This window comes from Mucilaginibacter flavus, assembly GCF_030409315.1.
Classification (GTDB): Bacteria; Bacteroidota; Bacteroidia; order Sphingobacteriales; family Sphingobacteriaceae; genus Mucilaginibacter; species Mucilaginibacter flavus.
This window is the reverse complement of sequence record NZ_JAUFPS010000014.1, coordinates 57,672-159,647: the sequence shown is the minus strand read 5'-3', so window position 1 is coordinate 159,647 and position 101,976 is coordinate 57,672. Positions and strand designations below refer to the sequence as shown.

Below are 101,976 nucleotides of genomic sequence, written 5' to 3'. Positions count from 1 at the left end.
TTGCATGCCTTTAATTTACTAAAAAGCACTGTTTTAATCAATATTTCAAAGAACTTTATTGTCGAGTTGCGCAACAATCACCGAAGTCGGAGAGAGGGGCAGACGGGCGAAGCCTCGTCGGGGTGAGTCGTCCCTTGGTTAGTTTACGTCATGCCCCTCCTCATAAGCCCCAGTCTCCCCTACATCCCCACTCACCCACAACTTTAATTTGTCTCTACAATTAAACTTAAAATTAAATTTTACTATCTTGTGTTTGCATAAACAATTATGCACGTACCTAAACGCCTTTTACTGCCGACCTGCAAAATCCGGTAAAAGCACTTATTGCCCTAAACTATTTAACCAGCCGCGGTTAAGCAGTTGCCCGTTTTGTATTTTTTTACCCTGACCTATAAGCTTATGAAACAAAAATTCTACTCAATTAAACGCTATTCTTTTTTGCTGTTTCTTGTATCGCTGCTATTAACAGCTGGTACGGCTGTGGCGCAAACAGCTATTACCATCAAGGGAACCGTTACCGATGCCGTTACCGGCCAAACCATGCCCGGTGTAACTGTTGGGATTAAGGGCAACACCTCTGGCTCTTTTACAGATACCAATGGTGGTTTTACACTTAGTGTGGTAACCGGCTCAACCCTTAGTTTTAAATTTATTGGTTATAAAACTGTAGAGGTACCCATAAACGGCAGTCAAACAACCATCGCCATAAAAATGCAACCCAATACGGAGGAATTGAAGGATGTGGTGGTAACCGCCCTGGGTATTAAAAAGGAACGGCGGGCCTTAGGCTACTCCCAAACCACCGTAAAAGGTGCCGAACTGACCGAAGCCCGTGAAACAAATTTTGTGAACGGCCTGGAAGGTAAAGTTGCGGGCGTTAACGTAACCAATGTGGCTACCGGTCCGGGTGGATCGGCCAATGTGGTGATTCGTGGTATATCTGATATTACCGGTACAAACCAGCCTTTATATGTGATTGATGGTATCCCCATGCAAAACAGTACCTACCGCCAAACCGATGTTGGCGGTGGCTACGGTGGTGCCGATGGCGGCGATGGTACCATTAACATTAACCCCGATGATATTGAAGATGTATCCGTACTAAAAGGTGCTGCCGCTACCGCCCTTTATGGTTACCGGGGCAGCAGGGGCGTTATATTGATCGTTACCAAATCTGGCAAAAACGCCAAGGGTATAGGAGTGGAGCTAAACTCCAATTTTGTAGTAACCAACGTAATTGATAATACCGATTGGCAAACCACTTACGGCCAGGGAAGCCAGGGCCAAAAACCAATTGACGGCTCAAGTGCTTTTGAATTGGGCCTATCCAGCTGGGGAGCCAAACTTGATGGTAAACCCGCTTACCAGTTTGATGGCGTACAGCGCCCCTACAGCGCCATGACCGGCAACGTTGGGCGGTTTTATAAAGATGGATCGGCCATTACCAACACCGTGTCATTTAGCAAAGCCATTGCCGATGATGGTAGTGTGCGTTTTTCGGTGAGCGATTTGCATAATAACAGCATTATTCCCAATGCGGGGTATAAACAACAGTCGTTCTCGTTATCAACCAATTATAATTTAGATAAGCACCTGGCATTGCAATTAAAGGCGCAGTACATTAATGCATTTACCCACAACCGCCCAAGTGTATCAGATGCGCCTGGTAGCGTGAACTTTGCAACCTTATTTTTACCGCCTAACGTCAATATCACTTCGCTGGCACCGGGGTATAAGGCCGATGGATCTGAAAACCAGTTTTTGGATGATGCTTATACTACCAACCCCTACTTTGCGGCTTACAAGTTTATCAACAACACCAGCCGTAACCGCTTCATTGGTTCGGCCGATGCCAAGTATACTTTCGATAATGGCTTTTACCTGCAGTTTAGGGTAGGCGAGGATTTTTTTGAAGACAGAAATACCATCATTACCCCCAACGGTACCGCTTACCAAAGCGATGGCGCCATGATGGAAGAAAACATTAAATCAACCGAGTTAAACATGGATGCCATGCTGGGTAAAATGTTTAAGGTGAATAAAGATTTTAGCGTCACCGGCTTGTTAGGTGCCAACTCCCGCAGAGCGGTTACAGATCAAATTGACGCATCGGGTACTACTTTTCAAACGCCTTACCTGTACACCATTGGCAATCTGGCCAGCCCCGTTGAAACCGAAAGTAACCCGGTGGTAGTTAACAAATCCATTTATGGAACTTTAGATTTTAATTTTAAAAGTTACCTGTACCTGAGCGCAACCGGTCGTAACGACTGGTATAGCACCCTGGCCCCGGGTAAAAAGATAGATTACTTTTATCCATCTATCAGCGGCTCGTTTGTATTCTCCGATTTTTTCCACATCGCCCATATGGATCTGGGTAAAATAAGGGTAGGTTACGCTAACGTAGGCGGCGAGGCCGATTCGCCTTACCAAACCCTGCTTGGGTATAACAATATTGGTAATTTGAACGGGCACCCGGTTGGTAATATCTCCAACGGCAGCACGGTACCAAACGCGGCCCTGGAGCCATCATCGGCCAAGGAGTTTGAAATTGGTAGCGAGATCACCCTATGGGGAGGCCGTTTACACCTCGATGCATCTTATTACGATAAAAAAATAAGCAAGGAGGTAATCCCGGCGGTAACGTCCGAAACATCGGGCTATAACGCCGTATTGCTTAACTCTGGTGTTATTCAAAACAAAGGGGTAGAGTTGCTGCTTTCTGGTGTACCATTCAAAACCGCTAATTTTAGCTGGACGGAGACGGTCAACATCACCTATAACTCCAACAAAGTGCTGTCGCTTTCGGCGGGCTCAGCCAATTACCCGGTTGGATACTCAAGGGCAGGTGAGGATGAAGGTTTGGGTGTAGCCTACATGTCTCAAACGGTAGGTAAATCGGCGTTCCAGATTTACGCGCTTGATCCGGCACGTGATGCCAACGGAAAAATTATCATCGATCCGGCAACCGGCGCTCCCGATCCCAGCCTCGCAACTTACAAAGATCTTGGTTCGGGAATTAACCCATGGACAACCGGTTTAACCACCGAGTTTCGCTACAAACACCTGAGTTTGTCGTTTTTGATTGATGGTAAGTTTGGCGGCAAAATTTTCTCGGGCACCAACTGGTATGCCTACAACTACGGTCTATCAAAAGAAACCTTACCAGGCAGGGATAAGCGTTACGGCACCAATCAGCTTTATGCCCAGGATTATTATGTAGCCATGAGCAATAACGCGTCGATGTTTTTGTATGATGACAGCTTCATCAAATTCAGGCAGATTGTTTTGGGTTATACCTTCCCGGCCAAAATGTTCAATAACAAAATACAGGGTATCACCTTGAGTGCCGTGGCCCGCAACGTGTTCACCATCATGAAGCATACACCAAATATTGATCCCGAATCAAATTATTCAAACGGTCCGCAGGGTATTGAGCAGGCCGGGGTACCGTACACCCGCACATTCGGACTTAACCTTAACGCCAAATTTTAAGATGATCATTATAAAATTTAAAACGCTTAACATGAAATTACAATCAGCATATATACTGGCAAGCGCTATGATCATCATGGCCTTTGCATCATCGTGTAAAAAAGACCTGCTTAAAACCAATACCGACCCAAACTCGGTTTCGGTTGATGTTTTTGATCCTAATAATTTACTAACCACCACCCAACTTTTTTATACAGGCAGTACCGATAATGGCATCGAAATAGAGGAAACCGAACTACAGGGCGCGGGCTGTTACATTCAACATTTCGCATCGCTATCCGGTTATTATTTTGGCGATAAATACCTGCTGAGCTACGGCGGCTGGGGATCATACTTTGATCACGCCTACACCAACCAGGTAAAGTACGCCGTTGATATGTACACTACTACAACCGGCAAGGCGCAGTACAAAAACCTGCACCAGATGGCCCGTATTATGAAAGCCCTGGTGTTTGAACGCATTACCGATATTTATGGCGACGTGCCTTACTTTAATGCAGGTAAAGCTTACATCAGCAAAACATATTTTCCCGCATACGATAAGCAACAGGCTATTTACACCGATTTGCTGAAAGAAGTATCGCAGGCGGTTGATAGTTTGGATGACAAGGCAGATAAGCCCACAGGTGATCTTTACTTTTCTGGCCAGGACGATCAGATAGCCAAGTGGAAACGCTTTGGCAACAGTTTGCTGCTGCGCATGGCCATGCGCCTTACCAAGGTTGATCCGGCTACGGCCAAAACCTATGTAACCAAAGTGATTGGCAAAACCATGGCCAGTAATGATGATAATGCTATAGTACCGCACGGTACCGACCAGGTGACCATTAACAAAGCATGGCGTGGTTTGGGACTGGATGGCGACATCGCCTTATCAGGCCAGCTGAGCAAAACTTTTATCGACTTTTTGAAAAACAACGGCGACCCGCGTTTACCGGTATTGGCCGTTGTTGATAGCACCAGCTCATCAAATGCTGTCGACCAGGTAGGTTTGCCAAACGGCTATGACTTGGGTAATACTAAATATGGCATTATCAATTACAAAGGCCCTAATGGCGAAACTTATTTGGGGCACCTGAATTTATACTCAAGGCCAAGCCCTATTATATTTAACGCCACCGCGCCAACCTTTGTGCTCACCTATGCCGAATCGGAATTGTTATTGGCCGACGCCAACAAACGCTGGGGAATAGGCACCAGCGCCGAAGCACATTACAACAACGGTGTATTGGCCGCCATTACCGAACTTACAGCTTATGGCGCTGCGGGTACCATAAGCGACAGCGACGCGCAAAGTTACCTTGATAACAATCCCTACGACGATAGTAAGGGACTGGAAATGATCAATACCCAATATTGGGCCTGCAACCTGTTTAACGAGTTTGAAGCATGGAGCAATTACCGCCGTACCGGCTTCCCGGTTTTAAACCCGGTAACTTACCCGGGCAGCCAATCGCCGGGAGCAATACCAAGGCGTATGGCTTATTCAACGGTTGATAAACAGGTAAATACGGCTAATTATAACGTGGCAGTAGCCAACCTTACCGGCGGCGATAAAATAACCAGCAGGATATGGTGGGATATGAAGTAGAATCAAGAGTTAAGAGTCAGGAATCAAGACAAAAAGGAAAAGCGGTTTAAAGGCTGGGTCAATCCTGAGCCTGTCGAAGGACGCGCGTAGAGGCCTTTGCCCGCGTGTTTCGACAGGCTCAACATGACCCCATTTTTTTATTTGTTAGCTATCTAAACGCGGGCCACAAGGCAGAGCCTTGCGGCAGCGATGGGATAAAACTCCGCACCCCGAACCTGGCTCCCCGCACCGGAAACCCCAGCACCTCAAAAAAAACTACACTTTCGCCAGGTACCAGTTTTCTAACTTGTGTACCAGGTCGTCTACCTTTATGGGTTTGCCAAGGTAGTCGTCCATACCGGCGGCAAGGCACTCCTCGCGGTCGCCTTTGAGGGTGTTGGCGGTAAGGGCTATAATTATGGGTTGTTTAATGTTGCGCGCTCTGATCAATTGGGTGGCCTCAATGCCATCCATCACCGGCATTTGCATATCCATGAGGATGAGATCGTACGAGTTTTGTAAAGTGAGCTTTACGGCCTCGCTGCCATCGCCGGCAATAGCTGCCTGGTAACCCATTTTCATCAGCATGTGCAAAATCACCTTTTGGTTTATCACGTTATCCTCGGCAACCAAAATATTTAAAGGGTATTTGTTACCAAGATCAACAGGTATTTTATGCTGGGCCGCACCCGCGCCGTTTTCCTGCTTTGGCTGCAGGCTATGTAAAATGTATTTGCTTAAGGCGTGCTGCTTAATGGGCTTGGTAAGTATAAAACTAAAAATGTTGTGCTGCTTGTTTTTCTTTTCATCGCCAATGGAGCTAAGTAAAATAATAGGCAAACCGGGGTACATCGCCTTTACCTGCCTTGCCAGTTGCACACCATCCATTTGTGGCATTTGCGCGTCGGTGATCATGAGGTCGAAATCCGGATCATCCTTTAACAGTATCAGCGCTTCTTCGCCCGATGATACCAGTTCGGGTTTCAACTTCCAGTTTTGAAGTTGAATTTCGAGGATGTTGCGGTTGGTTAAATTATCATCTACTACCAAAATGCGCTTACCCTCCTGGGCCGACATATCATACTGACGGTAAGGCTGTAATTTTTTAAAGCCCGCGCTGGTTACCATGGTAAATGAAAAAACAGATCCGCTGCCGCTTACGCTGCTCACATTAATCTGGCCGCCCATCAGCTTAACCAGTTTTTCTGATATCACCAGACCCAGCCCGGTACCGCCATATTTGCGGGTAGTTGATGAGTCGACCTGGCTAAAGGCTTTAAACAGGCGTTCCTTCTTCTCTTCGGGGATACCAATACCGGTATCACGGATCTCGAATTTTAATACCAGGTTATCGGGACTGACGTCATTCAACAGGCTTACAAATATCATCACCTCGCCCTGGAAAGTAAATTTCACCGCGTTGCCTACCAGGTTAATCAATATCTGTTGCAAGCGCACCTTATCGCCAATAATCTGTGCCGGTATGCCCTCTTCAATAAAATAAGCAATCTCGATACCCGTTTGGGCCACTCGGGTACTAAATATATCCAGTACCTCCTCAATAGCCAGCCGCAGGTGAAAGTCCTCATGCTCCAGCTCCATGCCACCGGCTTCTATCTTCGAAAAATCCAGGATGTTGTTAATTACCGTTAGCAAACTTTCACCGCAGTTGGTGATGGTTTCGGTATACATGCGTTGCTGATCAGATAAGGCGGTTTCTGCCAGCAGGGTCGACATGCCGATCACCCCGTTCATCGGCGTACGGATCTCGTGGCTCATGGTTGCCAAAAACACGCTCTTGGCCTGGTTAGCTTCCTCGGCCTCCCGGCGCGACTCATCCAGCTGTTGATTAAATTCAACCAGTTCGTGGTTTAATTTTTCCAGTTTTTCCTGGTTTTCTTTACGCTCCTGGCTTAGCATAGCTTCCTGTGCCAGCTCTTTCATTTCAATAGTGTGTACCACCTGCTGCTCGCTTGCCCGGTTAAGCTGAAAACTCCATAAACCACACACAAAGAAAATAACCGTGGTTAGCAAAATATGGATTATAAAAGTTTGCACATCAAAATAGGCCAGTTGCGTAAAAAAAATGCCATTAACGCCCGAGTTTTGAAGGTAAGCAAACAAGGCATGATGTATGCCTACTACAATTAACATGGGCAATTGCAGTTTCCAGTTTTGGTAGGTAATTAAAATAACACTGCCTATAAACGCGAAGAAGTGCATTTCAAACAAGCCATGCATTTCATATATATACTGAGCCATAAACACGGCCATAACGCAGCTTAAAACATATTGGTACAGATCAGATTCGGGCAGTAAAAATTTGGTAGAGTAATATGCCAGTAAGGATAAGCCGCTTATGCTGATAGCGATAAGCCACGTATCATAAAACCCGGCCAGCAACAACCCTATAACAAAATACGCGGCCATAAAGTAGTCCATCAGCCTGTCCGACCGTTTTTTTACTTCGGCCTTTATGGTGTTGCTGTAAAGTTGATATTCAAGATCTCGGTTTTCCATGAAAAGGTAGGTTATTTGCTACAGCCTGGTAGGCTGCAACCATAGGCCCTAAGAGCCAGGGGATTAAAAGCGATGGGTTGGCTGTTTTGCAGCAAGGCGGTTAAAGCCATGCGGGCATATTCTGTTTTGGCGTTGGTGCAGTAGCGGCTGCTGTTATAATTGCCCCGGTAATACAGGTTACCGCCGGTGTTTAACAATACCGCCTGCGGGGTGGAGTACACGCCGCACTTAACAGCCAGCGCAGGGTCAATAACCACGGGTACATCAATATCAAACTTTTGCTTAACCTGGGCGGCGGTATAATATTTATCGGTCATCAATATAACAGCGAAGTTGGCCTGTTTGCCATACTCCTTTACCAGGGTTTTAAAATGCGCTATGTTGAACCGCGAACACGGGCAATCGGGATTGAAAAAGTGCAGAAACACAGGCTTTTGATTGCCAAACTTCAATTGCTGCGGCATATCAATATGCTTGCCGTTAGCTACCGCGTGGTAATTAGCGGGCACAGGCGTTGGCAGGCTGTAAACATAATCGTTATACCAAAAAATGCCGCCAATGGCTAAACATAAAATACAAAGCCATCCAATAACCAGTGCTTTTTTCATTTAATCAGTAAAGTGCTGCCTTTTAAGCTAAAGTTTTAAACCCCGAAAGTTAAACATTTAGCATTATTAACGAATAATTGTACCTGCGTTTACTTTGTTCAAGTACCAAAAATAACATTCTGTAGCTATAAAATGTGGCTGTTTACGCATAAAAGCCCCCATTGTTTCAGTCTGAGAATTAATTGTTAAAACTACAAGTTGTAGGGGAGGGGATTAGGGATTTTTGGATAAAGGAGGAAGGGACTTTTTGGACTTTTAGATTTTAGGACTTTGGGACAAAGGAGTGAGGACCTGGGATGAGAGGTATGATGTGCAGGAGAAGCTTTGCGAAGAGTTTATAGATGCCAGACTTCCGAAGTTTTCAAAACGTCGGAAGTCTTTCTTAGCGTGTTGGCATTCGGAGTTTAACCGTATTATAATTTCTTTGCTCTTCATCGGTGATGTGGATTTCTACAAATTGTAGTCGGTAGTATGGGATACATCAGGGAAATCGCTTTTAAAGATTTGCGCGGTAAAAGGTAGCTCCTACGGAGCAAAAAAATAAAATATTTGTTCTACAAATAGGTAGCCGCGATGCGGCAATTTTTGTTTTATCAAATATTCAATGCCGCATAGCGCAATGTCATTAAGTTAAGGATTTAATGTTGATTTTAATATCGAACATTGAATGTCCAATATCGAATAATGAAGTAAAACCCTTCGATGTTGGACATTCGAAATTCATTATTATTTCTAATTCTTTTTTCCCTAACTTAATAACATTGCGCATAGCGGCTACCTGTTGTCCGCTAATTGAAGGATTTCTCCTTGTATGAAAATGTTAAAAACGATTTTCCTGCGGGATACACGCGTTGTAGAATATTAATGGTTTAATATTTTTAACTTACCTCAAAATCATCACCATGACATTCACCTTAGGCCAGTTTTTCCCAAAAAAACAAATCAATGAACCTTACCTTCAATTAGACGATCCGAGGTGGGCCGACCTTGAAGGAGGCTATAAAAAAAGCACTTATGATGCCTCGGTAGCTTTGCTTAAACTTGAAAAAGCTACTACGCTTGCCGAAGTAAACGTTATATACCAGGAGCTTTGGGATGAGTTACACCACCAGGGCGATGTGAGCTTTGCATCCTATTATGCTGTACCTCATTTAACACGCATAGCCAAAGAAAAACAGCTGGTAGATTTTAATGTATTAGGTATGGTTATGTTGATTGAGATTTGCAGGCACAAAAATAATCCACCATTACCTAAGGCATTATTGCCTGCCTTTCAAAACGCCATTACTGAGCTTGGAGAATTGGGTGTCCTGGCAATCAGTAAACCATGGGACTTGTCGTTGGCAAGTTGCGCCCTTGCTTCTATAGCCTTGGCTAAAGGGCAAACTCAGCTTGCCGAAGCAATATTTAACTTGGATGACGATGGGGTGATTGAGGAGTTTTTGGAGGGGGGGTGAAGAAGTTGATAAAAGTGACCATATTTAAGTTCAATGGTTTGGGTCTAAGTAACCTTCTTTAGGACAAAATATTCATATTATTATATTAGGGTATACAATTGATAATTAGCTATAAATAATTGTTTATATTAGTATATGCCAACCAAAAACCTTTTTAGGAAACCTTTTGACGAAGGTACCAAAACAAAACTTACCTTATTTGAAAAATACCTGTTAGAATGGTTACCTGTTTTTCTTTCACCCAATAAAATAATTTGGCCTGAGATTAATATTTTTGATTTCTTTGCAGGAGAGGGATTTGATTGCATTGGAACTAAAGGCAGTCCTATTCTTATCTTGGATAATATTAAGAAATATGAATCTTTAATCAGAAGTAAAAATTTAAAAGTTAATGTTTACTTTAACGAGTTTACTAAAACAGCATATGATACACTTGTTGAAAATTTGATTCCGTTTGAAAAGGAAGACTACATAAAAATTCATCATTATAACGAAGATTTTCAATTAGTTTTTAAAAGGCTATATCCACAGATAAAAGCAAGTAATACCGCAAACTTGATATTTTTAGATCAAAATGGTATTAAACAGATAAATGAAGATGTCTTTTTAAAATTAATTACGGCCAATACCACTGATTTTCTATTTTTTATATCCTCTTCATTGTTTACTAGATTTTCTGAACATGAAGCTTTTACAAAGCATGTTTCCATCAATAAGAATGACTTATTAAATAAGAATTACTACAACATTCACAGAACAATATTTAATTATTATAAATCATTAATTCCATTTTCGAAGTCATATTATTTAGCGCCATTTTCTATAAAAAAGAACTCTAATATATATGGTTTGATTTTTGGCACTCATCATACATTAGGGATAGAAAAGTTTCTTAATCAAAGTTGGAAATTGGATAAAATAAGAGGTGAGGCTAATTTTGATATAGACAATGATAACCACACAATAGGGCAAGTGGATTTATTTAGCAATAAAGTTTTGGGTCCAAAGAAAACCGAGGCATTTGAAAGTGATTTAAGGGCTTTAATAATTAATAAAACTTTAAAAAGCAACTATCAGGTTTATGAGTATGGTTTGACTAACGGTTTCTTGCCGAAACATACAAACGTGATATTGAAGAACCTGAAAACGGAAAAAATTATAAAAAATGATTACGTATCTTTAAATGGCGACATCCATAAAATAAAAGATATAGACAAACAGACATTAATAACGATCTAATTTATGGCACAGTCAAATATAGAATGGACAGAACTAACGTGGAATCCTGTAACTGGCTGCACTAAAATCAGCCCTGGTTGTAAATTTTGTTATGCAGAAGTAATGTCTAAACGGTTGAAGGCTATGGGGATTGATAAATATAAAGATGGGTTCAATATTAGGACACATGCGGACTCATTAAATATTCCCTTTACCTGGAAAAAATCAAAAATTGTTTTCGTTAACTCAATGAGTGACCTTTTTCATCCTGATGTACCGGCCGATTTTATTAAAGCAGTTTTTTCTGTAATGAATAGTACCCCTCAGCATATATATCAGGTTTTGACCAAACGCTCAGAAAGATTACTTGAGTTATCAAAAGAATTAAATTGGAGTGATAATATCTGGATGGGGGTATCGGTAGAGAGCGACCAATACACGTTTCGTGTTGATGAACTTGCTAAAACTGAAGCAAAAATTAAGTTTTTATCTATAGAACCTTTGATTGCTCCCGTAAAAACCTTAAACCTAAAAAAAATAGACTGGGTTATAGTTGGTGGTGAATCGGGGCATAAAGCAAGACCAATAGAAAAAGAATGGATTGACTTTGTGAAAAATGAATGCAATAAAAAAGGGGTGGCATTCTTTTTTAAACAATGGGGGAAGCCTAAATTTAATATTAATCCTCAAGACCCAACTATACAATCAGAACATCCACAGCATGCAAAAGGAGGATGTGAACTTGATGGGAAGATATATAGGCAGATGCCCAATAAAGCAGCATAAATGACGTCAAACTTTTCGCTTCCCGTCAGCAGATAAGTTTCGGGCGAAAACGGGCAGAACAATGGTGGGTTGTGCGGCTGTGGGCATAGCAAGTTTTGCGAAGCGTAGACCACAGAGGGCAGGGGCAAATAATTGCAGCCCTGGTTCTGGCCGTTTTGCAGGGCAATGGCCCCGTGCGGCAAAGAAACCTCTCTGCTGACAGCCGTTTTGGTTACTTTTGAGGCTCCAAAAGTAACAAGCCCACCCGCGGCGAATGAGCGGGCCGATTGTAGTCGCTTTTACAAAGTATAGTTGTATTGATAAAAGAGTCACGAGTACTTCGCCCACTTCTAAGCATCCCCGTAATCTATAAAGGTAGTTCGCCCCGTCACTTACCCACCCAACACAAAATCTGACTATTTAAAAACAAAGGTTACCAGTTGGTTACCCAATGGTATGCATTTGGTATTTAGGAGGTGCTTATTTGGTATGCCGGCGGTCGTAGTTAAGTGCTTAATTGGTATGCTTTTAAGCAATTTTGAGGATGTATTTAATGAAAAGTACCCCTCGTTTTTGAGGAAAAATCGCACCTGCTAAAACTCTGGTTCGGACGACCAAACTAACCGTTCAAAAAAACTATCTTTGCCCCCATGAATATCCTGATCCTCGGTTCGGGCGGAAGGGAAAGCGCCTTCGCCTGGAAAATTGCGCAAAGCCCTAAATGCCAAAAGTTATTTATCGCCCCCGGCAACGCCGGTACTCACCAATACGGCACTAACGTTAACATCAAGGTGACCGACTTTGAGGGTATTAAACAATTGGTTATCAGTGAGGCTATTAACCTTGTACTGGTAGGACCCGAAGAGCCCCTGGTAAAAGGTATTCACGATTTTTTCCTGGCCGATGAGCAGCTGAAAAGTATCCCGGTTATTGGTCCGGAAGCCCTTGGCGCTCAGTTAGAGGGTAGTAAGGATTTCAGTAAGCAGTTCATGTTAAAGCATGGCGTGCCTACAGCAGCCTACCGTACTTTTACTAAAGATACACTGCAAGAGGGACTTACCTACCTTGAAACTGCTGGTTTACCTGTAGTACTTAAGGCCGATGGCCTTGCCGCCGGCAAGGGGGTACTCATTTGCACTACTCTGGAAGAAGCCCAGCACGAACTTACCCAAATGCTGGCCGAAGCGAAGTTTGGCGATGCCAGTTCAAGCGTGGTAATTGAACAATTTTTGAAAGGTATCGAACTATCGGTTTTTGTAATGACCGATGGCACCAACTACAAAATTTTACCCGAGGCAAAAGACTATAAGCGTATAGGTGAGGGAGATACAGGTTTAAATACCGGCGGTATGGGCTCTATTTCTCCTGTTCCGTTTGCTGATGCTGCCTACATGAAAAAGGTAGAAGAGCTGGTGATTATCCCAACTATTGAGGGGCTTAAAAAAGATAATATTCCCTATAAGGGCTTCATTTTTATTGGCTTGATGAATGAGGGCGGTCAGCCATGGGTAATAGAGTACAACTGCCGTATGGGCGACCCGGAAACCGAAAGCGTAATGCGCCGCATTGAAACCGACTTTGTAGACCTGCTACAAGGCGTTGCCGAAGGTAACCTTAACGAAAGAGAACTAACCATCTCCCCCAAAACAGCGGCCACCGTAGTAATGGTAGCAGGCGGTTACCCGGGCGAATACCTTAAAAATAAAGTAATAACCGGCACCGAAAACGTGCGCGATTCGATTGTGTTCCACGCCGGTACCAGCACACAGGGCGAGGATGTGATTACCACAGGCGGTCGAGTTTTAGCTATAACTACCCTGCAAAACGATATGTTTACCGCCCTGCAGCAAGCCACAGCTGATGCCAGCCGCATCTATTACGATGGCATGTATTTCAGGAAAGATATTGGGTTTGATCTACTGTAGTTCATTGGTTCACTGGTTCATTCGTTCATTAGTGGAATAGTTTAATAGTCAATTACATCGCACAAAAAAGCCATGTCAAAAGTTAATCGACATGGCTTTTTTATCAAACAGTTCAACCAATAAACTAATGAACCAGTGAACTAATAAACCAATTATATCTTCCCGAAAATCTCGGCTAACTTGGCTTCTAAATCTTCGCCGCGAAGGTTTTTGGCGATGATTTTGCCGTTGGGATCTAAAAGGAAGTTTTGAGGGATGCCACGTACCGCGTACATATCGGCCGCTTTGCTATCCCAAAATTTAAGATCGGATACATGGTTCCAGGTAAGGCCATCTTTGTGGATGGCAGCCAGCCATTTATCTTTGGCGGTTGGTTTATCTAAAGATACCCCTAAAATGGTAAACTTCTGATCTTTATAGTGGTTGTAAGCTTTTACTACGTTAGGATTTTCCCTGCGGCAAGGCCCACACCATGATGCCCAAAAATCAATCAACACATATTTACCACGGAATGATGATAGCGCTATCATTTTGCCGGCGGTATCAGCCTCGGCAAATTCAGGAGCGGTGGCACCCAAAGCAACAGCTTTTATTTTAGGCATCCTATCGGCAAATTTTTTGCCGTCTTCAGTACTTTTAATGGCTGGGGTTAGCGCATCAAATAGTGGTTTAATATCTACGTAATCGGCGCTATAGGCAAAAGATTCTAATGCGTTTAAGCTAATGTAAGAGTCGGGATGCTCGGTGATGAATTTTTTATCGATAGCCGCACTTAGCGCGTCGGCTGCTTTCTCGTCGGCTTTAGCCTGCTGTATAAATTCCGGCGAAGCCTTTTGCTGGTCGGTAGCTGTTTTTTGCTTCTCCTCCATAGCCTTATAAGCGTCGCCAACCGGCTTTTGGGCAATTTGGTAGGCCTCGTTATCCTGGTTGGTTTTAGGGCCATCTACCTTAGCGTTGGCAAGCAAATCGGCGGTGGTAATGTTAATCACTCCCGGTTCAAGATAAATAGAGCGGTAGTCTTCTGCCTTGGATGTGCCTGTGCCATTGGGGTTATACAGTAGGTAGGCGTTAAGGGGGGCTGCCCCGGCTTTACCGCTAAACTCAAATTTGCCACCCACAACGGCAGCCGAATCTGTTTGGGATTTGCCCTTGGCTATCCTGTACTCCAGGTAAACCTTAGCAGGCGCGCCTACGTCGCCAATTTTTCCTTTAATGATATATTTTGCATCCTGTGCAAAAGAAAAGGCCGGCAAAGCGGCCAACGTTAGTAATAATGCTTTTTTCATGTCAGTAACTTAATACCGCAATATAGGGAATTTGGTTGATTAGTTGGGTTAAGTTGATTGAGTTAAGTGGTTGATTGAGTTGATTAGGTTAAGTGGTTAATTATGTTGAGTGGTTGCCAACATAATCAACTTATTCTAACTCAATCCAACCCAATCAACCACTCACCAAACTATATCTTCCCAAACAACTCGGCCAGTTTGGCGTCCAAGTCGGCGCCGCGTAGGTTTTTGGCTACTATTTTACCATCGGGACCTATAAGGTAGTTTTGGGGGATAGAAGTGATAGAATAAAGGGCGGCCACATCGTTGTTCCAAAATTTAAGGTCGGATACCTGTGTCCACTCTAAGCCGTCGTTTTTTATGGCGGCCAGCCATGCAGCTTTACCATCGGCCCTATCTAATGATACGCCTAATACCGTAAAGTTTTTCCCTTTGTATTTGTTGTAGTTACGCACCACATTAGGGTTTTCCTGCCTGCAAGGGCCGCACCATGATGCCCAAAAATCAAGCAAAACATATTTGCCCCTGAAAGAAGAAAGCTTAACAGGTACGCCGTTTACATCGTTTTGAGTAAAATCTGGGGCTACAGAACCAATAGCCGTAAACTTTAAAGCATCAAGCTGTTTTTTTAGCACTTTTCCCGCTTCTGTTGCGCGCACTTCAACCGATAATGAATTGAATAATGGCTCAATCTCCTGCGGATCTGGCGATGGGCCACCTACCGAGCTCAGTGCCAATAAACTCAAATAGCTGTTGGGATTATCGGTAATAAAGCTTTTTAGTGTGAAGCTCTGTAATGTTTGCAGGGCTTTGTATTTAGCCTGGATGCTGTTTTGAAAAGCAGCCGAGTTTTTTTGCTCCGGAGTTGCAGCCTGAACTTCGGCCATTAACCGCTCGCCTTTCATGTTGATGCCTTTTAACTGTGCCTGTAACTTTATATTATCCAGATTAAGTTGTGAACCCTCAATTTTAGCTTTAGATACCGAATCTTTACTGGTGATGGTTATGGTGCCTCTGTCAATAAAAAAATTAAGGTTATCGGCGTTTTTGGCCAGCGCCCTGCCATCTGAGTATTGCTGTGTGAATTTTTCAAGCCCAAGGCCTTTGTAGTCAACAACTAAGCTGGCGTTCACAGGGTTTATCATTTTGCCGGTGAAACTAAAAGCGCCATTAACAACATCGGCCGAGTCGATCATGCTGTTGGCTCCTAACTGGTACGACAGGTAAATTTTAGCAGGCGCCCCCAAATTGCCTAATTTGCCATTAATAGTAAAGTTATCAGTGGTTTGAGCAAACGCCATTGCCGGCAAAAGAACTATGATCAATAAAAGGAATTTCTTCATCAGAATATAAAAACTGTAAGGATTGTTAACGTTAAAGTACGGGTATAATTGTGATTATCAGTTTAATTTTTGATAAGTACGCCACCAAAGATCGGGCAATTCGCCGGATGTGGCGGTTTTATAGTCTGAATAACTACACGGCACCAGGTGAAAACGTTCATTGCGTGAACCTCCCGAAGGATAGGGAACCTGCATCCACCACCTGTCTGATTTTTTGCTTTTTACAAATACTACTTCTTGGTCTTCATGTTTCAGGCTGGTTTTGTAAATAAGGTATTGCGATTTTGGGTTGAGCGGAAAATCCCGCTTGCGGCCATAAAAGCCGTCAATAAAATACCATATCATTTGCGCCGCAAGCATGGCGGTTTGCCCATTGCTGTCATAAGCAGGGTTAAACTCATAAAAACCTATAGAGGTAAGTTTATCATTAAAGCCCGCGTAACGGCAAATCTGGCAGGCTTCCTGCCCGTTAAAGCCATTCGGTGTAGCATTGGCATTGCCCATGGCATCTGATGAACGGATAGCGCCCATATCAAAGCTAATCATGCTGGCATTACGAATGGCGGGTTCGGTAACAGCGATATTACCTGCTAACTCGCCCAGGCGGTGTACATCAAAATAAAGCTTATCCATAACCCGCAGGCTTTCCTGGCTGGCAAAATAGGTTTGGTAACCCAGGTTGCTGTAGTTAAACAGGTAATTAGGCTCGTGCAAAAATATTTTATTGAGATAGGACTGTGAGGTGGTTTCTATACTATCGCCCATTTCATCCTCATCCAAATCAAAGCGCGAATCAACAATCACCAGGTCTACCTTTTGTTCAAGGTCTTCATAGCCCAGGTATTGGGCATAGGTAAGGTCTTGTCCGCCGCCTATAATAATGGGCACGATGTCTTTTTTAACCAGTTCGGATACTACAGTTTTAAGGGCGAAGTAAGTATCCTTAACTGTAGCGCCGGCTTTTATATTTCCTAAATCAACAACTTTTAAAGTGTAGCCGCCTTCGTTAAGCTGGTACAGTTTTTCGCGAATATAATCTGGAGCGAGGGCACAGCCCTGGTTGTCCACGGCGTTACGGTCGTCCATAACCCCTACTATAGCCAGGTCGGTTTTTTCTTCCAGATCAGGAAAATCAACAGAATAATGCACAATTTTATCGCCAAGCTGGCTGGTATAATACCCTTTTTTAGGCGTGATCTTTTTAAGATCAATAGGTGTAAAAAAATCAGCTAAGGACATAGTTTGATGTGCAATTGATTGATGTGCAAATGTGATGATTGATGTGCAGATGTGCAAATTTCAAATGTGCAGATGCACTGAACCCATAATTTATCTGTGGCAAAAAACAAAAAAATCATTTGCATATCTACACATTTGAAAAGGCGCAGCGTTCTTGAACACCGATAAAACAAACAATCGTGAAAAATCTGCACATCTATCTGCATATTTGCACATATGATTCTTGTTACCGGCGCAACGGGTTTTTTAGGGGCTGAACTGGCAAAACTGCTGGTTACGGGCGGCAATAATATTCGTTGTACCAAACGGGTTACATCTGCTATTCCTGCTTTGCTCACACCGTTCAAGGATAAAATTGAATGGGTTGATGCCGATCTGTTGGATGTTTTTGCTTTAGAGGATGCGCTTGATGGCGTAACGCAGGTTTATCATTGCGCTGCCTGGGTATCATTAAAGGCAGCCGATAAAGAGCCAATGATTAATACCAATGTTACCGGTACTGCCAACCTGGTTAATTTATGTGTTGAACGCGGGATACGGATGGTGCACGTAAGCTCGATAGCTGCTATTGGTTTGGCTAAGCCAGGTGAGCTGACTACCGAGAATCATCACCTCGAAGAATCTGCCGAAAATGATGGGTATGCGATATCCAAGTTAGAAAGCGAAATGGAGGTATGGCGTGGTATTGCCGAAGGTTTAGATGCTGTAATTGTAAATCCATCGCTTATCATAGGGGCGAGCGCGGGTAAACAAGGTAGTGGCGTATTTTTTGAAACGATACGCAAAGGCTTAAAATTTTACACCACGGGTAGCATTGGTTTTGTTGATGTTGAAGATGTGGCCAAATGTATGACCGGCTTGATGAACAGCGATATTACAGCCGAGCGCTATGTGATCAGTGCCGAAAATTATAATTATAAAGATATTACTACCGAAGTTGCTAATGGCTTCGGCATCAAGCCACCGGCCATATTAGCCAAGCCCTGGATAATGGAATTGGCGTGGCGTGGCGCGGCCTTTATCGGCGCCATAACAGGTAAAGCGCCTGCCATTGATAAAACATCGGCACAAACAGCTTCATTAAACCGGGATTTTGATAACTCAAAAATCAAAGATGCCATTGGTATTGAGTTTAAACCGATAAGCAAAACAATTTTGGAGATTGTAGAGGTGTTGATGTAGGCACAGAAAAGAAACGCTACTAACTCTATCAACAAAATTTTTCGCACATTTGCACCCAAGATGGAGCAGTACTTTATTATTGATTTCGACAGCACGTTTACACAGGTGGAAGCCCTTGACGAGTTGGCCCGCATTTCCCTCAAAAATCATCCCGACCGTGAGGGTATTTACAAACAGATAGAAGATTTAACCAATGCCTCGATGGAAGGCAGGTTATCTTTTACCCAAAGCCTGGAAGCAAGGGTTAAACTGTTGTGCGCCAATCGCGATCATTTAAAGCAACTGATTAGTCATCTTAAAAAGAAGGTATCTACCTCATTTTCCCGCAACACCATTTTCTTTAAAAATCACCAGGACGAGGTATTGATCGTATCGGGCGGTTTCAAAGAGTTTATTACCCCTGTTGTTACCGAGTATCACATCAAAAAAGAAAACATCTACGCCAATACTTTTGAGTTTGATGAAGAAGGTAATATCATCGGTTATGATCGTACCAATCCACTTTCGCAGGAGGGTGGCAAGGTAAAACTGTTAAAAGAATTGCAATTACCCGGTGATATTTATGGTATAGGCGATGGCTATTCTGATTTTCAATTGAAGGAATCGGGCATGATTAAAAAATTCTATGCCTTTACCGAAAACATCGAACGTAAATCGGTAGCCGAAAAAGCCGACCACGTTACACCAAGTTTCGACGAGTTTTTGTATCTTAATAAACTACCCCGTGCTATATCGTACCCCAAAAACCGCATTAAATGTTTGGTAGTTGGTGCTATTGACGAGGAAGCGCAGGCGCAAATGAAAAAAGAAGGCTACAATATTCGCAACCGCGAAGAGGTTGAAGATAAATATTTAGAGGAAGCCGGTGTTTTATTTTGCGATGAAGAGCATCAACCAAGCCCTGAACAGGTTCAAAATGCAGGCCGGTTAAAAGTGATCGGTATTTTTGGCAAATGCAGCCACAAGCTGGCCGAAGCAGCCACCGAAAGCGGTATCATAATATTTGACGACCCAAGGCATAACCCACATAATAACGATTTTATCCCTAAAAGGGTAATGGCGTTTATGAACGAAGGTAAAACGCACACCAGCTGCAACTTCCCGGATTTGCAACCGCCACGTGTAAACAACGCGCACCGTTTAATCCACATCCATAAAAACGTACCGGGTATCCTGGCCAAAATAAATGATGTGTTTGCCCGCCACAATATCAATATCGTAGGCGAGTTTTTGGTAACCAACCCGCAAATAGGCTACGTTATTACCGACGTTAATACGGGTTATGATACTGAGGTTTTAAACGAGCTGAAGGCAATTGAGCATACTATAAAATTCAGACTGCTTTATTAGGTTCGGGTTATCAGGTTCGGGTTGCGCGTTTTTAGCGGCATTTTTCTTACCCGATCCTCGCAACACAATCCACGACCCACATCACGCAAAAGGTACTACCAATACCGGTATGGGCGAATGACGCACCACATCTTCGGCTACGCTACCCATCAGCAACCTATCAAGTCCTGATCGGTTGTGGGTGCCTAAAACTATCAGATCGGCGTTAAACTGTTTAGCGCAGTTGATTATGCCATTGGCCGTTACATCAAATTCGGTAAAGGAAGTTACTTCAAGGTTGCCCGCGTGTTCCTTTTTTATTCCGTCGATTACTAATGATGACTGCTTAGCTTGTATATCAAGAAGATCGGCTTGTTCAACACCCAGTGTGGTGCCCATTGGCATACCTGTTAAACTATCAGTAGGGTCGGGCTGAAAAACGTTGGGTTCAATAATATGCACCAGTCCAACGGCAGCGTTGTAGCTATGCGCGATATCAAAACCGTAGGCGGCCGCATTGCGGGCGTAGCTACTATCGTCAATACCAATTAATATTTTCGTGATTTTCATGATGCTAAAGGTTTTGTCTGAATCAGAATTTGCAGAATTAAAGAATGAACAGAATTAATTGGCCGTTCAACTTAGCATTCTGAAAATTCTGATCCAGAAAGAAGACACTTGCCAATCAAAAAAGTTTTCTTTTCCGGCTCCTATCTGCCAAATTGTAGCTCATTTCATTTTTATTACCTTTGATAATGCAATTCCCGCCAGAAATTGAAGACCGCTTAGCGCAACTACAGGAGAAATATGAAGCTATGGGCCAGGATATGAATTCATATCTTGATGGGTTACTATATGCCGATTTTTTAACTTACTGGGACTATATCCACCTAGATACTTTGTTAAGTTTGCAAAGCCCTAAAACGCCCTTTCCTGATGAGGAGATATTTATTATCTATCATCAAATAACCGAGCTGTATTTTAAACTGGCCCTCCACGAGTGTGAGCAGATAGCTGTCGCCCAGCCATTAACTGTTGAGTTTTTGACGGCGAGGTTGAAGCGAATTAACCGTTATTTTGGCGCCTTAACCCAATCATTCGAGATTATGGTTGATGGGATGGAGAAGGAACAGTTTCTGAAATTTCGGATGTCGCTACTGCCGGCCAGCGGATTCCAGTCGGGGCAGTACCGTATGATTGAAATTTATGCGACCGATTTTATTAACCTGATAGCTAAGGATAAACGCGAAGAATTGCGTCATGTATCTATAGAAGAGCAGTTTGAGTTTATTTACTGGAAGTTTGGCGCTACGGAACTGTCAACCGGTAAAAAGACATTAACGCTTAAACAGTTCGAAAAGAAATACGCCAAAACCTTTATTGAATTGGGCAAAGCAGCAGCCAATCATAACTTTAACACACTTGCCCTGCAATTTGAAGCAGCCGGACAATTAACGCCGGAGTTGAAAACAGAATTGCGGCAGTTAGACGTGAACGTAAACGTGAATTGGCCACTATCGCACTATAAATCTGCCGTGCGATACCTTAACCGGGAACCGGAAGAAATTAAAGCCACAGGCGGCACCAACTGGCAAAAATACCTGCCTCCGCGCTTTCAAAAACGCATCTTTTATCCATCGCTATGGAGTAAAGAGGAGTTGGAAAACTGGGGCAAAGCCTGGGTTGATAGCGTGTTAGGGTAAAAGCTCCTCCAAACCTCCCCTGAAGGGAAGGCTTATTGGGTGATGATTTCTTCTTCTGACACTTCGGGTGGTTGAATTTGCCCTAACGAAAGCGGTATTAGTTTCTTGGTTTTCAGGTAAGTGATGCCTACAATAAGCATGGTCATGCTACCACCAAATATTACGGATGGTATTGTGCCTAACAGCTGAGCGGCCATGCCCGATTCAAAAGCGCCAATCTCATTCGATGAGCCTATAAACATTTGGTTAACGGCAGATACACGTCCGCGCATATGATCGGGAGTTAGCAGCTGCATAATGGTACCTCGAATAATAACACTTACGCTATCAAATGCCCCATAGGTGAACAGGCAAAATATCGACAGGTAAAAATTTCTGGATAGGGCGAAGCAAATGATAGATACGCCAAAGCCGGTTACCGCGACCAATAAATTACGCCAGGGTTTACCCATGGGCGAAAAGCGGGTCATTACCAACATGGTTAATATAGCGCCCACTGATTCCATTACGCGCATAATGCCTAATCGCTCGGCTCCAACCTTTAATATTTCATCGGCAAATACAGGCAACAGGGCTACTACGCCTCCAAAAAATACAGAGAAAAGATCAAGACTCATAGCACCAATCATCATTTTATTATTGAAAACAAAATGGATACCTTCTGATAAGCTTTTCCAGATATTTTCTTTGGGTACAAATACCGGCGGGTATTTACGTAAGGAGGCTACCAACACAAATGATATCAGCAACATGATAATGATGAGGCCAAAGCTTTGGGTAACGCCATTTACACCGTTTATAAACTTACCAGGATAAGCAATAATTAAACCGGCAACCGCTGGCCCTAAAATGGAGGCTGCCTGCCAGCTTGAACTGCTCCAGGTACTACCGTTGGGATAAACCTCTTTAGGGATACTTTGCGCGTAAATGGTAAAGGTAGCCGGCCCGTAAAAGGCGCGTGCTATACCATTAACAAATATCATTGAATACACAATGGGCACAACAAAGGCCGGGTTTACAATGCCGTGGTTGTTTTTTAAGGTTACCGTAAATATTACCGTAGCGGTTACTATTACGCTGCCGAAAATCAGCATCAGCATTTTTCGCTTTTCAGATTTATCGGCAATATAGCCTCCGTAAAGGGCAATGCATACCGCCGGAATGGCTTCACAAAGCCCAATGCCACCAAGGGCCATTTTACTTTGGGTAATGTGCCAGATGTAATAACCTAACACAAATGTTTGCATAGAATATGCAAAGGTGAAACAAAAGCGCATGCCTACGTAAGATCTGAAATCTTTATATCGCAATGCCGCAAAGGAATCTACTTTCTGGGGTTTACTATCGCCTTCTTCGGTCACTTGTTGTTTTGGATGATGTGCTGCAAATTTACAATACGGTTTTGGAATTTGATAGTAATATGCAGGGTTTTAATTGGATAAATTATGTTTTTAGATGTGCAGATATGCAGATTACAGATGTGCAGATGAAGTGGGGATGTGCAAGTGTGCAGATTACAGATGTGCAGATGAAGTGCAAAAAAGCCGCTAATCAAACTTACGAAGTTTCTGAAACTTCGTAAGTTTTTAAAGGACATCAAAAAATCATCTGTACATCTGTAATCTGCATATCTGCACATCGAGAAACTATAAGCCGTGCTGGTCAATCAGGTAGATCAGGGCTGCTATGCCTGCGCCGCCTAATTCCAGTTCGCGTTTGTTTACGTTTTCGAAAACGTCGTTTGGTGTGTGGTGAATATCAAAATAACGCTGAGAATCCGGGCGGAAACCTATCAGGATAACACCTGGCAGCTTTTCTTTCATCGGCTCAATATCGGTACCTGCGCCACCTATGGTTAGTTGGTCAACCTCATAAGGTTCTAAGGTTGATTTCCAGTTATCATTTACTTTTTTGATAAATTCTTTTGATACATCAGAAAAACTAAAACCACGTGGAGTAAAGCCGCCTTCATCGGTTTCTATAGCTGCAATATGCTCCTCTTTGTTTTGGGCGGCAACTTCGGCGTATTTAAGTCCGCCTTTATGGCCATTTTCCTCATTCATGAAAAATACCGCGCGCACAGAATTTTTAGGACGATAGCCTATCGCTTTAAAAATCCTTAATACCTCGGCCGACTGCATTACACCGGTGCCATCGTCATGAGCCCCTTCGGCCAAATCCCATGAATCCAGGTGACCGCCTACGGTGATAAATTTATTAGGATGCTCGGTGCCGGTTAATTCGCCTATCACGTTGTATGACAGCGCATCGGGCAGTAACTGGCAGCTTTGTTTAAAGTAGAATTTAGCAGTCGGGAACTTGCGCATTTTAAGCATGGCGCTCAGCTTGTTAGCCGCTTTAGTTGATATTGCCGCGGCAGGGATATTCTTGCCATCCTTATCAACCAGGGTAGCGCCGGTGTGCGGGAAATCATCAAGCGTACTACTTAATGAACGTACAATAACCCCAACCGCACCATATTTGGCGGCTACAGCAGGACCCATAAAGCGCTGATCGCCGGCGGCGCCGTAAGCACGGCCGGTTTCGATAAAGCGTTGATCGAAAGCACGGTTAAAGAACACAATTTTACCTTTAATCACCTTCTCTCCTAAAGATTCAACCTCTTTAAGGCTTTGTACTTCAACTACATCAGCAGTGATGCCCGTTTTAGGGGTAGCTATCGTCATGCCCAAAGCAGCGATGGGTACGGGGATACGGTTTTTGCCGTCGATGATAAAGGCGGTTTCTTTTTCGCCGCGCACCCAGTGCGGTACCATAACTTCCTGTAAATAAACTTTATCAAAGCCGTAGCTTTCCATCAGTTTTTTGCTATACTCTACGGCTTTTTGGGCATTGGCCGAACCGCTGATACGCTGGCCAATGTTTTTGCACAGGTAGCGCAGGCTTTCATAGCTTTTGCCGTTCACCAGGGCTTCGTCATAAATTTTGCGGATGGTGAGGGAGTCCTGCTGGGCGTGGACAAGGGGGGCGGCCAACATTGCGGCGCATAATAAAGTAAATGTTTTTTTCATCTATTTTTCTGTATGGTTTTGGCAGATAAATGTACCTAACTATAACCTATGGATACCTTTTGACATCCTGTGATTACCTTTTCAGTCACCTTTGATACCCTTTTGAGATACCTTTAGGGCAATTTTGTTTTTGCAGACCGTTTGGGGCATTTACCGGCCGAAGTCAGTCGGAAACAAATTTAATATTTTGAGTGGAAAATGAAAGCCTCAGGAGATCTTATCCCAACTTAGGCCGGCATTATTGGTTTGGAAGGCATGGTGCAGCACCTGGTTTTCGGGCAGGGCCAGTTGCGGGTCTTTGGCGAAGATTTGCTCCACACTTTTACGGGCCTTGATCAGGAGCTCCTGGTCGGTAGCCAGGTTGGCTACTTTTAAGTCGAGTACACCGCTTTGCTGCGTGCCATCCAGGTTGCCCGGGCCGCGCAGTTGCAGGTCGATCTCCGAAATCTCGAAGCCATTATTGGTTTTCACCATGGTATCCAGGCGGATCTTACCATCATGACTCAGCTTATGGCTGCTCATCAAAATACAATAAGATTGCTCGGCCCCACGACCAACCCTGCCACGCAGCTGGTGCAATTGAGATAGACCAAACCGTTCGGCGTTTTCAATGATCATTACCGAGGCATTGGGCACGTTCACCCCAACCTCAATAACGGTGGTAGCTACCATAATTTGCGTTTCGCCTTTGATGAAGCGCTGCATTTCAAACTCCTTATCGGCGGGTTTTAGCTTGCCGTGTACAATGCTAATCTTATATTCGGGTAATGGGAACTCGCGAGAGATTACCGCTATACCATCTTCCAGGTTTTTAAGATCGAGTTTTTCACTCTCCTGAATTAGCGGGTATACAATATAGATCTGCCGACCCAGGGCTATTTCCTTTTTCATGAAACCAAACACCCGCAGGCGCTGGTTATCAAAAAAGTGCAGCGTTTGGATAGGTTTACGACCGGCCGGCAACTGATCGATCACCGATACATCCAGATCGCCATAAAGTGTCATGGCCAAGGTGCGGGGGATAGGGGTAGCCGTCATTACCAGTACATGCGGCGGGATGACGTTTTTACGCCACAGTTTGGCACGCTGCTCAACGCCAAAGCGGTGCTGCTCATCAATCACCACAAAGCCCAGGTTTTTGAATTGTACCTTATCTTCAATTAAGGCGTGGGTGCCTATCAGGATTTTCAGGTCGCCGCTTTCCAGGCGTTGATGGATCACTTTACGGTCTTTTTGTTTGGTAGAACCGGTAAGCAAAGCAACCTCAATAAATTCGGTACCTACCAGGTTAAATACGGTTTGGAAATGCTGGGTAGCCAAAATTTCGGTAGGGGCCATAATGCAGGCCTGGAAGCCGTTATCAACCGCAATCAGCATACTCATTAAAGCTACTACAGTTTTTCCGCTGCCCACATCGCCCTGTAGCAGGCGGTTCATTTGCACACCGCGCTGGGTATCCTGCCGTATCTCTTTTAAAACCCGCTTTTGAGGGGCGGTGAGTTCAAAGGGTAATTTATGGTGATAAAAATCATTAAAGTAATGCCCTACCTTATCAAATACATTTCCTTTAAACTTTTGGGTATGCAAAAGCTTATTACGAAGTAAACGAAGTTGCAACAGGAAAAGTTCCTCAAACTTTAAACGATGCAAAGCTTCATTCAGCAAATTAGCATCAGCCGGAAAATGGATGTTTTTATAGGCCTCGGCCCGACTAATCAGCTTAAAATGCTGAATGATGTACAGCGGTAAATTTTCAAGCACATCTTTAGCGTGCAGCGCCAGTAACACCGAAGTAAGTTTTTGGATGCCCTTGCTATCTAACTGGAACTGTTTGAGTTTTTCGGTAGAGTTATATACCGGCTGCAAGGTAGCGTTCCCCTGTCGCTGCATATTAGCCGGCGAATACACCTCCATTTCTGGATGCGCCATTTGCGCCTGCATGTTAAAAAAGCCGGGCTTGCCAAATACAATGTAAACCGTACCGGGTATGATGGTTTTCTCTATCCAGTTGATGCCCTTAAACCACACCAGTTCAAGTGTGCCGGTATCATCGCGGGTTTGCACTACCAGGCGCTTGGTATGTTTTTCGCCAACAACCTGTTTACTGATCACCCTGGCCAAAACCTGCACGTACGGCAAATCGGGGTTAATATCCTTAACCTTATAAAACTTGGTACGGTCAATATACCTGAAAGGGAAATGGCGCAGCAGATCCTCAAAATTGGCCAGCCCCAGTTCCTTTTTCAAAACCTCGGCCCGTGCCTGGCCAACTCCTTTTAAGTAAACAAGTGGTGTTTGAAAAGGGTTCATAAAGCCTCACCTAAATCCTCTCCAAAGGAGAGGACTTTGATTTGCGTGGTTGTTTTGGATTTTTTTCTTAACTCCCTCTCCAAAGGAGAGGGCCGGGGTGAGGTTCTTACTTCACCGCAATAACAGAGATCTCTACATTAACCCCTTTAGGTAAAGCAGATACTTGCACAGTTTCGCGGGCAGGGAAGTTGGAGGTAAAGTACTTGCCATACACTTCGTTCACCTGGCCAAAGTTGCCAAGGTCGGTTAAAAATATGCTTGATTTTACCACGTTGGCAAAGCCGATGCCGGCCTCAGTTAAAATGGCTTTAATGTTTTCCATTACTAACACGGCCTCGTCGGTAATGCCGGTGGTTACCAGTTCGCCGGTGGCTGGGTTAAGCGGGATTTGGCCCGAAACAAATACAAAATTACCGGCAACAGTAGCCTGGCTGTACGGCCCGATAGGTGCAGGCGCGTTATTGGTGTTTATTATTTCCATCATTTTTTGAATATGAACATTTGTATCAGCTTGTAGATAATGCCCGCCAAAAACATGATAATAGCCAACGCGTTTATAAAATGCATAATGCGCAGGTTAATGTTATTTGGCCTGTTGGGATCTTTTTTTCTAAAGAAATACATATTACAAACTTAGTAAAAAAGCCTCACCTAAATCCTCTCCAAAGGAGAGGACTTTTGATTTGCGCAGCTGGAAACGCAAACTGAAAAAAACGCTGCCTCGGGCTTTCAGCTCGTGGGTAATATTATGCGCTAAACTCGCGGAAGCATTGTTTATACTTCATTATTCGATATTCGGCATTCAGTGTTCGATATTAATTCCTTTTCGCTAAGCGTCGGGCGTAGCTTTGCCCATATCCTCCCGGTTGCCTAAGGTTGCCCCTGCACTTGCAATTACTACCAATACAACAGCTACATATTCCTGTACAGAAAGATATTCCTTCAAAAATATCAACCCGCAGATGGCTCCAACGGCGGGTTCCATGCTCATGAGGATGCTGAACGTTTTGGTGGGCATATACTTAAGCGCGTACATCTCTAATGAAAACGGAACGGCGCTGCAAAACAAAGCCAACGCCACTGCTGGAATAATCATATGGCTTTTAAAGTTTACCATGCCACCGCCTGTAAAAGCAAAGGGCAACGCCACCACCAGCGCAAACAGCATTCCTATAGTAACAGCCTGCCGGCCATCTAACACGGCGGATACCCGTCGACCTAAAATAATATACCCCGCCCAAAACGCACCTGCCAGCAAGGCCATGCCCGCGCCGAACAGGTCAATATTGGTATTGTTCCACGGTGTCATCAACACAATGCCTCCCGCGGCAAGCAGCACCCATAAAAATTCGATGAGTCGCCTGGAGCTGAATACAACCAACAATAGCGGCCCCATAAATTCAAGCGTGACGGCTATCCCCAACGGGATGCGGGATAAAGCGAGGTAGTAAACCAAATTCATGGCGCCAAGACAAAGCCCATAAGGAATTACCGCCTGCCATTGTACTTTGGTAAGGCTTTTTAGGTTGGGCCTGTTTACCGCAAGCAGTATCAAGGCAGATAACCCTATCCTCAGCATCGCGGTGAACGTCGCGCCAAGTGCCGGGAATAATTCTTTGGCAATAGTGGCCCCTATCTGAACGCTTAATATCGAACCTAAAACCGCCAATAAAGGCCGTATATGTATTTTGCTTTTTTGCATTTTGGTGTAAGGGGTGAGATGCGTAAAGATAATTTAAACGGACGAGGTGGCAGGTTAAGGCAATGTCATTAAGTGGGAGGGCATTGAATCTTTCGTCGACGAGAATCATGATCCCAGCGTTCAGCTAAGATAAATTTAAGGCTCATTATTTAGCCCGGAGTTACGTTGCGTTACAATCGTGAGCATAACGACATCCTGTAGTCTGGAGACTACAGGCATATTGGTGCGAAGTCAGAGGCTTCGCACAGCGGTGGGGTAAAAGTGAAATAGGAGGCACCTACGGAGCCAAATCCTGTTTAACAATATATCTATAAACACGGGACTCCGCTGGAGTCTAAAAATAATTCCCAGACTCCAGCGGAGTCTCGTGTTTATAGTCAAAACTCTCTTGCTTTTGGCTCCGTAGGTGCCTCCTAATGGTTTTGATTTGTGACGCTCATAAATGCTTAACTCCCTGTGAACGTGTATTTCGACTCTATCAACTTTTTTCTGTTTAAAATAAAGTATACAACCGCTAAAATTACAATGTAAATCACTAATCCCTCAAAGTAACCCATCGAAACCTTAAATTCTCTAAGAATTTCCATTGCCCCGAATGGCATCATCGAAAAAATATTGATCAATACCCAAAAGGACAAAATAACTATTGTAGCGATAAATGATTTCCGGAATTTTCCGATCCACAAGATTTGCGGCAGCAAAATACTTCTGACCAGTAAAGCGAGTGTAGCCCACCAATAGGAACCAAATAAACGATTGGTAAACGTATACTGTTCATACTCGCCTCCCGAATAATAAGCTGTAAAAATCTCTGCTAAATATGTTACCAGGTAAATATTAGCCCCTAAAAGCAATACGGTGTTTACAGCTTTGACCAATGCTGGCTTATTGATTTTAAATAATTCGATTTTAAAAAGCTTAACAATAAACAGGCAAATGGTGATGGCAAAAGTGCCGTTAAAAATAGAGTCGGCGATAAAATTGGTAATGGTATAAAATAGCATAATTTAAAAGCCTCACCTAAATCCTCTCCAAAGGAGAGGACTTTTGATTTGCATGTTGGGTACACAAAAGACGTTTTTTTATTCAGATCAGGAGATTAAAGCCTGCTAATCAAAGCCCTCTCCTTTGGAGAGGGTTGGGTGAGGCTCTCTTACCTCACCGGCTTCGGAAACACCGGCAAACTTTCATGCCCATCCGCATCTACAGCTTGTACCGCGAAGAAATAATTATCTTTTGAGTAGGCCAGCGTAGCCGAGGTATCAGTTACGTAAAACTTGCGTTCCCAAAAGGCGCTGGTGGTTTCGCGCATCAGTACATAGTAGCCTGCAGGTTTTTTGCCTGTGGATGGCGCTTCCCAGGTGAGTTTGGTTTTGTTGGTAAGGTCGCTGGTGATGATGCCCACCTTTTGCGGCTGGGCGGGTGCCAGGGCCAGGTTGGCCAACACGGATAAGTTCATGCGGGCTACTTTTTGTACGTAGTTAAAATCAACAAAGTCGGGCAGGTCGCCGTAGTCAACGCCGTTTTCGGTACGGATGTTCTGGTGCTGGCGGTTAAAGTCCTCATTCATTTCGGTAAAACGTACCGCGCTAAAACCCTGCTCCAAAAATGGCAGGTGATCGCCGCCACGCAGGTAACGATCGCGGCGGTAAATCAGCTTAACATCCAACTGATCAACATAACGCTCGCCAATCTCTTTGGCATAGCGTGCCAGTTCGCGCGAGGGACTATCATTTTCGCCACCCAATGATTTCAATGCAGCAATTTGTTTATCTGTAGCGTTGGTGGGGATACCATCACTAAAAACGCGCACGCTACGGTTATCCTTCAAATCGGTTTCCATACCGTGGCTGTTGCCTACAATATCGTTATTCAGCATAGCATCCACGTTCCAGTTTTCGGCTTTGGCGCGTTTCGCTACATGGTCAGATCCGTATAGCCCCTGCTCTTCGGCAGCAACGGTCATGAAAATGATGGTGGCCGGGAAACTGTGTTTAGCCATCACCCTGGCCAGTTCCATAGAAAGGGCCGTGCCCGAAGCATCGTCATTGGCACCCGGCTCAACGCCATTGCCATCCATCACATCATTTATGCGCGAATCATAATGGCCCGATACCAGGTAAACGCGAGTATCGTTCGGGTCGGCGCCTTTTAAGGTAGCCAAAACGTTTTTAATCATCACCGGCTTATCAATCCTGCCGCTTTTGGGTTGGGTAAAAGTATCAAAGGCAACCGTCATCCGCCCGTTCGAGGCAGCGGCATAGCGCTCCATTTCGGCCTTGATCCAGTTACGGGCCGCGCCAATGCCGGTGGTTTTACTGGTGGTATCGCTCAGCACATGCCGGGTTTTAAAACTAACCAGTTTGCGGATGGTAGCTTCAATATTTTTGGAGGATACCTCATCAACCATTTGTTTAATCTGCAAATCGGGTTTTACGATGGTTTGGGCCGATGACGCGGCGGCGATGAGTAGGAAGAGGAGGGTTTTGATGTATTTCATGCGTGATGCTGTTTTTGTTTTTTTGTAGAGATGCATTAGGCATCTCTACAAAAAAACGTTTAACATGGTGTTGGGCGCTTTCTGGAATCCGCGGTTAGATACACACAACAACATTGCTTACTCACGCTGTTGCAAGTTAAATAAAATCCGTAGATGCGCTAACCTCTTTAAACGCTTCAAAATCAGTTTGCATCAGGCTTATTTTGTAATTGGCATACTGCAAAGCGTCCGACCCTAAAAGTAACCTTAGCGGTGGTTCGGTGAGCTGGGTGGTGGCGATGATCACTTCGGCCGCTTTTTCGGGATTACCTAATTGCGTGCCGGGGATTTCGTTGATATGCTTGTGCTTTATCTCGTCAAGGGCAGTATATTCGCTTATTGGGTTTACAGGTAAAACAGTTGAGCCATTGTTAAGGAAACCGGTGCGGAAATACCCTGGTTCAATCAAAGTAACCTTAATCCCAAAGGGTGCAACCTCCTGGCTCAAAGCCTCTGATAAAGCTTCTACCGCGAATTTGGTAGCAGCGTAAACGCCCCAACCCGCAACAGATATGATGCCCAATACCGACGATACATTCAGGATATGACCCGAACCGGCTTTACGCATATGCGGCAATACCGCGCGGATAACACTTAACAAGCCAAATACATTTACATCAAAATTGGCTTGCACCTCTTGCTTTGACGATTCTTCCACACCACCCAACAAACCATACCCGGCATTATTAACCAGGTAATCTATCTGCCCAAATTTGGCAATAGCCTGTTCAACACCTGCCGCGATGCTGTTTTCATCAAGCAAATCAACCTGCAATGGCAGGAACTGACCGACGGGTGCTTGTATTGCTGTATTAAGCGCATCAATGCTACGGGCGGTTGCTACTACGTTATCGCCGCTTGCTATTACTTTTTTTACCAGTTCAAGGCCTATGCCCTGTGAGGTTCCGGTAATGAACCATGTTTTGTTGCTCATATAGTTTGTGTTTTTATATCGATGATGCCAAATATTAAACCAACATGCTAAACAACTAAACATCAATAGCTTAAGATACAGATTAAAATCCAAGCCGCTCTATATCGTTAAAAGGTTCATAATACAACGATATGGAGTAAAGCAGGCAGGTCATTTTGGGCTAAAGCCAATGCTGGCCGCCAAGGTTCCGTCCCATAAATGGGAAGGCAATGAAATTAGTTTAACACTTAGCTTCCTCTCTTAATTCTTGACTCTAATTTCTTGACTCTCTTCACTGTTGGTCAAAGTCCTCCGACTTCGATCTGCGATGCCTGTAGTTTGCAACTACCGGTTTGATCATTGAACAGATTGCGATTTGAAAATGTAGATGATCCTGTAGTCAGAGACTACAGGCATACTCGTTCGAAGTCGGAGACTTCGAACAACGCAGGACGGCAATGAATTTAATTTAATGCAAAGCTTCCTCTCTTGATTCTTGACTCTAATCTCTTGAATCTCTCTTCCCTATATCTGCCTGATATACGTTAGCTTCAAAATACCGCCCTGTTGTTTTTGCGGGATGCCGAAGGGTGTTTTATAATAATTGTTCACGCTGTTTGCCACCAGGTAAATGAACGATAGCGGGCGGTACTCCCACGAAAAGCGGGCATTTAATGATCCGTTACGGGCGTCGGTGTTATATTGGTAAAATGCAGATAACAGCATTTTAGGATTGGCCGCTACCCGCAGCTCTGGCGCCAGCAGGTGGGTGGTGGTTGATACTTTATCTACGCCTACGTTTTTAAAATCGTTACGGGTATAGCTCATCACCAGGGATAGCTGGGGTACGGGTGCTGCCCTTAACGATAAATAATAACTATTCAGCCTACCATTATAATAGCCCCCGGTGCTCAAACGGGTTTCGGCACTAAAGGGCGCGGCCGCGTTGGTGATGCCGTAAAATTCATAGCGGTAAAAATGGTAATTTGCTGTAGCGATATTAACCTTACGTACCGGTTCAAAATTATCCGTAAGGTTTTCCCATGAACTGGTGATATTAAAATTAAGGTGCGATTGATCTGTAAAAAACAATTGAAAAGGCATCAATATCACGTTTGCTTCCTGGAATTTGCCGGTTGAGGCTTCGTGATAAATATCGGCAGTAATTTGCGGACTAAAAAACTGCACGTTTTTAGGAAACCAGTTTTTATGCGTAAAAAAGTAAAAATTGGGTTGTGTATTGATAAAATTATCGCGGGCAACAAACCCCGTTTGGGCCTGGTAACCTTTAGATACCGCAGTTTGAAACCAATCGATAAAGAAATGCGTGGCCGAGTAATTCAACTCGGCAAAGGCCGCAGATCCTTTTTGTTTATTGAGCGAATTACCCGAGTATGATGCCATCCCACGGATAAAAAACGGCTGGCTTACCTGCCAAAAGGCATCCACCACCTCAACCGGGTTAACAGATGTAGAGTGGCCCAGCCCCGCCAGGTTTTCGCGCAGTATCTCCATCCCGCCGACCTGCAGCCTGTTGGTGATATTGCGTTTGTAGCGAAATACGCCAAACAGCGCGCCATTTTCGGTACTATCTCCATTTTGTTTCATTACCAATACCCCGGCCGATTGCTTGCTATCCTGGTGAACAAACCTTAAGCCACCATTAATGGTAAGCGGGTTGCCGTTATCGCTCAGCCCTATCCTCCGGCTAAAAAAAGGTTGAATAATACCACTTTGCCCTACCGAAAACAGGCTGGCGTTCTCTAAAAAGAACTGCCGCTTTTCTGGAAAGAACACACTTGAGCGGCTTAGGTTTACCACCTGCTTATCCACATCCGCCTGGGCAAAATCGGTGTTAACAGTACCCTCCAGTAGGGTATTGGAGTTGATGGCATATTTAACCTCACCGCCAAACTCCGGTTTATAGCTTGTCTTTTTATTGTCGATCTTATTGGCATTCACTAATGCGTAAGGCTCAACCCGCAAGTTAAAATTAGCATCGGGTGGTATTATATTGGTAAGGATACCTGCATAGGCCATCTGCGTTTCGCTATAAGCCTGCGGCCAGGGCGACCAGCCGTTGGTTTCGCCGATGTGCCTGATGTTGCGGGCAAAGTTAATGCTCCATTCACTGGAATTTTTGGGATACCGCAGGGTGCTGAAGGGGATAGCCACTTCGGTTGTCCAGGAGTGTTCCTGTATTTTACTGGCGGCCTGCCAAACGGCATCCCATTTATAATCGTAGCTAAAATCGGCATAGTGCATAATATCCATCTGGGTGCCGTAGGGCGTTACGCAAAAAGTCATTACCGGCAGGCGGGGATCTTTGAATGGATCGATCAGGATTTCAAAAAGTTCGTTATTGCTATAACTAAAATCCCGGCGCAAATCCTGTACCTGGATATCTTTTTTACCCGGTGGAAAATCACATACCGCGCTGATGTAAATATTTTTATCATCGTACAATAACCGCACCTTGGTATCGTACGTTGCTTTATTACCCTGCCGGGGATAGGCCGTGGTGAAATAAGTGGCAACGGGGGCTTTATCCCAGGCCGCTTCATCGGGCAGGCCATCGATGGTTATTTTTTCGGTAGTGCGGGTGGCTTGTAAATGCGGGCGTTGAGCCTCGGGCAACGGTAAAAAAGCCTCCTGGGCGTGTAACCCTTGCAAGGCTGCTTGTAATATAAGGTATAAAATCAACCCAAATTGGCGATAATTGAGGCGCTGAAATATTTTCATGCCTCAAATAAATGGCGCTAAAAACGCAATATTTTTAGTTTTAGACGTAGTGCTTATTTGCAACCATCAACAAGCTGTTAACAACCCCAAACATGTTAACGGTAAAAAACGTACAATTAAGGGCCCGGAATGGGGCGTTGGTCTAATAACCGGATATAGCCCGCTAAGAATATTGATTTTTACAACATGCAAAACCTAAAGCAGATACGATACCAGGCCATTATGCGGCACCTGCTGTTTTGGCTGGCTTATGTACTATACCAATCTGTAAACAACGGATGGGAGGATAAGGATGTATTTTCATTTAAGCTGGACCCACAGCTGTTAACCGGGGTGCCCACCTGCATGCTGGTTACCTATGTAAACCTTTACTTACTGATGCCCTTATTTTATTACCCTCAAAAATATTTCAAATACGCCGTTGGATTATTATTGCTCATACTTTTTGGTGGCCTCATTCAACGTTTTTTCGCATATGCCATTTGGGTTCCGTGGGATAAAATTCACGAGCCCGCCATGTTTAAAATGGAGAAAACCACCTTTTGGATTCCGGTACGCATTTTTAAAAACGCGGCCAACAATACTCCCGTAATGGCCATAGCCATGATTGCCAAATTGATGCGCAACGCGTTTGAACAGGAAAAGCACCTGCGCGAAATGGAGCAGGAAAAGTTTACCGCCGAAATGGGCCTGTTGAAAGCCCAGATTAACCCGCACTTTTTTTTCAATACACTTAACAGTTTATATGCCCTTACCTTAAAAGGAAGTGAACAGGCATCAAAAGTGGTGTTGCGCCTGTCAGACCTGATGCACTACATGCTGTACGAGGCCAGTGAAAACAAAGTACTGCTGCAAGACGAGATTAAACACCTGGAAAGTTACATCGGTATTGAGCAAATGCGCTTTGCCGATAGGCTGGAGCTCTCCTTCCAATACTCGGGCGATATTGCCGGTAAAATGATTGCGCCCTTATTGTTGCTCCCTTTTGTAGAGAACGCTTTTAAACATGGCCTTGCCGAACATAATGGTTACATCACCATTAATTTAAAGGTAACCGGCAGTAGGCTGTTTTTTAAGGTAGAGAATAGTTATGAACCCAATACTACGGCTACCAGCACAGGCCTCGGCCTCAAAAATGTAAAGCGTCGGTTGGAGCTTACCTACCCCGGCAACTACACCTTGCTGATTAATAAATTCAACGAAATTTTTGAGGCCGATTTAAAGCTTGACCTATGAAAAAGATCAACTGCCTGGTAGCCGACGATGAACAACTGGCCCGCGAAGTAATGCAAAGTCACATCAGTAAATTGGATAAGCTTAACCTGATTGGCACCTGCAACAACGCTATAGAAGTTTATAACACGCTTAAAAGCTACGAGGTAGACCTGCTGTTTTTAGATATCCAGATGCCGCAGCTTACTGGCATTGAATTATTACGTACTCTCAAAAACCCACCGCCGGTAATTCTCACTACCGCGCACCGCGAATTTGCTTTGGAAGGTTACGAGCTTAACGTGATTGATTACCTGCTGAAACCGGTATCCTTCGAGCGTTTTTTAAAAGCGGTTGATAAGTACGAAAGCAGCCGCAACCCCGATAAGATTATTGTAACATCGCCGGCGCCTACCTTAGTTAAAGATGATAGACTGGCGTTTATCTACGTAAAATCCGACAAAAAAATGGTGCGCATCCTGCTTATTGATATCCTTTATATTGAGGGGCTGAAGGACTACGTTAAAATATACACCACCACCAATGCCGTAATTACCTACCAAACGCTTACCTACCTGGAAGAAAAATTATCAGCCAATCACTTTATCCGCGCCCATCGCTCGTACATCGTGTCGCTCAACCACGTTACCGCCTACTCATCCAACCAGATAGAAATTGGCAAACGCATCATCCCGATAGGAAACTCCTATGCTAAAGATGTTTTGAAGAAACTGGAGGGGTAATTTTGATGTGCAGGTGTGGATTGGATGTGCAGATGAAAATACGTCATGATGATTCCATAACCTTAATAAACCTTCGCGCCGCTTTTTCACCTATTTATAGACGAATAGGCAAATTGTGCCGATGAAGCATGGGTGATAGCACTTAACCAGAGTTCCGTCCGGGTGATTTGGCTTATCGTCGATTATTTTGTTGTGCCGGTCTATTGCGTTTTAGTAACCGGTGGGGGTGTTCTTTATTTGCAGCATGAAACTAAAATTTTACCTCCTGATATTATTCCTGCTGCCAGTTACAATGGTAAAAGCCGCCAATATACATACCGATGCCAGTTCGGGCATTTCGGGTACTGTTATTGATTCCCTGAGCCAGAAACCGGTAGACTACGCCACCGTAACCGTGCTTGACCAGGCCGGTAAAATAGTGAACGGCACTGTAACCGCTACCGATGGTAAATTTACTATCGATAAACTACCCGCCGGAACTTATAGTCTGCGCATTAATTTTTTAGGCTATGCCAATAAAACCATCAGCAATATTAAAATAGATGGCGGCACTTTAAAGCTGGGGCGCATACTACTTGCCCCTAACGCTAAGCTACTTAACGAAGTGCAGGTTACCGCCAAAAAGGCCGTAATTGAAGAAAAGATAGACCGCACTGTATACAATGCCGAAAATGACCTTACCGCCCGCGGCGGCGATGCCACCGATGTGATGAAACGCGTACCCATGGTATCTGTTGATTTGGATGGCAACGTAAGCGTGCGCGGTAGTTCAAATATCAAAGTATTGATTAACGGCCGCCCGTCATCCATGGCATCGGCAAGTATTTCTGATGCATTGAAACAAATCCCTGCCGATCTGATCAAAAGCGTAGAGGTAATTACTTCACCCTCGGCCAAGTATGATGCCGAGGGCAGCGGAGGTATCATCAACATTATTCTGAAGCAAAACACCTTAAAGGGTATGACACTTAACCTCAATTCAAGTGCCGGCACAAGGGGCGCGGGTTTGGGGCTTAACGGTAATTACAAAACCGGTAAACTCAATTTTTCATTAGGCGGATTTGGTCGCGGTGGATATAACATTCCCGGCGAGTTTAATAACGACCAAACCGTAACCGATTTAAGTACCGGTGATGCATCGCGTACCACGCAATCGGCAAATACCCATAATAAATATTTGTTTGCCAGGTATAATGCAGGTGTGGATTATGATATTAATGAACATAATTCGCTTAGTCTGGGTGTGGTATTTGGTGCCAACGCCCGTCCAACTACACAAGATGATTTTTTAACTACCAACTACCTTAATGATGTTTTCACCAACTCATCATTGCAAAAAAATAAAATCACCGCCAACTCCACATCGGTAGATGCTACCTTAACCTATACCCTTACCGGTAAAAAACCCGAACAGGAGTTTAGCTTTTTAACAGAATACAGCCAGAATAACCGCCATAACGATTTTGAAAATATTTTTCTTGATCAAACTAACGGGGCCACTACCGGTGGTTTAAAAAATAATAACACCAGCATTAATAAGGAATTTACCCTTGAGGCCGATTACCAGACACCCCTGGTTAAAAACACCCTACTTGAGTTTGGAGCCAAAGATATTGTACGTACCGTAAGCAGCGATTATACTTACTTATCGGCAGCCGATGGCACGCTTAATTACCAGCCTTTGGCATCATCAAGTCTGTCAAACTCATTTAACTACAAACAAAATGTTGCGGCGGGGTATGTATCATTTACATTTAACCCGATTAAAAATTACACCATTAAAGCAGGTACCCGCTACGAGTACACCACTATCAATGCCGATTTCCAAACCGGGTCATCCGTAAACATTCCTGATTATGGCGTTTTGGTACCCAGCCTTAACATTAGCAAAAAGTTTGATAATGGCGATATGATTAAATTAGGCTATAACCGCCGTATTCAACGCCCCTCTATTGAGTTTTTGAACCCGAATATCCAGGCATCAAATCCGCTTAACATCAGCAGTGGTAACCCTGCTTTGCAGCCCGAGTTTACCAACAACTTTGAGCTGGCTTACAGTACCAACATTAAAGCCAACCATTTTAATATATCGGCTTTTATGCGTAACACCAATGATGCTATCCAAACTATCCGCACCAGCAGCGGCGATACTATCAAAACAAATTACCAAAACCTGGGCAAGCAAAACGCGTACGGTATGAGTTTATCGGCCAATCTTTCGCCTATCAGCAAGTTAACCTTAAACGCGGGTATTGATATGTATTATTTAGACCTCGATAACCAGGACCCTGATCCGCTTTTCCACGCCACTAACCATGGCTGGGTGGCCAACTACCGTTTGTTTGGCGGTTACGATCTTTCAGATAAATATGCAATCCAGGGGTTCGCTTTCCGTCGTTCGCGCCAGATACAGCTGCAGGGTTACCAGGGTAGTTTTGGTATATATAACTTAAGCCTTAACCGCAAGTTTGCCAACAAAAAAGGCAGTATAGGTATTGGTGCCGAAAACTTTTTTACCAATGGTTTAAAGATCCCAACGGTGGTAAACTCTGCCAACATCAACCAAAACTCCATGAACGTAATGCATAACCGCAGCTTCGAGATCACGTTTAGCTACAAGTTTGGCGGCCTGTCGGTTGAGAAACCAAAAAAGCCTAAAAAGACCATCAATAATGATGACTTGAAGGAAGGCAGCAGTAATAATAACAATAATTAAAAGCCAGGATGGCTATTCTAAAATAGGAAACTCCCTTTGGCCGCTCATATTGCTACCGAAGGGAGTTTTTTTGTTTTACTTATTGAGAGACCGTAAGTAAAAGGTATCTTATTTTCTAAATTTCCTGTCGGGATTTCTGCTTGTGTGAAATATCGCCATTACATTAATTTGCTTTAACTTTTCATCTATTGTATAAACTATCAGGAATGGAAATTTCTCTATTACCGCCTGATGATATTGATTGTAGTCGGCTTTGTAGTGATACGGGTATCTGGTAATCTGATTTAGTTTTCTTTGAATAGCATTTGCAAAAGTCGCACCAAGTCCTTGTTGTTGTTCTTCGTACCATGCAAATGCATTTGAAAACTCCTTCGAAGCCTCCTGGCGAATTTTCAGATCATAACTCATGAAGATAAGCGACTATTTTACCACAGCTTGTTTTGCCATAGCTAAGGTTTCTTCCCAAGTATAGGATTGGCCAACTCCATTTTGATGATCGTGATATCTTCTGTCTAACTCATCTCTTTGTACTTTAGTGAGTTCATAGCCATCAGAAATCTCATCTTGTAGTAAGGTATATATCGCTTTAAGCTTGTTGCCTTCTGCAGTTTCAATATAATCATGCAGTTGTTTTCGTATTTGAGATGTGCGCATATAATTGGCCCTTTTCACAAATTTAATAAAATTCAGGTATTGCGAATACGAAATCTTAAGATTTAAATAATCCACTCCATCAAATACAGTTCGCGGGAGTTTTAATTATCGTATCAGCAGATTTTACCAACGGCAATATTTCAGTGCTTTTCGTAATTTTACTATCTATGCAAAATTCCGCGTTTAATAAATACAACGAAAAATTTCAGGCAGCTTTGGCGGGATTAAACCCCGAGCAACTGGCTGCTGTAAATACAATGGATGGCCCGGTGTTGGTGGTGGCCGGTCCGGGTACGGGTAAAACCCAGATCCTGGCTGCCCGGATAGGTAAAATATTAACCGATACCGATGCCCTGCCCAACGAAATCCTGTGCTTAACTTATACCGATGCCGGCGCGGTGGCCATGCGCAAGCGCCTTTTTGAATTTATTGGTCCGGATGCTTACCGCATTAACATATATACTTTCCATGCCTTTTGTAATGATATCATCCAGGAAAACCTGGAGTATTTTGGCAAGTTGAATTTGGAGGCCTTGTCCGATCTGGAATCGGCTATGCTGTTCCGCGAGCTGGTTGATGAGTTTGATAATGATCATTTGCTCAAGCGCTTTACCGGCGATGTGTATTATGATACCAAACGCCTTAAAGACCTGTTCAGCACCATGAAACGCGAAAACTGGAACATGGAGATGATTGAACAGGCCGTGCAGGCATATCTTGATGATATCCCCAACCGCGAGGAGTTTACCTACAAACGAGCCAACTCTAAAACCGGTATTAAAGTAGGCGACCCAAAACAAAAAGACATTGATGCTGCGCACGACCTGATGAAAAAGCTGCTGGCTGCCGTACACGAATACCAGAACTACGATGTAAAAATGAAAGCCCGTGGCCGCTATGATTATGACGACATGATCATTTGGGTGTTGCGCGCATTTAGGGATAACGAAGAAATTTTACGCAAGTACCAGGAGCGGTACCAGTATATTTTGGTAGATGAGTTTCAGGATACCAGCGGATCGCAAAACGAACTGTTACGCTTTTTGCTAAACTACTGGGAGGTACCCAACGTTTTTGTAGTAGGCGATGATGACCAGTCGATCTTTAAATTTCAGGGTGCCAACATGAAAAACATCCTCGATTTTGCCAATGATTATGTGAGCACGTTGCACACCGTGGTGCTAAAGCACAACTACCGTTCAAACCAGCATATTCTCGATATCTCCAAAGCGCTCATCAATAATAACTTTGAACGTTTAACTACGCAGCTAAAGCTTGATAAAGATTTGCGCGCATCGCACCCGCGCTTCGCTCAAATGCCTGTTGAGCCGGTGATCCGCGAATATGAAAATCCGGAACAGGAGCTGGTTGATGTATCGGCGCAAATTAAAAACCTGGTTGATAATGGTACCGAGCCGGGCGAAATAGCGGTAATTTACCGTAACCACAGCCAGGTTGAAGAAATGATCCAATACCTGGAGGTGCAAAAGATAGCCATAAATACCAAGCGTAAAATTGATATCCTTACACAGCCTTTTGGTGAAAAGATCATCAACATATTGCGTTACCTTGAAATGGAGCTCGATTCGCCTTACAGCGGCGATGAGTTGTTGTTTGAGATATTACATTACGATTTCTTCAACATTGCGCCTATCGAGATAGCGAAGGCCAGCATAGCGGTATCGCAGGAGAACTTTTCGGCTAATAGTCGCGATAAAGGCAAAATCTCCATCCGCAGGTATATTCACGAACTAAAGGTGCCTACCCAACCCGACCTTTTCGCGCAGGATAAGTACACCGAAATGAAATACCTCATTTATAATTTAGATGAGCTGTTAAAATCGGCGGTGAATGTTACGGTGCAATATTTTTTTCAGGATGTTATCGCCAAAACGGGCATCCTCAAATACATTATGCAGCAAACTGATAAAGGTGGCTACATGCAGATGCTCACCAGTTTCTTCGACTTTTTGAAGGACGAAAGTCGCAAAAACCCGGATATCAAATTATCGGACCTAATTGCCACTATTGATCTGATGAAAAAGAACGGCATCCGGCTCGACCTTAATAAAATTATCTACAGCGATAACGGCGTTAACTTTTTAACTGCTCACGGCTCAAAAGGCCTTGAATTTGAACATGTATTTTTCATTGGCTGTGATAAACGTACCTGGGATAGCAAAGGCCGCAACAATGGCTTTAGTTTGCCCGATACCTTAACCCAGGCATCATCTGATGATATTGCCCAAAAAGAAGAAGCCCGCCGCCTGTTTTATGTGGCCGTTACCCGTGCCAAGCAAAACCTCATGATATCTTACGCAGGTAAGGATAAAAAGGGGAAAGACAATGAAGCCACGCAATTCATCGGTGAGATATTGGCCAGCACCGCTACCGAGCTGCAATATCCAAAAATTATGCCCGATGCCATGATTGGCTTTATAGCTACCCAGTTTAGCGAAACCGAAAAGCCAAAGGTAGAGCTGTTAGATACCAACTACATCAGTCAGCTGCTGCAAAACTATACGCTATCGGTAACGCATTTAAATAATTACCTGGATTGCCCGCTGCGTTTTTATTTTCAGTGTTTAATCAGGGTGCCATCGGGCAAAAGTCCTTCGGCCACCTTTGGTCAGGCCGTACACTGGGCTTTGAATAAAACTTATCGTTTGCTCAAAGAAAATGATAACGAATTTTTATCGACCGAGCAATTCATGAACGAGTTTAAATGGTACATGGCCCGCAACCGTGACTCGTTTACTAAGGATGAATACAAACGCCGCTTAGCCTACGGCGAAAAGATATTGCCCCCATACTATGAGCAAAACGTAAACGGCTGGAATAAAGTAGCCGTAACTGAAAAGGCCATTAAAAACATCGAGGTAAACGGCGTACCCATAAAAGGAAACCTTGACAAAATGGAGTTCGACGGCAAGCAGGTTACCGTAGTTGACTACAAAACCGGTAAAGTAAAAAACGCCAAAGACAAACTGCAAAGCCCAACGTTTGATGCTCCGCAAGGCGGCGATTACTGGCGCCAGGGTGTGTTTTACAAAATATTGGTAGACCGTGACCGTACCAACGATTGGGAGGTAATTGATACCGTTTTTGATTTTGTTGAACCGGTAAACGACGGCGAGTATTACAAGCAAAAATATGTGATTAGTCCGGCAGATATTGAACTGGTAACGGAACAGATCACCGAAACTTATGCCAAAATAATGGCCCATGATTTTAATACTGGCTGCGGCAAAAAAGAATGCCAATGGTGCCATTTTGTAAAAAGCAATTTTAAACAAGCTGAAGGTGTATTGGAGGAAGCGAGCGAGGAAGAAGAGGAATAAGATTTTAGTAGAGACGCATAGTTACGTCTCTGTGCAGAACATCTGAGCACTACACAAAAAAAGCGACCGGCCCTAAAACCGATCGCTTTTTATCTTTATTCCTTATTCTAAAAGTCCTTGCTCTTATAAACCGAAGGCTGTTTTTACTTTATCTACGTAGTCTAATTTTTCCCAGGTAAACAGTTCAACTTCGCGTTTTAGTTCGCTGCCATCGTGGGCAATGAATGTTTTGGTTACGGTTTCGCTTGGTTTACCAAAGTGGCCGTAAGCAGCGGTTTCGCTATAAATAGGGTTGCGCAATTTAAAACGGGTTTCAATAGCGTATGGAGTCATGTTAAACACCTCTTCCACTTTGGCTGCAATAGCGCCATCATGCAGGTCAATTTTGGCAGTGCCATAGGTGTTTACGTAAATACCCATAGGTTGTGCAACACCAATTGCGTATGATACCTGTACCAATACTTCGGTACAAACGCCGGCAGCTACCAGGTTTTTAGCGATGTGACGGGTTGCATATGCGGCAGAGCGATCAACTTTTGAAGGATCTTTACCAGAAAACGCGCCACCACCGTGTGCCCCTTTGCCACCATAAGTATCCACAATAATTTTACGACCGGTTAAGCCAGTATCGCCATGCGGACCGCCAATAACAAATTTGCCGGTTGGATTAATGTGATATTTGATTTGATCGTTAAAGAAGTGCGCGTATTTTGGATATTTAGCTTTAACGCGAGGGATAAGTATGCTGATGATATCGGCGCTTATTTTAGCAAGCATTGCAGCTTCTTCATCAAAATCATCGTGTTGGGTTGATATTACAATGGCATCAATACGTTGTGGGGTATTGTCGTCATCATACTCTAAAGTAACTTGTGATTTTGCATCCGGGCGCAGGTATTTGATCTCGGTGTTTTCGCGACGGATAGCGGCAAGCTCTATTAATAAAGCATGGGCGATATCCAGGGCCAATGGCATATAGTTTTCCGTTTCGGCAGTAGCGTAGCCAAACATCATACCCTGGTCGCCGGCGCCTTGTTCTTCTGGTGCTTTACGCTCAACGCCCTGGTTAATATCCGGCGATTGCTCGTGGATGGCCGATAGCACGCCGCATGAACTGCCATCAAACATATACTCGCCTTTGGTGTAACCAATTTTGTTGATTACCTCGCGGGCAATTTTTTGAACATCTAAATAGGCCTTTGATTTTACTTCGCCCGCCAAAATTACCTGCCCGGTAGTTACCAGGGTTTCGCAGGCAACTTTTGAATTAGGGTCGAATGCTAAAAAATGATCAATCAGCGCGTCTGAGATCTGGTCGGCAACTTTATCCGGGTGACCTTCCGATACGGATTCGGAAGTAAATAAATATGGCATATAAATTTTTTATACAATTAACGTAAAACAATAAAGAGGAGATTTAAAGATGGAACTTAGTAAAAAGAAGCATTGGTTTTAGCACTTTTTTACGTGGTTGCAATCCGGTACCGGCGGTTGCCGGGTAGTTAAATCATTCCACTTTCGGGTGGCAAAAATAAAACAAATTTCACAAAGCCGAAAATACATTTACTTTTGATACTTTAAATAATACCAGATAGTTGAAACGTAGAGCACTATTTATAATAAACCCTATATCGGGCGGGAAGAAGAAGGACGGTGTGCCGGATTTGATTGATCAGAACCTTGATAAAAAAGTATTTGATTATGATGTGATATTTACCGACGGGGTTTCGCACGCTAAGCAAATAGCTGCTGAAGCGGCCGGTAAATATGATGAGGTAGTAGCGGTAGGGGGCGATGGTACGGTTAATGAAATAGCATCGGCTATAGTTGGCAGCAGTACAGCATTGGGCGTGGTTCCGTTTGGATCGGGCAATGGTTTAGCCCGGTTTTTAAGTATCCCGATGAATACTGCCGATTCAATTAAGGCATTGAGCGCTTATAAAGTAGAATCTATCGATTCTGGCCAGATGAATGGGCAGCCATTTTTTAATATGGCAGGTATGGGTTTTGACGCGCACATAGCCGAAGTGTTTTCGCACGGCAAAAAGCGGGGGTTTTTAACCTATATCAAATCAACCATGCAGGAAATAGCCAGTTATAAACCGCAGCGTTACCGCATTGAAATTGACGGAAAGATGTATGAGCGCGAAGCTTTTATAGTTAGTATAGCCAATTCATCACAATGGGGTAATGATGTGCATATATCGCCCAACGCATCTGTGCAGGATGGTTTATTAGATGTATGTATCATCCGTAAATTTCCCGTATGGCGTCTGCCCGAGATTGGCACAAGGCTGATGCTTAAAACCATTGAAGGTTCAAAATATATTGAGATCATCAGGGGTAAGCAAATAAAGGTGTTCCGTGAAACAGAAGGGCCAATTCACCTGGATGGCGAACCGCAAATAATGCAGGCCAATTTAAATATCAATATAATACCTGGTTCATTAAAAATAATTGTAGGTCCCGGCTATTAAAACATACTATTATGGCTAAAAAGAATTTTACAGGCGTAGTTTATTCAACCGATCCGGATTTTGCATACCAGGAAAACGGGAACGATGCCGCTGAAACATTACCGCCGCAACAGCAAAACTTAAAAATATACCTGGATAGGAAAGGTGGCAGCAAGCTGGTAACCCGGGTTACCGGCTTTATTGGTACCGATGCCGATTTGGAAACCATAGGCAAAAAGTTAAAAACAAAATGTGGGGTAGGTGGTTCGGTAAAAGACGGCGAAATATTGATCCAGGGCGATTTTAGGGATAAAATATTAACCTTGCTGCAAACCGATGGTTTTAAGGCAAAAAAGGCAGGCGGTTAATTTTATAGGCTAATTGCCGGGCAAACTGCCATTTAAGCCAATACTAAGCGTAAATTATACACCAAAACATATAAACCGGGCCAATTTTGTTTGGCGTTACAGGCATAATAAATATAAAGCTAAAAGTTATTGTAACAGAATAGTCGCATAAATTTTATTAGTATTGCTTGATAATGTTAAAAAAAATGGTTTTCATTGCAAATAATTGTTGTGGTAACACACAATAAATTAACATTGTTGCGTTATCTATATCCAATTGCAAACAAAATGTAATTTGGTATTAAAAAATTGTAAAGAATAATATAAATGATTTTTTTATTTAAAGAAAATTCTATTTTTGTTATTCGCAAAACATGCACATTTAACTAACTTATAATATAAACAAAAACTAAAAACTAAAAATTAAAAGTAATGGCAAACGCTCCAACAAAACCAACTACTCCTGTTAAAAAAGAAAGCTCAAGTGCATCTGGCATGTTTGCTTCTTTAACTATTCCAATTTGTATTATAGTAGCAATCTGCATATTTATTTTCATCCTGGGCGATCCAAGCCACTTTAAAGGCGGCGATACTTCTGCTAACGGTACGCCTGCAGATATCTTCGGTACTGTACACAAAGGTGGTGTTATCGTGCCAATGATCATGTCTTTCCTGTTAATGGTTATCGTGTTCTCTATCGAGCGTTTCGTAGTTATCGGTAAAGCATCAGGTACAGGAAGCGTTGATTCTTTCGTTAGAAAAGTACAGGCTTCTTTAAACGCTGGCAACATCAACGCAGCATCAGCTGAGTGCGATAAACAAAAAGGTTCTGTAGCAGCAGTTATCAAATCGGCGTTGAAAAAATATGCTGAAATGGAAGCTGAACCAAACCTTGACGTTGACCAAAAAACATTAGCTATCCAAAAAGACATCGAAGAAGCTACAGCTTTAGAAATGCCTATGTTAGAGCAAAACTTAACCATCATCGCTACATTAGTATCTATCGGTACATTAACCGGTTTGTTAGGTACGGTAATCGGTATGATTGGTGCATTCTCTACGTTAGCTGCCGCAGGTGCTCCAAACCCTTCTGAGCTTTCGTCACACATCTCTGAAGCTTTGATCAACACAGCTTTAGGTATCAGTACTTCAGCTATCTCAATTATCATGTACAACGTATTTACATCAAAAATTGATAAACTGACTTACGCTATTGACGAAACCGGTTTCAGCATTGTTCAAACATTTGCGTCATCACACAAAAACAAATAAAAATATATTAGTGCTTCTGCCTTAAGCACAATTGTAAAGGCAGAGATTTTAATTCATTACACTATATATTTTTAAAAGATTTTTAATATGGCAAGGATAAAAGTTCCAAGAAAGAGTACAGCAATTGACATGACCGCCATGTGCGATGTGGCATTCCTGTTGTTAACTTTCTTTATATTAACTGCAAAACCAAGAACCGATGATCCGGTTCCAATCGATGTGCCAAGGTCTTCTATTCAAATACCTGTTCCTGATGAAAATTTTGCTACAGTAACTGTAGGCAGCAATAAAGCTTTCTTCGGTATTGAAGGAACGGATCTTCGTAAAGCTACCTTAGAGCAAGTTGGGGCTATTTACAAACAGACATTTACACCAGAAGAGCTGAAAAAGTTTTCAAGTGTAGAATCATTTGGAGTACCGATTGCCAACATGCATCAGTTCCTTGCGCTATCATCAGAGCAAAAGAAAACCTTCGCTCAGCCTGGTATCCCAAGAGACTCTGTAACTAATGAGCTTTTTAACTGGATACGTGAAGCCCGTAAAGCTACCGCTGCATTGCACAACGTACAAATGCGTGTAGCTATAAAAGGCGATAGCAAGGAAGACTACCCTGTTATAAAGGATGTTATTGGGATTTTGCAAAAGCAAAAACTTAATAAGTTTAGTTTAATAACCTCAGTTAGTGGCGGTGGACCTGCCCCTAAATCAAAATAAGGAATCATGGCAGAATTAGACACCTCCGGGGGAGGCAAACATAAAGGCGGTAAGGTACGCAGTAAAAAGCAATCAACCCGTATAGATTTAACCGCGATGGTGGATCTGGCTTTCTTATTAATTACTTTCTTTATCATGACCACCACATTGGCCAAGCCTAAAGCGATGGACCTTGCAATGCCTGATAAGGATGAGAAAACCAAAGATCAGTTGCCTATTGCCGCTTCACGTTCATTAACCCTGTTGTTAGGTAGTGATGATAAATTGGAGTGGTATCTTGGCGAACCAGGCAAATCGGCACCAGAAGTTATCAACTACGGCAAAGATGGCTTGCGCAAATTACTTGTTGAAAAAAGTAAAGAAGTGCAGGACAAAACCGGTAAAACTATTTTTGTTGTAATAAAACCAAGTGACAAGTCAAAATACAAAAACGTGGTTAGCGTATTGGATGAAATGAACATCACCAATATACAGATGTACGGTATTGTTGATATCACAGCACCAGAAATTGAACTGTTGAAGAGAGAAAATCTGTACAACGATACCAAGAAATAATAAATAACGTTAACTAACATTAAAGCCTGACAAAAATGTTTGGATCAAAATTAGACATATTAGATCAGAAATGGATCGACGTTGTTTTTAATAGCAGGAATAAAGCATACGGTGCTTATGAACTGAGAAAGGATAATTCAAAAAACACTAACAGGGCACTTGTAATTGCCATTATAGTGTTTGTGTTTATCATTTCTTTGCCTACTATAATTAACAAACTGAAAGGGTTGGTTCCAAAAGCTGATGAAAAAGTAAAGATAACAGACGTTGTTCTGTTACCGCCGCCACCGGTGGATCAAACCAAAAAACCACCTCCGCCGCCACCAGAACCACCAAAACCAAAAGTGGACCAGGTGCGTTTCCCGCCTCCGGTTGTAAAACCAGATAACGAGGTTAAGGAGAAAGATCCACCAACCGTTAAGGAACTTGCTGTAGCAGATCCGGGACAAAAAGATCAAAAAGGTGATCCTAACCAGGAAATCAGAATTGATGAGCCGGTAGGTAACTCAGATATTAAACAAGTAGTTGAGGAAGATCCTAATAAGATCTTTGCATCAGTTGAAAACTTACCGGAGTTTCCGGGGGGTGTTGAGGCTTTTGGAAGATACTTAGGTAAAACTATCCGTTACCCTGCTGTTGACCGTGAAAACGGTACCCAAGGTCGTGTAATCCTTACCTTCGTTGTGGAACGTGATGGTTCATTAACTGATATTAAGGTTTCAAGAAGCCTTAGCCAGGGTACTGATGCCGAAGCGATCCGCGCTTTGAAATCTTCACCAAAATGGAAGCCAGGTATCCAAAACGGCCGTCCGGTACGCGTACAATATAGCGTACCAGTAAGCTTTACCTTAGCTGGAGACAATTAAGATAATGTCAACAAATTTTAGAAATAAGCAAAAATCGCCCAAAAGGCGGTTTTTGCTTATTATAGGAGCTACCGTATTCATTTGCTTTGTAGCTTTTGGATTAATGATCATGTTTTGGGATAAGCTTCAATTATCCTTACAGCCATATCAACGTATTCTTTTTGGGGCCTTTATTATCGTTTACGCGGGTTTAAGGTTTTCAAGATTGTTCAAAAAAGATCAGTACGACAAGGAAGATGAAGACGATGAATAAGTTAAAATACGCGTTTCTGGCATTGGGTGTAATAGCTACTTTACAAGCTTGTGATCAAAAACCTGTAAAGGATCTTGGCACAGATGATTTTACATCTGGTAAAGTGAAATTTGCTGTTGATGATTCGTTTGCACCAATAGTAGGGCAGGAGATGTATATTTTTAAAAGCAGATATCCTAAAGCCGATCCCGAAGTATCATACCTTACAGAAAACCATGCTGTGAATTTACTGTTGAACGATAGCGTGAGGGTAGCCATACTATCGCGAGATTTGGATACAGCCGAAATTAATGTGATTAAAAGGCGTTCATTAGATGTTAAGGTATTACGCTTTGCTATTGACGCGGTAACACTTATTGTAAATAAGAGTTCAAAGGATACCCTTACCTCTGTTGGGGAGTTAAAAAAGATGCTTAACGGAGTGGGTGATCCTAATAAAACTATAGTTTTTGATAACCCCAATTCAAGTTTGGTAAGATATTTGAAAGAGTTATCGGGTAATAAGGAATTTAAGCAAAAAAATATTTACGCGCTTAAATCTAACAAAGAGGTACTAAAGTATGTGAGCGAACATCCCGGGGCCTTGGGTATTACAGGTTACAGCTGGCTGGTAGATCCGGATAAAGATTATGCCTCCTACGTAGATAATATTAAAATTGTAGGCGTTAAGGATGAAGCTAATAAAAAGTATCCCGACCAGTATTTTAAACCTTCGCAGGAAACACTTGTCTTAAAACAGTACCCTTTAAGCAGGGGATTATATATTGTTGACTGTTCAAGTAAATCGGGCTTAGCAATGGGATTTGCCAATTTTATAGCTGGTGATGTAGGGCAGCGAATCATATTAAGATCGGGTTTATTGCCTGATAATATGCCACCAAGAGAAATTAACGTAAGAAGTAAATTATAACTAAATAAGATGAAAATAATCAGTAAAATAGCTACGGCATCATTAGGACTGGTATTTATAGGTTCATCAGTTTTTGCGCAGAGTCTTGCCGACGCCAAAAAAGCTATTGACGCCGAACAATATCAAAAAGCCAAATCGATGCTCAAAAACCTTACAGTGACTCAGAGCACTAAGGACGAGAATTTCTTTTACCTGGGCTGGGTATACATTAAACAGGATTACGCCGATTCGGCTAAAACTGCTTTTGATAAAGGTATTGCTGTAAATCCAAAATCGGGCTTAAATTATGCAGGTTTAGGAGCGGTTGCCCGTTTAAACAAAGATAAAGCTGGCGCTACAACCAACTTTAACCAGGCGGTTGCCCTTGCAGGCAAAAGCGGCGATCCATACACTTATGTTGGTAAGGCCTACCTGTTACCGGTAACTACCGATGGCAAAGTATCTGTTGATGATGCAAGCGCGGCCATTGCTGTTTTGCAAAAAGGTAAAGTTGTAGCTCCTAAAGATGTTGAGCTTTTGATTACTTTAGGTGACGCCTTTGCTTCACAAATTAAAAGTAACGAAGCTTACCAGGCTTACTCAGATGCTTCAACCATCGATCCTAAAAACCCAGCGGCTAAGGTAGCCACCGGCGTTTTATGGAAATATGCCAATAACTTTGAGGATTCTGAAAAACAATTCCAGGACGCTTTAGCTATCGACCCTAACTACGGTCCGGCTTACCGCGAATGGGCAGAAACCGACAACCGTTGGGCAACTGCCGATCCTAAAATGGCATCTGTAAAAATCAAGCAAGCCGTTGAAGAGTATAAAAAATACCTGAGCTTAACAGATCTTTCGCCAGAGTCGCAAATGCGTTATGCCGACTTCCTGATCAGTGCAGGTCAATACCAGGAACTGCAAACTGTTGCCGCTGATCTTGCAAAAACATCCAATTCAAACTTAAGGGCATATCGCTATTTAGCTTATGCGGCTTATGAGAATAAAGATTACCCTGCTGCATCAACCGCGATGAATACCTGGATAACCAAAGCAGATCCTAAAAGGATATTGCCACGTGATTACTTATACCTGGGTAGAATCCAGATGAAATCAAACCAGGATTCTGTAGGTATCAATACTTTAAGAAAAGCGCTTGCAATGGATTCAACCCAAACTGATGTTTACGGCGAGATCGCTAAATCGCTGTTTGGTCAAAAGAAATATATCCAGGCTGGTGATGCTTACAAATTGGTAACTCAAAAAAGTGGTCGTAACGTTAAATTGTTAGATTACTTTTACGAAGGTGTTAGCTACTACTACGGTTATGACGAGAAAAAACCAGGTGCCGATTCAGTAATTGCACGTGCAGATTCTGCTTTCTCATATGTAACTCAAAAAAGCCCTTCAACTGCCGATGGTTACATTTATCGCGCAAGGGTTAACGAATTGAAAGATAAAGACCGTAACAACATTGTAGGTTACGCTAAACCTTTTTATGAAAAATATATCGAGGTAGCCAATGCTAAAGGCTCACCGGATGATAAAACTAAAAAGAACCTTGCTGAATCTTATGTTTACCTGGGTACCTTCGCCGAGTTTAAAGAGAAGGATTTAGCCAAAGCAACAGATTTTTACACCAAAGCAAAAGACAACGATCCAACCAATAAACAGGTTATCGCTTTCTTTGCCCGCAAAGGCGGTGGTGCTGCTAAAGGCAAATAGTCTTTTTTAGAATCAAGAATCAAGAGTCAAGACTGGAGAAATGCGTTTCTCTGAGTCTTGGCTCTTTTTTTGTTTTAAATATGGCTTCCGGTAGTCCTTTTCGTAAAAGGATATTGAATGCAATCAATATAAAGCTGCTCAACTAAAAGAAGTTTTATCTTGATTCTTGCCTCTTGATTCTTGACTCTAAATTCTTGATTCTTTCTACTATATTTGCATCCATGGAACAGAGTTTACCCATCAATTATTTGCCCATCATTTTTCAAATGCTGGTTGCAATAGGGTTTGTAGTTACTACTATGTTTGTAACACACAAAATAGGCCCTAAACGTAAAACAAAAGATAAACTAACGCCTTTTGAATCGGGCATCGAGGTTGTTGGTAACGCCCGTACTCCCATCTCTATCAAGTACTTCCTGGTTGCTATTTTGTTTGTGCTTTTTGATGTGGAGGTTATATTCATGTACCCGTGGGCTGTAAATTTCAAAGCAATGGGCGAACAAGGAATGGTAGAAATGTTCATCTTTATGGCTACCCTTTTATTAGGTTTTATCTACGTTATTAAAAAAGGCGCGTTAGACTGGGATTAAGTTTAGATTCATTCTAAATATATCCTTGGCTGCGCATAGTGTACCTTTTACATCGTTATTTAACTAAATTTGCGCTCGTTACCTGTCATCAAAGGCATGTTTTCTATTAACATTATTCAATGAGTGATATTCAAATAGTAAATGCCCCTTTAGGGGTTGAAGGTTCCGGCTTTTTTGCTACCTCACTTGATAAAGCGGTTGGACTTGCCCGCGCTAACTCATTATGGCCCTTGCCTTTCGCCACTTCATGCTGCGGCATCGAATTTATGGCAACAATGGCCTCTCACTATGATCTTTCCCGTTTTGGTGCCGAGCGTTTGAGCTTTTCGCCACGCCAGGCCGATTTGCTGATGGTTATGGGTACTATCGCCAAAAAAATGGCACCTGTACTTCGTCAGGTATACCTGCAAATGGCCGAGCCCCGTTGGGTTATGGCTGTAGGCGCATGCGCGTCAAGCGGTGGTATATTTGATACCTATTCTGTTTTGCAAGGCATTGATGAAGTTATCCCGGTGGATGTTTATGTTCCTGGTTGTCCTCCGCGCCCGGAAGCTATCATTGATGGCTTTATGAACATCCAGGAGTTGGTGAAAACCGAAACCCTGCGCAGAAGAAACGAGCCTAAATACCAGGAATTATTAGCTAAATACGGAATCCAATAATGGCCACTATCCCTAACGAAGAGCTTTTAAAAAGAATCGACGAGAAATTTGGCGAGCAGGTTACTCTTGTTGGCGAACCTTACGGTTTGCTTACGGTAGAAACGAGCCGCGAGCAGATCATCGACCTGTTAACTTTTTTGAAAACTGACGGCGCTCTTCGCTTTATATTTTTAACAGATATTACCGGCATACACTACCCTGAGCAGGAAAAGCAAATTGGTATTGTCTACCACTTGCACAGCTTAACAACCAATACCCGCATCCGCATTAAAGTATTTTTGGTTGATGGTGATGTACACATCCCAACAGCTACTGTACTTTGGGAAGGAGCTAACTGGATGGAACGTGAAACTTACGACTTTTTTGGTGTGATCTTCGATGGTCACCCGGATTTGCGCCGTATTTTAAACGTTGATGATATGACAGCTTTCCCGATGCGTAAGGAATTTCCGCTGGAAGACCCTAACCGCGTTGATAAGAAAGATTACTTTTTCGGAAGATAACATATATATAGAATCAAGATATAAGAATCAAGAGTCAAGAAATAAATAAAACGAAATACAACTGTAACTATCTCTTGATTCCCGGTTCTCGACTCTAATAAATAATAATTTATACTGATGCAAAACCATCCTGTATATACAGATAACGATCCGCAAAGCGAGCTTTCGACCTTAAACCTCGGCCCAACCCACCCTGCAACCCATGGTGTGTTTCAAAACGTGCTGCAGCTGGATGGCGAAAGAATTGTAAGCGGCGTATCAACCATAGGGTACATTCACCGCGCGTTTGAAAAAATTGCCGAGCACCGCCCTTTTTACCAGATCACCCCACTTACAGATAGGTTAAACTATTGCTCATCGCCAATCAATAACATGGGCTGGCACATGACGGTAGAAAAGCTTTTGGGCATCACCACGCCAAAACGTGTGGATTACCTGCGTGTAATTGTGATGGAACTTGCCCGTATTGCCGATCATATTGTATGTAACGGTGTATTAGGCGTAGATACTGGCGCTTTTACGGGCTTCCTGTACATGATGGAGTTCCGTGAGGCCATCTACGAAATTTATGAAGAGGTTTGCGGTAGCCGTTTAACAACCAATATTGGCCGTATAGGAGGTTTTGAGCGTAACTTCAATACCATCGCTTTTGCCAAACTGCGTAAGTTTTTGGTTGATTTCCCTAAAACATTAAAAGAGTTTGAATCGCTGTTTAATCGTAACCGCATTTTTGTTGACAGAACAAAAGATGTGGCTGCTGTTACTGCCGAGGATGCTTTAGCTTATAGCTGGACAGGCCCTTTATTGCGCGCCGCCGGTGTTGATTATGATGTAAGGGCTATGAACCCATACTCATCATACGAAGATTTTGAATTTGAGGTGCCGGTTGGGACCAATGGCGATGTTTACAGCCGCTTTTTGGTACGTAACGAAGAAATGTGGCAAAGCCTGCGCCTGATTGAACAGGCCCTGGCAAAATTGGAAAAAGAGCCATCGGATATTTTCCACGCCGATGTGCCTGAGTTTTACCTGCCTCCAAAAGAAGAAGTTTATAATAACATGGAAGCTTTAATCTATCACTTTAAAATTGTGATGGGCGAAATTCCAACCCCTAACACCGAGGTTTATCATTCGGTTGAAGGTGCCAATGGCGAATTGGGTTTTTACCTGGTGAATGATGGCGGGCGCAGCCCTTACCGTTTGCATTTCCGCAGACCAAGCTTTATCAATTACCAGATGTATGCGCCAATGAGCCGCGGTATGTTGTTATCAGACGCGATTATTAATATGAGTAGTTTAAACGTTATAGCCGGAGAGTTAGATGCTTAGAGTTGAAGATGCTCAGGTTTCGGTAGAGTTTAGCCCGGAACTGCTGAATAAAATGGCCGACGCTGTTACCCGCTATCCAGAGGGTAAACAAAAATCGGCGTTGTTGCCTATCCTGCATTATGTACAGGCCGAGTTTGGCTGGGTTAGCCCTAACGCGATGGACCAGGTTGCCGCGTTTTTAAAAATACAACCGATAGAGGTTTATGAAGTAGCTACATTTTATACCATGTACCTGCTTAAACCAAGCGGTAAATATGTTTTAGAGGTTTGCCGTACCGGCCCTTGTGGCGTGGTTGGTGCCGATAAAATAATGGATCATATTGAAAAAACTTTAGGTGTAGCTGAAGGCGAAGTTACCACCGACGGCTTATTTAGCTGGAGAGGTGTTGAATGCCTTGCAGCCTGCGGTTTTGGCCCTGTTTTACAAATTGGCCCCGAGTATACTTTTTACGAAAACTTAACCGAAAGCTCAGTTGAAAAACTGATAGGCGATTTAAGGAAGAAGAAGGACTAAGGACGGAAGGACAAAGGATCAAGGACTGTTTCACCCCGTCATTGTGAGGTACTAAGCAATCCCCGATAATCAAAGGAACTTTGTTCCGGCTTTTTAGAGTTTAGGATTTAGAACTTAGGTTTTAGATAATTTAAAAAATAGAATTTTACCTTTTAGAGTTTAGAAATTAAACACATGGGTCGCAAATTACTTTTAGAACATATAAACGTACCCGGCATCAACACATTTGATGTTTACCGCTCAAAAGGTGGCTATGCTTCTGTTGAGAAAGCATTGAAAATGACACCCGAAGAGATTGTTGAAGAGGTTAAGAAATCGGGTTTACGTGGTCGTGGTGGTGCGGGTTTCCCAACCGGGATGAAGTGGAGCTTTTTGGCTAAGCCAGAAGGTGTGGCGCGCTACCTGGTTTGCAACGCCGATGAATCTGAACCCGGTACTTTTAAAGACCGTTATTTGATGACTTATATCCCTCACTTATTAATTGAGGGGATGATAGTAGCCAGTTTCGCGTTGGGTGCCAAAACATCATACATCTACGTACGTGGCGAAATGATGCCGCAGATCCGCATATTGGAAAGAGCCATCGCGGAAGCAAAAGCAAAAGGATTTTTAGGTAAAAATATATTAGGCACAGGTTACGACCTGGAGTTGTATGTACAACCAGGTGGTGGTGCTTACATCTGCGGTGAAGAAACCGCCTTGTTAGAGTCATTAGAGGGCAAACGTGGTAACCCGCGTATTAAACCGCCATTCCCGGCTATTGCCGGCTTGTATGGTTGCCCAACAGTGGTAAACAATGTTGAGTCAATTGCTGCTGTCGTACCTATCATTAACGAAGGTGGCGAAGAGTACGCGAAAATTGGTATCGGCAGAAGTACAGGTACTAAGCTGATCTCGGCTGGTGGTAACGTAAAGAAACCGGGTGTATATGAAATTGACCTGGGCTTACCGGTTGAAGAATTTTTATACTCAGACGAATATTGCGGTGGTATTGCCAATGGCAAACGCTTAAAAGCGGTTGTAGCCGGCGGTTCATCGGTGCCAATTTTACCTGCTAACCTGTTCATGAAAACCATCAACAACGAACCTCGCCTCATGAGCTATGAGTCATTAAGCGATGGCGGTTTTGTAAGCGGTACCATGATGGGATCTGGCGGTTTTATAGCGTATGATGAAGACCAGTGCATTGTGCGTAATACCTGGAACTTTACCCGTTTTTATCATCACGAAAGCTGCGGACAATGTTCGCCTTGCCGTGAAGGTACCGGATGGATGGAAAAAGTATTACACCGTTTAGAGCATGGACATGGCCGTATGAGCGACATGGACCTGTTGGTTGATGTATCTAAAAAAATTGAAGGAAATACCATTTGCCCGTTAGGTGACGCGGCAGCGTGGCCAGTTGCCAGCGCGATCCGCCACTTCAGAGATGAATTTGAATGGCACGTAACGCACGGAGCGGAAGCCACTGTTAGGAATTTCGGGTTAGCTCATTATGCCGATCCGTTGCCGAAACCAGAAGTTTTAGCATAATACTAAAACCCCGCGTCATTGCGAGGAACGAAGCAATCCCCAAAATAGCAGGGTTGCCCTGTAAAGTTTAGAGATTGCTTCGTTCCTCGCAATGACGGAATGAAATGAAGATCGTTGTATACAACGACAAGCTTCTAAACTTTAGGGTTTAGAAATTAGAATTTAGAATTTAGAGTTTATACAAGGACGTTATATATAAATGTCGATGAAAGTAACCATAGACGGAATACCCGTTGAAGTAGAACCAGGAACAAGCATACTTAATGCCGCGAGGCAGATAGGTGGCGATATTGTTCCGCCTGCTATGTGCTATTACTCCAAGCTGGAAGGCAGCGGTGGTAAATGCCGTACCTGTTTGGTTAAGGTAACCAAAGGATCTGAAAAAGACCCACGCCCTATGCCTAAACTGGTAGCATCTTGCCGTACCGGTGTAATGGATGGCATGGAAGTGCAAAATATTACATCGCCCGAAGTGCTTGAAGCACGTAAAGGTATTGTTGAAATGTTGCTGATCAACCACCCGCTGGATTGCCCGGTATGTGACCAGGCTGGTGAATGTCATTTACAGGATTTAGGCTTTGAGCACGGTGCTGCTAAAACCCGTTACGAATTTGATCGCCGTACATTCGAGAAAATCGACATTGGCGATAAAATTCAGCTGCACATGACGCGTTGCATCCTTTGCTATCGTTGTGTTTTCACTGCCGATCAGATCACCAACACCCGTTTACACGGTATCCTGAACAGGGGCGATCATTCAGAGATCTCAACTTACATTACCAAAGCTGTTGATAACGATTTTTCTGGTAACGTGATTGATGTTTGCCCTGTTGGTGCGTTAACCGATAAAACTTTCCGCTTTAAAAATCGTGTATGGTTTACCAAACCGGTTGACGCGCACCGTGATTGCGATAAATGCTGCGGTAAAACAACCTTATGGTACAAAGGTGAAGATGTGATCAGGGTAACCGGCCGTAAAGATGTTTATGGCGAGGTTGAAGAATTTATCTGCAACACCTGCCGTTTTGAAACAAAGAAAACTGCCGATTGGGTAATTGAAGGCCCACGCAAAATATCGCATAAATCGGTAATCAGCGCAAACCACTATGAGTTTACACCGCTGCCGGTTGTTAAAACAAACCCGGTACTTCTGGAAGCGAATAAAGAACAATTTGAAAGGGATACACGATTATAATGGGAACCGATTTAATATTTAGGATTGTACTGATCGTTATCATATTCCTGATCAGTTTGGTTGTGGCCATGTACTCAACCTATGCCGAGCGTAAAATTGCCGCGTTTTTCCAGGATAGGATAGGTCCTAACCGTGCCGGTCCATGGGGTATTTTACAGCCCCTGGCCGATGGTGGCAAAATGTTTTTAAAAGAAGAGATCATCCCTACCAACGCTACTCCGTTTTTATTCATCGTAGGTCCTTGTTTGGCTATACTAACGGCCTGTATAGGTTCGGCAGTTATTCCATGGGGACAAAAAATGGTAGTTGGCGGTCATACCATTGATTTACAGGTAACCGATATTAACGTAGGTGTATTATACATTTTTGGCGTTGTATCATTAGGTGTTTACGGTGTAATGATTGGCGGCTGGGCTTCAAACAATAAATACTCATTATTAGGTGCTATTCGCGCGGCATCGCAAAATATCAGCTATGAAATTTCGATGGGCTTATCCATCATCGCTTTGCTGATGTTAACCGGTACTTTAAGTTTAAAAGAAATTGCCGAGCAGCAGCATGGTGCTAATTGGAACGTGATCCGCCAGCCACTGGGCTTTATCCTATTCATCGTTTGCGCATTTGCTGAAACCAACCGTACGCCATTTGACTTGCCCGAGTGCGAAACCGAATTGGTGGGTGGTTATCATACCGAGTACTCTTCCATGAAATTAGGGTTTTACCTGTTTGCCGAGTATATCAACATGTTCATTTCATCGGCAGTAATGGCTACCCTGTATTGGGGTGGTTACAACTACCCGGGTATGGATTGGGTTACCGCGCATGTAGGCCCGGCAATCGGTCCGCTGATTGGTACGGTTGTATTATTCGCTAAAATATTCCTGTTCATCTTCTTCTTTATGTGGGTACGCTGGACAATCCCTCGTTTCCGTTACGATCAGTTGATGGACCTGGGCTGGAAAATATTGATCCCGTTGGCAATTGGCAACATTGTGCTTACCGGCGTGGTGAGTACAGCACTTAAACACTTTGGATTTTAATTAAATGGAATCATTAAGCAATAAGAAAAAAGTATTGGAAGTAAAGCCGCTCAATTTAATGGAGCGTGCTTACCTACCTGCCATTATTGGCGGTTTGGCGACTACCATGAAACACTTTTTCAAAAAACCGGTAACCATCAGTTATCCCGAAGAGAAGCGCGAATTTTCTGAAAACTTTCGTGGTATGCACTCGCTTAAACGCGATGAAAATGGTAAAGAGCGTTGCACGGCCTGTGGTTTATGCGCTTTATCATGCCCCGCAGAAGCCATTACCATGACTGCAGCTGAGCGTCAGAAAGGCGAAGAGCATTTATATCGCGAAGAAAAATATGCTGCTGTTTACGAGATAAACATGCTGCGTTGCATTTTTTGCGGATTGTGCGAAGAGGCCTGCCCTAAAGAAGCTATTTACCTTGACGGGGATATAGTACCTGCAGATTACTTACGTAAAGATTTTATTTACGGCAAAGACAAATTAGTAGAGGCTCCATTAAATCAATAAAGAAGTTTTATACCTTTGCCCAACTCTTTTAGCTGGGCAGGGTATTTTGTAAATATAAACATGAGTACATTTTACTTCATCGCATTTTTGTCCATATTCTTTTCGATATTGGTGATAACGGCCAAAAATCCGGTACATAGTATCCTTTATCTTATACTTACCTTTTTTACATTCACCATTCATTACATTTTACTGAATGCTCAGTTTTTGGCTATCGTAAACTTTATTGTTTACATGGGAGCCATTCTGGTGTTGTTCCTATACACGCTGATGCTCATCAACCTGAATAAGGATAGTGAGCCGGTTAAACCATTTATGGTGAAAGTAGCAGGTGTATTTGGCGGTGGTATCCTGGCGGTAGCGCTGGCATCATCATTAAAACTGGTTGCCCAGTCAAATCCGGTAGTGTTGCAAAACCCTGAACTGGGCCTGGTGAAAAACCTTGGTAAAGTATTGTTCAACGAATTTTTACTGCCTTTTGAAGTATCGTCTGTACTGTTGCTATCGGCAATGGTAGGCGCTGTTTTACTGGCTACAAAAGACCCTAAAACTGCTGCCTAATGGAAAGTTTAACAAATACCATACACGCGGTACCGCTTAATCACTACATTTTATTAAGTGCTATTATTTTTTCGATAGGCGTAATAGGCGTATTGATCCGTCGTAACGCTATCGTAATTTTTATGTCGGTCGAGCTGATGCTGAACGCTGTAAACTTGTTACTAACCGCATTCTCTGTTTACAGGGGCGATGCAACCGGGCAGGTTTTCGTATTCTTTATTATGGCCCTTGCCGCGGCCGAAGTAGCCATAGGGCTGGCCATCATTGTAATGATCTACCGTAATACCAATTCGATAGACATTAATGTGCTGAACAGGCTTAAATGGTAAGATGATTTCGGAGTTCGGAATTTCGATTTCGGATTTGAAAGCATAATAAATATATAACAAACCGTCATTGCGAGGAACGAAGCAATCCCCGATATACAGATCAGGAATTGAAAGTTCGCTTTAACGATCAGATAAATAAAAACGTATCACGTAGAACGTAACACGTATAACAAGGACACATGAATCAATTAATCTGGCTTATTCCCATATTACCGTTAGCCGGTTTTATTATTAACGGACTTGGCCGTAATTCATTTTCAAAAAACTTAACAGGCTTTATTGGCAGCTTGCTGGTGCTGGTATCTTTTGGCTTAAGTATCGCCACTTTTTTACAGGTAAAGTCAACAGGCGCGCCTATCAACGTTACATACTTTAACTGGATTAGCGCAGGCCCAATTCATGTGCCATTCGCGTTTTTGGTCGATCAGTTAAGTTCTATCATGCTTTTAATCATTACAGGTGTAGGTTTCCTAATCCATCTGTATTCTATCGGTTATATGCACGATGATAAGGGTTTCGGTAAATTTTTCGCTTACTTAAACCTGTTTGTATTCTTTATGCTTTTACTGGTGATGGGTTCAAACTACATCATTATGTTTATTGGCTGGGAGGGTGTAGGTTTATGTTCATACCTGCTTATCGGTTTCTGGTATACCAATCCGGCTTATGCCGATGCCGCCAAGAAAGCTTTTATTATGAACCGTATAGGAGATTTGGGTTTCCTGTTAGGCGTGTTCCTGATTATCTACGCTTTTGGTAGCGTTGAATTTGCCACTTTATTCCCTAAAGCCGCTACCATGAAAGTGGGCGCCGCTCCGTTCTTTACCATTACCATATTATTGTTTATAGGCGCTACCGGTAAATCGGCACAATTGCCATTGTTTACCTGGTTACCAGATGCGATGGCCGGTCCAACCCCGGTATCGGCATTGATCCACGCTGCAACCATGGTTACAGCAGGGATCTATATGATTGCCCGCTCAAATATTTTCTTTAGCCTTGCGCCGGATACCATGGAGATCATCGCCATTGTAGGTTTGGCAACTGCATTATTCGCGGCATTAATAGCGGTTACGCAAACAGATATCAAAAAGGTACTGGCTTATTCAACCGTATCTCAATTGGGGTATATGTTTTTGGGTTTAGGTGTTGGTGCTTACACCGGCGCTTTCTTCCACGTATTAACGCACGCTTTCTTTAAAGCTTTATTATTCCTGGGCGCAGGCTCTGTTATTCACGCCATGGGTGGCGAGCAGGATATGCGCAAAATGGGCGGCCTTAAAGGAAAAATCAAAGTTACTTTTATTACTATGCTGATTGGTACTATCGCCATAGCAGGTATCCCACCTTTTTCGGGTTTCTTCTCCAAAGACGAGATCCTGTCGCACGCATTCGCGCATAGCACTACATTTTATGTAGTTGGTGTGTTTACGGCGATGCTTACCTCATTCTATATGTTTAGGATGATGTACCTTACTTTCTGGGGTAAATTTCGTGGTACACATGAGCAGGAGCATCACGTACATGAGTCACCTGCAACCATGACTATTCCTTTGATTGTATTGGCAGCCCTTTCTATAGTAGGTGGTTTAATCAACTGGCCCGAAGCATTAGGCGGCCATGCTGCATTAGAGCATTTCCTTGAGCCATTATTTAAAGCATCAAACGCTGTATTGCCATCAGCAGAATTATCAGCCGGAACCGAAAAATTATTAATGGGTATTTCGGTAGGTGTCGCATTCATCGCACTGGTATACGCTTATATAAAATATGTTAAAAATGGCAGCCTGCCGGTAGCTGATACCGAAGAGCGCCCGGCATTAACCGGCCTGTCATACCATAAATTTTATGTTGATGAGCTGTACGACTTTTTGATCCGTAAACCATTGGATTTCCTATCAACATTCTTCTATAACGTTATAGATAAAATGGGGATTGATGGCCTGGTGAACGGCATTGGTAAAGGCACTGTTGAAACCAGTAAGGGTTTGCGTTTACTGCAAACAGGTAACGTGGGTTTCTACATATTTGTAATGGTATTGGGTATTGTAGCTGTATTACTGTATAGCGTATTTGGTTTAACTAAAGTATAAACGATAAGCGTTTAAAAAATAAAAATGACCGTTAGTATATTAATTTTTTTACCGGTAATAGCCGCAGTTATAGTTGCCTTTTTGAAAAATTCGGCAGCCAGATACGCCGCTTTATTTTTCTCTATTGCCGAACTGGCAATAGCAGGTCTGTTTTTAAGCAAGTTTGTACCCGACGCAACTACACAGTTTGGTATTGATGTACCATGGATAGCTAAGTTTGGCATTTACTTTAGTGCCGGGATAGACGGCATTAGCATGATTATGGTATTGTTAACTACCATACTGGTACCGCTTATCATTTTGAGCACCTTTAACCACGAGTATAAAAACTCGGGCGCGTTTTATGCCCTGATATTATTTATGCAGGCTGGTATGCTGGTGGTATTTACCGCTTTAGATGGCTTCCTGTTTTACGTTGGCTGGGAAGCGGCGTTAATCCCTATCTATTTTATCTGTGCACTTTGGGGTGGCGAAAACCGCATCCGCATTACGCTTAAGTTTTTCATCTATACGTTTGCAGGCTCGTTGTTTATGCTGGTAGCGTTGATCTACCTGTACCTGCAATCGCCGGATAAAACATTTAGCATTCATACTTTTTATGCTTTAAAATTAACTGCTCCGCAGCAATCGTGGGTGTTTTTAGCATTCTTCCTGGCATTTGCCATTAAGATGCCGGTATTCCCTTTCCACACCTGGCAGCCCGATACTTATACCGAAGCGCCTACAGGTGGTACCATGATGTTATCGGGTATCATGCTTAAAATGGGTGTATATGGTGTTATCCGTTGGTTAATACCTAATGCCCCGCTTGGTTTGGTTCACTGGCAAACGTTGATTACCATTTTGGCAGTTATCGGTATTGTATACGCTTCCATCATCGCTTTTAATCAAAAAGATGGAAAGCGCCTGGTTGCTTACTCATCAATAGCACACGTTGGTCTTATCGCAGCCGGCATATTTGTTTGGAATATACAGGGCTTACAAGGTGCTTTGGTACAAATGCTAAGTCATGGTATCAATGTAATAGGGATGTTCTTTATCTGGGATATCATCAGCAGGCGTTTAGGCACCCGCGATATCAGTCAGCTTGGTGGTATAGCTAAAGTGGCTCCTAAATTTGCAATCGCGTTTTTAATTATAGTATTAGGCACAGTAGGCTTGCCGTTAACTAACGGTTTTGTGGGCGAGTTTTTGTTAATAGGCAGCATGTTTAATTACAGCGCGGCGCATTACCAAAATCTTACCATTGTAATTTTCGCGGGTTCAACCATTATTCTGGGTGCCGTGTACATGTTACGCATGTACAAAAATGTAATGCAAGGCGAGGTTAACGAACTAACCGCTAAGTTTACAGACATCACCGGATCTGAGCAATTAGTGTTAGGTATCATCTGCGCGTTAATTATTGTAATAGGCGTGTACCCGCAACCGATATTACACATATCTGAAGCCGCGGTTACTAATTTGATGAATACACTCAACGGGAAGCTGGTATTTTAAGCTCTAAAAACTAATTTCTAAATTCTAAAAGGTAATTCGGGAAAGATCAAATTGTAGTTTAGAAAGAGAAATGGAAGGTGAGTTCAAGGAAAAAAAGTTCAATCTGGAAGATAGAACTTATGAATTTGCCAATAATTGTAAAGAGTTTTTAAAAAGGATAGATAAAAATATTCATAATAATGAATATTACAGGCAATTGATTCGATCATCAGGTTCAGTTGCGGCAAACTTTATAGAGGCAAACGAAAGCTTCAGCCGGAATGATTTTGTGCATAAAGTAAAGATTTGCAGGAAAGAAGCTAAAGAAAGCAGATTGTGGCTCAGGCTTGTAGATATAAACGAACAACAAGAGTTAACGAGAGAGGCGCTAATTCAGGAAACAATTGAATTGACGAAGATCTTCGGAGCGATCCTTGAAAAAACAAAAAATAGTAATTAAACAAAATACCCAAACAAAAGAATTTTAAAATTGGATTTTAGAATTTAATCAATAGCTTTTGAAGTTTAGAGGTTAAAGTTTAGAATTTAGAGATTAGAATTTAGAGATTAGAACTTAGAGTTTAAGAAAATGACTACTTTAATCATTATATCTGTTTTACCGATAATATTACTTTACCTGGGTTTATACAAAGCTACCAAGGCTTTGTTACCGGTTACCGTTATCGGCTTAATTGCTGCCCTGGGTTTCGCTATTGCGGAATATAAAACTCCGGATACAGCGGTGCCTATTTACCATGGTATGATGTTGTTTAACAACTTTTCGGTTGTGTTTTCTTCTATCGCTATTATTACCACTATACTAATTGTATTACTATCCGGAGGATATTTTGAAAAGATCAGCAACCACGTGGCCGAGTATTATGCCATTATGTTGTTCTCCCTGGCAGGTATCATTGTAATGGTTTCTTACTATAACCTTACCATGATGTTTATCGGTATTGAAATCATGTCGGTAAGTTTATACATTCTGGCCGGGATCAAGAAAAACGATTTTGCTTCAAACGAAGCCGCTTTGAAATACTTTTTAATGGGGGCTTTTTCAACAGGCTTCCTGTTGTTTGGTATTACTTTAATTTACGGCTCTACCGGTTCATTCAGCGTGGAAGTTATCCGCGACTGGGTTTTGGCTCATCCGCATATCGACCCTATGTTTTACACCGGTATCGGTTTAATCATTGTAGGCTTATGCTTTAAAGTTGGCGCCGCTCCATTCCACTTCTGGACCCCGGATGTGTACGAAGGCTCACCAACTTTGATCACCGCTTTCATGTCAACAGTAGTAAAAACTGCAGGCTTCGCGGTATTCCTTCGTTTATTCTCGGCTTGTTTTGCACCACTTTCAGATTTCTGGGCACCTATATTATTGGTGATTACGGTAGCTACCTTGTTTATTGGCAACATTACCGCGCTGTATCAGCAAAGCTTTAAACGCATGCTGGCTTTCTCCAGTATCTCGCACGCCGGCTACCTGTTGTTTGCTATTGTGGCCTTAGGTGCTGCATCCGCCAACTCGGTATTTATTTATGCTACGGCTTATTCGGTGGCATCTATCATCGCTTTTGGAGGACTAATATTGGTACAGCAGCAAAGCGGTAATGATAACTTTGAAAGCTTTAACGGTTTAGCTAAAAAGAACCCTTTCCTGGCCCTGGTATTAACGGTAGCCATGCTCTCATTGGCAGGTATCCCGCTTACAGCTGGGTTTATAGGTAAGTTTTTTATGTTTACCGGCGCGTTAAGCAGGTACCAGTTTTGGTTGGTTATTATAGCGGTTATCAATGCCATCATCAGTATCTTTTACTATTTCAGGGTTATTGTGGCCATGTATTTCCGCAGTGCAGATCGTACTGAACTGGTGGTACCGGCCTATTATAAGGTAGTATTTGCAGTTAGCGCTTTAGCTACCATCATCATCGGTATCTACCCTGACTTTATCTCCCGCTTCATTTAATAAATAACTGTGTACTGCAAATTGATTTAATATTTGTAGTTTTACAGATATAGTGAATGGAAAGTTTTTGGGATTACCTTCAAAATTTAACGGACGCTCAATCCATCATCAGCAGGGGAGGTTTTTATCTTCTGCTTGTTGTTGTTTTTGCTGAAACCGGATTGTTTTTTGGTTTTTTTTTACCAGGAGACTATTTGCTTTTCATGGCAGGTTTGCTATGTTCTGCAGGTAAGGTTGATGTATCCATATCTACATTGGTGTTGTCGCTCATCGCGGCTGGCATATTAGGGAATTTTACGGGTTATTGGTTTGGTTACCGAACGGGGCCCGTGCTATTTAATAAAAACGATTCGTTGTTTTTTAAGAAGCGATACGTGATCCTGGCCAGCGATTTTTACAATAAGCATGGTGGCATGGCACTCATTTTAGGTAGATTTTTCCCGATAGTTAGAACATTTGCTCCTATATTTGCGGGAGTTGTAAAGGTTGACATCAAAAAATTTGGCTTATACAACCTTATAGGAAGTGTAACCTGGGTATGTACGTTTACCCTTGGCGGCTTTTTTTTAGGAAAAAGGTTTCCGCAATTGAAAGATTACATGCAGTACATTGTATTGGGTTTGATAGTAGTTACTACCATCCCGCTTGTAGTGGCCTACATCCGCAGAAAAGTGGCCGAAAATAAAGAGACAGTATAAAAATAACATATATAGATACCCATGAGTACACAACACCCCTGGCACCAGGTTTCGCCCGGTGATAACATTCCTGAAACTGTTAACGCTATTATCGAAATACCAAAGGGCTCAAAAGCCAAATATGAAATTGACAAGGATTCTGGTTTATTGAAATTAGATCGTGTTTTATTTTCTTCTGTAATGTACCCGGCCAATTACGGCTTTATTCCGCAAACTTATTGCGATGATAAAGATCCCCTGGATATATTGGTACTTTGCTCAATTGACGTTTTCCCAATGTCAATCATCGAAGCCAAAGTTGTTGGTGTAATGCACATGGTTGATAACGGCGAGCAGGATGATAAAATCATCGCGGTAGCAAAAAACGACATGTCGGTTAACTACATTAACGACCTTAATGAATTGCCTCCACACGCCATGACAGAGATTGTACGTTTCTTTAAAGACTACAAAAAACTGGAAGGCAAAAACGTAACCATCGAGCATTTATTAGGTGTACGTTACGCGCATAAAGTAATAAATGAGAGCCTGGAATTGTACAAAACTACTTTTCCCGATCACCAATAATTAATTGATGGCCCCCGATCTCGAAATAAACGGTTATTACATTGTTGCTACCCTTGCGCTGGTTGCGCTTAACGGCTTTTTTGTAGCCGCCGAGTTTGCTATGGTGCGCGTAAGAGGGTCGCAAATTGAGTTGCAGGCTAAAACCGGCAGCCGTATGGCCAAAGTAGCACGGGGGATAATGTATAATTTAGATGGATACCTGGCTGCCACACAGCTGGGTATTACCATTGCTTCCCTGGCACTTGGTGTGGTAGGCGAGGGGGTGGTTACCACCATTATGCTCCGCTTGTTTTCGGCAGTTGGGCTAACCATTACATCAAACGTAATTATCAATATAAGCCATGTAGTGGCCTTTACGCTGATTACGGTATTCCATATCGTATTTGGCGAACTGGCGCCTAAATCGTTGGCTATTCAACGTTCGGTACGTACGGTATTAACGGTGTCTTTACCGCTTCGGATCTTCTACATCACCTTTCGCCCGTTCATCTGGACACTGAATACCTTTGCCAACTTCATTTTGAAATTGCTGGGAATTCAAACCGTTCCGGGCGGCGAAGCACATCATAGTTCTGAAGAATTACAATACCTTTTAGAGCAGGGCAAGGAAACCGGCGCGTTGGATTCTAACGAACATGAGTTGATCCAAAACGTATTTGATTTTAACGAACGTGTGGTAAAAAACATCATGGTACCACGTACCAAAATATCGGGTATCGATATCGCGTCAACCACACAGGAGTTATTGGATATGATCATCGACGAAGGCTATTCCCGTATGCCGGTTTTTGATGATGTAATAGATAAGATCATCGGCATTGTGCATGCCAAAGACATTTTGCCTTTGCTGGCCCGTAACGAAGAGATCGTACTCAAAAATATCATCCGTAAACCTTACTTTATCCCCGAAACCAAAAAGATCAACGATCTGATGGCCGAGCTGCAGCAAAAGCGCATCCAGATAGCTATTGTACTGGACGAGTTTGGCGGCACCGCCGGTATGGTTACACTGGAAGATATTGTAGAAGAACTGGTAGGCGAGATACAGGATGAGTACGATGAAGAAAAACCCATTGTAGAAAAGGTGAACGAACGTGAGTTTATTGTAAACGCGCTGGCCCCAATTTATGATGTGAATGAACACCTGCCGCACGATTTGCCCGAAGATGGTGATTTTGACACTGTAAGCGGTTGGCTTGGCGATATTTTTGGCAAGATCCCTGATGTGGGTGAGCAAAAAGAATCAAACGGCTACAACATCACCGTTTTACGTAAATCCGACCAGAACATTGAATCTGTTAAACTTGAATTGCTGATAAATGAAGAAGATGCTGTAGATTTACATTAATCTGCTTTGCCATGCATCTATTTTACACACCAGATCTTCAGCCCACGCACCCCCAGTACTTTTTAAGTGAAGAAGAAAGTAAACACGCTATACGTGTATTACGGCTTGAGATTGGCGATGAAGTTCAGCTGATAGACGGTAAGGGTGGTTTTTATAATGCCGCCATACATGATGCGCATCCCAAGCGTACCATCCTTAACATAACTGCTGTTACCCCCGAATTTAACAAAAGTAATCATTACCTGCACATTGCGGTTGCACCCACTAAAAATATTGAACGCCTGGAGTGGTTTTTAGAAAAAGCCACAGAGATTGGCATCGACGAGGTTTCGCTCATCATCACCCAGCGCTCTGAACGTAAAGAGGCCAAGGTTGATAGGTTAAACAAAATCATCACCGCCGCTATTAAACAATCCCTTAAGGCTTATCACCCTGTTTTAAATGAGGCGGTTAGACTGAACCAGCTATTAACCACGCCTTTTGATGGACAAAAGTTTATAGCGCATTGCGAGCCAGGCGAAAAGCTGGACCTGCGTAAGGAAATAATCCCTGGCGGTAGTTATCTTATACTGATTGGCCCCGAAGGCGATTTTTCACCGGCAGAAATTGAACTTGCTTCAGAGAATGGTTTTAAACCCATAACTTTAGGGCAGGCCCGGTTACGTACCGAAACGGCAGCATTGGAAGCTTGCTTCGAGATCAACTTTTTAAATCGCCCATGAATAAATTGAGGTACATATTAACCGCCTTTGCTGTCATTATGGTAATGAGTAGTTTTAATGCGCCATCTTACAAAATTGCCCGGCTTAAATATGCCGGCGGCGGCGATTGGTACGGCGACCGCACCGCTTTGACCAACCTGGTTAAATTTTGCAACGAAAACCTTAAAACCAATTTTGATGCAGAGGATGAAGTAGTTGAAGTTGGCAGCTCATCGTTATTCAATTATCCCTTTGTTTTTATGACCGGGCATGGCAACGTTATTTTTAGCGATCAGGAGGCCCGTAACCTGCGTAAATACCTCACCAGCGGCGGTTTTTTACACATCGACGATAATTACGGATTGGATAAATTTATCAGGCCGCAAATGAAAAAAGTTTTCCCCGAACTTGAATTTGTCGAACTGCCGCTTAACCACCCCATCTATCACCAGAAATACAGTTTCCCTAATGGTTTGCCCAAAGTACACGAGCACGATGGTACGCGCGCGCAAGGTTTTGGTCTTATTTATAAAGGTCGCCTGGTGTGCTTTTACGACTATGAGTGCGATTTGGGCAATGGCTGGGAGGATTATGGCACTTACGCAGGCGATAGCCAGGAAACTCGTATTAAAGCGCTTAAAATGGGTGCTAATATGATTCAGTACGTATTTACCCAATAATTTCTGTTTGCGGTAACCTTTTCTCATAAATTAAGTATACAATATAAGTGACTGATTTATTATTGATTGCAGGGTAATTGGTTTGCTTTTTGCCCAAAAGATTAATAACTTTAAAGTATACTATTTCACAGCACGTTACGCGGCTTTCATTTCGCTTAAGAACCATCACCTAAAACGAATTACATTTATGTACCAGTTAAAAGTAAACGATAGTTATAATTTTGAAGTTGAAAGAAATGCCGATGATTTGTTACTTAATAAAACTGTAGTAGAAGCTGATATCAGGCATATTAACGCGGGCATTTACCATATTATTGAAGGCAACCAATCCTATAACCTCGACGTAGTATCTTTTAACCGGGCCGATAAAACTGCCGAAATTAAGGTGAACGCTAACACCTATACCATTGCCGCCAAAGATCAATTTGATGTTTTATTAGATAAACTGGGCCTGAGTAGTTTAAATAACACCAGGATCAGTGAAATAAAAGCCCCGATGCCGGGTATGGTGCTCAAAGTGTTTGCTATAGAAGGGCAGGACGTGAAAAAAGGCGATAATCTTTTTGTGTTAGAGGCCATGAAAATGGAAAACATCATCAAAGCCCCCGCCGATGTAGTTATCAAAAAGATAAAGATAAAGGCAGGCGAAAAAGTTGAAAAAGGACAGATACTTATAGAATTTTAGGTAAAATTTTTTACCAGGCAATATAATATTCGTGTTTATTTTATAATAAAAGCAATATATCGTTATTGAACATATTGTTTTATTGCCTTTTTGTTAATAACTTACTTTTTTTAATTAACATTTTAACTTTATGAAGAAAAATCTACTAACAATTTTGTTGTTATTTTCCTGCATTTCCTTTGTTTTTGCACAAAACAGGGTAATTACAGGTAAAGTGACAGATCAAAAAGATGGGTCGCCCTTACCTGGGGTAAGTGTAACCGTGAAAGGAGTTTCAGGCATTGGTACTCAAACAGACTTAAACGGAGGATACAGTCTTTCGGTACCTGCAACCGCAAAGACTTTGGTATTCAATTTTTTAGGCTACACCCCTGCAGAAGTAGCTATTAACAGGCTTGTAATTAATTTAGGCTTATCGGTAGATGCGAAGCAACTTACCGAGGTAGTAGTAGTAGGTTACGGTACGCAAAGCCGTGCTTCATTAACAGGTTCGGTATCAAAAATTAAGGGCGCCGATATTGAAAATATTCCGGTGCCAAGTTTGGAATCGGCTATACAAGGCCGTACGCCGGGTGTTTATATCCAGGCTCAGAATGGTAAATTGGGGCAGGGTATCCAGGTTCGTATCCGTGGTGCTTCTTCAGTATCGGCAGGTAACCAGCCATTGTATGTGGTTGATGGTTTACCAATTACGGTTGATGATTTTTCAAGCAATGGCGCGTCAACCAATCCTTTGGTTGATTTAAACCAGAATGATATCGAATCAATTGACATCTTAAAAGACGCATCTGCCGCGGCTATATATGGTTCAAGGGCATCCAACGGGGTTGTATTAATAACTACCAAAAAAGGTAAGGCCGGCGATACCAAAGTAACTTATAACGAATACTATGGTTTTAGCAAGCCTACCCGCGAGCGCCAGTTTTTGGACGCCCAGCAATATGTTACTTTGTTAAGATTAGCAGGTACTGCTGGTGGGTACTCTACCGCTTCAATTGAAGCCAGGTTAAAGCGGTATGCCGCAGGTAGCGATAACTATAAAACGTATGCCGTAAATACAAATTGGCAGGACCAAATAACCCAGCATGCCCCGGTTCAAAATTACAACCTGGTACTATCTGGTGGTAACGATAAAACTAAATTTTATATATCTGGAACCTACAATAATCAAAAAGCTTTTACAATTGGCAATGCGCTTAACCAATATAGTTTAAGAACCAACGTAAGCAACCAGGCTAATAAATGGTTAGAGGTAGGAGCCAATTTAAGTGTATCGCGTACCAAAAATTTTCGTTTAGATAATGACGATGCGTTTTCAACACCCGGACAGATAGTGGCGCTTTCTCCAATAACACCTACTATAGACCCGCGTACCGGTTTAACAAGTGGCGCGCTTGATCTTACAACAGGTTTGCCAAACGCAAACTTCCCTATTTATTTTAACCCATTGTTAAACTCTCAAAACTCGTATTTTAATACTACCGATTACAGGAATCTTGGAAACGTTTATGCCCAGGTAAAATTACTGAGGTCGTTAAGCTTCCGCTCTGAAGTTGGCGTGGATATATTAAATTCCAGCGAAGATAATTATACTGGTGCGTTAACGTCACGTAACTCGGGTACACCAAATGGTTCGGGCTTTAATTCATCTGTAACAGCTGTTAACTTTAACACCAATAACTTTTTACAATTTATTACAGACATTGGTAAAAGCAGTATTAACGCGGTGGGTGGTATGACGTATCAGCGTCAGCAAAATGACTTAAACTCAATTAGCGGGCAACAGTTTCCGAGCGATGCTTATAGAAAATTAAACGCTTCGGCTAATATTACTGCCGGGTCATCAACTTCTACGGCTTACTCGCTGCTGTCTTATTTTGCAAGGGCAAACTATAAATATGATGACAAGTATCTGTTAACCTTAAATGGACGTATAGATGGGTCATCAAGATTTGGTACCAATCACCGTTATGGTTTTTTCCCGGCAGCTTCAGTAGGTTGGGTTATATCACAAGAAGAGTTCATGAAAAAGCAGCAGTTGGTTTCTGATTTAAAGCTAAGGGCCAGCTATGGTTTAACAGGTAACTCCGAGATTGGTAATTTTCCATCACGTGGCTTATTCTCTGAGTTTGGTTATGCCGGTGTTGCTGGTGCAAGGCCAACGCAGTTAGCTAACCCCGATCTAAAATGGGAAACATCTGCTACTGCTGATTTAGGTTTGGACGTAGGGTTTTTTAATGGCAGGTTAACTGGCCAGTTTGATGTTTATCTGCGTAAAACAAAAGATTTACTGTTAAATGTACAGGTACCGGCTACATCGGGCTTTACCACCATAACGCAAAACCTGGGTAAACTTCAAAATAAAGGGTTTGAATTGCAGATTGATTCAAAAAATATTGTTGGTAACGGGGTAACCTGGAGCACAAGCTTTAATTTTTCTATAAACCGCAATAAAATTACCGATTTAAAAGGTCAGGTAATTAAAGGAGCTGGCGATGGTGTTAACCGCGCTGTTGAGGGGCAACCATTGGGTATATTTTATACAGCGGAGTTTGCAGGTGCCGATCCTAAAAATGGCGATGCCCTTTACTACAAAAACACAGATTTGGGTGGCGGTAAGCGCGATAGAACAACTACCAACGATTACAACGCTGCAACCCAGGTGGTTGTTGGCGATCCTAACCCTAAATTTAATGCCGGCTTAAATAACACTGTAGCCTATAAGGGATTTGAGTTTAGCTTTTTATTGCAAGAGGTATATGGCGATAAAATTTATAATGGTGGTGGCCAGTATATGTCTGTTGGTTTTAATAATGGCGCGGATAACCAAACCATTGATCAGCTTAATTCATGGAAAAAACCGGGTGATATTACTAATGTGCCCGAGGCCAGATTATTTGGTGGCAACGGTGTATCGCCAAGTTCAAGGTATTTAAGCGATGGATCATACCTGCGCCTAAAAAACATTGTATTGGGTTATAACTTTCCTAAAAGTGTACTTGAAAAAATTAAACTACATAGCTTAAGAGTATATGCCCAGGCTACAAATTTGGCTACATGGACAAAGTATAAAGGTGCCGATCCGGAGGTGAACTCCGACGCGTTTTCTGGCAACATTACCCAAAACTATGATTTTTACGCTGTTCCGCAGGCTAAAACAATAACTTTTGGTATTAACGTGGGATTTTAATTTAAGCTGAAGAAAGATGAAAAAAATAAAATATTCAATTATAACATTAAGCACATTAGTAATGTTATATAATACCGGTTGCCAAAAGCAACTGGATATAAAACCCCAAAACTCTGTTGAATCAAACCTGGCGTTAAAAACATCGAAAGATGTGGAGGGCGTTTTGATTGGCGCATATACTGCCGCCGGATTAAGAGGATTATATGGCGGTAGGTTGCAATCAACTACAGATTTTTTGGCAGATGATGGTGATTTTCAATACCAGGGTACTTTCTCTGACTATACCGAGCTCGACAATAAAAAAATTACAGTTGATAATGCATTTGTTGAAGGTGTTTGGGATAGTGGTTTCAATACCATAGGTGTTTGTAACACCGTTTTGGCCAATTTAAACCTTGTTGTGGCGGCCGATAAGGCCCGCGTAGAAGGCGAAGCCAAATTTTTAAGAGGCATGACCTACTTTGACCTAGCCCGAGCATTTGGCAAGGCCTGGAATGATGGCACACCTACTACCAATCTGGCCGTTCCGTTGGTTTTAACGCCAACTACAACCATCGCTGGTATACAGAAAGTGAAGCGTAACACAGTTGCCGAAATTTATGCGCAGGCTATTGCCGATTTAAAAGTTGCTGAAGCAAACTTAACTAACGACGCCGATCCTTCTGCACGTACACCATATGCCGATTCTTTTGCGGCGTCGGCAGTGCTTGCAAGAATTTATCTTACCCAGCAAAACTATGCCCTGGCAGAAACAGAAGCCTCAAAAATTATTGAATCTGGCGCTTATAGCCTGGTGAGTTCTTTTGGAAGTGAGTTTCAGCATCCAACACAGGCTACGCATGTATTTAATAGTACCGAAGATATATTTGCAATACAGATATCGGCGCAGTCGGGCTTTAATGCTCTAAATGAAGTTTACGCAAGTTCGGATTTTGCAGGTCGTGGCGAAACCATCATTTTTGATCAGCACCTTGCACGGTATGAAGATGGCGACGACCGTAAAAATGAGTTCTATGATGTTTTTACCTCTAAGTTTAACAACACCTTTGGTAATGTTATAACCATCCGTTTAGCCGAAATTTACCTGATTAGGGCTGAAGCCAGAATTTTGAAGGGGGGGGCTGATTTGATAGGTGCCGCGGCTGATATTAACGTGATCAGGAACAGGGCTAAATTAGCTAACACTACAGCTATTACCGGTGCAGAGTTGTTAGCGGCAGTTAAGAAGGAGCGCCGTGTAGAGCTACCGTTTGAAGGGCAACGCCTGGCCGATTTAAAGCGTTACCAGGAGAGCACACATTCTATTGATGGAGATGGCAACGCGGTGGATACATTTGTATGGAACTCACCGAAACTTATTTTTCCGATCCCTAAACGCGAGATGGACGCAAACTCAAACTTAATACAAAATGCAGGTTACTAAAAAAACTGTTATATAAATTAAAGCCCGGTGATGTAAAGTTACCGGGCTTTTTTATTTTATGTGCGAAGGTATAGTTGCTGCACCAGTGAATGTTTTTTAAATACGTTGCTCACCGCTGTCGCAAGGCGATGCCTGCAATTTAACCTACCTATAACGAGTTTGTTCTTAACGGAACAGGTTCATATGACAAATTAAAAAATGAATCCATGTTGAGTTGTAAAATCAAAGGCCTGTGAAAGTGGAAATGACGTATATCGAATGGCGCAGACGACTCACCCCGAACATCGCTACGCTTGTTCTTCCTCTTTCTCCGACTGCGTCGCATAGAGGGGCGGGGAAATAAAAAGGAATGTTTTTACCCTTTTTGCAGCTTTAGCCGGAGAGAGGGTCGGCCATCCGCTAACCAGCGGAGTTAAGCTCGGATGAGTAGTCGCCAGTGTTCAAACCCACCACATTAGTCTAAAACGAATACGTTATGCTGAGTAATAAAATCCGAGGCCTGCGAAAGTGAAAATGACAGCATCAAGAAAAAAAGGGGCATGGGTAGCCTGTCGAAGACTGACAGCCCTCTTTGTTTTTTTCAACTATTTATGACGACATCTCCCTCCAATCTATGATAATAGGGGGCATTTTGGTTTACTCGGCATTATCATAGCTTGGTTTTAAACGCAACAAAGGCCATTCATATTACTGAACGGCCTTTGTATTTAAATGTACTTAGCTGCTTATTTAGCTTTAAAAGGTTTTGGCTTTTTAATCGGGTAGTGTGGTTTACCGTTAGGGTAAATTTCTGGTGCTCCAACAAGTGTCATTGCGCAGCGGAAACCTATCTCGGCGCTTGACTCATCCTCGTCCATAAAACGACGTGTGGCAGGATTCATCCAATAGGCCAGATCGTTCCATGAGCCACCTTTATAAACCTTTGAATGGTCATTAACCAACGTGGTGGTGCCATAAAGAACTGTGCTTACAGTATCTTTTTCGCCCCTGAAATCCGGATCATATTTTTTACCTGAGTCTTTTACCAAGGTTGATACAGTAGCCTGGGTAGTTCCGTTTGACGGAGCCGCACCTGCATTGCCGGTTGCTCCATTAGGCGTGGCGCTATTTACAGAATTAGGCTGCTGACCTAACTGTACAGCCAGGTAATCAGAGTATTTCATCTTTTTGTTTGACTTAGCCGGATCTTTAATAGGCTTACCATATTTATCTTTAGCTATCAAACCTTTGCTTGGATCGGCTAAACGTTTGTTGGTATACTGGTTACCACGGAAAGGGTTGAAATCTTCTGTTTCTTCAAATGAAGTTTGGCGGTAAGTATCCTGCACCCACTCGTTCACGTTGCCCGACATGTTGAACAAACCAAAATCATTTGGCGGGTATGAACGTACCGGAGCTGTAATATCGGCCTTGTCATTCAGGTAGCCACCAACACCGGCGTTGTCACCGGCACCACGTTTAAAGTTGGCTAATATTAAACCACGGGTTTTGCTTTTTGACGAACGTACACCCATACCGTTCCATGCATACATTTTGCCATCGTTGATGTTTTCAAATTCGGTATTGCCGGCAAGTGCCAAAGCGGCGTATTCCCACTCAGCTTCTGAAGGCAGGCGGTAGGCTTGTTTCAATATACCATCTTCCATACGCACAGGCCTCACCGGGTTTTTGTTTTTGCCGGTGCCTGCAACAGCGTTAGGGCTGATGTTAGGTATCATTTTTTTACCATCAATACCCTGGCCTTTAATTTGGCCGTTCAAATAAATATCGGTATTGAAAGGCTCAGATGTTGTACCACTTGCCGGGGCAGCGCCTTTTTTACCTTTAGCGCTCTGGTCTTTCCAGGTAACTAAACGGCCGGTTTCACGCAAAATGTTTTCGTTGGTACGGTCGGTACGCCATTGGCAGTAATCCTGAGCCTGATCCCATGAAACACCTACAACAGGATAATCCTGGAACGCCGGGTGGCGTAAGTAGTTGTCAACATAAGGGTCATTGTATGATAATGGTTTACGCCAAACCAGTGTATCTGGCAACGCGTTGTAATATAATTCACGATCCTGTGGAAAGGTAACGCTTATCCAGTGCAGGTAATCCAGCCAGTCCTGGTTGGCAACTTCCGTTTCATCCATGTAAAATGAAGGAACAGAAACCCTGCGGCGTACGTTGTTGTAATCAAAAGTAACATCCTGATCTGCGCTGCCACCCAAAACAAAGGTACCACCCTCAATAGGCACTAAGCCCGGGCCGGGTGCAGGGTGGGTTTGCCTGTAACGTTCATAACCACCGTTACTTTTGTTGTTATAAACTAAACCGGTCTTTGCAGATTGCGGCGGTTTACTGCAGCTGCTTACCAAAGCGGCCGCGGCCACAAACACTAAAGCAGTTTTAGTAAAAAGTATTTTCATAATTTTACAATTATATTAAGCGACGTAAATTTAGAAAAAAATGGATATAAAGCTAATTCACCTCGCTCATTCTTCTAAATAAATCAAACCATTATCAGTCGGTTTAACGCAATAGCACTAAAATTGGTTGCGAAAAAAAGTTTTATTTGATAAGTTATCAATAAAATGATCGTTTAAAAACCGGATCAAATTACAGCCGTATATTTATCATTTGAAATAATAAAGCTAAATTGCACCCAATGAAGATTTTTACCTTTCGGAATATCGCATTTCTTTCGTTGTATTTATCGCCATTTGTTGCTATTGCTCAAACAAGCACCGATGGAAGCACATTCAGAGGATCACGCGTGGAGGTGCCTTTTTTAAACATTACACCCGATTCGCGCTCCGGAGCGATGGGCGAAGCCGGCGTGGCTTTGTCGCCAGATGTAAATGCCAGTTTCTGGAACCCTTCAAAACTTGCTTTTTTGGAAAGCAATGACGCGGTATCACTTTCATACAGCCCCTGGTTAAGGCATTTGGTGCCCGATATCAGTCTTTCATACCTCAGTTATGCCCATAAGTTAGATGAGCGCAATACCCTCGGCGCATCATTAAGATACTTTAACTATGGATCGTTGCAGTTAAATGACGATCAATCAAACAGCCAGGGAACCTACACCCCCAGCGAGTTTTCTTTTGATATTACCTTTGCACGTAAGTTTGGTGATAACTTTTCTTTGGGCTTAACCGGTAGATATATCCATTCCAGTATCTCCAGTATCTCGTTCGCTACACCGGGCTCAAGTCAATCGGGTAAAGCCGGAAACGCGTTCGCGGCAGATGCATCTATGTTTTATAAAAACACTTATGGCGATGACAATTCATTTGCCTTTGGGGTTAATATATCTAACATTGGTACAAAAATTAGCTATAATGATAACGGGCCTAAATATTTTATACCTACCAATTTAAAGTTTGGCGTTGCCAATACCTGGAAACTGGACGATGTAAATGTATTTACCGTCGCTTTTGATATCAATAAACAATTAACACCTTCACCACCTGTAAGGGATGCAAACGGTGTTATCATCAGCGGTAAAAATGACGATGTATCCGTGCCATCTGGCATTTTCCAGTCATTCGGTGATGCGCCGGGCGGTTTTAGCGGCGAGTTGAAAGAGTATAGCTTTTCACCAGGGGCCGAATATTGGTATAATAACCAGTTTGCGCTAAGGGCGGGTTATCACTATGAAAACCCCAGCACCAGCGACAGGCGTTACATAACCCTTGGGTTTGGTGTTAAATACGATGTTTTTAATTTCGATTTCTCGTACCTGGCTGCCAGTCAGCAAAATAGTCCGCTTGCTAATACTTTACGGTTTACGCTATCGGCAAACTTTGGTGGTACGTCCAATGTGTCAAAATAATGGGTAAAATTAAGATAGGTTTTGGGTTTGATGTACACCAGTTAAGAGAAAATCATCCATTCGTTTTAGGCGGCGTTAATTTGGAGCACCATGCAGGTGCCTACGGACATTCCGATGCCGATGTACTGTTGCACGCCATTTGCGATGCCCTGCTTGGGGCCGCGAACCTGCGCGATATCGGCTTCCACTTTTCAAACACCGATAACCGCTGGAAGGGTATCAGCAGTTTGCTATTGTTGCAGCAGGTTGTTGTATTGATAAAAGAAAAAGGGTTTAGCATTGGCAATATAGATGCCATGGTATGCCTGGAAGCACCCAAAATAAATCCGCACATCCCGGCTATGAAAGTTCACATAGCCAAAGCCGCTTCCATCAGCGAAGAGGACATTTCCATCAAAGCAACCACCAACGAGCAACTGGGCTTTATAGGCCGTGAGGAAGGTGTTGTGGCCTATGCGGTTTGTTTGATAGAACGCGATTGATTATAGAGACGGAAATTAAGACTCAGGAGTCAATGTAAAGAGTTTTTCATGGCAAAAGGCTTTATCGTGTTTTGTAGAGATGCAAAAAAAGAGTGTTAACAAGCCCATTTTTCATTTGTAGTAGTCATTAAGAGACCCCGGATTTTAACAATGCCAATGATCTGTTTTTAGTTTTAAACAACTTCTACGATCATCTATCCCAAATTGATTCCCCGATACTTTACACTATCTGCAATACCGATATTATTGTATTTTAGCTTTAATAACGAAAAACACTTATGAAAGCCCCTGGTACTACAATTGGTTTTTATTACCGGCAGGCCATGCTGCTGGGTGGGCTTTTGATAAGCCTTGCCGGCTGTAAAAAAGATACCACCGTAGCCCCGCCTCAATTAGTTGATATTAAAGCAGATTTACTTAGCAATTTAAACGCCCTGCGGGCCAAAGGCTGTTATTGCGGCACCGATAGCATGAAGCCTGTAAAGCCGGTGATCTGGAACGATGAACTCCAAAAGGCGGCTGCCGACCATGCCAAGGATATGTACGATAAAAATTACTTCGCTCATGTATCGCCCCAGGGTGTTACTCCCGGCGACTGGGCCAAACAGGAAGGTTATAACGCGGTTAGTCTCGGCGAAGATATTGCTCAAAACTATGACGCAACAGCTGCCACGGTAATGGCCTGGAAAGACAGCCCCGAGCACTGTACCGTTATGATGGATTCTACTTACCACGAAGCTGGTGCCGCCCGGTATGGAAATTATTGGGTTTTACTAATGGGCAAGCGGTAACCGACATTATCCTCAATAACTTCAAAATAAAAAGAGGTTGCTCCATTTTACCGGATACAACCTCTTTTCAGTTTAATGCACCTTTTACTTAGTACGCGTTTAACGAGTAACTATTTGATGTAAAGTTTAACTGCTGTCCGTTGGTTGAAGAAAACTCGGCACCAAAGCCTACTCTTGATAGGGTTCTGTTTTTAAAGTTGTAGCCCCAGTTTGTGTTGTTGTCAATCCACTGCACCATTGCTTTCATATCTACATAACCACTGGTGTTTTGGCTGGTAGCTACAAAGCTGATACAATCATGATCGGTATGCCCACGGGCGATGTTATACGTACGACCACCAACATTAACGTTAGTATAAGCCCAAACCGGTCCGCTTGAATTATAGCTGTATGAAATAGGTGAGCTATCTTTCCATTGCTCCCAAACCATTATTTCATAGTTATAGTTATCAAACCAAAAATCATAAGCCACATCCCAAACACCTATCCAGTTCGACATGGAGAAATTATAGTTTGAGTTTAAGGCGCTCATACTGCTAAATTTCTTGTTTACATCGAGGTTTACGTTTGGATACGATTTTACACCATTGGTGTTGGGCTCCCAGGCATTTGCTCCCCAATTGGATGCCGAGTTGGCCCATACCTTTTGATTAGAGCCTGAAACACCCGCCCATACATTATTTTGTATAGTGTAGGGCGAATAATTTAAAGTACCATTCCAGCTCCAGGTTTCCTGGTAGGCTTTTACAGCGCCGGCAGGTTTAGGAGCATCAGAATTGTTTTTTGAGCATGAGTTAAGGAATGCCAGGGCAAGCAGCCCGATTGTAATTTTTTTCATTTTAATTAAAGTTTATAGGTTTATAATATGGTTCAAACCTAATTTTTAATTTTAATAAAATACTGTTTTGCAGTTATTTACAAACGTTTTGGCAAAATAATACAAGCACTTGTTTAACAAAAGTACTTTGCTGTTAAAATAATATAAACCATTGGTTAAAATACAATGAGCCATATTTTTTCACCTTAAACAAGCACCAAAAACAATTGGTAAAATAGTATCGGGAGCCGGAGAAATAGCAAAAAAGCGACAGTCATGGAAATGACTATCGCTTTTTTTAATACTATATCGGCACCATTGTGCCTGCTCATAAAACGAGTGCTTAGCTTTTAAAATCGAACATGGCATCAACAGAGTAAAATCCTTTTTTGTCATGAATCCACTCGGCGGCAAGTACCGCGCCTAAGGCAAAGCCATTACGATTGTGGGCAGTATGTTTAAATTCGATGGTATCAACTTCAGAATCGTAAATAACGGTATGGGTGCCCGGTACACTATCAATCCTTAATGATTCTATCAGCAATTCGTCCTGCTTTACATTTTTGTCATCATCATTATCATCCGTGGTTAAAACATTAACCCAGTCGGTTTTTGCATTAAGGTTATCAATAATACCTTCGGCAATGGTAATGGCCGTTCCGCTTGGCGAATCCAGCTTTTGCATGTGGTGAATTTCTTCTACCTGTACATCATAATACGGGTAGTTATTCATCACCTTAGCCAATAAACGGTTAATATGGAAAAATATATTTACACCCACGCTAAAGTTGGTGGCGTACAGTAAGGCGCTATCGCTATCCTTGCACTTCTGTTTGATCTCATCTAACCTATCGTACCAGCCTGTTGTACCTACTACTATGGGCACGCCCGCGTTAAAGCAATGTTCAATATTGCTTATTACAGATCCCGGCATGGTAAATTCAATTACCGCGTCGGCCTTTTGCAGGTTTTCGGCAGTAAGCTCATGCAGGTTTTCATTATCAATGGTTGAAACAATTTCATGCTTACGGCTAAGGGCAATCTTCTCTATGATTTTGCCCATTTTTCCGTAGCCCAGTAACGCTATTTTCATTTTTTAAATTTATGTTGATTAACAGCTAAGCTATAAATATACTGTTAAAACGTAAAGGTAACTTTTATAGCCGGAACATAGCTACTTTGCGCGTAAACCGGCTGATTTATGAGCGATGGCGTTACTTTCATACTAAAGTTATTATCTACCGTATAGGCGTTAATAAATTTTGCTTCGATATAAGCCTCCACCGTTTGGATACCCCAGGCTCCTAAAATACCCAAAATGGCTAAATCGCGGTTGCGGCGGTAACTATCCAGGTAATCATAAACGTTTTGCGCGGGCACCTGATTATCGGTATAAGCCTTCCACTCTTTATAATAAGGATCTGTAGTTTTGGGGGTTATGCCGTTTCTGTAATAGTGCGCTACTACATCAAACTGCTTATAATATTTTTGGTTGAATACAACCGCCGAACCCAATAAACCCAGGCCCCCGTAAATGATAGGCACTTTCCACCAGCTATGGTTATAAACCTGCCCCCATCCCGGAATCATCAACGAATGCATTACCGCTTTGTGCGGGCTATGGGTACTATCGGGGTGGTATACCTTTTCTTTTTTTATTGGCGGCGCAAACGAGCCCGGCGCCGTGTTGGATGCTTTTTTAAAAGTGTCTTTTTTAGCTACAGTAGCGGTATCCGCGTGCGGCGTTTGAGCCTTCGCAGTAAAGGCAAACAGCATTGTAAAACCAATAATTAACAAATATTTATACATATAACTCATTAAAGCCACCCAATGGGCTTAGCGGCTTGCATTTAAATTGTGACAAAGATAATTTTTAAGCTTGTATTAAGCGTATGCTTTAACACAGTACATCAGTAACTTATTTAAACCCGAAATATTATATGCTGATGTTTATACATGGATATAAATAAAAAACCGCGAGCATTTTAATGGCTCGCGGCTTATATTTTTGATAATTATTGCACGGTTTTACCAATCCAGCATCTCCAAAATACGGCCCAGGTCATCTTCTGACAGGAATGGTATTTCAATAACGCCATTACCTTTGGCGCCTACCTTAAGTGTTACCCGTGTACTAAACTTTGAAGCTAAGTCGTCCTGAATTTTTTGCATTTGGTATGATACCGGCTCGGGCTGTTTGCCTTCTTTTTTAACCGGAGCCTTCTGCATCTCCCTAACCAATTCTTCAACCTTACGAACGGATAAACCTTGCTGAATGATATGCTGATGTAAATATAATTGCTTGGCCGGGTCATCCATGGTGATCAATGCCTTAGCATGGCCCATAGTTAAAGCACCGTCCCTTATAGAAGCCTGGATGCTTGGCGGCAATTTTAATAAACGCAGGTAGTTGGTAACTGTCGATCTGTTTTTGCTCACCCTATCGCCCAGTTCTTCCTGTTTAAGGTTACACTCCTCAATCATGCGCTGAAAGCTAAGGGCAACCTCAATGGCATTCAGGTTTTCGCGCTGTATGTTTTCTATCAGGGCCATTTCCAGCATCTGCTGGTCGTTAGCCGTACGCACATACGCAGGCACCTGGGTTAAGCCAGCCAGCTTTGAAGCCCGGAAACGGCGCTCGCCCGATATCAGCTGATATTGATGCGCGTTAACACGTCTTACCGTTATTGGTTGTATAAGGCCCTGCAGTTTAATAGAGTCGGCCAGTTCATTTAGAGCCTGCTCATCAAAATCGGTACGTGGCTGAAAAGGGTTTACCTCAATCTCGCTTAAGCGGATCTCGTTAACCGAACCAAGGCTATTTACCTCGGCAGCCGATGTTGAAGCCTCCTCTTTTTTATTACTGCTTTTATTTTGGTATGGTTGTACGTTTACAGAGTCATTCAACAGCGCACTTAATCCTTTGCCCAGGGCATTTCTTCTTTCACTGCTCATTTACTTATACTGATGCTGTTGCCGTTGTTACCTCGCTTTTTACAAGGCCATTCTTATTCAAAATTTCGCGTGCAAGGTTTAAGTAATTGATCGCTCCTTTACAGGTAGCATCGTGCATAATTACCGATACACCAAAACTTGGCGCCTCGCTTAAGCGGGTGTTACGTTGTATAATGGTATCAAACACCATATCTTCAAAATGCGTTTTAACCTCGTCAACCACCTGGTTGCTCAAGCGTAAACGCACATCATACATGGTTAACAGGATGCCTTCAATCTCCAATTGCGGGTTAAGGCGCGATTGAACTATTTTAATGGTATTTAACAATTTACCCAAGCCCTCTAACGCGAAGTATTCGCACTGTACCGGTATAATAACAGAATCTGCAGCGGTAAGCGCGTTAATGGTAATTAAACCTAACGATGGCGAGCAATCAATGATGATAAAGTCATATTCGTCTTTCACTGCATCAAACACCTGTTTCATTTTATACTCGCGACCGCTTAAATTGATCATCTCAATCTCGGCGCCTACAAGGTCAATATGTGCTGGTAACAGGTCTAGGTTAGGCGTTTCTGTTTTTTGAATTGCATCATGCGGATCAACCTGGTTAATGATACATTCGTAAATACTGTTCTTAATATTACGAGGATCGAAACCTATCCCGGATGTAGAGTTAGCCTGTGGATCGGCATCAACCAATAATGTTTTAAAATCTAATACAGCTAAACTTGCAGCCAGGTTTATAGATGATGTAGTTTTTCCTACGCCACCTTTCTGGTTGGCCAAAGCAATAATTTTACTCATTCTATATGTATATATTTGATATTACGATGATTTATAATAACGTAAAGTAGCTTTAGAAATTCTACTTTCGTAAAGTTTTATTCTAATGCGTAAAGATACGGAATTAAACAATTAGGAAATCCACAGGTTTAGTCAATTTACAAACATAATTAAGGCAATTATTGAATTACTGATTTATTGAATTATCGAATCCTGGCTCATTTTACATGTATTTTACTTTGCGTAAAGTTTATTAACCCAGGTGTTCTTCAATATAAAACTCAGTAATTCAGTAAATCAATAATTCAATAATTAATACATGGTAACTATTATAGCATCCACCAATCGCCCGGGCAGTTCAACTTTAAAAATGGCTAAATATTATCAGCAAAAGCTGGGCGAAAAAGGTGTTGAAGCTAATTTGTTATCCTTAGGACAATTGCCCGCCAACTTACTACAAACCGACCTGTACGGTAAGCGAAGTGCCGAATTTTCAGAAATACAGGAGATTGTTACGCAAACCGATAAGTTTTTATTTATTATCCCCGAGTATAATGGCAGCTACCCCGGTGTGCTGAAAGTTTTTATTGACGCCTGTAGCTTCCCGGATAGTTTTTACGATAAAAAAGCCGCGTTGGTGGGCGTATCATCGGGCAAGTACGGGAACATCCGTGGGATAGATCACTTTACCGGGGTTTGCCATTATGTACACCTTAACGTAATGCCCCTAAAGCTTCACATAGCTGCCATACACAAGGAATTTGATGCCGATGGCAAGCTGATAAACGCCGATACCTTAAAGTTTACTGATGAGCAAATTGACAAGTTCATCGCGTTTTAGTAAAAGGCAGCTTTCTTAATTCCTGGTTGTTGGTTCTTGACTCTATTTCTACTTAACCAGCAACACCCAACCCGATAGTTTGGGCGTACCATTTTTAAGATCAATAGTGTAATAATAAGTTCCGGTTGGCAAGGTGATACCATTGCTGGTTCCGCGCCAGGGCTTGTCATAGCCTTTGCTTTTAAAAACCACCTGCCCGTAGCGGTTAAATACCGTGAGCTCGCTTTCGGGATAAGTAAACAGTGCTTCTATATTCCAGGAATCATTAACACCATCGCCATTGGGCGAGAAAGAATTGGGGACGATGATTTTTTTATAAACCCGCACAAAAACGCTGCTTTCGGCTATGCCGCAATTATATTGCGATGATACGTGCAACGTGTAGGTAATATCATCGGTTGGGCTGGCAACCGGGTTAAGAATAGTGGGGTCACTTAATGCCGTAGTGGGGGTCCAAGAGTATACATTGGCGTTTTTCGCAGTACCACCAAGGGTGATAGATTGCCCTTCAAACATAGCGCGATCCTTGCCAGCATCCGCTATAGGTGGCGGCAGTACATTAACGGTTACTTTGGCCGATTCAACGCAGCCCGAACTGGTAGTTGCAACAACTATGTAAACAGTAGTGTCTGTCGGCGTAGCCACGGGCGTGGCAGATGTAGCATCGCTTAAACCTGTTGCGGGTGTCCAGCTATAACTCACCGCACCGGACGATGAAGCCGCAATGGTAGTGCCGGCACCTTTGCAAATAGTATAAACAGGGTTAGCAACCGTAATAACAGGTTTGGGGTTAACCGTTATTTTAGTGCTTTTGGTAACACTACAACCACTGGCATTCGTTACTGTAACGGTGTAGTTGCCGCTAACGGCTAACGCGGCGGCATCAATAACTAATGGGTTTTGATTTTTATTAGCGTTGGTAATAGCCGGCCCAGCCCACTCGTAGGCCACTCCGCCGGATGCTGCAATGGCAACCGCGTCCCCTTCGCAAACCCCTACCGGAGGTATATCCGGCACAACCGGGTATGAGTTAACCGTAACGCTAAGCGGTGCCGACGAAACTCTGCACTCCGGCGAACCGATATTCGATTGCTCGGCTGCCGATAACCGGTACTGGTAAACGCTGGCCACATTATTGTTTATGGTGAAATTATAAGTATCTGTTGTTTGTCCGGCAATATCTACCCAGCCGTTCCCATCAGATTTATTGATCTGCCATTGCAGCGCCGGATCGGTATACCCGTCACCTACCTGTGCTTTTAAAGTATAATTCTGAGATTGGCCCACGCATTGATTTTGGGGCTGGTTTGCACCAATGGTAGTAAACCCCGTTTGAATTACCGGGCCACAGGCCCTAAACTGAATATCATCCAATAACAAATCATTTCCGTTACCGCCGGGCGCTTCATTTGACAGCTCAACAATAACGCTGTTGATATTGGCTGGTGTGGTAAAAAATAAGCTAAACTTTTGCCATTCGGGTCCTGCAGTTGGCGGTACTACATTTTCGCTTGATTTTAGGATAGTTCCATCGGGAGCCTTGATGGTAAATTTAATATCCGGCTGGATGGTTTGATCATTACTTGCAGATAGCTTGATGAGGTTTAACACATATGCCGAAAACTCATAGGTTGTTTTTTGACACAACTGCAGGTTGATAGGTTGGGTGTAAAAAACGCTTTTGGCAAATGAAGCATTTATAAACATAAAATACCCATTAGGGTCGCCGGTGTGATCCTGGGTTACCGTGTGCCAGGTATCATGACAGCTCCCACCCGAATTAAGATCAACCGTACTATTGGCAATAGTATAATAACCATCATTAGGGCAAAATGAGCTAACATAATACATGGTGGTATAAGGCAGCGCTGCACCAAAATTATTGCCCGCTCCAAAAGTTTCGTTAACTACAGCATCGCCCAGGGCGCCTTTACACACGTCGGCCGTTTGCGCATTGGCATTGCCAACGACAAATGTTAATGCCACTAATAAATATAAAGAAAGAAGATGCCGGCGCATTAATTAGGTTAACTTTAAAAGCTATCCTTCAAATGTATATTTTTTTATCGAAGCCAGTGTAAAAAACACACATGGTAATGCATTATATCAAAATAGTTATAAAGCAGGCGATTAGCAAAACAAAGTATCGTTAAAAAAGTTAACTTTTAAGAGAACAAACCTAAAAAAATGAAGCATCATTACGGCTTGCTTATAATTATACCGGCTTTACTTTTCGCCGCCTGCAAACCCAAAAAAGCCAGCAATTTTAACAACGCGGATACCGTTGCCGACAAAAGCAACCAGGTAGTTAAATTGGATGCTCCTTATGCCACTAAAGCGGTAAAAAATTACTGCGATGTTATTGGCTGGCCCAAAAACAAAACACCGGTTGCCCCCGCAGGTTTTACAGTGAGTTTATATGCCGATGGCTTAAATAATCCGCGTAATATTTACGTTGCCGCCAACGGCGATGTTTTTGTATCCGAAGCCAATACCGAAATCATGGGTTTAAAGAAAATAGGGGCCGATATCATCGGCGTGAGCAAATCTCAAAACCTGGGCAAAAGCGCTAACCGGGTAACCTTGTTTAGAGATACTAATGGCGATGGCAGGCCCGATTTTAAAACCACTTTTTTAAGCGGCTTAAATCAACCATATGGTATGCTGATTTTGGGCGATTGGTTTTATGTTGCCAATACCGATGCCTTATGGCGCTACCCCTACAAATTGGGCGCAAACGCCGTTAGCGGCAAAGGTGTAAAGATTTTGAGCTTGCCAGCGGGAGGTTACAACAATCACTGGACCCGTAACCTTTGCGCCAATGCAACGGGCACAAAAATTTACGTATCGGTAGGATCGGGCACCAACGATGCCGAGCATGGTATGGAAGTAGAAAACCGCCGCGCCGATATCCTGGAAATTAACCCCGATGGTACCGGCGAACGCATTTATGCCAGCGGCTTACGTAACCCTGTAGGGATGGCATTGCAGCCCGGAACCGGCGCTTTATATACATCCGTAAACGAAAGAGATAATTTAGGAGATAACCTGGTGCCCGATTATTTGACCAGCGTAAAAGAGAATGGATTTTATGGCTGGCCCTACGCCTACTTCGGCCAGCATGAAGACCCCAACCATCAAGGCGAAAGCGATGAGATGGTGAAAAAGGCCATCGTACCCGATGTTGCTTTAGGATCACACACCGCATCATTAGGCTTAGCCTTTTATAACGGCAAGTCATTCCCGGCAAAATATCGAAACGGCGCGTTTATCGGCCAGCATGGCTCGTGGAACAGTTCAAACCTGGTTGGGTATAAAGTGGTATTTGTCCCGTTTATAAACAATAAACCTACTGGGCAAATAGAAGATTTTTTAACAGGTTTTGTTGCCGATGCTAAAAGGGCTAAAGTGTACGGCCGTCCGGTTGGGGTTGCAGTAGCTAAAGATGGTTCGTTGTTAGTGGCTGATGATTCGAGTAATAAGATTTGGTGTGTGAGGAGGAAGTAATTATTGATTGTCGTAAATAGCTTAAAAACCCACGGCCCTGAATGACGAATGATGTTACGAACTATCCTCTCTACCCTGTCATGCTGAGGAACGAAGCATCTATTCGCAAATTTTCAGAGCGAATAGGAATGGCGTGGATTAGATCTTTCACTGCGTTGGATGACAGAGTTCAAAATACATCATAGATAGGAGATACGACGAAACAATCCCCGATATACAGAGCCACTTTACATGTTTGATCTGCGAATAGGGGATTGCTTTGTACCTACCGATGACAAGTTGTAAAAAACAAAGAGGGCCGTCAGTCTGAGCCTGTCGAAGACTCGCGCGCAGAGGCCTTCGCCCGCGTGCTTCGACAGGCTACCCATGACCCCATTTTTTTTTGACGTTGTCGTTTCACTTTCAGACTCCCTGGATTTTACAACTCGCAATGACGGTACTTTTTATCTCCTTTTACTCTTTCCTATAATCTTTATGCACAATTAAAAAGCTGGCGCGTTCTTCCTTGTGGAAAGGGATATTCCAGTTGCCTTGATAGGTGATTTTTATAGGCAGTAGCTGTCCGTTGAAGTTGTTAAGTTCGATGTTCATCTGCACGTTAAAATCGATAAACATGTTGCTGAATTTAAGATCGATGTACCGGCCGAGGATTTCGAAAGTGCGCTCGTCAAAAATGGTGGTCATTTCCTTAATCATAGTATCACCATCAGATGTGCTAGGTTTGCAGCGAACTTTAAAACGATATACCGGAATACTATCCAGGTATTTACCGCGGGCAAATTCGTAGTAATAAAACTGCTGCATGTCCCTGCTGAATATCTCGGTTTTATCGCCAATGAATGGGATACCCCTCACCCTTCTGCCGGGTGTAAATACCAACGTTTTTAATTTGGCCTTGTATCCTTCATCTTTGCCACCAACGCCAGGCAGCCCGTCCCCCTGGGCTACAAAATCTGAATTATAGGCATTCATGAAAATGTAATCAAACATCTCTACGGTGTACAACTCGTATTTGCCGTTCTTTTTATAAACCGCGCCACTGTCCTTTTTAGCCAGGTATTCTATTTTATGCTGACCGACCACATTACTATGCCTCAGCTTGCGGTAAACCCTACCATCAACCTTGTTCTTTTTATCGTAGGTAAAAATGCGGTTCTCGGCAGTAAAGGCGTAGCCCTTCATGTTTTGAAAAGCCTTGTAAAAGCTGGTATCGGCCATCACGGCATCAATAAAATCCTGCGCGTTTAGCTTATGCGATTTAATATCAACCAATGAATCGATAACAATGGTACGGATTGTATCGGGATTAAAACGCGGAATTTGCTGTGCAAAAGCAAAACTGCTAACAATAGTAAACCCTACAACTAATAATAATTTCTTCATCACTAAACTATTGACGGTTTTGTCCCCATGTCATGCTGTGTTGCAAAATCTGCGGATTCTGAAAGCGGAAATGACTCAAACCCATTTTCTCCACCTTGTCATCCTGAGGAACGAAGGATCTTCTTCGCCCTGTAAGTCGCCTGCTTTTCCATTGAAGAAGATCCTTCACTGCGTTCAGGATGACAACTTTTTTTACAACAAGCCATGGGACGACTTGATTTCAGACTTTTTATAACGTAGTACCAGACTTACGAAGTTTTAAAAACTTCGTAAGTCTTTCTTATTCATTTAGCTGAGCTTTAATTACCCAGCTGCTTAATAGCCAAATACGCCATTAACCCGGTACTTATTTTAAAAGCATCTTCCTCCACATCAAAGGTTGGGGTATGTACCGATGAGGTGATGCCCCGGGCTTCGTTGCGGGTGCCTAAGCGGTAAAAGCAGCTATCGGCAACCTGCGAGTAATAGGCAAAATCTTCGGCAGCCATCCAGATATCCAGGTCGAGCACATTTTCTTTACCTAAATAATCTTCGGCATGACCGCGGGTGGCGTTTGTTAACACCTCTTCGTTGATCAGGAACGGGTAACCACGCATAATATTAAAATCACAGCTACCGCCCATACTTTCGGCAATACCTTCGGCCATCTTTTTCATGCGTTTGTGGGCTTCGGCACGCCAAGCTTCGTCCATGGTGCGGAAGGTTCCTTCCAGGTAAACCTCGTTAGGGATTACGTTGGTAGCACCATTGGCAATTACTTTACCGAATGATAAAACCGACGGGCTTTTAGGATCGGCAAACCTGCTTACCACTTGCTGCAAAGCCGTTAATATATGCGCGGTAATAATCACCGGATCTATATTCTGTTGTGGTTGCGCGCCATGGCCTCCTTTACCTTTCACAGTAACATAAAGTTCATCTGTCGAGGCCATGTACTTACCTGCACGGAAACCTACCTTACCGGCCTCTATTAAAGGCATTACGTGTTGGCCTAATACTGCCTGGGGTTTTGGATTTTCCAGTACACCTTCTTTGATCATTAAACTTGCACCGCCGGGCAATTTTTCTTCAGCAGGCTGAAAGATCAGTTTTACCGTACCGGCAAATTCGCTTTTAAGTTCGGTTAAGATCTTAGCAGTTCCTAATAATGACGAGGTATGCGCATCATGACCGCAGGCGTGCATTACACCAACGTTTTGCGATTTGTATGGCACATCATTTGCCTCAGTGATAGGCAAAGCGTCCATATCAGCGCGCAGGGCTACTACTTTATCAGATGGTAAATCGCCTTTAATTAAAGCTACCAGGCCGGTATCGGCCATTTTTTCATAAGTCAATCCTAATTCTTCAAGCTTTCCCGCTACAAAAGCAGATGTTTTTTGCTCATGAAAAGATAACTCGGGATTAGTATGCAGGTGGCGGCGGTTGGCTACCACATCGTCAAATATTTTTTGGGATAACTCCTGTATTTTTTCTTTAATCATCGTTGGCATCAGCTTTAGGTAGATTTATTTTTTCGGATATAATAAACAGGCTCGGGAACTGGGCGCGCAATTGCTGCATCAGTTTCTCGGCTTCCAGGCGGGTCCTGAAATCGCCTGCACGTACTTTAAAATTGGGTTCGCTGTATAAAATGTACGTTCGCAGTTCGGGGAATTGATTTTGTAAGCGGGCCTGGGCATTATAGGCATCCTTACGGTTGCTGCCGCTAAAGAATTGAACCCGGTAACCGTATGATGAGGATACACCTGGCGCTATACCCGTTTCTTTGTTTAACGCAAAGCGTTTGGCTATCAATGTATCCATCAATGGATCTTTAACCACTTCAACCTTACCGCGGGTTTGGGCAAAGGTTTGGGTTGATAAACCTATCAGCATAAAAAAAAAGCAGTACTTGATGAGGGCCTGTTTAGCTTTATGATCAAATACTGCTTTTTTCATTTTTTATTTACATCTAATATGGCCTGTCATGCTGAGCCCGTCGAAGCATGGTGGGCAGGGCCTCTACGCGCGATCCTTCGACGGGCTCAGGATGACAGGCCCTTTTTATTTTTCACCCGGCCTCCCCTTCAGGGGAGGCCGGGTGGGGCTTCTTAATTTTGCCCTACGCCGTGGCAGTTTTTAAACTTTTTGCCACTACCGCATGGGCAAGGATCATTACGACCGATTTTTTGCTCAACCCTTACCGGGCTTGCTTTTTGAACCTCCTGCGGAAAATCGTCCATCGGTACGCCATTGTTTTCGCTTACCATCTCGGCTTTGGTGGTTTTTAGCTTGCGCAAATCCAATTTTGGCTCTGGTTTGGCTTCCCTTACTTCTTCCGCCTGTTGCTGAACCGGGATACCGCCGCGGAACAGGAAGCTCACAATCTCTTTATTAACATTGGCCAACATGCCACGGAACAATTCAAAAGCTTCAAACTTGTAAACCAATAGCGGGTCCTTCTGCTCATAAACCGCGTTCTGTACAGATTGTTTTAACTCATCCATTTCACGCAAGTGCTCTTTCCAGGCATCATCTATCAGGTACAGGGTAACGTTTTTCTCAAAAGATTTAAACACTTCATGACCATGGTTTTCAACCGCTTTTTTCAACGGAACAGAAACCTGTATGCCATGGATGCCGTCGCTAAATGGTACCACAATGTTTTCAACGTATTGGCCACGCGTATCGTAAACATCTTTCAATACCGGGTAAGCCTGTGCTGCAACCGCATCGCCTTTACGTTTGTAAAAGTCCATTACGGTTTGGAAGGTATGATCAACTAAAGCGTTGATAGAGTTTGCGCCAAATTTATCGGCATCAATCTCCACATCAACAGAAAACAGGCGAATCATCTCTAACGTAAAACCTTCGTAGTTGTTAGCTTCTTTATATTCGGTAGTGATATCTTCAACCACATCAAAAATAGTGTTGCTCAAATCAACATCCAGGCGCTCGCCAAACAGCGCGTTACGGCGTTTGGTGTAAACTACAGTACGTTGTGAGTTCATCACGTCGTCATACTCCAGCAAACGCTTACGGATACCAAAGTTGTTTTCTTCTACCTTTTTCTGCGCACGTTCGATAGATTTAGAGATCATAGAGTGCTGAATAACTTCGCCCTCTTCGATACCCATACGCACCATCAGGCCAGAAATTCTTTCCGATCCGAATAAACGCATCAGGTTATCTTCTAACGATACAAAGAACTGTGAAGAACCCGGATCACCCTGGCGACCAGAACGACCGCGTAACTGCCTATCCACACGGCGAGATTCATGGCGTTCGGTACCTACAATGGCTAAACCACCTGCCGCCTGTACACCTTCGCCCAGTTTAATATCCGTACCACGACCAGCCATGTTGGTAGCAATGGTAACTGTACCTGCCTTACCTGCTTCGGCCACAATATCGGCTTCTTTCTGGTGCATTTTGGCGTTCAGTACGTTGTGTTTTATGCCGCGCAGTTTAAGCATACGGCTCAATAATTCCGAAATTTCAACCGAGGTTGTACCTACCAGCACCGGGCGACCGGCCTGGGTAAGTTTCACAATCTCGTCTGCAACGGCATTGTATTTTTCACGCACGGTGCGGTAAACCAAATCCTGCCTGTCCTCGCGGCTTGCAGGGGTGTTGGTAGGTATTTCAACCACATCCAGCTTGTATATTTCCCAAAACTCACCAGCCTCGGTAACAGCAGTACCCGTCATACCGCAAAGCTTGTGGTACATCCTAAAGTAGTTTTGCAGGGTAACGGTCGCGAACGTTTGGGTTGCATCCTCTACCTTTACATTCTCTTTAGCCTCAATTGCCTGGTGTAAACCATCAGAATAACGGCGACCGTCTAACACACGACCGGTTTGCTCATCTACAATTTTAACCTTGCCTTCGTCCAGGATGTATTCGGTATCCTTTTCAAATAAGGTATAAGCTTTAAGCAATTGGTTAACCGAATGGATACGTTCTGATTTGATCGAGAAATCGCGCATCAACTCATCCTTGCGGGCAATCTTTTCTTCATTAGTTAAGGTTGATTTTTCGATGTTGGCAATTTCGGTACCCACATCCGGCATCACAAAGAAATGAGGATCTTCGCCAGATGAGGTGATCAACTCAATGCCTTTTTCGGCCAGTTCAACCTGGTTATTTTTTTCGTCGATAACAAAGTAAAGCTCGGCATCTACTTTAGGCATGTCCTTGCCCTGATCCTGCATGTAGTGGTTTTCCACTTTTTGCAACACCGTTCTGTTACCGCCTTCGCTCAAAAACTTAATTAAAGCTTTGCTTTTTGGCAAACCGCGATAAGCGCGTAATAATGCTAAACCGCCGCCATCAACATCCGCGTTACCGTCATTGATCGCTTTTTTGGCTTCATTCAACACCTGGTTAACGTATGCTTTTTGGGCATTAACCAAACGCTCAATGCGTGGTTTTAACTCATAAAACTCATGTTCGTCGCCACGTGGAATAGGACCAGATATAATTAGCGGTGTACGGGCATCATCAATCAAAACCGAATCGACCTCATCCACCATCGCGAAGTGTAATTTGCGTTGCACCAATTCTTCGGGGCTACGTGTCATATTGTCACGCAGGTAATCAAAACCGAACTCGTTATTTGTGCCAAAAGTAATATCGGCTAAGTAAGCCTTGCGGCGTTCTTCAGAATTTGGCTCGTGTTTATCAATACAATCAACAGATAAACCGTGGAACTCATACAATGGGCCCATCCACTCGCTATCGCGGCGTGCCAGGTAGTCGTTTACGGTTACAATGTGTACACCCTGGCCAGCAAGCGCGTTAAGGTATGCAGGCAGCGTGGCTACCAGCGTTTTACCTTCACCCGTTGCCATTTCGGATATTTTACCCTGGTGCAACACGGCACCGCCTATCAGCTGTACATCGTAATGAACCATGTTCCAGGTAACTTCATTACCCGCGGCAATCCAGCTGTTATGGTGAATAGCTTTATCGCCTTTTATCAGCACGTTGCTTTTACGCGCGGCAAGCTCCCGGTCGAAATCGGTTGCCGTAACTTCAATTGTTTTATTGGCCGCTAACCTGCTGGCAGTTTCTTTAACCACAGCAAATGCTTCGGGCAATATATTAATCAATATATCTTCCAGCTCCTTGTTACGGTCTTTTTCAAGCTTATCAAGTTGGGTGTATAACTCCACTTTTTCGGCTACGTCCATATCAAGTTCGGCTTCGGTGCGATCTTTTATAGCTTTTATTTCGCTGTCGATACCAGAAAGGCCATCGGCGATAGTTTGTTTAAAACTTATTGTTTTAGCTCTAAGCTCATCATTGCTGATGCTTCCGAGTTTCGCGTATTCGGCCTTGATTTTTTCAACCAAAGGTCTGATAGCTTTTACATCCCGTTCTGATTTGCTTCCAAAAAGCTTACTGATAAAATCTAACATATTATTTTGATATGATCCTACAAACTCAATAATTACGCCATAGCGACAATTGAGGCCATATTGACAGGCAAAGGTACGTAAACCCCCTCTAAATCTCCCCCTGAAGGGGGAGACTTTTAAGAAACTTTTTAAATTGACAAAATTTCTGTTTTAAGCCCTACCCTTTAGGGGAGGGTTTGGGTGGGGCTTCTATAACAACGCCAACACGTCCACCTTATCCTGGGCCAGTTGAACTTTCAGGGCTTCCAGTCCGTCAAATTTTACATCGCCACGTACATAGTGGTGAAATTCCATTTTGATGGTTTGGTTATAGATCTCCTGATCAAAATCGAAGATATTAACCTCGATGTTACGGGTTAAGCCGTTTACAGTTGGGCGGGTACCAATGTAGGCCATACCTTTATAGGTTTCGCCGGCAATGATTACCGTAACGGCAAAGATTCCATCAGATGGAATAAGCTTATATTTTTCTTCCACAACAATATTAGCCGTTGGGTAGCCTATTTGCCGGCCAATCTGATCGCCACGCACTACTTTACCGGTAATAAAAAACGGATAGCCCAAAAAGGTATTGGCTAAATCTATTTTTCCATCTAACAGCGCCGTGCGGATACGGGTTGAGCTTATGGCAACTTCATTGATATCCTGCTCCGGAATCTCCACCACATCAAATCCATAAACCGGACCAAGCTTTAGCAAATCTTCCAGGCCACCCTGGCGGTCTTTACCAAAGCGGTGGTCGTAACCTATCACTATCTTTTTGGTGCCGATCTTATTAACCAGCACATCACGGATATAGCCTTCGGCAGTTTGGTTGCTAAAATCTCTTGAAAATGGCGTGATAATTAAATGATCTACGCCCAAAGCTTCCATGAGTTGAGCTTTTTCGGTAATGGTTGTGATCAGCTTGATGCTTTCATCTTCGGGATGCAATATCATCCTTGGGTGAGGAAAGAAGGTAAGAATTACGGTTTCGCCGCCGATTTGCTCCGCGAGTTCTTTAATGCCGGCTATAATTTTACGGTGACCGATGTGTACGCCATCAAATGTGCCGATGGTGACAACCGCGTTTTTTATCGCCGTAAATTCGTTTATATTATTGTATATCCTCATTTGATGAGTAAAAACACAAATTTAATTTTTTAGTTTATCCGGCTATATTATACTCGTTTTTTTACCGAGATATGTATATCAACCTTAGCTTTGATTGGCAATTGGCTCAACCGGCGCTTTCAACGCTCTGATGGTATTTACCAGCTCCATTACTTCCCAGGCATCCTCAACATTATAGTTACCACTTCTGGTACGCCTTAATTTTGACAGGTAAGCCCCATTATTTAAAGCCGCCCCAAAATCGTGCACTAACGATCGGATGTAAGTCCCCTTGCTGCAAACTACCCTAAAATCAACTTCCGGCAGCTCAATTCGGGTAAGTTCAAACTCGGTGATGGTTACAAAACGCAGTCTTCGCTCAACCTCCTCGCCACGGCGAGCTTTTTCGTAAAGGCGTTCGCCATCTATCTTAATCGCCGAATGTGCCGGTGGATATTGCTGAATATCGCCGGTAAACTGTGCGCAGTTATTACGCAGCTCTTCATGGGTAAGTTGGCTGATGTCAAATTTATTGTCAACCTCGGTCTCCATATCGTAAGATGGCGTGGTAGCGCCTAACACCATGGTACCGGTATATTCTTTTTCTTCGGCCTGGAAGGTATCAATCTGTTTGGTCATTTTACCGGTGCAAATGATAAGCAGCCCAGTAGCCAAGGGATCAAGCGTGCCGGCGTGACCAACCTTTAATTTTAAAGGTTTAAATGAATTACGAATTTTGCCAACCACATCAAAGCTGGTCCACTGGTAAGGTTTGTTCACCAACAGCAGTTGACCTTCGGCAAATTCTTCTATTTTATTGTAGGATTTCTTCAATTATTGCTTTTAAAGCGGCAAAGGTAGGGAAAATATCATTGAAAGGTTGTGAGGAGATTGTTGCATATACAGGGTGGCAGTTGAAACGTCTCTGTATGCTGGTGACGACTCACCCCGGCTACGCTTCGCTGGCCGACCCTCTCTCCGGCTAAAGCCGTATAGAGGGTGAAAACAATTTTTTTTCGCCCCTCTATGCGACGCAGTCGGAGAGAGGGGCAGACGGGCGGAGCCTCGTCGGGGTGAGTCGTCCCTTGGTTAGTTTACACCAACCCCGATTTAAAGCAAAAGAAATTGACTTACGCCGATAATTCGTGACCACTCAGTATTAAACCAATAAGCACTATACCTACTACAATGCGGTACCAGCCAAACATTTTAAAGCCTTTACGCTCTAAAAAAGTAATGAATGATTTAATAGCCAGCATGGCTACCACAAAAGCGATAATGTTGCCCACTACTAAAAACTCTATTTGCTCGCTGCTAAATAACGGTTTGCCTAAGTTAGCTTTATGAAAATCCCAGATTTCTTTTACAGTTGCGCCAAACATAGTAGGAACTGCTAAAAAGAACGAAAATTCTGCGGCGGCGGTGCGGGTTAGCTTTTGACTCATGCCACCGACAATGGTTGCTGCCGAACGGGAAACACCCGGAATAACCGCTAAACATTGGAAAAGACCTATTTTTAACGCGGTTGGATAGCTAATAGCGGCTTCTTCTTTAACGGCCGGTTTGTTAAACCATTTATCAACAAATAATAATATTACGCCACCTATCAGCAAAGAGCAAGCAACCACAAGCGGGCTTTCTAACAGGATGTCTATCTTCTTTTTTAACAATACGCCCACTATTACGGCAGGAATAACGCCAACAACCAATTTCAAATAAAAATCGATGGTTTTAAAGAAACGTTTGAAGTATAATATCACTACCGATAAAATAGCGCCCAATTGAATCACCACTTCAAACAACTTTACAAAATCCTCGGTGCCAATGCCCATGAATGATGAGGCTATAACCATGTGACCGGTAGACGATACCGGCAAAAACTCCGTAAGGCCTTCAATGATTGCAAGTACAATAACGTGAATCAGATTCATTGTGATTTGGGGTTGGGGTTGTTAGATTGAATGTATTTTGTTGACTAAACTAAATGATTATAAAAGGGCAAGATCAGCAAACATTCTGATCAAAATCTGTTCATTTACCTTAGTCAAACAATTATTACTTTACTTCCGGCTTTTTTAATATAGCATAAAAACCTAAGCCGAAGCCGGCCAATACTACTACCGGTGCAATAACAATTTTAGTAGTACTGTAAATATCTGTAGTACCAGACATCAGCACAAAACCAAAAGCAACAATTAAAGCGCTGATGATTAAAAATTTGTAATTGCTTTTATCAAAAATAAACTCTACAGGCTCGGTGCTGGTGGTTTTTGGAGCCTTTGGTGCAGCCGCACTTGCCGATGTTTTTAAAGGCGTGGTTGGTTTAAATTTCTCTGCCATCTTTTTAATTATTGAATTACTGATTTATTGAATTACTGATTGAATTCACTAATCAGTTTTGACTTTTTGATTTTGAATAATTGACCCGACCCGCAAATCAATTTTTGACTTTTTAATTTTGATTTTTGACTTCCCGATAAAAACCTTTCAGTTTTAACCTTTAGCCTTTAACCTATCTATACAGATCGTATATTTTTAAACGTAAAAACTTGTTAACTGCCAGGAATGTGCTAAAGCCCGATATAAAAATACCCAGACCAACAACGCCCAAAAATACGATACCAAATTCGGTGTAATTCTGTAGGAACACCAATTCGGGAATATTTTGATAAGCTACATATAAAGTTCCGATAAGCAGGATGATGGCAATTAAGCCTCCTAATAAGCCATGCCATATGCCGTAAAGCAAAAATGGTTTACGGATAAAACCTTTGGTAGCGCCAACTAACTGCATTGATTTAATTAAAAATCTTTGCGAATAAATGGCCAACCTTATGGTATTGTTAATAAGCGCCACTGATAAAATCACAAAAATACCGGCGAAGGTAAGGATGATTAAGCTGATAGCCTTTACATTCTCGTTCATCCTATCAACCAATGATTGCTGGTACTTAACCTCCTTAACCAATGGGTTTTTAAGCAGTTCGGCTTTAAATTTTTCGATATCCTTATTGTTGGCATAATCTGCCTTCAGGTAAATATCCAACGATTGCGAGAGTGGATTATAACCCAGGAATTTTACAAAATCTTCCCCAAGGTCTTTTTGCAGGTTGCGGGCAGCAAGCTCTTTACTTACGTATTGCGTTTGCTTCACCATTATATTGGCATCCAATTGTTTTTGTAATTGCAATACATCAGTTTCATGAGCGGCATCGTCAACAAAAATATTCAATACAATATTTTCCTTCACATAGCGCGAAATGTTATTGGCATCTACCAGTAATAAACCCAGCAAACCAACCATTAACAACACCATTGCAATACCAAATACCGTTGAAATGTAAATGGTTTTGGTTTTTTTTGCCGATGCACTTGCTTCAAATTCTTCCATTCTCTTTAGATATGAGATATGAGATATGAGATTTGAGATACCGAAACTGCCACAAAATGTAACTTTTTACCTATCTCAAATCTCATATCTCACATCTGGATTCGTGCGAAATTAAGAAACACGGCTTAAAGGTAAAAGTTTATTAATTATAAATGATGCTTGATACAGTAATAGCGTGCGGGTTTTAACATTTATTAACTTCTGAATCAGAATTTTTCGCGGAGTGTTGCTTTATATAGGTGCTCAAGATAGCTACGCTGTTTACAGAATTTAGGATTTACAGAATATAAAGATGTAATGCAGGCCTCTCATCTCAACTTGCATTCTGTTCATTCTTAAATTCTGTAAATTCTGATTCTGACAGCCTAAACAATTTCTTCCCACCCCCTGTTGTATCTTTATGACAAAGCCAGCAAACGACAAACAGAAACAGTCGCCATCAGATACACCAACCAACAGGCCAAATGATAACGGCGGCAAAAGCAAGGTGAAA

86 protein-coding genes (1 of these 86 cut by a window edge) are annotated in these 101,976 nt (G+C 42.9%); 51 read left to right on the top strand and 35 right to left on the bottom strand.

Annotation, left to right across the window (positions count from 1 at the left end):
• The first annotated feature begins 399 nt into the window (after window positions 1–399).
• Both QWZ17_RS05245 and QWZ17_RS05240 read left to right on the top strand, forming a co-directional pair.
• The gene (locus QWZ17_RS05245) at window positions 400–3,495 is read left to right on the top strand and encodes a SusC/RagA family TonB-linked outer membrane protein (protein WP_290303954.1); all 3,096 of its coding nucleotides are present in this window, start codon (window positions 400–402) and stop codon (window positions 3,493–3,495) included.
• Between the two features lie 31 nt (window positions 3,496–3,526).
• Window positions 3,527–5,086 (top strand): SusD/RagB family nutrient-binding outer membrane lipoprotein, encoded by a 1,560-nt coding sequence (locus QWZ17_RS05240; protein ID WP_290303953.1) that lies wholly within the window; start codon window positions 3,527–3,529, stop codon window positions 5,084–5,086.
• A gap of 255 nt (window positions 5,087–5,341) precedes the next feature.
• Here QWZ17_RS05240 and QWZ17_RS05235 read toward each other — a convergent pair whose 3' ends face one another.
• Window positions 5,342–7,585, bottom strand: a complete 2,244-nt coding sequence (locus QWZ17_RS05235; protein ID WP_290303952.1) for a response regulator — start codon at window positions 7,583–7,585, stop codon at window positions 5,342–5,344.
• An 11-nt stretch (window positions 7,586–7,596) separates the two neighbouring features.
• Window positions 7,597–8,193 (bottom strand): DUF6436 domain-containing protein, encoded by a 597-nt coding sequence (locus tag QWZ17_RS05230; protein WP_290303950.1) that lies wholly within the window; start codon window positions 8,191–8,193, stop codon window positions 7,597–7,599.
• Window positions 8,194–9,095: 902 nt separating this feature from the next.
• Here QWZ17_RS05230 and QWZ17_RS05225 point away from each other — a divergent pair.
• The 4 genes from QWZ17_RS05225 to purD all read left to right on the top strand — a co-directional run bounded on the left by QWZ17_RS05225 (window position 9,096) and on the right by purD (window position 13,558).
• Entirely contained in the window at window positions 9,096–9,650 is a 555-nt protein-coding gene (locus QWZ17_RS05225) for a hypothetical protein (protein ID WP_290303949.1), read from the top strand.
• A 135-nt stretch (window positions 9,651–9,785) separates the two neighbouring features.
• On the top strand, window positions 9,786–10,889 hold the full coding sequence (gene tcmP, locus QWZ17_RS05220; RefSeq protein ID WP_290303947.1) for a three-Cys-motif partner protein TcmP: 1,104 nt from the start codon (window positions 9,786–9,788) through the stop codon (window positions 10,887–10,889).
• Window positions 10,890–10,892: 3 nt separating this feature from the next.
• Window positions 10,893–11,654, top strand: coding sequence for a DUF5131 family protein (locus QWZ17_RS05215; protein ID WP_290303945.1), 762 nt, complete (start codon window positions 10,893–10,895; stop codon window positions 11,652–11,654).
• 629 nt (window positions 11,655–12,283) lie between these two features.
• Window positions 12,284–13,558: a phosphoribosylamine--glycine ligase gene (gene purD / locus QWZ17_RS05210; RefSeq protein WP_290303943.1), complete on the top strand. Its 1,275-nt coding sequence runs from the start codon at window positions 12,284–12,286 to the stop codon at window positions 13,556–13,558.
• A 152-nt stretch (window positions 13,559–13,710) separates the two neighbouring features.
• Here purD and QWZ17_RS05205 read toward each other — a convergent pair whose 3' ends face one another.
• From QWZ17_RS05205 to QWZ17_RS05195, 3 genes are all read right to left on the bottom strand, one after another.
• Window positions 13,711–14,844 carry a TlpA disulfide reductase family protein gene (locus QWZ17_RS05205; protein WP_290303942.1) on the bottom strand — a complete coding sequence of 378 codons (1,134 nt, stop codon included), beginning with the start codon at window positions 14,842–14,844 and terminating at the stop codon, window positions 13,711–13,713.
• Window positions 14,845–15,014: 170 nt separating this feature from the next.
• Complete coding sequence (locus QWZ17_RS05200) at window positions 15,015–16,187, bottom strand: TlpA disulfide reductase family protein (RefSeq protein WP_290303941.1); 1,173 nt, start codon at window positions 16,185–16,187, stop codon at window positions 15,015–15,017.
• Window positions 16,188–16,244: 57 nt separating this feature from the next.
• Window positions 16,245–17,426: a formimidoylglutamase gene (locus tag QWZ17_RS05195; RefSeq protein ID WP_290303940.1), complete on the bottom strand. Its 1,182-nt coding sequence runs from the start codon at window positions 17,424–17,426 to the stop codon at window positions 16,245–16,247.
• A gap of 216 nt (window positions 17,427–17,642) precedes the next feature.
• Here QWZ17_RS05195 and QWZ17_RS05190 point away from each other — a divergent pair, with 216 nt between their 5' ends.
• Both QWZ17_RS05190 and QWZ17_RS05185 read left to right on the top strand, forming a co-directional pair.
• Window positions 17,643–18,608 carry an NAD-dependent epimerase/dehydratase family protein gene (locus QWZ17_RS05190; protein ID WP_290303939.1) on the top strand — a complete coding sequence of 322 codons (966 nt, stop codon included), beginning with the start codon at window positions 17,643–17,645 and terminating at the stop codon, window positions 18,606–18,608.
• A 60-nt stretch (window positions 18,609–18,668) separates the two neighbouring features.
• A complete protein-coding gene (locus QWZ17_RS05185) occupies window positions 18,669–19,958 on the top strand; it encodes an HAD-IB family phosphatase (RefSeq protein ID WP_290303937.1) in 1,290 nt (429 codons plus the stop codon).
• A gap of 81 nt (window positions 19,959–20,039) precedes the next feature.
• Here QWZ17_RS05185 and QWZ17_RS05180 read toward each other — a convergent pair whose 3' ends face one another.
• Window positions 20,040–20,507 carry a universal stress protein gene (locus tag QWZ17_RS05180; protein ID WP_290303936.1) on the bottom strand — a complete coding sequence of 156 codons (468 nt, stop codon included), beginning with the start codon at window positions 20,505–20,507 and terminating at the stop codon, window positions 20,040–20,042.
• Between the two features lie 185 nt (window positions 20,508–20,692).
• Here QWZ17_RS05180 and QWZ17_RS05175 point away from each other — a divergent pair, with 185 nt between their 5' ends.
• Window positions 20,693–21,640 (top strand): tryptophan 2,3-dioxygenase family protein, encoded by a 948-nt coding sequence (locus tag QWZ17_RS05175; RefSeq protein WP_290303935.1) that lies wholly within the window; start codon window positions 20,693–20,695, stop codon window positions 21,638–21,640.
• Between the two features lie 32 nt (window positions 21,641–21,672).
• Here the strand turns inward: QWZ17_RS05175 and QWZ17_RS05170 are convergent, their stop codons facing one another.
• The 10 genes from QWZ17_RS05170 to QWZ17_RS05125 form a co-directional block, all read right to left on the bottom strand.
• Entirely contained in the window at window positions 21,673–23,001 is a 1,329-nt protein-coding gene (locus QWZ17_RS05170; RefSeq protein ID WP_290303934.1) for an MFS transporter, read from the bottom strand.
• A gap of 285 nt (window positions 23,002–23,286) precedes the next feature.
• Window positions 23,287–24,672, bottom strand: a complete 1,386-nt coding sequence (locus tag QWZ17_RS05165) for a M20/M25/M40 family metallo-hydrolase (protein ID WP_290303933.1) — start codon at window positions 24,670–24,672, stop codon at window positions 23,287–23,289.
• Between the two features lie 207 nt (window positions 24,673–24,879).
• Window positions 24,880–26,982 (bottom strand): ATP-dependent DNA helicase RecG, encoded by a 2,103-nt coding sequence (gene recG / locus QWZ17_RS05160; RefSeq protein WP_290303932.1) that lies wholly within the window; start codon window positions 26,980–26,982, stop codon window positions 24,880–24,882.
• Window positions 26,983–27,088: 106 nt separating this feature from the next.
• Entirely contained in the window at window positions 27,089–27,466 is a 378-nt protein-coding gene (locus tag QWZ17_RS05155; RefSeq protein ID WP_259090997.1) for a RidA family protein, read from the bottom strand.
• The gene (locus QWZ17_RS05150) at window positions 27,463–27,606 is read right to left on the bottom strand and encodes a DUF6728 family protein (protein ID WP_290303931.1); all 144 of its coding nucleotides are present in this window, start codon (window positions 27,604–27,606) and stop codon (window positions 27,463–27,465) included. Before QWZ17_RS05150 ends, QWZ17_RS05155 begins: the two co-directional genes overlap by 4 nt.
• A 205-nt stretch (window positions 27,607–27,811) precedes the next feature.
• Window positions 27,812–28,684, bottom strand: coding sequence for an EamA family transporter (locus QWZ17_RS05145; RefSeq protein WP_290303929.1), 873 nt, complete (start codon window positions 28,682–28,684; stop codon window positions 27,812–27,814).
• A 446-nt stretch (window positions 28,685–29,130) separates the two neighbouring features.
• Entirely contained in the window at window positions 29,131–29,688 is a 558-nt protein-coding gene (locus QWZ17_RS05140) for a hypothetical protein (RefSeq protein WP_290303927.1), read from the bottom strand.
• A 149-nt stretch (window positions 29,689–29,837) separates the two neighbouring features.
• On the bottom strand, window positions 29,838–31,184 hold the full coding sequence (locus tag QWZ17_RS05135; protein WP_290303926.1) for a M28 family metallopeptidase: 1,347 nt from the start codon (window positions 31,182–31,184) through the stop codon (window positions 29,838–29,840).
• A 136-nt stretch (window positions 31,185–31,320) separates the two neighbouring features.
• Window positions 31,321–32,157 (bottom strand): oxidoreductase, encoded by an 837-nt coding sequence (locus tag QWZ17_RS05130; protein WP_290303925.1) that lies wholly within the window; start codon window positions 32,155–32,157, stop codon window positions 31,321–31,323.
• A 504-nt stretch (window positions 32,158–32,661) separates the two neighbouring features.
• On the bottom strand, window positions 32,662–34,878 hold the full coding sequence (locus tag QWZ17_RS05125) for a carbohydrate binding family 9 domain-containing protein (RefSeq protein WP_290303924.1): 2,217 nt from the start codon (window positions 34,876–34,878) through the stop codon (window positions 32,662–32,664).
• A gap of 186 nt (window positions 34,879–35,064) precedes the next feature.
• On the opposite strand from QWZ17_RS05125, the gene QWZ17_RS05120 reads away from it, so the two are divergent.
• The 3 genes from QWZ17_RS05120 to QWZ17_RS05110 all read left to right on the top strand — a co-directional run bounded on the left by QWZ17_RS05120 (window position 35,065) and on the right by QWZ17_RS05110 (window position 39,549).
• Window positions 35,065–36,114 carry a sensor histidine kinase gene (locus tag QWZ17_RS05120; protein ID WP_290303922.1) on the top strand — a complete coding sequence of 350 codons (1,050 nt, stop codon included), beginning with the start codon at window positions 35,065–35,067 and terminating at the stop codon, window positions 36,112–36,114.
• Entirely contained in the window at window positions 36,111–36,833 is a 723-nt protein-coding gene (locus tag QWZ17_RS05115; protein ID WP_290303921.1) for a LytR/AlgR family response regulator transcription factor, read from the top strand. Before QWZ17_RS05120 ends, QWZ17_RS05115 begins: the two co-directional genes overlap by 4 nt.
• Before the next feature lie 244 nt (window positions 36,834–37,077).
• The gene (locus tag QWZ17_RS05110) at window positions 37,078–39,549 is read left to right on the top strand and encodes a TonB-dependent receptor domain-containing protein (RefSeq protein WP_290303920.1); all 2,472 of its coding nucleotides are present in this window, start codon (window positions 37,078–37,080) and stop codon (window positions 39,547–39,549) included.
• A 108-nt stretch (window positions 39,550–39,657) separates the two neighbouring features.
• Here the strand turns inward: QWZ17_RS05110 and QWZ17_RS05105 are convergent, their stop codons facing one another.
• Complete coding sequence (locus QWZ17_RS05105; RefSeq protein ID WP_290303918.1) at window positions 39,658–39,957, bottom strand: type II toxin-antitoxin system RelE/ParE family toxin; 300 nt, start codon at window positions 39,955–39,957, stop codon at window positions 39,658–39,660.
• A gap of 12 nt (window positions 39,958–39,969) precedes the next feature.
• Window positions 39,970–40,203: an addiction module protein gene (locus QWZ17_RS05100; protein WP_290303917.1), complete on the bottom strand. Its 234-nt coding sequence runs from the start codon at window positions 40,201–40,203 to the stop codon at window positions 39,970–39,972.
• A gap of 167 nt (window positions 40,204–40,370) precedes the next feature.
• Between QWZ17_RS05100 and QWZ17_RS05095 the strand changes: the two genes are divergently transcribed.
• On the top strand, window positions 40,371–43,544 hold the full coding sequence (locus QWZ17_RS05095; protein WP_290303916.1) for an ATP-dependent helicase: 3,174 nt from the start codon (window positions 40,371–40,373) through the stop codon (window positions 43,542–43,544).
• Window positions 43,545–43,667: 123 nt separating this feature from the next.
• On the opposite strand, the gene metK is transcribed toward QWZ17_RS05095, so the two are convergent.
• Window positions 43,668–44,918 (bottom strand): methionine adenosyltransferase, encoded by a 1,251-nt coding sequence (gene metK / locus QWZ17_RS05090; protein WP_290303915.1) that lies wholly within the window; start codon window positions 44,916–44,918, stop codon window positions 43,668–43,670.
• Window positions 44,919–45,139: 221 nt separating this feature from the next.
• Here metK and QWZ17_RS05085 point away from each other — a divergent pair, with 221 nt between their 5' ends.
• From QWZ17_RS05085 to QWZ17_RS04930, 32 genes are all read left to right on the top strand, one after another.
• Entirely contained in the window at window positions 45,140–46,021 is an 882-nt protein-coding gene (locus QWZ17_RS05085; RefSeq protein ID WP_290303914.1) for a diacylglycerol/lipid kinase family protein, read from the top strand.
• An 11-nt stretch (window positions 46,022–46,032) separates the two neighbouring features.
• Window positions 46,033–46,368: a translation initiation factor gene (locus tag QWZ17_RS05080; RefSeq protein ID WP_290303913.1), complete on the top strand. Its 336-nt coding sequence runs from the start codon at window positions 46,033–46,035 to the stop codon at window positions 46,366–46,368.
• Between the two features lie 411 nt (window positions 46,369–46,779).
• Window positions 46,780–47,619 carry a MotA/TolQ/ExbB proton channel family protein gene (locus QWZ17_RS05075; RefSeq protein WP_290303912.1) on the top strand — a complete coding sequence of 280 codons (840 nt, stop codon included), beginning with the start codon at window positions 46,780–46,782 and terminating at the stop codon, window positions 47,617–47,619.
• Window positions 47,620–47,706: 87 nt separating this feature from the next.
• Window positions 47,707–48,333, top strand: coding sequence for an ExbD/TolR family protein (locus QWZ17_RS05070; RefSeq protein WP_290303911.1), 627 nt, complete (start codon window positions 47,707–47,709; stop codon window positions 48,331–48,333).
• 6 nt (window positions 48,334–48,339) lie between these two features.
• Window positions 48,340–48,888, top strand: a complete 549-nt coding sequence (locus QWZ17_RS05065) for an ExbD/TolR family protein (protein WP_290303910.1) — start codon at window positions 48,340–48,342, stop codon at window positions 48,886–48,888.
• A 35-nt stretch (window positions 48,889–48,923) separates the two neighbouring features.
• The gene (locus QWZ17_RS05060) at window positions 48,924–49,754 is read left to right on the top strand and encodes an energy transducer TonB (RefSeq protein ID WP_290303909.1); all 831 of its coding nucleotides are present in this window, start codon (window positions 48,924–48,926) and stop codon (window positions 49,752–49,754) included.
• Window positions 49,755–49,758: 4 nt separating this feature from the next.
• Window positions 49,759–50,007: a hypothetical protein gene (locus QWZ17_RS05055; RefSeq protein WP_290303908.1), complete on the top strand. Its 249-nt coding sequence runs from the start codon at window positions 49,759–49,761 to the stop codon at window positions 50,005–50,007.
• Complete coding sequence (locus tag QWZ17_RS05050) at window positions 50,000–50,917, top strand: PstS family phosphate ABC transporter substrate-binding protein (RefSeq protein WP_290303907.1); 918 nt, start codon at window positions 50,000–50,002, stop codon at window positions 50,915–50,917. The genes QWZ17_RS05055 and QWZ17_RS05050 overlap by 8 nt, the downstream gene beginning before the upstream one ends.
• A gap of 9 nt (window positions 50,918–50,926) precedes the next feature.
• Window positions 50,927–52,621: a tetratricopeptide repeat protein gene (locus QWZ17_RS05045; RefSeq protein WP_290303906.1), complete on the top strand. Its 1,695-nt coding sequence runs from the start codon at window positions 50,927–50,929 to the stop codon at window positions 52,619–52,621.
• A gap of 221 nt (window positions 52,622–52,842) precedes the next feature.
• A complete protein-coding gene (locus QWZ17_RS05040; RefSeq protein WP_290303905.1) occupies window positions 52,843–53,211 on the top strand; it encodes an NADH-quinone oxidoreductase subunit A in 369 nt (122 codons plus the stop codon).
• Between the two features lie 119 nt (window positions 53,212–53,330).
• Window positions 53,331–53,873 carry an NADH-quinone oxidoreductase subunit B gene (locus tag QWZ17_RS05035; RefSeq protein ID WP_290303904.1) on the top strand — a complete coding sequence of 181 codons (543 nt, stop codon included), beginning with the start codon at window positions 53,331–53,333 and terminating at the stop codon, window positions 53,871–53,873.
• Window positions 53,873–54,376 (top strand): NADH-quinone oxidoreductase subunit C, encoded by a 504-nt coding sequence (locus tag QWZ17_RS05030; protein ID WP_290303903.1) that lies wholly within the window; start codon window positions 53,873–53,875, stop codon window positions 54,374–54,376. Before QWZ17_RS05035 ends, QWZ17_RS05030 begins: the two co-directional genes overlap by 1 nt.
• Window positions 54,377–54,493: 117 nt before the next feature.
• Window positions 54,494–55,705: an NADH-quinone oxidoreductase subunit D gene (locus QWZ17_RS05025; RefSeq protein WP_290303902.1), complete on the top strand. Its 1,212-nt coding sequence runs from the start codon at window positions 54,494–54,496 to the stop codon at window positions 55,703–55,705.
• Complete coding sequence (locus QWZ17_RS05020; RefSeq protein ID WP_290303901.1) at window positions 55,698–56,219, top strand: NADH-quinone oxidoreductase subunit NuoE family protein; 522 nt, start codon at window positions 55,698–55,700, stop codon at window positions 56,217–56,219. Before QWZ17_RS05025 ends, QWZ17_RS05020 begins: the two co-directional genes overlap by 8 nt.
• 174 nt (window positions 56,220–56,393) lie before the next feature.
• Window positions 56,394–57,752 (top strand): NADH-quinone oxidoreductase subunit NuoF, encoded by a 1,359-nt coding sequence (nuoF, locus tag QWZ17_RS05015; protein ID WP_290303900.1) that lies wholly within the window; start codon window positions 56,394–56,396, stop codon window positions 57,750–57,752.
• Window positions 57,753–57,957: 205 nt separating this feature from the next.
• Complete coding sequence (locus tag QWZ17_RS05010) at window positions 57,958–58,947, top strand: NADH-quinone oxidoreductase subunit G (RefSeq protein WP_435404575.1); 990 nt, start codon at window positions 57,958–57,960, stop codon at window positions 58,945–58,947.
• Window positions 58,947–59,987: an NADH-quinone oxidoreductase subunit NuoH gene (nuoH, locus tag QWZ17_RS05005; RefSeq protein ID WP_290303897.1), complete on the top strand. Its 1,041-nt coding sequence runs from the start codon at window positions 58,947–58,949 to the stop codon at window positions 59,985–59,987. The genes QWZ17_RS05010 and nuoH overlap by 1 nt, the downstream gene beginning before the upstream one ends.
• A 4-nt stretch (window positions 59,988–59,991) precedes the next feature.
• Window positions 59,992–60,489 (top strand): NuoI/complex I 23 kDa subunit family protein, encoded by a 498-nt coding sequence (locus QWZ17_RS05000; protein ID WP_290303896.1) that lies wholly within the window; start codon window positions 59,992–59,994, stop codon window positions 60,487–60,489.
• 60 nt (window positions 60,490–60,549) lie between these two features.
• Entirely contained in the window at window positions 60,550–61,050 is a 501-nt protein-coding gene (locus tag QWZ17_RS04995) for an NADH-quinone oxidoreductase subunit J family protein (protein ID WP_290303895.1), read from the top strand.
• A complete protein-coding gene (gene nuoK / locus QWZ17_RS04990) occupies window positions 61,050–61,379 on the top strand; it encodes an NADH-quinone oxidoreductase subunit NuoK (protein WP_290303894.1) in 330 nt (109 codons plus the stop codon). Before QWZ17_RS04995 ends, nuoK begins: the two co-directional genes overlap by 1 nt.
• Window positions 61,380–61,558: 179 nt before the next feature.
• Window positions 61,559–63,472, top strand: coding sequence for an NADH-quinone oxidoreductase subunit L (gene nuoL, locus QWZ17_RS04985; RefSeq protein ID WP_290303893.1), 1,914 nt, complete (start codon window positions 61,559–61,561; stop codon window positions 63,470–63,472).
• 24 nt (window positions 63,473–63,496) lie between these two features.
• Window positions 63,497–64,972, top strand: a complete 1,476-nt coding sequence (locus tag QWZ17_RS04980) for a complex I subunit 4 family protein (RefSeq protein ID WP_290303892.1) — start codon at window positions 63,497–63,499, stop codon at window positions 64,970–64,972.
• A gap of 70 nt (window positions 64,973–65,042) precedes the next feature.
• A complete protein-coding gene (locus QWZ17_RS04975; protein WP_290303891.1) occupies window positions 65,043–65,411 on the top strand; it encodes a four helix bundle protein in 369 nt (122 codons plus the stop codon).
• A gap of 129 nt (window positions 65,412–65,540) precedes the next feature.
• Window positions 65,541–66,923 (top strand): NADH-quinone oxidoreductase subunit N, encoded by a 1,383-nt coding sequence (locus QWZ17_RS04970; protein WP_290303890.1) that lies wholly within the window; start codon window positions 65,541–65,543, stop codon window positions 66,921–66,923.
• A 56-nt stretch (window positions 66,924–66,979) separates the two neighbouring features.
• A complete protein-coding gene (locus QWZ17_RS04965; RefSeq protein WP_290303889.1) occupies window positions 66,980–67,621 on the top strand; it encodes a DedA family protein in 642 nt (213 codons plus the stop codon).
• 21 nt (window positions 67,622–67,642) lie between these two features.
• Window positions 67,643–68,188, top strand: a complete 546-nt coding sequence (locus QWZ17_RS04960) for an inorganic diphosphatase (protein WP_290303888.1) — start codon at window positions 67,643–67,645, stop codon at window positions 68,186–68,188.
• 7 nt (window positions 68,189–68,195) lie between these two features.
• Entirely contained in the window at window positions 68,196–69,536 is a 1,341-nt protein-coding gene (locus tag QWZ17_RS04955; protein WP_290303887.1) for a hemolysin family protein, read from the top strand.
• Between the two features lie 11 nt (window positions 69,537–69,547).
• Window positions 69,548–70,258: a 16S rRNA (uracil(1498)-N(3))-methyltransferase gene (locus QWZ17_RS04950; RefSeq protein WP_290303886.1), complete on the top strand. Its 711-nt coding sequence runs from the start codon at window positions 69,548–69,550 to the stop codon at window positions 70,256–70,258.
• Window positions 70,255–70,917: a DUF4159 domain-containing protein gene (locus QWZ17_RS04945; protein WP_290303885.1), complete on the top strand. Its 663-nt coding sequence runs from the start codon at window positions 70,255–70,257 to the stop codon at window positions 70,915–70,917. Before QWZ17_RS04950 ends, QWZ17_RS04945 begins: the two co-directional genes overlap by 4 nt.
• A 187-nt stretch (window positions 70,918–71,104) precedes the next feature.
• Window positions 71,105–71,602, top strand: coding sequence for an acyl-CoA carboxylase biotin carboxyl carrier protein subunit (locus tag QWZ17_RS04940; RefSeq protein ID WP_290303884.1), 498 nt, complete (start codon window positions 71,105–71,107; stop codon window positions 71,600–71,602).
• A 130-nt stretch (window positions 71,603–71,732) separates the two neighbouring features.
• Complete coding sequence (locus QWZ17_RS04935; protein ID WP_290303882.1) at window positions 71,733–74,792, top strand: SusC/RagA family TonB-linked outer membrane protein; 3,060 nt, start codon at window positions 71,733–71,735, stop codon at window positions 74,790–74,792.
• Window positions 74,793–74,853: 61 nt separating this feature from the next.
• Complete coding sequence (locus QWZ17_RS04930) at window positions 74,854–76,215, top strand: RagB/SusD family nutrient uptake outer membrane protein (protein ID WP_290303881.1); 1,362 nt, start codon at window positions 74,854–74,856, stop codon at window positions 76,213–76,215.
• Window positions 76,216–76,940: 725 nt separating this feature from the next.
• Here the strand turns inward: QWZ17_RS04930 and QWZ17_RS04925 are convergent.
• Window positions 76,941–78,623: an SUMF1/EgtB/PvdO family nonheme iron enzyme gene (locus QWZ17_RS04925; RefSeq protein ID WP_290303880.1), complete on the bottom strand. Its 1,683-nt coding sequence runs from the start codon at window positions 78,621–78,623 to the stop codon at window positions 76,941–76,943.
• A 239-nt stretch (window positions 78,624–78,862) separates the two neighbouring features.
• Between QWZ17_RS04925 and porV the strand changes: the two genes are divergently transcribed.
• From porV to QWZ17_RS04910, 3 genes are all read left to right on the top strand, one after another.
• Complete coding sequence (porV, locus tag QWZ17_RS04920) at window positions 78,863–80,032, top strand: type IX secretion system outer membrane channel protein PorV (RefSeq protein WP_290303879.1); 1,170 nt, start codon at window positions 78,863–78,865, stop codon at window positions 80,030–80,032.
• Entirely contained in the window at window positions 80,032–80,514 is a 483-nt protein-coding gene (gene ispF / locus QWZ17_RS04915; protein ID WP_290303878.1) for a 2-C-methyl-D-erythritol 2,4-cyclodiphosphate synthase, read from the top strand. The genes porV and ispF overlap by 1 nt, the downstream gene beginning before the upstream one ends.
• 278 nt (window positions 80,515–80,792) lie before the next feature.
• Entirely contained in the window at window positions 80,793–81,305 is a 513-nt protein-coding gene (locus QWZ17_RS04910) for a CAP domain-containing protein (RefSeq protein WP_290303877.1), read from the top strand.
• An 88-nt stretch (window positions 81,306–81,393) separates the two neighbouring features.
• On the opposite strand, the gene QWZ17_RS04905 is transcribed toward QWZ17_RS04910, so the two are convergent.
• From QWZ17_RS04905 to QWZ17_RS04885, 5 genes are all read right to left on the bottom strand, one after another.
• Window positions 81,394–82,143 carry a glycoside hydrolase family 12 protein gene (locus QWZ17_RS04905; protein ID WP_290303876.1) on the bottom strand — a complete coding sequence of 250 codons (750 nt, stop codon included), beginning with the start codon at window positions 82,141–82,143 and terminating at the stop codon, window positions 81,394–81,396.
• 322 nt (window positions 82,144–82,465) lie between these two features.
• Window positions 82,466–83,215 (bottom strand): 4-hydroxy-tetrahydrodipicolinate reductase, encoded by a 750-nt coding sequence (dapB, locus tag QWZ17_RS04900; RefSeq protein WP_290303875.1) that lies wholly within the window; start codon window positions 83,213–83,215, stop codon window positions 82,466–82,468.
• Between the two features lie 44 nt (window positions 83,216–83,259).
• Window positions 83,260–83,898: a DUF5683 domain-containing protein gene (locus QWZ17_RS04895; RefSeq protein ID WP_290303873.1), complete on the bottom strand. Its 639-nt coding sequence runs from the start codon at window positions 83,896–83,898 to the stop codon at window positions 83,260–83,262.
• A 252-nt stretch (window positions 83,899–84,150) separates the two neighbouring features.
• Window positions 84,151–85,077 (bottom strand): ParB/RepB/Spo0J family partition protein, encoded by a 927-nt coding sequence (locus QWZ17_RS04890; protein ID WP_290303871.1) that lies wholly within the window; start codon window positions 85,075–85,077, stop codon window positions 84,151–84,153.
• Window positions 85,078–85,081: 4 nt separating this feature from the next.
• Window positions 85,082–85,885, bottom strand: a complete 804-nt coding sequence (locus QWZ17_RS04885) for a ParA family protein (protein WP_290303869.1) — start codon at window positions 85,883–85,885, stop codon at window positions 85,082–85,084.
• A 298-nt stretch (window positions 85,886–86,183) separates the two neighbouring features.
• On the opposite strand from QWZ17_RS04885, the gene QWZ17_RS04880 reads away from it, so the two are divergent.
• Window positions 86,184–86,705: an NADPH-dependent FMN reductase gene (locus tag QWZ17_RS04880; protein ID WP_290303867.1), complete on the top strand. Its 522-nt coding sequence runs from the start codon at window positions 86,184–86,186 to the stop codon at window positions 86,703–86,705.
• A 48-nt stretch (window positions 86,706–86,753) separates the two neighbouring features.
• On the opposite strand, the gene QWZ17_RS04875 is transcribed toward QWZ17_RS04880, so the two are convergent.
• Complete coding sequence (locus QWZ17_RS04875; protein ID WP_290303865.1) at window positions 86,754–88,691, bottom strand: T9SS type B sorting domain-containing protein; 1,938 nt, start codon at window positions 88,689–88,691, stop codon at window positions 86,754–86,756.
• Window positions 88,692–88,892: 201 nt separating this feature from the next.
• On the opposite strand from QWZ17_RS04875, the gene QWZ17_RS04870 reads away from it, so the two are divergent.
• On the top strand, window positions 88,893–90,212 hold the full coding sequence (locus QWZ17_RS04870) for a PQQ-dependent sugar dehydrogenase (protein ID WP_290303864.1): 1,320 nt from the start codon (window positions 88,893–88,895) through the stop codon (window positions 90,210–90,212).
• Window positions 90,213–90,665: 453 nt separating this feature from the next.
• On the opposite strand, the gene QWZ17_RS04865 is transcribed toward QWZ17_RS04870, so the two are convergent.
• The 9 genes from QWZ17_RS04865 to QWZ17_RS04825 form a co-directional block, all read right to left on the bottom strand.
• Window positions 90,666–91,595, bottom strand: a complete 930-nt coding sequence (locus QWZ17_RS04865) for a hypothetical protein (RefSeq protein WP_290303862.1) — start codon at window positions 91,593–91,595, stop codon at window positions 90,666–90,668.
• A gap of 299 nt (window positions 91,596–91,894) precedes the next feature.
• The gene (locus QWZ17_RS04860) at window positions 91,895–93,079 is read right to left on the bottom strand and encodes a M20 metallopeptidase family protein (RefSeq protein ID WP_290303861.1); all 1,185 of its coding nucleotides are present in this window, start codon (window positions 93,077–93,079) and stop codon (window positions 91,895–91,897) included.
• The gene (locus QWZ17_RS04855; protein WP_290303860.1) at window positions 93,072–93,536 is read right to left on the bottom strand and encodes an SPOR domain-containing protein; all 465 of its coding nucleotides are present in this window, start codon (window positions 93,534–93,536) and stop codon (window positions 93,072–93,074) included. The genes QWZ17_RS04860 and QWZ17_RS04855 overlap by 8 nt, the downstream gene beginning before the upstream one ends.
• Window positions 93,537–93,688: 152 nt before the next feature.
• Window positions 93,689–97,000 (bottom strand): preprotein translocase subunit SecA, encoded by a 3,312-nt coding sequence (secA, locus tag QWZ17_RS04850; RefSeq protein WP_290303858.1) that lies wholly within the window; start codon window positions 96,998–97,000, stop codon window positions 93,689–93,691.
• 189 nt (window positions 97,001–97,189) lie between these two features.
• Window positions 97,190–98,113 carry a bifunctional riboflavin kinase/FAD synthetase gene (locus QWZ17_RS04845; RefSeq protein WP_290303857.1) on the bottom strand — a complete coding sequence of 308 codons (924 nt, stop codon included), beginning with the start codon at window positions 98,111–98,113 and terminating at the stop codon, window positions 97,190–97,192.
• Between the two features lie 84 nt (window positions 98,114–98,197).
• Window positions 98,198–98,926 carry a tRNA pseudouridine(55) synthase TruB gene (gene truB / locus QWZ17_RS04840; protein WP_290303855.1) on the bottom strand — a complete coding sequence of 243 codons (729 nt, stop codon included), beginning with the start codon at window positions 98,924–98,926 and terminating at the stop codon, window positions 98,198–98,200.
• Between the two features lie 296 nt (window positions 98,927–99,222).
• On the bottom strand, window positions 99,223–100,023 hold the full coding sequence (locus QWZ17_RS04835; protein ID WP_290303853.1) for an undecaprenyl-diphosphate phosphatase: 801 nt from the start codon (window positions 100,021–100,023) through the stop codon (window positions 99,223–99,225).
• A gap of 124 nt (window positions 100,024–100,147) precedes the next feature.
• On the bottom strand, window positions 100,148–100,432 hold the full coding sequence (locus QWZ17_RS04830; protein ID WP_290303852.1) for a DUF3098 domain-containing protein: 285 nt from the start codon (window positions 100,430–100,432) through the stop codon (window positions 100,148–100,150).
• A 172-nt stretch (window positions 100,433–100,604) separates the two neighbouring features.
• The gene (locus tag QWZ17_RS04825; RefSeq protein WP_290303850.1) at window positions 100,605–101,483 is read right to left on the bottom strand and encodes a cell division protein FtsX; all 879 of its coding nucleotides are present in this window, start codon (window positions 101,481–101,483) and stop codon (window positions 100,605–100,607) included.
• Window positions 101,484–101,883: 400 nt separating this feature from the next.
• Here QWZ17_RS04825 and QWZ17_RS04820 point away from each other — a divergent pair, with 400 nt between their 5' ends.
• Window positions 101,884–101,976: the 5' portion of a hypothetical protein gene (locus QWZ17_RS04820; protein WP_290303849.1), read on the top strand. The gene runs 108 nt beyond the window's last position; 93 of the gene's 201 nt are visible here — the first part of the coding sequence; the start codon lies at window positions 101,884–101,886; its stop codon lies off the right edge, out of view.

Coding starts and splice junctions, on each gene's coding strand:
- QWZ17_RS05245 (WP_290303954.1), top strand. CDS start 400: ATGAAACAAAAATTCTACTCAATTAAACGCTATTCTTTTTTGCTGTTT.
- QWZ17_RS05240 (WP_290303953.1), top strand. CDS start 3,527: ATGAAATTACAATCAGCATATATACTGGCAAGCGCTATGATCATCATG.
- QWZ17_RS05235 (WP_290303952.1), bottom strand. CDS start 7,585: ATGGAAAACCGAGATCTTGAATATCAACTTTACAGCAACACCATAAAG.
- QWZ17_RS05230 (WP_290303950.1), bottom strand. CDS start 8,193: ATGAAAAAAGCACTGGTTATTGGATGGCTTTGTATTTTATGTTTAGCC.
- QWZ17_RS05225 (WP_290303949.1), top strand. CDS start 9,096: ATGACATTCACCTTAGGCCAGTTTTTCCCAAAAAAACAAATCAATGAA.
- tcmP (WP_290303947.1), top strand. CDS start 9,786: ATGCCAACCAAAAACCTTTTTAGGAAACCTTTTGACGAAGGTACCAAA.
- QWZ17_RS05215 (WP_290303945.1), top strand. CDS start 10,893: ATGGCACAGTCAAATATAGAATGGACAGAACTAACGTGGAATCCTGTA.
- purD (WP_290303943.1), top strand. CDS start 12,284: ATGAATATCCTGATCCTCGGTTCGGGCGGAAGGGAAAGCGCCTTCGCC.
- QWZ17_RS05205 (WP_290303942.1), bottom strand. CDS start 14,844: ATGAAAAAAGCATTATTACTAACGTTGGCCGCTTTGCCGGCCTTTTCT.
- QWZ17_RS05200 (WP_290303941.1), bottom strand. CDS start 16,187: ATGAAGAAATTCCTTTTATTGATCATAGTTCTTTTGCCGGCAATGGCG.
- QWZ17_RS05195 (WP_290303940.1), bottom strand. CDS start 17,426: ATGTCCTTAGCTGATTTTTTTACACCTATTGATCTTAAAAAGATCACG.
- QWZ17_RS05190 (WP_290303939.1), top strand. CDS start 17,643: ATGATTCTTGTTACCGGCGCAACGGGTTTTTTAGGGGCTGAACTGGCA.
- QWZ17_RS05185 (WP_290303937.1), top strand. CDS start 18,669: ATGGAGCAGTACTTTATTATTGATTTCGACAGCACGTTTACACAGGTG.
- QWZ17_RS05180 (WP_290303936.1), bottom strand. CDS start 20,507: ATGAAAATCACGAAAATATTAATTGGTATTGACGATAGTAGCTACGCC.
- QWZ17_RS05175 (WP_290303935.1), top strand. CDS start 20,693: ATGCAATTCCCGCCAGAAATTGAAGACCGCTTAGCGCAACTACAGGAG.
- QWZ17_RS05165 (WP_290303933.1), bottom strand. CDS start 24,672: ATGAAAAAAACATTTACTTTATTATGCGCCGCAATGTTGGCCGCCCCC.
- recG (WP_290303932.1), bottom strand. CDS start 26,982: ATGAACCCTTTTCAAACACCACTTGTTTACTTAAAAGGAGTTGGCCAG.
- QWZ17_RS05155 (WP_259090997.1), bottom strand. CDS start 27,466: ATGATGGAAATAATAAACACCAATAACGCGCCTGCACCTATCGGGCCG.
- QWZ17_RS05150 (WP_290303931.1), bottom strand. CDS start 27,606: ATGTATTTCTTTAGAAAAAAAGATCCCAACAGGCCAAATAACATTAAC.
- QWZ17_RS05145 (WP_290303929.1), bottom strand. CDS start 28,684: ATGCAAAAAAGCAAAATACATATACGGCCTTTATTGGCGGTTTTAGGT.
- QWZ17_RS05140 (WP_290303927.1), bottom strand. CDS start 29,688: ATGCTATTTTATACCATTACCAATTTTATCGCCGACTCTATTTTTAAC.
- QWZ17_RS05135 (WP_290303926.1), bottom strand. CDS start 31,184: ATGAAATACATCAAAACCCTCCTCTTCCTACTCATCGCCGCCGCGTCA.
- QWZ17_RS05130 (WP_290303925.1), bottom strand. CDS start 32,157: ATGAGCAACAAAACATGGTTCATTACCGGAACCTCACAGGGCATAGGC.
- QWZ17_RS05125 (WP_290303924.1), bottom strand. CDS start 34,878: ATGAAAATATTTCAGCGCCTCAATTATCGCCAATTTGGGTTGATTTTA.
- QWZ17_RS05120 (WP_290303922.1), top strand. CDS start 35,065: ATGCAAAACCTAAAGCAGATACGATACCAGGCCATTATGCGGCACCTG.
- QWZ17_RS05115 (WP_290303921.1), top strand. CDS start 36,111: ATGAAAAAGATCAACTGCCTGGTAGCCGACGATGAACAACTGGCCCGC.
- QWZ17_RS05110 (WP_290303920.1), top strand. CDS start 37,078: ATGAAACTAAAATTTTACCTCCTGATATTATTCCTGCTGCCAGTTACA.
- QWZ17_RS05105 (WP_290303918.1), bottom strand. CDS start 39,957: ATGAGTTATGATCTGAAAATTCGCCAGGAGGCTTCGAAGGAGTTTTCA.
- QWZ17_RS05100 (WP_290303917.1), bottom strand. CDS start 40,203: ATGCGCACATCTCAAATACGAAAACAACTGCATGATTATATTGAAACT.
- QWZ17_RS05095 (WP_290303916.1), top strand. CDS start 40,371: ATGCAAAATTCCGCGTTTAATAAATACAACGAAAAATTTCAGGCAGCT.
- metK (WP_290303915.1), bottom strand. CDS start 44,918: ATGCCATATTTATTTACTTCCGAATCCGTATCGGAAGGTCACCCGGAT.
- QWZ17_RS05080 (WP_290303913.1), top strand. CDS start 46,033: ATGGCTAAAAAGAATTTTACAGGCGTAGTTTATTCAACCGATCCGGAT.
- QWZ17_RS05075 (WP_290303912.1), top strand. CDS start 46,780: ATGGCAAACGCTCCAACAAAACCAACTACTCCTGTTAAAAAAGAAAGC.
- QWZ17_RS05070 (WP_290303911.1), top strand. CDS start 47,707: ATGGCAAGGATAAAAGTTCCAAGAAAGAGTACAGCAATTGACATGACC.
- QWZ17_RS05065 (WP_290303910.1), top strand. CDS start 48,340: ATGGCAGAATTAGACACCTCCGGGGGAGGCAAACATAAAGGCGGTAAG.
- QWZ17_RS05060 (WP_290303909.1), top strand. CDS start 48,924: ATGTTTGGATCAAAATTAGACATATTAGATCAGAAATGGATCGACGTT.
- QWZ17_RS05055 (WP_290303908.1), top strand. CDS start 49,759: ATGTCAACAAATTTTAGAAATAAGCAAAAATCGCCCAAAAGGCGGTTT.
- QWZ17_RS05050 (WP_290303907.1), top strand. CDS start 50,000: ATGAATAAGTTAAAATACGCGTTTCTGGCATTGGGTGTAATAGCTACT.
- QWZ17_RS05045 (WP_290303906.1), top strand. CDS start 50,927: ATGAAAATAATCAGTAAAATAGCTACGGCATCATTAGGACTGGTATTT.
- QWZ17_RS05040 (WP_290303905.1), top strand. CDS start 52,843: ATGGAACAGAGTTTACCCATCAATTATTTGCCCATCATTTTTCAAATG.
- QWZ17_RS05035 (WP_290303904.1), top strand. CDS start 53,331: ATGAGTGATATTCAAATAGTAAATGCCCCTTTAGGGGTTGAAGGTTCC.
- QWZ17_RS05030 (WP_290303903.1), top strand. CDS start 53,873: ATGGCCACTATCCCTAACGAAGAGCTTTTAAAAAGAATCGACGAGAAA.
- QWZ17_RS05025 (WP_290303902.1), top strand. CDS start 54,494: ATGCAAAACCATCCTGTATATACAGATAACGATCCGCAAAGCGAGCTT.
- QWZ17_RS05020 (WP_290303901.1), top strand. CDS start 55,698: ATGCTTAGAGTTGAAGATGCTCAGGTTTCGGTAGAGTTTAGCCCGGAA.
- nuoF (WP_290303900.1), top strand. CDS start 56,394: ATGGGTCGCAAATTACTTTTAGAACATATAAACGTACCCGGCATCAAC.
- QWZ17_RS05010 (WP_435404575.1), top strand. CDS start 57,958: ATGAAAGTAACCATAGACGGAATACCCGTTGAAGTAGAACCAGGAACA.
- nuoH (WP_290303897.1), top strand. CDS start 58,947: ATGGGAACCGATTTAATATTTAGGATTGTACTGATCGTTATCATATTC.
- QWZ17_RS05000 (WP_290303896.1), top strand. CDS start 59,992: ATGGAATCATTAAGCAATAAGAAAAAAGTATTGGAAGTAAAGCCGCTC.
- QWZ17_RS04995 (WP_290303895.1), top strand. CDS start 60,550: ATGAGTACATTTTACTTCATCGCATTTTTGTCCATATTCTTTTCGATA.
- nuoK (WP_290303894.1), top strand. CDS start 61,050: ATGGAAAGTTTAACAAATACCATACACGCGGTACCGCTTAATCACTAC.
- nuoL (WP_290303893.1), top strand. CDS start 61,559: ATGAATCAATTAATCTGGCTTATTCCCATATTACCGTTAGCCGGTTTT.
- QWZ17_RS04980 (WP_290303892.1), top strand. CDS start 63,497: ATGACCGTTAGTATATTAATTTTTTTACCGGTAATAGCCGCAGTTATA.
- QWZ17_RS04975 (WP_290303891.1), top strand. CDS start 65,043: ATGGAAGGTGAGTTCAAGGAAAAAAAGTTCAATCTGGAAGATAGAACT.
- QWZ17_RS04970 (WP_290303890.1), top strand. CDS start 65,541: ATGACTACTTTAATCATTATATCTGTTTTACCGATAATATTACTTTAC.
- QWZ17_RS04965 (WP_290303889.1), top strand. CDS start 66,980: ATGGAAAGTTTTTGGGATTACCTTCAAAATTTAACGGACGCTCAATCC.
- QWZ17_RS04960 (WP_290303888.1), top strand. CDS start 67,643: ATGAGTACACAACACCCCTGGCACCAGGTTTCGCCCGGTGATAACATT.
- QWZ17_RS04955 (WP_290303887.1), top strand. CDS start 68,196: ATGGCCCCCGATCTCGAAATAAACGGTTATTACATTGTTGCTACCCTT.
- QWZ17_RS04950 (WP_290303886.1), top strand. CDS start 69,548: ATGCATCTATTTTACACACCAGATCTTCAGCCCACGCACCCCCAGTAC.
- QWZ17_RS04945 (WP_290303885.1), top strand. CDS start 70,255: ATGAATAAATTGAGGTACATATTAACCGCCTTTGCTGTCATTATGGTA.
- QWZ17_RS04940 (WP_290303884.1), top strand. CDS start 71,105: ATGTACCAGTTAAAAGTAAACGATAGTTATAATTTTGAAGTTGAAAGA.
- QWZ17_RS04935 (WP_290303882.1), top strand. CDS start 71,733: ATGAAGAAAAATCTACTAACAATTTTGTTGTTATTTTCCTGCATTTCC.
- QWZ17_RS04930 (WP_290303881.1), top strand. CDS start 74,854: ATGTTATATAATACCGGTTGCCAAAAGCAACTGGATATAAAACCCCAA.
- QWZ17_RS04925 (WP_290303880.1), bottom strand. CDS start 78,623: ATGAAAATACTTTTTACTAAAACTGCTTTAGTGTTTGTGGCCGCGGCC.
- porV (WP_290303879.1), top strand. CDS start 78,863: ATGAAGATTTTTACCTTTCGGAATATCGCATTTCTTTCGTTGTATTTA.
- ispF (WP_290303878.1), top strand. CDS start 80,032: ATGGGTAAAATTAAGATAGGTTTTGGGTTTGATGTACACCAGTTAAGA.
- QWZ17_RS04910 (WP_290303877.1), top strand. CDS start 80,793: ATGAAAGCCCCTGGTACTACAATTGGTTTTTATTACCGGCAGGCCATG.
- QWZ17_RS04905 (WP_290303876.1), bottom strand. CDS start 82,143: ATGAAAAAAATTACAATCGGGCTGCTTGCCCTGGCATTCCTTAACTCA.
- dapB (WP_290303875.1), bottom strand. CDS start 83,215: ATGAAAATAGCGTTACTGGGCTACGGAAAAATGGGCAAAATCATAGAG.
- QWZ17_RS04895 (WP_290303873.1), bottom strand. CDS start 83,898: ATGCTGTTTGCCTTTACTGCGAAGGCTCAAACGCCGCACGCGGATACC.
- QWZ17_RS04890 (WP_290303871.1), bottom strand. CDS start 85,077: ATGAGCAGTGAAAGAAGAAATGCCCTGGGCAAAGGATTAAGTGCGCTG.
- QWZ17_RS04885 (WP_290303869.1), bottom strand. CDS start 85,885: ATGAGTAAAATTATTGCTTTGGCCAACCAGAAAGGTGGCGTAGGAAAA.
- QWZ17_RS04880 (WP_290303867.1), top strand. CDS start 86,184: ATGGTAACTATTATAGCATCCACCAATCGCCCGGGCAGTTCAACTTTA.
- QWZ17_RS04870 (WP_290303864.1), top strand. CDS start 88,893: ATGAAGCATCATTACGGCTTGCTTATAATTATACCGGCTTTACTTTTC.
- QWZ17_RS04865 (WP_290303862.1), bottom strand. CDS start 91,595: ATGAAGAAATTATTATTAGTTGTAGGGTTTACTATTGTTAGCAGTTTT.
- QWZ17_RS04860 (WP_290303861.1), bottom strand. CDS start 93,079: ATGATTAAAGAAAAAATACAGGAGTTATCCCAAAAAATATTTGACGAT.
- QWZ17_RS04855 (WP_290303860.1), bottom strand. CDS start 93,536: ATGAAAAAAGCAGTATTTGATCATAAAGCTAAACAGGCCCTCATCAAG.
- secA (WP_290303858.1), bottom strand. CDS start 97,000: ATGTTAGATTTTATCAGTAAGCTTTTTGGAAGCAAATCAGAACGGGAT.
- QWZ17_RS04845 (WP_290303857.1), bottom strand. CDS start 98,113: ATGAGGATATACAATAATATAAACGAATTTACGGCGATAAAAAACGCG.
- QWZ17_RS04835 (WP_290303853.1), bottom strand. CDS start 100,023: ATGAATCTGATTCACGTTATTGTACTTGCAATCATTGAAGGCCTTACG.
- QWZ17_RS04830 (WP_290303852.1), bottom strand. CDS start 100,432: ATGGCAGAGAAATTTAAACCAACCACGCCTTTAAAAACATCGGCAAGT.
- QWZ17_RS04825 (WP_290303850.1), bottom strand. CDS start 101,483: ATGGAAGAATTTGAAGCAAGTGCATCGGCAAAAAAAACCAAAACCATT.